Here is an 81,061-nt window from a genome sequence, read left to right as displayed (position 1 = left end):
CCCACCCCCGCGTTTTTCTTTTCGGGGGGGTGCTCTTTTTTTTCTCCCCCCCGGGGGGGGGGGGCCCCCCCCCCCCGCAACGGCGGCGAGCCCGGTCGCAGGCCGCGGGGCGGCACGGACCGGGCTCGGGAGACCATCCCCGGAGGGGGTCAGGCTCCGGCGACCAGCTCGACCTGGATCTCGACCTCGACCGGGGCGTCCAGCGGGAGGACCGCCACGCCGACGGCGCTGCGGGCGTGGACGCCCTTCTCGCCGAGGACGGCGCCCAGGAGCTCGCTCGCCCCGTTCAGCACGCCCGGCTGGCCCGTGAAGTCGGGGGCCGAGGCGACGAAGCCGACGACCTTCACGACACGCGCGATCTTGTCGAGGTCACCGATGACCGACTTGACGGCGGCCAGGGCGTTCAGCGCGCACGTGGCGGCCATCTCCTTGGCCTGCTCCGCCGACACCTCGGCGCCGACCTTGCCGGTGAGCGCCATGCTGCCCTTGACCATCGGGAGCTGGCCCGCGGTGAAGACGTACGAACCCGACCGGACCGCCGGCTGGTACGCGGCGATCGGCGGGACGACCTCGGGGAGGGTCAGGCCGAGCTCGGCCAGCTTCGCTTCGACGAGGCCGCCGCTCATGCCTTCTCCCGCTTGAGGTAGGCCACGAGCTGCTCGGGGTTGTTCGGCCCGGGCACGACCTGGACGAGCTCCCAGCCGTCCTCGCCCCAGGTGTCCAGGATCTGCTTGGTGGCGTGGACCAGCAGCGGGACGGTCGCGTATTCGAACTTCTTGGTCATGGGAGCGAGGGTAGTGCCTGCGGTCCGGGGCGAAGGAATTAGGCTCGGACGCTGTGAGCAGGCTCCAGGTGGTCAGCGGCAAGGGCGGCACCGGCAAGACCACGGTCGCCGCGGCACTCGCGCTCGCCCTCGCACGCGAGGGCAAGCGGACTCTTCTCGTGGAGGTCGAGGGCAGGCAGGGCATCGCGCAGCTCTTCGGAACGGAGGCGCTCCCGTACGAGGAGCGGAAGATCGCGGTCGCGCCCGGTGGCAGTGGGGAGGTGTTCGCGCTCGCCATCGACGCCGAACGGGCACTGCTGGACTACCTCCAGATGTTCTACAAGCTCGGCTCGGCCGGCCGCGCGCTCAAGAAGCTCGGCGCCATCGACTTCGCCACGACCATCGCCCCCGGGCTGCGCGACGTGCTGCTGACGGGCAAGGCCTGCGAGGCGGTGCGGCGCAAGGACCGGGCCGGCCGGTTCGTCTACGACCACGTGATCATGGACGCGCCGCCGACCGGGCGGATCACGCGCTTCCTGAACGTCAACGACGAGGTGGCGGGCCTGGCCCGGTTCGGGCCGATCCACAACCAGGCGCAGGCCGTCATGAAGGTGCTCAAGTCCCCCGAGACGGCCGTACACCTCGTCACCCTCCTGGAGGAGATGCCCGTCCAGGAGACCGCGGACGGGATCGAGGAACTGCGCGGGGTCGGGCTGCCCGTCGGGCGGGTCGTCGTCAACATGGTGCGCCCGCACCACCTCGACGAGGACACCCTGCGCGCCGCCGCCGAGGACCACCGCGCCGGGGTCGCCCGGGCGTTGTCCCGCGCGGGACTCGGCGGCGCGCGCCGCGGCGGGCTCGCCGAGCGGCTGGTGGAGCCGCTGCTCGCACAGGCCGCCGAGCACGCGAGCCGGGTGGAGCTGGAGCGCGAGCAGCGCGCGGTGCTGGGGGAGCTGGACGTGCCGACGTACGAACTCCCGCTGCTCGGGGCGGGGATGGATCTGGCCGGGCTGTACGAGCTGGCCAAGGAACTGCGCAAGCAGTCGGTGGGCGAATGAGCGAGGGGGTGGACACCTTGGGGCTGGACTCTCCGCCTCGGCTGGCGGTCGACGGGCTGTTGGACGACCCCGGTACCCGGATCATCGTGTGCTGCGGGGCGGGCGGGGTCGGCAAGACCACCACGGCCGCGGCGCTCGGCGTGCGGGCGGCCGAGCGCGGGCGGAAGGCGGTCGTCCTCACCATCGACCCGGCGCGGCGGCTCGCGCAGTCGATGGGGATCGACTCGTTGGACAACACCCCGCGCGAGGTGGGCGGCGTGGGCACCGACGGCGGTGGACTGCACGCCATGATGCTCGACATGAAGCGGACCTTCGACGAGATCGTCGAGGCACACGCGGACGCCGAGCGGGCCAAGGCCATTCTCGCCAACCCCTTCTACCAGTCGCTGTCGGCCGGCTTCGCGGGCACGCAGGAGTACATGGCGATGGAGAAGCTGGGTCAGCTGCGGGCCCGGGACGACTGGGACCTGATCATCGTGGACACCCCGCCGAGCAGGTCCGCGCTGGACTTCCTCGACGCGCCGAAGCGTCTCGGGTCCTTCCTGGACGGGAAGTTCATCCGGGTGCTGATGGCTCCGGCGAAGGTGGGCGGCCGGGCGGGGATGAAGTTCCTCAATGTCGGCATGTCGATCATGACGGGCACCCTCAGCAAGCTCATGGGTGCTTCGCTGCTGAAGGACGTGCAGACCTTCGTGGCCGCGATGGACACGATGTTCGGCGGCTTCCGCACCCGTGCGGACGCGACCTTCCGGCTGCTGCAGGCTCCCGGCACGGCCTTCCTCGTGGTCGCCGCGCCCGAACCGGACGCCCTGCGCGAGGCGGCGTACTTCGTGGAGCGGCTGGCCGCGGAGAAGATGCCGCTGGCCGGTCTCGTACTGAACCGGGTGCACGGCAGTGGCGCCGACCAGCTGTCCGCCGAGCGGGCGTTGGCCGCCGCGGAGAATCTTGAGGACGGCGGCATTGTCGATCAGGAGTCCGGGAAAGCTGGACTTCGTGACTCGGCCGACGACGACGGCTCCCCCGCCGGCTCCTCCGCCGGCTCCTCCGACAAGACGACCGACGACACGACGCACGACACCATCGACGACACGATCGACAGCGCACCCGACGACACCCCCGTCGTGGACGAGATCACCGCAGGACTGCTGCGCCTGCACGCGGAACGGATGCAGGTGATCGCGCGCGAACAGCGCACACGCGATCGCTTCACCTCACTGCACCCCGAGGTGGCGGTGGCCGAAGTGGCCGCCCTGCCCGGCGATGTGCACGACCTCGCCGGGCTGCGGGCCATCGGAGAGCGACTCGCGGCCGGGGTTCCGGCCGGAGCGTAGGCGTTCGTACGTAGCGGTGGCCGTGTGGTCTACCCGGCTGCCGCGTACGTCTCGTACGCAACGTCGATCTCCGCGTCTGCATCCATGGTGAGGATGCCCGTGCTGCGCTCGTACTCCGTGCGGGCGGTTTCGAGCAGCCGTCGCCACGAGGTGACGGTGGGACGCCGGCGCAACAGCGCGCGTCGTTCCCGCTCGGTCATTCCGCCCCACACGCCGAACTCGACGCGATTGTCGAGCGCGTCGGCCAGGCATTCGGTCCGCACCGGACATCCGGTGCACACCGCCTTGGCCCTGTTCTGTGCCGCTCCTTGAACGAACAGTTCATCCGGATCGGTAGTGCGGCAGGCTGCCTGCGCACTCCAGTCGGTAACCCAGCCCATCCCGGCGCCGTCCTCTCCCGAATCGAGGCTCCCCCACGGCGGTAGCGGCATATTCACCGCTGCCAGTTGAGGACGTTACGGAAGGCGAGCACAGTGCAACACCCCCGACGGGCCCAATCTTGAATGGTCCGAACGGACTATGGGTAAGCGGCAGATCACCCGACGGAGTGATCCGGCGACATGCCCGACCATTCCGGCGATTCGGATGAAATCGGCGGGGCATCACGAAGGCGCGGCCACAGCGGAGGGCGGGATTCGGACATGAGTCCACCCCATTCGGGAAGGGTGAAAATCAAGCCGAGGGGTTGATGTGACACCCGACTGCTGTGACAGTTGGGGACAGCTTAGGCCAAGGCATTCGCGTGTGTCCGGCGAATCAGAACGTAGGCTGCCCTCCATGGGAAAGAAGCGCTCGGGCGGCGGGCTCACGGGGAGCCAGCAGGCCGCCAAGTTCCTCGGGGTGTCCGTTCTCTCCGGAGTTGTGCTGGCCGGTATGGCGATTCCGGCGGCCGGTGCCCTGGGACTCGCGGCCAAGGGCACCGTCGAGGGATTCGATGAGATTCCGGCCAATCTCAAGACCCCGCCGCTGAGCCAGCGGACCACGATTCTGGATGCCGAAGGTGACGTGATCGCCACCGTCTATTCGCGCGACCGGCAGGTGGTCCCCCTCACGGCGATCTCCCCGTACATGCAGAAGGCGATCGTCGCCATCGAGGACTCGCGTTTCTACGAGCACGGTGCGATCGACCTCAAGGGCATCCTGCGCGCGGTCAACCGCAACGCGCAGGAAGGCGGCGCGGCTCAGGGCGCCTCGACGCTCACCCAGCAGTACGTGAAGAACGTGTTCGTCGAAGAGGCCGGCGACGACTCGACGAAGGTGCGGGAGGCCCAGGAGAAGAGCCTCGGGCGCAAGATCCGCGAGCTGAAGTACTCGATCCAGGTCGAGGAGGAGCTCGGGAAGAAGAAGATCCTCGAGAACTACCTCAACATCACCTTCTTCGGCCAGGCGGCATACGGAATCGAATCCGCCGCCCAGCGCTACTTCAGCAAGCCGGCCAAGGACCTGACCCTGGAGGAGTCCGCGCTGCTGGCGGGCGTCGTCCAGTCGCCGAGCCGGTACGACCCGGTCAACGACGTGACCGAGGCGACGAAGCGCCGCAACCTCGTCCTCCAGCGGATGGCCGACATCAAGGACATCTCGCAGGCGGAGGCGGACGCGGCGAAGGCGAAGCCGGTCGCGCTGAAGGTGACCAGGCCGAAGAACGGCTGCATCACCGCGGTCAAGGGCGCCGGGTTCTTCTGCGACTACGTCGAGAAGGCCTTCCTGACCGATCCGGTCTTCGGCAAGACCCGCGAGGAGCGGGCGAAGGTCTGGAACCGGGGCGGTCTGACCGTACGGACGACCCTGGACCCGCAGGCGCAGGACGCCGCGAACGAGTCGATCAAGGACCACGTCTACCAGGAGGACTCGGTCGCGACGGCCGTGACCATGATCCAGCCGGGCACCGGCCGGGTGCTGGCGATGGGTCAGTCCAAGCCGTACGGCTTCGGCAAGAACGAGACGGTCATCAACTTCTCCGTGGACAAGCGGATGGGCGGCTCGAACTTCGGCTTCCAGGTCGGCTCCACCTTCAAGCCGTTCATCGCGGCCGCCGCCCTGGAGCGGGGGCTGCCGGCGACGAAGGTGTACGCGGCACCGAACAAGATGGACTACCCGAGCCCGATCAGCCGCTGCGACGGCACGTCGTACATCAACCCGCCCTCCAAGCGGGAGACGGCGGAGAACGAGACCGAGGACGAGGTCGGCCCCTACGCGCTGAAGACGGCGATGGAGAAGTCGATCAACACCTACTTCGTCGAGATGATCTCCGAGATCGGGCTCTGCCCGGTGACGGAGATGACGCAGAAGCTCGGCGTCGTCCCGGCCGACGGCTCGAAGCTGCCCGAGGGTCCGTCGATCGCGCTCGGCTCCGCCGAACTCTCCCCGCTGACGATGGCCAACGCGTACGCGACCTTCGCCAACCGGGGCGTCTACTGCACCCCGATCGCCATTGAGTCGATCACCGACGCCCATGGCAAGGCGCTGGCGGTGCCGAAGAGCAAGTGCGAGCGGGCGATGGCGACGGAGACCGCCGACACGATCAACACCCTGCTGCGCGGAGTGGTCGACTCCGGTACGGGTGAGCGGGCCGGCCTGACCGACCGCGACAGCGCGGGCAAGACCGGTACGACGGACTCCCGCCACAATGCCTGGTTCGTGGGCTATACCCCGAACATCTCCGGCGCGGTGTGGGTCGGTTCGGGCGGCGCGAAGAAGATCACGATGGAGCAGATCAGGATCGGCGGCCAGTACTACCCGAAGGTCTTCGGTGGCGGCCTGCCCGGCCCGATCTGGAAGGACGCCATCACCGGCGCGCTGTCCGGACGCGAGGCGCCCACCTTCACCACGGTCAGCATCCCGGAGCCGACGGTTCCGTCCGGCGGCTCCCGCGGCAACAAGCCCGCCGACAACCCGAGCAAGCCCGGCAAGCCGGGCGGCGACAACAAGCCCGGCGGGCGGCCCGGCGGAACGACGACCGTCGGAGCCACCGGCGGCGCCACCGGCGGCACCACGCAGACGCCCTTCCCCGGGATCACGATCGGCCCGGGCGGCATCATCGGCGGCCGCGAGGACCAGTAGCAGCGAAAAAAGTGAGGGCCCCCAGCCGAATCCGGCTGGGGGCCCTCAGCTGTTCGTGTCTCCCGGCGTCAGGAGAGGTGCTTCTTCACGGCGGCGGCGACCCGCCCGCCCTCCGCCAGACCGGCGACCTTCGGGTTCACGATCTTCATGACGGCACCCATGGCGCGCGGCCCCTCGGCGCCCGCGGCCTTGGCCTCCTCGACGGCCTGAGCCACGATCGCGTCGAGCTCCTCGTCGCCGAGCTGCTTGGGCAGGTACGTGTCGAGGAACTCGCCCTCCGCGGTCTCCCGCGCGGCCTGCTCGGGACGGCCGCCCTGCCCGAAGGCATCCGCGGCCTCCCGGCGCTTCTTCGCCTCCTTGGCGATCACCTTGAGGACTTCCTCGTCGGAGAGCACGCGTGCCTCCTTGCCCGCGACCTCCTGGTTGGTGATGGCGGAGAGGGTCAGTCGCAGGGTGGACGAGTGCAGCTCGTTCCGCTCCCTGATGGCGGTCGTGAGGTCTTCCTGGAGCTTGGCCTTGAGCGTGGTCATGTACCTGAGTCTGCCAGGTGCGGGGGCGGTGGCGCCCACCCGTTTTCCGGGTCTGCGACGATGGGTCCATGCGTGCGCGTTACGGAGTACCCCTGAAAGCGGCTGCCGGAATCGCTGCGGTGGGGGCCGCGGGTGTGGCCTACGCCGCCGGTTTCGAGGCGCGGTCGTTCCGCCTGCGTCGAGTGACGGTCCCCGTCCTGCCCCAGGGGATGCGCCCGCTGCGCATACTGCAGGTCTCCGACATCCACATGGTCGGCGGGCAGCGCAAGAAACGCGCCTGGCTGCAGTCGCTGGCCGGCCTGCGCCCCGACTTCGTCGTGAACACCGGCGACAACCTCTCCGACACCGAAGGCGTCCCGGAGGTGCTCGACGCCCTGGGCCCGCTGATGTCCTTCCCCGGCGCGTACGTCTTCGGGTCGAACGACTACTACGGGCCCCGGCTGCGCAACCCCGGGCGGTACCTGATCGAGAAGGCCCAGGGCCGGCACGGGCTGAACGGCAACAAGCCGGTCGTCGGCGCCGTCCACAACCCGTGGGAGGACATGCGGGACGCCTTCGACGCGGCGGGCTGGCTGAACCTCACCAACACCCGGGCGCGGCTGAAGCTGGACGGCCTGGAGCTGGCCTTCACCGGGCTGGACGACCCGCACATCAAGCGGGACCGCTACGAGAGGGTGGCCGGCGGACCGGACACGGAGGCCGACTTCTCGATCGCCGTGGTGCACGCCCCGTACCTGCGCGTCCTCGAAGCCTTCACGGCCGACCGCTATCCGCTGATCCTCGCCGGTCACACGCACGGCGGGCAGCTGTGCGTCCCCTTCTACGGGGCACTCGTCACCAACTGCGACCTGGACACCAAGCGGGTGAAGGGCCTGTCCACCTACGAGGCGGCCGGGCAGCGTTCGTACCTGCACGTCTCGGCCGGCTGCGGCACCAACCGGTTCACCCCGGTGCGCTTCGCGTGCCCGCCGGAAGCGACACTCCTGACGCTCACCCCGAAGGCGTAAGGAATTCGCCGCCCTCCCCCAGTACGTTGATGCGATGACCTCACCGACGTACGCCGTCCAGGCGGCCTTCCGCGCCCTGATCGCCGCCGCGGCCGTGGTGGGGCTCGCCATCGAGCTCACCCACGGCAGCGTCCCCGTCGTCCTGAGCTTCTTCACCATCTGGACGAACATCGCGGTCGCGGTCGTCTTCTCGCTCTCGGCCGCCCGCGCCTGGCAGTGCCGCCCGGACGCCGACCCCCTCCACCGGGGCGGGGTCCTGCTCTTCATCCTGATCACCGGGCTGGTCTTCCACCTGGTCCTCGCCAACCCGTCGAGCCCCTTCAACGTGCTGGAGGACCTGAACAAGCTGACCGGCGCCAAGGCCGTCGCCAACCAGCTCCTGCACACGGTCACCCCGGTCGGCGCAGTCCTGGACTTCCTCTTCCTCACCGCCCCGGGCACCCTGCGCCCGCGCCACGCCTTCCACTGGTTGGCCTACCCGCTCGCGTACGTGACCTTCGCGCTGATCCGCGGCGCCCTGCTGTCCCCGGACGCGAAGGCCCGGTACACGTACCCCTTCATCGACGTGGCCCAGTACGGCTACGGCCGCGTCGCCCTGAACGCGCTGGTCCTGGGCATCCTCTTCTACGCACTCGGCCTGGCCCTGATCGCGGCGGACCGCCACCGCCCGGCATCCCCACTGGCCCCGCGACCGCTCCCCGAAAACCGGATTTCGCCTCAGGCCGCAGGTCCGCTAAAGTAATCGATGTCGCCAGGACAGCATCTGCTGCAAGGCGGCGATCGGGGTGTAGCGCAGCTTGGCAGCGCGCTTCGTTCGGGACGAAGAGGTCGTGGGTTCAAATCCCGCCACCCCGACGCTGTAGTACCAGGTCAGAGCCGGTGTCTTGCAAAAGACACCGGCTCTGCTTGTTTCTCCCCGCCGTATCGGGAGAACCCCGGGGGAAGACTCCGCTGAAGCGGCGAAGGGCCTGGCAGCCAAGATTACGGGGCCGTGAGCCCGCGCCCGAGCCGACGCAGATCGCAGTCGGCGCGGACGAAACCGAGGCGTTCCCCCACGGTAGGAAGAGGACCGATGTGTTCATGCGCGTCGGCAATGTCGTGGCGTACGTCCTGGCGAGTACGCGCCGCTCGACAGCCCTGATGGCGCTCCTCGCCCCGGTCGGCCAGGGCGGCTGCCACCTGTAGTTCCGGGCGTCCTGACCTGCGGCCACTCCGATTCGTCGGCCTCGGCGCGACGGGGCCCGGTGTCGGGGGGAGGAGTCTCGCCCCCGGCACCAGGCCCGTCGGATCATCAGCGCGTCACTTGACGTTGACGGCCGTCCACGCCGCCGCCACCTGCTGGTATTCGGTGCCGGACGTGCCGTAGAGGTCTGCCGTCGCCTGGAGGGTGGCCGTGCGGGCCCCCGCGTAGTTCGTGGTCGACGTCATGTAGGTGGACAGGGCCTTGTACCAGATCTTGTAGGCCTTGGTCCGCCCGATGCCCGTGACGGTGGAGCCGTCGTAGGTCGGGGAGTCGTAGGACACGCCGTTGATCGTCTTCGCGCCGCTGCCCTCGGACAGCAGGTAGAAGAAGTGGTTGGCGACGCCCGAGGAGTGGTGGACGTCGAGCCGGCCAACCGACTTCGACCAGTAGTCGGCGGAGGAGCCGTCCTTGCTGGGCTTGTCCATGTAGCGCAGCGGGGTGCCGTTGCCGCGGATGTCGATCTTCTCGCCGATGAGGTAGTCGCCGATGTCGGAGGAGTTGTTCGCGAAGAACTCCACCGAGGTGCCGAGGATGTCGCTGGTGGCCTCGTTGAGGCCGCCGGACTCGCGGTTGTAGTTCAGCTTGGCGGTGGCCGCGGTCAGGCCGTGGCTCATCTCGTGGCCCGCGACGTCCAGGGAGGTGAGCGGCTTGAGGTTGCCCGCGCCGTCGCCGTAGGTCATGCAGAAGCACTGGTCGGACCAGAAGGCGTTGACGTACGCGTTGCCGTAGTGGACCCGGGAGTACGCGGCCTTGCCGTCGCCGGCGATGCCGTTGCGGCCGAGCTCGGCCTGGTAGAAGTCCCAGGTGACGGCCGCACCGTAGGCGGCGTCGACGGCGGCGGTCTGCCGGTTCGTCGCCAGCCCGTCGCCCCACTTGTCGTCGGCGTCGGTGAAGAGGCTGCCGGTGCCGGTGGTCCCGCCGTTCAGGTCGTACGTCTTGTGACCGCCGCGGCCCGCGTCGGTCAGGTTGTACGTCGATCCGCTCGGAGTGGTGCCGAGCGTGACCGAGCCGGAGTACTGGCTGGTGCCGGTGCCGGTCTCGATGGCCTCGTACGCCCAGAGCTCGGCGCCGGTGGCCGCGTCCGTGATGACGTGGCGCTCGCTCGGGGTGCCGTCGGGCTGGGTGCCGGTGACGACGGCCTCGTAGGCGAAGACGGGGGTGCCGGTCGCGGCCCAGACCACCTGGCGGGCGCCGGCGGGCGCGGCCTTCAGGGAGCGGGCGGCGGCGGGGGCTATTCGGGCCTCGGTGCCCTTGGTGGTCTTGCGGCTGCCGTCCTTCTTCAGGTGGACGACCAGGTCGCCGCCGAGTACGGGCAGGCCGGCGTAGGTGCGCTCGTAGCGGGTGTGGACCGTGCCGTCCGCGTCCTTGATCACGTCGCGGGCGACGAGGCGCTCCTGGTCGGAGAGCCCGATGGCGCGCGCGGTACCGGCCGCTTCGCTCTGCGCGGCGGAGATCGCCTGGGCGCGAGCGGAGGCCGACTGCGTGACGGCGGTGGCTCCCGCCTCGCGCTCGGCAGCCGCGTTGGCGGCGCCGCTCTGGACGGCGAGCGCGACCATCGCCGCGGACCCGACGAGGGCGGCGGTGCGCAGCACGCGGGTCCGGCTGCGGGAGGTGGGGGATGAGGACATGTGGTGGGTCACTCGTTCTCCTTCGTTGCCGTGGGGGCGCTGCGAGATTGCCAGGAAGGAGCAAGTGATTGACAGGTATGCAACAAGAATTTGACCTGTTGTTGTCCGGAGAGAGGATTCTGCTGTCCGCTCAACGGTCAAAAACGGAACATTCCGCTTGGCCCCGGGGCCAGTTGGACCCCGGGGCCGGGCGGGCATCGGCGACCGGCTGTCAGACTCCGGGAATCTGACGGGCCTTGAACGCCGCGCGCACCGCATCCGCCGCGCTCTTGCCGTACATGCGCTCGGCGGTCGCGACCGTCTTCAGCGCCGCGTCCGTGAAGCTGGTGTCGGGCGCGAAGCCGAACTGCGCGTTGACGATGATCCGGTCCGCGGTCCTGGCCCCCAGGGCGCCCCGGATGTCGAAGAGCGCACGGGACCAGATCTCACCGTCCGCGTGGACCTCGCCCACCCGGTCCGCATAGACCTTGGAGCCGTCGATCCGGCGCAGGCAGTGCGGGGCGTCGCTGTAGGAGATCGAGTCCCAGTCCGCGACGCACCCCAGGTCCGCCTTGCGGGGCCAGCCGTAGCGGGTGTCCGCGTTGGCGCCGACCTCGACGGCCAGGTAGTCGCCGAAGGCCTCGCCGATCGCGCCGGCCTCCGGGGAGGTGCCGAAGCCGGGGACCTGGGCCTCGTGGACCGCGTGGCCGTACTCGTGGACGATCACCTCGGCGTCCTCGGCGTCGTCGACCCCGCCCTTGCCGAAGCGGATCTCGTCCTTCTTGTCGGTGAAGAAGGAATTGTCGGCTCCGTACTGGTTGATACGGACCGGCTGCACGCGGTCGTTGGCCCCGGGAAGCTCCGTGCCGAAGCCGAGGCCCTGGAGGTACTCCTGCGCCTCGTTGACCCAGAAGTAGGCCATGACCTGCTCGAACTGGTCGTCGTGGCGGTTGTACGAGGCCGCGTCCGCGACCTTCGCGGAGGCGCCCGTGTCCGACCTGACGTAAGCCCACTTGCCCGACAGCCCGCCGCTCGCGTCGAGGTTGCGCAGGGCGGTCGTGACGTAGGCGGAAGCGGGAACCGCGGTGGCCGAATCCTTGGCGTCGGCGAGCGTCTGGTCGCCGGAGGACTGGACGGGATTGACCATGAAGACGCGGCCCTGGGGGAGGGATGCGCCCGGGGCGGACGCCGAGGCGGGTGCGGCCAGGGCGAGTGCCACGGTGGCGGTGGCCGCGGCGATCAGGCCGCTGGGTATACGGCGAGGCATGAACATCCTCCTGTGAAGGGCGTGATGTGCCGGAAGAACGTGCGTGGCGTAGTGCGGACGTGATCCTTGCTCAACGCGGCTGGATTTGGCCAGGCCTTGACGCCCCGCTCCTCTCACGAACATCAGGTGATATCCGGCTCATCGGGTGAACTGCCGGATTCATCTGACGCATCATGTCCCGCGTGCACAGTGCGGAGGAGTTCGGCGGAGCCGACCACGAGGCAGGACGCCCGGGAGACATGTCCGGGGAGGTCAGAGCGGCGCAACAGGGGGACGAGGCGGCCTTCCGTGCGCTCTTTCGACAGGTGCAGCCGGGACTGCTGCGCTATCTGACCGTGCTGGTCGGGGAGGAGGCCGAGGACGTCGCCTCCGAGACCTGGCTGCAGGTCGCCCGGGACCTGGGGACGTTCCACGGTGACTTCGACGGGTTCCGCGGCTGGGTGACGACCATCGGCCGCAACCGCGCGCTCGACCTGCTGCGCCGAAAGCGGCGCCGCCCGATGGCCGATCTGCCGGTCGAGTACCTGCTCGACCGGCGGGCGCCCGAGGACACCGAGTCGATCGCGCTGGCCACCGTCGCCGCGGCCGACGCGCTCGCCCTCATAGCCCGGCTGCCCCGCGACCAGGGTGAGGCCGTGCTGCTGCGCGTGGTCATGGACCTGGACGCGGAGAGCGCGGCGCGCGTGCTCGGCAAGCGGGCCGGTGCGGTGCGCACTGCCGCGCACCGGGGGCTGCGCAAGCTCGCCAAGCTCCTCGAACAACAGGAACAACGGAAGACCGGCCTCGGCGGTACTCAGCAGCCGCTCGACGGAAGTTTCGCCCCAGGAGTGACACCGACGACCTCACCGACGCTGAAGGATGCGAGATGAGCACCAACCGATCCCGCCGGATCGACCGCGACACGGCCGAGCGACTGCTCGACGGCGCCGGGGCCGGCGCAGCGCACGGCCATGACGCACTCGCGGGACTGCTCGCCGCCGCATCCGCCCCCGCGGGCGACGGCGAACTGCCCGGCGAGCAGGCAGCCATGGCGGCGTTCCGGTCCGCCCGTCTCGCTCCGGTTTCCACCACTGTGTCCACCACTGTGTCCACCACTGTCTCCGCCTCCGTGGCCGGTCCCCGGAAGCGGAACGTGCTCACCCCGGCGATGCTCCTGGGCGCGAAGGTCACGGCCATCGTGGCCGCCGCCGCCCTCGGTGGTGTCGCCGTCGCCGCCGGGACCGGCAATCTGCCCGCCGCCCTCGGCGGCAAACCCGCGAGCAACGCCCCGGCCACCGCCGCCTCCGGACCCGCCTTCAAGGCCGAGGAGCCGCCCGCGGAGAAGCTCGCCGGCTCGCCGGAGGCCGTACCCGCCGACCTCGCCGAACTCTGCCGTACCTACGCCGCGAGCGGGAGCGGGAGCGGCGCACAGTCCTCCGAAGTGCTCGCCGAGCGCCGGTTCGCTCCGCTGGTCACCGCGGCCGGGGGGCCCGCCGGCGTCCCGGACTACTGCGCGCCCGTCCTGGGCGGCCAGGGCGAAACCCCCGGCGGTACGCCGACCCCGCAACCGACCGACGGCAAGCGCGGCGCCTCCCCGAAGCCCGGGAAGACCGGCAAGCCGGAGGCGACCAAGCGGGCCGAGGATCCGGAAAAGACCCGCGCCCCCGGCGGCCCGGGCGGCCGCCCGACCGGCAAGCCGGACACCGGCCCGTCGCTGCCACCGCCCCGCAACAACTCCCCCACCACCCCGTAGAGGCAGACCCCACCGATGCGACCACAACCGGGCTACGCGGACGACGACACGCTGGAGCTCCCGCGCATCACCGTGGCCTCCCCGAGCGCGGCGGAAGCGGCCGAGCCCAGCCCGGTGTTCGTGGACGCCTCGGGGCGGCGCCAGCGCCGGGTCCGCCGCCTGGGGTGGCTGCTCGTCGTGCCCGCGGCCGCGTACGTGGTCCTCGTACTCAGTTCCCTGGTCGGCGGGCCGACGCTGCGGTCGCCGTTCCTGCCCGCCCCCCGCGGTGCGGACGCCGCCCCGAGCAAGTCGCCCGCCGCCGAGTCGGGCCCGTCGGCCTCCGCCGCACCGCGCCGCACCTCGGCTCCGACCGCCGCAGCTTCCCAGGCTCCCGCCGCCGCCCCCGCCTCCCCCTCCGCCAAGCCCACGCCGGGGAACGGATCCGATACGGCCCCCACCAGCAGGCCCGCCACAACCGGGAACGGGGCGTCACCCGGCGCCGGTTCGAACGGCCAGGGCAAGCCGACGGCCCCGCCCGGCCACGGCGGCGGCAAGCCCACCGCGAAGCCGTAGCCCCGACCCGATCCCCCCACAGGCAGGAAGCACTCCCCTCCCGTGTCGAAGAACCGCCGCCGCCTCCCCCGCGGGCGGCACAGCACCGTGCGCAACGTCCCCCTGCGCACCCACTGGCTGCTGCTGACCGCGCTCGTCATCACCCTCTCGGCGGCGCTGCTGCTCCAGGGCTACGCCCACCACATGTTCGACACCACCGCCGACGGGGCCCCGCGCGAGGCCGGTCCGTCGGCGTCCGTACCGGAGCAGATCCGCTCGGGCGGCCCGGTCGTCGAGGGCGCGGCCGGGCGGGTCGCCGGTCCCGGACCCCGCACGATCGCCCTGACCTTCGACGACGGCCCCGACCCGGTCTGGACACCGAAGATCCTCGACGTCCTGCGCCGCCACCAGGTGCCGGCCACGTTCTTCACCGTCGGCGCCCAGGTGTCCGCCCATCCCGAACTGGCCCGGCGGATCGTCGAGGACGGCCACCAGATCGGCGTCCACACCTTCACCCACACCGACCTCGGCTCGGCCTCCGCGTGGCGGCGCTCCCTGGAGCTGCGCGAGAGCCAGCTCGTCATCGCCGGCGCGACCGGCGTCACCACCCCGCTGCTGCGCCCGCCCTACTCCTCGACCAACGAGGCGCTGAGCGACGCCGACTGGGACACCGTCATACAGGCCGGGCAGGCGGGCTACCTCACCGTCCTCACCACGCAGGACAGCGAGGACTGGCGCCGCCCGGGCATCGCGAAGATCGTCGCCAACTCCACTCCCCGGGGTACGGACGGCCAGGTCCTGCTGATGCACGACGCGGGCGGCGACCGCTCGCAGACCGTCGCGGCGCTGGAACAACTCCTGCCCGACCTCAAGAAGGCGGGCTTCCGCTTCGCCACGGTCAGCGACGCGGTCGGCCTTCCCTCCCCCGTGAAGCCGGCCTCCACCGTCGACGAGTGGCAGGGCATGGCCCTGATCAGCGCGCTGCGGGCCAGCGGCTGGGTGCTCGACGCGCTCGGCTGGCTGCTGTGGGCGGCCGGTGCCATCAGCGTGCTGCGCGCGATCGCCGTGTTCGTCGCCGCGCGCCGTCACGCCCGTACGCGCCGCAGGCCGTGGGGCAGACCGGTCACCGAGCCGGTCAGCGTCATCGTCCCCGCCTACAACGAGAGCGCCGGGATCGAGGCGACCGTCCGCTCCCTGCTCGCGTCGGACCATCAGGTGGAGGTGATCGTGGTCGACGACGGCTCCACCGACGGCACCGCCGACATCGTCGAGGCCCTGAACCTGCCGGGCGTACGGGTCATCCGCCAGCAGAACGCCGGCAAGCCCGCGGCGCTCAACACCGGCATAGCCGCCGCCTCCTGCAACCTGCTCGTCATGGTGGACGGCGACACCGTCTTCGAGCCGGACGCGGTCCGCATGATCGTCCAGCCCTTCGCCAACCGGCGGGTCGGGGCCGTGTCCGGCAACGCGAAGGTGGTCAACCGCGGCGGCCTGCTCGGGCGCTGGCAGCACATCGAGTACGTCGTCGGCTTCAACCTGGACCGGCGCCTCTTCGACCTCGCCGAATGCATGCCCACCGTGCCCGGCGCGGTCGGCGCGTTCCGCCGCGAGGCGCTGCTGCGGATCGGCGGGGTCAGCGACATCACCCTCGCCGAGGACACCGACCTCACCATGGCGCTGTGCCGCGACGGCTGGCGGGTCGTCTACGAGGAGCGGGCCATTGCCTGGACCGAGGCGCCGGCCTCGCTCGGCGCGCTGTGGAAGCAGCGCTACCGCTGGTGCTACGGCACCCTGCAGGCCATGTGGAAGCACCGGGGCGCGCTCACCCAGCGGGGGCAAGCAGGCAAGCTGGGCCGCCGAGGCATGCTCTACCTGCTGATGTTCCAGGTGCTGCTGCCGCTGCTCGCGCCCGTCGTGGACATCTTCGCCGTCTTCGGCCTGATCTTCCTCGACCCGGTCCGCATCATCGGGCTGTGGTGCGCCTTCCTGTTCCTCCAGGTCCTGATGGGGCTCTACGCCTTCCACCTCGACAAGGAACGGCCCGGGCCGCTGTGGAGCCTGCCGCTGCAGCAGTTCGTGTACCGCCAGCTGATGTACCTGGTCGTCATCCAGTCGGTGTTCACCGCGATCGCCGGATCACGCCTGCACTGGCAGCGCGTGGAACGCTACGGAAGCCTCCAGGTCCCGACGAACCAGCCCTCCCCCTAGGCCTCCGCCCAGCCCTCCGTGAGCGTGTCGAGTTCGGCGCGCACCAGGGCGAGGAACTCGGTGGAGGCCCGGGCCTCCAGCCCGTGTCGGGCGGCCAGCGCGTCGAGGTACCCGAGGACCTCGGCGACGGTGGCGAAAGGGCCGACCGGGCGCAGCAGCCAGATCCTGCCGGCCGGCCGGGGCGGCAGGCCCAGCTCGGCGAGGGCCGTCTCGGTCTCGGCGTCGAGGTCGTGCAGGTCGGCGTCGGGCAGCGGGACGGCCTCGACGCCGGTGATGTGGCCGTGGCCGTCCAGCGAGGTCTCCACCGCCCAGTGGGTGGAGCGGTCCGGGATCCAGGTGCGGGCGGCCGGGGGCCACACGTACGGGAGGAACACCCAGCGGAGCTCCTCCGGCGCGGGCTCCCAGCCGAGCACCTCCAGCTCCCGCATCTCGGGCAGCCGGTCCGGGTCCAGTTCGCTGCGCCCGGTGCGGCGCAGCGCGAGCGGGTGCGGTGTTCCGTCCTCGTCCCACGACATGCGGGCACGCTATCCGACGCGGTCCGTGGGGTCGGACATGCCGCGTCCCGCCGCGCCGCCCGCGACGTCGGCGGCGATCTCACGGGCGGCGGCTGAAGTCGACCTCCGACGGAGGCTCCCCCGGCCAGTTCAGCCGGGTGGGCGCAGGCGGGGTCTCGGCGAGGACGGTGCCCCGCGAGACCACGTAGCGGGGGCGGACCTGGCGGCGTACCGCTTCCTCCGGCGAGGGGGCCGGGAGCAGGACGAAGGAGGCGGGCGCGCCGGCCGTGATGCCGTACTCCGCCTCGGACAGGCCGAGGACGCGGGCCGCACGGTCCGTCACCATCGAGAAGGCCAGCGGGATCTCGTCGGCGCCGGTGAGCTGGGCGGCGTACAGGCCGACGAGGGCGGTCTGGAGCGGGCTCGCGGTACCGAGCGCGTTCCAGGGGTCCATGACGTCGTCGTGCCCGAAGGCCACGTTGACCCCGGCCGCCAGCATCTCCTTGACCTGGGTGAGGCCGCGCCGCCTGGGGTAGGTGTCGAAGCGGCCCTGGAGGTTGAGGTTGGCGAAGGGGTTGGCGACCAGGTTGATCCCGGAACGGGCCAGCAGGCGCCGGAGTTTGAAGCTGTACGCGCCGTTGTAGGAGCCCATGGCGGTGGTGTGGGAGGCCGTGGCGCGTTCGCGCAGGCCGGAGCGCAGGGCGAGGGTGGCCAGCACCTCCACGAACCGGGACTGCTCGTCGTCGATCTCGTCGCAGTGCGCGTCCACCCGCAGGCCCCGCTCCTCGGCCAGCGCGAAGGCCGTCGTCAGCGAGGCCACCCCGTCCTCGCGGGTGTCCTCGAAGTGCGGGATCGCGCCGACCACGTCCGCGCCGCGGGCGACCGCCTCGCGCAGCAGCGCCTCGCCGTCCGGGAAGGAGACGATGCCCTCCTGCGGGAACGCCACGATCTGCAGGGTCATGAAGTCCCGTACCCGGTCGCGCACTTCGAGGAGCGCGTCGAGCGCCGTGAGGGAGGGGTCGGTGATGTCGCAGTGGGTGCGTACGTGCAGCACGCCCTGCGCCGCCTGCCAGCGCAGACCTCGGTGGCCCGCGCGATCACGTCCTCGCGGGTCAGGGTTCGTTTGCGCTCGCTCCAGCAGGCGATGCCCTCCCACAGGGTGCCGGAGGCGTTGGGGCGCGGTTCGCCCGCGGTCAGGGCGGTGTCGAGGTGGATGTGCGGCTCGACGAAGGGGGCGGTGAGCAGGCACCCGTGGGCCTCGACGAGGGTGCCCGTGGCGGGCGGTTCCTTCTGGTCGTCGTACGGGACCACCCGCGCGATGCGGCCGTCCTCCCCGACCTCCACGTCGGACAGGCCATCTGTGTGGAGCAGCCGGGCACCCCGGACGATCATCCGCATGGCGCCAGACTACGTTTTCAGCCCCGCTTGGCCTGGGCCTTCTGCTGCATGCCGCGCGTCTTCGCGGAGAGCGACTGCACGTCCCTGACCGCGGCCTTGGCACGGGCCTCCGCGGCAGTGTTCTTCGCGATCGCGCGCTCGGAGTCCTGGTGGCTGTGGTGGCCGGTGCGAGCCTTCTTCGCCATGATCGTTCCTCCTCCGGTTACGGGTTCCACTGTGCGCCCGAACGGAGCAGTCGGCATCCCGGGGGCCGGGGCGGCCACAATGGGCGCATGACCAGCGACAGCGAGATCACCCCCGAGATGCCCGACTGGGAGAAGCGCTTCCGGGCCCCGCGCGTCGGCCTGCCCGACTGGGCGGAGGACGCCCCGGCCCGGTCGCTCTTCGTCTCCAACGCGACCGGAACCTTCGAGCTCTACGCCTGGGACCGCGCCACCGGCGCACAGCGGCAGGCCACCGACCGCCCCAACGGCACCACCGACGGCACCCTCTCCCCCGACGGCGAGTGGATCTGGTGGTTCTCCGACACCGACGGCGACGAGTTCGGCACCTGGGTCCGCCAGCCCTTCACGGGTGGCCCCGACGAGCCCGCCACCCCCGGCCTGGAACCCTCCTACCCCGCCGGCCTGGCCATCGGCCGTGATGGGACGGCGGTCGTCGGGCGCTCCACCGACGAGGACGGCTCCACCATCCACGTGGTCCGTCCCGACGGCGCCGCGCCCTCCGTGATCTACCGGCACCGGGAGTCCGCGGGCGTCGGCGACCTCTCGTACGACGGGACGCTGGTCGCCGTCGAGCACACCGAGCACGGGGACGCGATGCACTCCGCGCTGCGCGTGCTCACCCTCGACGGGAACACCGTCGCCGAGCTGGACGACTCCCGGGGCGGGACCGAGGAGCTCGGCCTGGAGGTGCTCGGCTTCGCGCCGGTCGCGGGCGACACCCGGCTGCTCGTCGGCCATCAGCGGCGCGGCCGCTGGGAGCCGATGATCTGGGACGTGGCCACCGGCGCCGAGGAGGAGCTGGCGATCGACCTGCCTGGCGACGTCGGCGCCGAGTGGTACCCGGACGGTTCCGCGCTGCTGGTCGAGCACGGCTTCGAGGCGCGCAGCGAGCTGTGGCGCTACGACCTGGCCGCGCGGGACCTCGTACGCGTGGACACGCCTCCGGGGACGGTCTCGGGGGCGACGGCGCGGCCCGACGGGACGGTGGAGTACCTGTGGTCCTCGGCCGCCGAGCCCTCGTCGGTACGGTCCACCGCGGGCGGGGTCGTGCTGGACCCGCCCGGTTTCCGGCCGCCCGGCTCGCTGCCGGTCGAGGACGTGTGGGTGGACGGCCCGGGCGGGCGGATCCACGCGCTCGTGCAGCGGCCGGTCGGCCGCGGCGCCGGCCCCTTCCCGACGATCTTCGAGATCCACGGCGGGCCCACCTGGCACGACAGCGACGCCTTCGCGGCGACCCCGGCGGCCTGGCTGGACCACGGCTTCGCGGTGGTCCGCGTCAACTACCGGGGCTCGACGGGCTACGGCCGGGAGTGGACCGACGCCCTCAAGCACCGGATCGGCCTGATCGAGCTGGAGGACATCGCGGCGGTCCGCGAGTGGGCCGTGGGCTCCGGCCTCGCCGACCCGGCACGCCTCGTGCTGTCGGGCGGCTCCTGGGGCGGGTACCTGACGCTGCTGGGGCTGGGCACGCAGCCGGACGCCTGGGCCGTGGGCCTGGCCGCGGTGCCGGTCGCCGACTACGTGACGGCGTACCACGACGAGATGGAGGCGCTGAAGGCGCTGGACCGCACCCTCTTCGGGGGCACGCCGGAGGAGGTCCCGGACCGCTTCGAGGCCTCCTCGCCGCTGACGTACGTGGACGCGGTGAAGGCCCCCGTGCACATCGCGGCGGGCGTCAACGACCCGCGCTGCCCGATCCGGCAGATCGACAACTACGTCGACCGGCTGGTGGCGCGCGGGGCGGTGCACGAGGTGTACCGGTACGACGCCGGGCACGGCTCGCTGGTCGTGGAGGAGCGGATCAAGCAGGTCCGGATGGACCTGGAGTTCGCGCTGAAGCACCTGCCCCGCTAGGGGCCCGCCGGTGCGCCCCCCGTACGGTGGTGGGGTGCACCGGTTTCTCCTGACCCCGCGCTGGTGGGGGATCAACGTCTTCGTCGCGCTCGCCGTCCCCTTCTGCCTGTTCATGGGGTCCTGGCAGCTCGGCCGCTTCGAGGACCGCGTCGACAGCCACCGGGAGGCGAGCGCCGAGCGGCCCGCCGACCAGGTGGCCGCGCCGCTGGACTCGCTGCTCCCGGTGTCCACGAAGACCTCCGGACGGATGGCCTCCGCCGCCGGGGAGTACGGGGAGCAACTGCTGGTCCCCGAGCGGCGGCTCGACGGCCGGTCCGGCTTCTACGTGCTGACCCTGTTGAAGACCGACTCCGGCAAGGCCGTCCCGGTGGTCCGGGGCTGGCTGCCGGGGGCGGCGGACCCGATGAAGGCGCCGGCCGCGCCGACGGGCCGGGTCGAGGTCACCGGGGCCCTGCAGGCCTCGGAGAGTTCGAGCAGCAAGGGCGTCCACTCGGCGGGTGGGTTGCCGGCCGGGCAGCTGGGCGTGATCGGTGCGGCCTCGCTGGTCAACATCGTCCCGTACGACCTGTACGACGCGTGGCTGACGGTGCAGACGCCGGCGGACGGCATGGTGCCGGTGCCGGTGCAGGCGCCGGTCAACACGGGGCTGGACCTGAAGGCCTTCCAGAACCTCGGGTACACGGGCGAGTGGTTCGTCTTCGTCGCCTTCGTGCTGTTCATGTGGTTCCGGCTGTACCGGCGCGAGGTGGAGACGCTGCGGGATGCGGAGGCGGGCCTTTTGCCCGTGGCCTCGCCGGCCGACGCAGCAGTGGCGGCCGAGCGGGCCTGAGTCTGCCGGGCCGTAACGGATCCGTCTGCGGCGCCGCTGCCGGGGCTCCGCCCCAGGCCCCGCGCCTCAAACGCCGGCGGGGCTGGATCGTGCCCCTGCCGGGGCTGGACTGCAGGGAGCCGCACCGCCGAGCGCCCTGCGGGGGTTACGGCTTCGGGGACTCCACCGGGATGGGGCCCGTGCGGTAGACCGTGCCGCCGCAGGCCTGGGGGATCGTCGTCTGGGTCGTCGGGGAGCCCATCGGCGGGGTGTGGGAGACCGAGACCCCGGCCGGGGCGGCCGGGGGTGTGGCCTCCGTCCGCGTGTCGCCGGCCGAACCCGTGCCGTCCGGCGCCGTGACCGTGTCGGCCGGGGGCTTCGCACCGCCACCCGAGGTGGCCTCCGTACAGGGCTCGCCCGACGGCACCCACGCGAAGCGGACCTCGTACGCCGTGTTCGGCGACAGCATCAGCACCGGCGCCTGGGCGGGCGGGTCCGGCAGCAGTCCGCTCGCCGGGTCCCCGGCCGTGTGGCCGACCACCGGGACCGCCGAGCCCTGGCCCGTCGCGGAGCCGGCCGCCGTCACGGTGTCCGGGCCGGTGACGGCGCAGCCCTGCGCGGACACGTTGGTGACCTTGAAGCTGCCGTACACCTTGCCGTCGGCCTCCGGGGCACGGGCCGAGCCCACCACCCCCAGCTGCGCGGCCCCGCATCCCGGCACGCCCGGCGCGGCCACCGGCGGCAGCGGGCCCGGGCCCACGACCGCGCCGGCCGCGCCCGCGGATCCGGCCGAGGTGGCGCCGCCCGTCGGGCCCGCCGTGGCCCCGCCCGAGGCGGTACCTGCGGTCGAGTCCGGCTGCCCGGTGATGCCGCCCGCGACCGGGCCGCTCCCGGCGGAGCGGCTGGACCTCGGGGTGGCTCCGGAGCCGTTCTGGTGCGGATCGGAGGGGTTGGCGCCCGGCTTGTCACCGGAGGCGGCGCCGTGCCCGGCCATCGTCGAGTGGTCGGTGGGGGTGCCCTCGCCGGCCGTCAGGTGCAGGGCCGCGGGGATCGCGGTCCCGGCGAGCAGCGCGACCGCCGCCGCGCCGATGATGGCCTGACGCCGCAGGACCCGGCGCGCGGGGACCGCGTACCGCAGTCGCTCCAGCGCGCCCTCCGAGGGCTCCAGGCCCTCGACGGCCCCGTGCAGCAGGCCCCGCAGGGCCTGTTCCTCGATCGCGCCACCCGGCACGGTGTGGTCGTCCATCATGACTGCGCAGCCTCCATCGCCACCCGCAGCGCGGCAATGCCCCGCGATCCGTACGCCTTCACCGAGCCGAGGGATATCCCCAGCGTCTCGGCGACCTGGGCTTCCGTCATGTCCGCGAAGTAGCGCAGCACCAGCACCTCGCGCTGGCGGCGCTGAAGTCCGCGCATCGCCTTGATCAGGTCGTCCCGTTCCAGCTGGTCGTACGCGCCCTCTTCGGCGCTCGCCATGTCCGGCATCGGCTTCGAGAGGAGCTTGAGGCCGAGGATGCGCCGGCGCAGGGCGGACCGCGAGAGGTTCACGACGGTCTGGCGCAGGTACGCCAGGGTCTTGTCCCGGTCGCGCACCCGGCTCCGGGCCGAGTGCACGCGGATGAACGCCTCCTGGACCACGTCCTCGCACGAGGCGGTGTCGTCGAGGAGCAGCGCGGCGAGGCCGAGCAGCGAGCGGTAGTGCGCCTGGTAGGTCTCGGTGAGGTGGTCGACGGTGGTGCCGGCCACCACCTCGGCCGTCGTACCGCTCTCGCCCGTAACGCTCTCGTTCGTGAGGCTTTCGCTCTTGCCGCTGTCGACGCCGCCCGTGTCAGCGCTTTCGCGCGGCGCGGGCACGCGGCCGCTCCGGGTCGGTACGGCGGCCCGTACGGGCACCTCGGAGGGCCCGGCCGGCGGGACGGGAACGATCACGGAGACCCCACCGAGGGGCCTGACGGGCATGCCGGGCGTGCGGGGGCCCCGGTGCGACGGGATGATCCCGGTGCGCGCCGGTCGGACAGCCAGTTCGAGGAGTGCCTCTGCCACGCCTGTAGGACACGTGTCCCCCCGTCAGGGTTGTACGCGCGAGGCTGCCGGCCCGGCGAAATCCCTATTGCCCTCATGCGTTACCGCTCTTCCCGATTGCCCCGTCTTATCGAGACGGCAGTCGGGCCATCACCTTGATCAAGGGATCAGCACCGATCCTACAAAGCGAATTACGCAAATTCACCTGCGATCAGTTCCGCGATCTGAGTGGCATTCAGGGCGGCGCCCTTGCGCAGGTTGTCCGCGCACACGAAGAACTCCAGCGAGTGCCGGTCGTCGAGCGAGGCCCGCACCCGCCCCACCCAGGCAGGATCGGTCCCGGCGGCGTCCACCGGGGTCGGGAACTCCCCCGCCTCCGGATCGTCGACGAGCACCACGCCGGGCGCGGTCTCCAGGATCTCCCGGGCGTGCGCGGCGTCCACCGCGTTCTCGAACCGGGCCCGTACCGTCAGCGAATTCCCGGTCAGCACCGGCACCTGTACGCAGGTCACCGCCACCGGGAGCTGCTCCAGCTGCAGGATCCGGCGGGTCTGCGCCCGTACGGCCAGCTCGTGCGAGGACCAGCCGCCCTCGCGCAGCTCACCGGACCACGGCACGACGTTGAGGGCCAGCGGCGCGGCGAAGGGGCCGGTGTCCTCGCCCACGGCACGGCGTACGTCCCCGGGCTGCTCGCCCAGGGAGGTGCCCGCGACCATCGACAGCTGGCGGCGCAGCGTCTCGGCGCCGGCCCGGCCGGCGGCGCTCGCGGCCTGGTACGTGGAGACGGCCAGCTCGGTGAGGCAGTACTCGGCGTGCAGCGCGCCGAGGGAGGCGATCATCGCGGCGGTCACGGTGTCCGGGGTGGCGACGATCCCGCGCGGCCGCATCCGTACGGCGTGGGCGTTGATCTCGGGCACCACCAGCGGCACCTCGGGATCCTCCCGGAAGGCGTCGGACTGGTCCACGACGACGGTGCCGCGCGCGGCGACCACGGGGGCCCAGCGGGCCGAGACCTCGGGCGGGGTCAGGAAGAGCGCGACGTCGCCCTCGCCGAAGCCGTCGAAGGCGTCCTCGGTGAGGGCGAACACCTCGCTCTCCTCCGCGCGGACGGCCAGCATGCGGCCGGCCGAACGCGCGGAGGCGATCAGTCGGATCTCGCCCCAGACGTCCGCCCGCTCGGACAGCATCCGGAGCAGGACGGTGCCGACCGCTCCGGTCGCCCCGACCACGGCGAGCGCCGGGGCGGAGGACCGGGCGCCGGTCATCGTCCGGTGCCTCCGTAGACGACTGCTTCGTCGCTGTCGGAGTCGAGGCCGAAGGCCGTGTGCACGGCGCGGACGGCCTCGTTGACGTCGTCCTGGCGGGTCACGACCGAAATGCGGATCTCGGAGGTCGAGATCAGCTCGATGTTGACGCCCGCGTCGGACAGCGCCTGGAAGAAGGAGGCGGTGACGCCCGGGTTCGTCTTCATGCCCGCGCCGACCAGGGAGATCTTGCCGATCTGGTCGTCGTAGCGCAGGGAGTCGAAGCCGATCTGCCCCTTGGCCTTCTCCAGGGCGTCGATGGCCTTGTGGCCCTCGGCCTTGGGGAGCGTGAAGGAGATGTCCGTGAGGCCCGTCGAGGCCGCGGACACGTTCTGCACGATCATGTCGATGTTGATCTCGGCGTCCGCGATGGCGCGGAAGATCGCCGCGGCCTCGCCCGGCTTGTCCGGGACGCCGACGACCGTGATCTTGGCTTCGGAGACGTCGTGAGCGACTCCGGAGATGATGGCGTGCTCCACCTGCTCGTCCCCTTGCGGCTGTTCGTTGCTGACCCAGGTTCCGCGCAGTCCGGAGAAGGACGAGCGGACGTGGATCGGGATGTTGTAGCGGCGTGCGTACTCGACACAGCGGTGGAGCAGCACCTTGGAACCGGAGGCGGCGAGCTCCAGCATGTCCTCGGAGGAGATCCAGTCGATCTTCTTGGCCTTCTTCACGACGCGGGGGTCCGCGGTGAAGACGCCGTCGACGTCGGTGTAGATCTCGCAGACCTCGGCGTCCAGCGCCGCGGCGAGCGCCACGGCGGTGGTGTCCGAGCCGCCGCGGCCCAGGGTGGTGATGTCCTTGGAGTCCGCGGACACGCCCTGGAAACCGGCGACGATGGCGATGTTGCCCTCGTCCAGCGCGGTGCGGATACGGCCCGGCGTGACATCGATGATGCGCGCTTTGTTGTGGACCGAGTCGGTGATGACGCCTGCCTGGCTACCGGTGAACGACTGGGCCTCGTGGCCCAGGTTTTTGATCGCCATGGCCAGCAGGGCCATGGAGATCCGCTCTCCGGCGGTCAGCAGCATGTCGAATTCGCGCCCGGCCGGCATCGGGGATACCTGCTCGGCGAGATCGATCAGCTCGTCCGTCGTGTCGCCCATCGCGGACACCACGACGACCACTTGGTGGCCGTTCTTCTTGGCATCCACGATCCGCTTGGCGACGCGCTTGATGCCTTCGGCATCGGCTACGGAGGAGCCTCCGTACTTCTGCACGACAAGGCCCACGTGCGCTCCTCGCTCAGTCCGTCTCATTGCTGGTGCAGTCTAACGAGCGACCGCGATCCGACCGCCTCGTACCACATCATGAGACGAGCAGACCAAAGGATGGGTTCCGCGGGATGCGGCCCGCCCTCTCCTACTTGCGGCCGAGACCCCCGAGCTCCTCCGCCATGACCTGCCCGGCCTGCTCGGCGAGGTCGTCCTCCGTCAGGTCCTCGTCCGTGTCCAGGCCGTCCAGGGCGGCGAGGGGCTGGTTCAGGCGGACGTGCGCGATCAGCGACTGGAGGGCGCGCAGGGTCGCCGAGGCCGTCGGGCCCCAGTTGGTGAAGTACGAGAACTGCCACCACCACAGCGCCTCGGTGACCCGGCCCTCCTGGAGGTGGATGAGTCCGTGCCGCAGGTCGGCGACCACGTCGGCCAGGTCGTCGGAGATCCGGTGGGCCACCGGAGTCTTGCGCGGCTCGTACGGGTCGAAGACCTCGGAGTAGACGTCGACCGGCTCCAGCATGATCGCGAACCGCTCGCGCAGGTCGTCCACGTCCGGCTCCGGGCCCAGGTCGGGCTCGTAGCGCTCCTCGGGCAGGACGTCCTGGTACGCGCCGAGCCGGCCGCCCGCGAGCAGCAACTGCGAGACCTCCAGCAGGAGGAACGGCACCGCGCTGTCCGGGTCCTCGCCCTTGGCGACCTCGGTGACCGCGACGATGAACGACTCGATCTGGTCCGCGATCGAGGCGGCGAAGTCGTCCGGATCCTGGCCGATGGCGTGCAGCGTTGCGTCAGACATCGAGAAGTCGCCTTCCTTCAAAGGCCCGCCCGAGCGTGACCTCGTCCGCGTACTCCAGATCTCCCCCGACGGGGAGCCCGCTGGCCAGGCGGGTGACCTTCAGGCCCATGGGCTTGATCATGCGGGCGAGGTAGGTGGCGGTCGCCTCGCCTTCCAGGTTCGGGTCGGTGGCCAGGATCAGCTCGGTCACCTCGCCGTCCGCCAAGCGCGCCAGCAGCTCGCGGATGCGCAGGTCGTCGGGGCCGACGCCCTCGATCGGGCTGATCGCGCCACCGAGGACGTGGTACTTGCCCCGGAACTCGCGGGTCCGCTCGATCGCGACGACGTCCTTCGGCTCCTCGACGACACAGATGACCGTGGTGTCGCGGCGTGGATCGCGGCAGATGCCGCACCGCTCCTCCTGCGCCACGTTCCCGCACACCGCGCAGAACCGGACCTTCTCCTTGACCTCCAGCAGCGCGTGCGCGAGGCGGCGGACGTCGGTGGGCTCGGCCTGCAGGATGTGGAAGGCGATCCGCTGCGCGCTCTTGGGCCCGACGCCGGGCAGCCTGCCCAGTTCGTCGATCAGGTCCTGGACCACGCCTTCGTACAACGGACTGCCTTCTTTCTCTTATGTCTCTGATGTCTCTGCGGGTCGGGCTTCGGTGCTAGAACGGGAGGCCGGGGATGCCGCTGCCGCCGCCCAGTCCCTGGGCGAGGGGGCCCAGCTTCTGCTGCTGGAGCGCCTGCGCATTCTCGTTGGCGGCCTGGACCGCCGCCACCACCAGGTCGGCGAGCGTCTCGGTGTCCTCGGGGTCCACGGCCTTCGGGTCGATCACCAGGGCGCGCAGCTCACCGGAGCCGGTCACGGTCGCCTTGACGAGACCGCCGCCGGCCTGCCCCTCGACTTCGGCCTGCGCGAGCTCCTCCTGCGCCGCGGCGAGGTCCTGCTGCATCTTCTGGGCCTGCTGGAGCAGCTGCTGCATGTTGGGCTGGCCACTACCGGGAATCACAGGTGACTCACTCCATACCGTCGGGACGCTTGGTCAATCCGAGCCTACGTGCTCCCCGGGCGCCGCGCCCTACGCCGTGAGGACCAACTCTTTCGAGTGAGAGATGGGCGCACGCGTACCTGATGAAGACCTCCTTGCGGGCGGAAATCCCGGGATTCGGCGCCCATCGCACGTCATTCGAAGGTAGGAAGAGCATGCGCACCATTGCGCACACGCGCACCACCACACGTCAGCGCAGGCAGAGGGAGTGCCGGGTGAGCCAGCCGGAGATGCAGCCCGAGGGGCCACCCCGGGATCCCCGGGAGGAGGGCGGCGGACCGATGGCCGCGGGCGATCTCACCGGTCGGCCGTTCCCCCTGGGGGATTGGGGCGAGCCCGCCGAGCGGCTGGACGAGCTCTACCGGCGGGTCGAGGCCGACGCGCTGCGCACCGCCGAGTGGTACCTGTCCGACCGGGCGTGGAAGCGCCGGGGCGCGCGCGTCATGCGCGTCGGGGCGGCCGCCGGCGCGATCACGGGCGCCGCGATGCCGCTGCTGGAGCTGACGGGCTCGGCGCCGGGCGCTTCCTCGTACGGCTTCCTGGCGCTGCTGCTGGGCGCGGCCTGCCTGGCCTGCGACCGGTTCTTCGGCCTGACCTCGGGGTGGATGCGGGACGTGGCCACCGCCCAGGCCGTGCAGCGCCGACTCCAGACCCTCCAGTTCGACTGGGCCTCGGAGAACGTGCGCGAGGTGCTCGGCCCGACGGAGGGCACGGCGAGCGAGGCAGCGGAGCGCTGCCTCACCGTGCTGCGGCGGTTCTCGGAGGACGTGACGGAGCTGGTGCGCTCGGAGACCGCGGAGTGGATGGTCGAGTTCAGCTCGGGTCCCGCGCCGCTGGTGATGCAGTCGCTGGGCGCGGGCGGGGGCCGCTCGGACGCGTACGTCCCGCCGGCCCGCTTCCCCCTCCCCCCGGGCACCCGCCCGAACATGCCCCGGCAACGCCCTCCGGAACAGCCCCGCTGACCGGCTGCCCGCCACGCCGCGCCATCTCCAGCCCCGCCGCAGCACCCAGCCTCGCCGGCGCTTGGGGATGGGGGGCCGGGGCAGAGCCCCGACCGGTCAGGCCGTCCGGCGCTTGAGGCGCGGGGCCGGGGGCAGAGCCCCGACCTTTCAGCCCGTCCGGCGCTTGAGGACCGGGGCCGGGCGGAGCCCGGGGAACGGTGGAAGGGCGGGTAGGGGACCGGTTCCGCGCAGCGGTACCCGCACCCGCCCGGGCCGCCCCCGCGTCACACCTCGAACGGCCTCGGCTGGACAGTGTCAGCTGAAGATGATCATCGAGCCCTGCCCGAGGCTGCGGGTGGCGGCCGCGTGCAACCCCAGCCACACGTGCCGCTCCCGCGCGAAGGGACTGTCGTCGTACGGAATCGGCCCCGCCGGCTCCTCCAACGACGTCGGCCTCCCCGGCGGCGCCGGAGCCGCCGGCGGATTTCCCGGGTCTATCCCGATGGCCGGCGCCACGAAGAGCAGCTCCCGCAGCAGCCCCTGCGCGGACCCCAGCGGCCCGCCCCCGGCCAGCAGCTCCTCGTTCGCCAGCGGTGCCGCGAAGTCCACGGGGACGTACGCCCCCGCGTGGTCGTAGTGCCACACCAGGTGCGACTGCTGCGCCGTGGGTTCGAACATCTCCAGCAGCTGCTCGTAGTCCCCGCCCAGCTCGTCCACCGGGGTCACCGGCAGCCCGCAGAGCTGGAGCAGGTACGCCCGCCTCAGGAAATGCAGGGCGTCGTAGTCGAAGCCCGCGACCGGGGCCACGTCCCCGCTCAGGCCCGGCATGTACGCGAACACGGGCACGGACGGCAGCCCGGCCTCGCCCAGCGCCTTGTCGTACGAGGCGATCTCTTCCGCGAAGGGGTTGTCGGGGCTGTGGCACAGCACGTCGACAAGGGGGACCAGCCACAGGTCACAGGCCACGCGGGCTCCGATCAGTCGTTGCCGCCGATCGGGCCAGAGTAATGCGCCGAACACCCTCCGCGAAGGGGTGCGCAAAACCTCGGCTGCCGCGATCGGGTCCGGGCGCGCAAGAGACGGCCAAGACACACCTGGACGGCCAAGAACCACCTAGAGGCCGGCGGCCCAGTCCAGGCCGTGCTGGTTGTACGCGCGCACGATGCGGCGTACCGCCTCCGCGTCCGCCAACGTCACCGCGTCCACCAGGTCGGCGTGCCCGTCCCAGAGCGCCTCCCGCAGTTTCGGATCGCGCTGCAGGTGGGGCACGGCGAAGACCCAGCACTGCACCCGGATGCGGTGCAGGAAGTCCGAGATGTAGGTGTTGCCGACCAGCGCGCTCAGCTCCCGCCAGAAGCGCAGGTCGTAGCCGATCAGCACTTCGAGTGAACCGCTGCGCGCCGCCTTCTGCGCCTCCTCGGCCCGGCGGCGCACCGACACCAGCATCTCGCCGCAGCCGGGGCCGGCGCCGCGCTCGGCGAGCCGGCGGAAGATCCCGTCCACCACCAGCGAGCGGGCCTCGATCATTCCCCGGAAATCGTCCACGGAGAAGATCCGCACGCGAAAACCGCGGTGCTGGACCAGTTCGAGCAGCCCCTGCGCCGAGAGGTCCACCAGCGCCTCGCGGACCGGGGTCGCGGAGACCTCGTACTGCTCGGCTATCTGCTTGACGGTGAACTCGGTCCCGGGCGGCAGGCGTCCCGCGAGCACCTCGTCACGCAGCGCGTCCGCGATCTGCTGGCGAAGTGTGTTGCGGGTGACAGCTCCGCTGCCTGGCATAAGGGTCCGTCTCCTGTAGTAGAACTCCGGACACCTTAGGCCAGACAACGCGGCCGAAACCGATCGGTGCGCGATCGATATGCGGATCCACCGCGCACCGGCCGCCCGCTAGGCGGACGCGGTGTGCCGGTCGGCGACCGTCAGCGCCTCGTCCAGGAGGGCCAGACCCTCCTTCGCCTCCGCCTCCGAGATGGTGCACGGCGGCACGACGTGGGTGCGGTTCATGTTGACGAACGGCCACAGACCGGAGGCCTTGCAGGCCGCGGCGAATTCGGCCATCGGAGCGTTGTCCGCCCCGGCGGCGTTGTACGGGACGAGCGGCTCGCGCGTCTCCTTGTCCCGTACGAGCTCCAGCGCCCAGAAGGTGCCGAGGCCCCGGACCTCGCCGACCGACGGGTGCCGCTCGGCGATCTCGGCGAGCGCCGGGCCGATCACGTTCTCGCCGAGGTGGGCGGCGTGCTCGACCACGCCCTCCTCCTCCATCGCGTTGATCGTGGCGACGGCGGCGGCACAGGCCAGGGGATGGCCGGAGTACGTCAGTCCGCCCGGGTAGGGGCGGGTGGCGAAGGTCTCGGCGATCGCGGCGGAGATGGCGACGCCGCCGAGCGGCACGTACCCGCTGTTCACGCCCTTGGCGAAGGTGATCAGGTCGGGGGTGACGCCCCAGTGGTCGGCGGCGAACCACTTGCCGGTGCGGCCGAAGCCCGACATGACCTCGTCCAGGATGAAGACGATGCCGTGGCGGTCGCAGAGCTCGCGCACGCCCGCGAGGTAGCCGGGCGGCGGGGTCATGATGCCCGCGGTGCCGGGCACGCTCTCCAGGATGATCGCCGCGATGGTCCCCGGACCCTCGAAGGCGATGGTGTCCGCGAGGTGGGCGAGGGCGCGGGCGCACTCCTCGGCCTCGGTGGTGGCGTGGAAGGCCGAGCGGTAGAGGTACGGGCCCCAGAAGTGCACGACGCCGGCGGCGGCCGTGTCGGAGGGCCAGCGGCGCGGGTCGCCGGTGAGGTTGATCGCGGCGGCGGTGGCGCCGTGGTACGAGCGGTAGGTGGACAGCACCTTCTGCCGGCCGGTGTGCAGCCGGGCCATGCGGACGGCGTTCTCTACGGCCTCGGCGCCGCCGTTGGTGAAGAAGATCTTGTCCAGGTCGCCGGGGGTCCGCTCGGCGATGAGGCGTGCGGCCTCGGAGCGGACGTCGACGGCGAAGCCGGGCGCGAGGGTGCAGAGCCGGGCGGCCTGCTCCTGGACCGCGGCGACGACCTTGGGGTGCTGGTGGCCGATGTTGGTGTTGACCAGCTGGGAGGAGAAGTCGAGGAAGCGCTTGCCGTCGTAGTCCCAGAAGTACGACCCCTCGGCCCCGGCGACGGCGAGCGGATCGATCAGGGCCTGGGCGGACCAGGAGTGGAAGACGTGCTTCCGGTCAGCGTCCTTGACTTCGGCAAGGGTGTGCGAGGCGACATGAGGGGTCATGTCGTCACGCTAGAAGTGCGCAGGTGGGGACCGATATCGGCGGACTGTATGGGGGTGGGGGGCCGATCTCGGCAGTCTGTCTGCGCCCACGGAGCCGCCGCCGATTCCATGACTCCACCACGCGCGAACATTGACAGCATCCTGTCGATTAGACAGAGTGCTGTCATACGGAGATCGCCCTCACCTCACAGGAGGCGAAGACCATGAACGAGACCACGAACGAAAACACGGACACGACGGCGACCGAGACGGCAACCGAGGCTGCAACCGGGATGGCGCACCGCACCGGGAGCGAAAGCCCGCGGAAGCCCGTCCACCTCGCGGTCTACGACACGTACGCGGACTGGGAGACCGGCCACACCACGGCCCACCTGACCCAGCGCGGCCACCGGATCCGCACCGTCGGCCCGGCCGCCGAGCAGCCGGTGACCACCATGGGCGGCGTACGCGTCCTTCCCGACATGGCGCTGGCCGACCTCCGGCCGGAGGACTCCTCGCTCCTGATCCTCACCGGTGCCTCGCTGTGGGACACGAGCGACGAGCTGGCGCCGTTCGCGGCGAAGGCGGCGGAGTTCCTGGCGGCCGGGGTCCCGGTCGCGGCGATCTGCGGGGCCACCGCCGGGCTCGCCCGGGCGGGCGTGCTGGACGGCCGGGCCCACACGAGCGCGGCCTCCTTCTACCTGGCCCCGCAGCCTGGGTACGGGGGCGCCGAGCACTACGTCGAGGCCGACGCGGTCACGGACGGGGACCTGATCACGGCGGGCCCGACGGAACCGGTGGCCTTCGCCCGGGAGGTGTTCGCCCGCCTGGACGTGTACAAGCCGGATGTCTTGGACGCCTGGTACAGGCTGTTCCACGACTCGGACGAGAGCGCGTACCCGGTGCTCATGGCGGCGGCGGAGTCGGGCGATGCCTGAGCACTCCCCCGAGCCTCCCGATCCGACGCGGGCCCGCCAGGCTCTGCTGAGCCGCACGGCGCTGGGCGTGTTCCGGCTGAACGGCCAGTTCCTCTCCCTCTCGGAGGAACTGGCCCGCCCGGCCGGGCTGACCGCCGCTTGGTGGCAGGTGCTGGGCGCGGTCGTACACGAACCCCTGCCGGTGGCGGGCATCGCCCGCGAGATGGGCATCACCCGGCAGAGCGTCCAGCGCATCGCGGACCTGCTGGCGGCGAAGGGCCTGGCGGAGTACGTCCCGAACCCGGCCCACCGTCGGGCGAAGCTGCTCCGCCCGACGGAAGCGGGCCGCGCGGCGATCGCCCGCATCAACCCGGGCCACGCCTCCCTGGCCACCCGCCTGGCGGCGGAGCTGGGCGAGACCGCCTTCGCGGAAACGGCCCGCGTCCTGGAACGCCTCACGGCAGCCCTGGACACCCTGAACCACGAACCACCCGAAGAACCCACCCCCACAACCACCTGACCCCCACCCGAACCGCCCCCACGGCTCACCACAGCCCGCCGGACACCGAAGACGCACCCCCTCCCCCCTGGCACTCACGGCGCACCCCCAACTCCCCGCCCCTGGGGCACACCCCTCTTCCCCGCCGGCACTTGCGGCGCACCCGCGTCAGCCCCGCGGGCGTTTGAGGCGCGCCCCTTTCAGCCCTGCCGGCGTTTGAGACGCGCCCCTCAGCCCCACCGGCTTTTGAGACGCGCCCCCCTCAGCCCCGCCGGCGTTTGAGGCGCGGGGTCTGGGGCGGAGCCCCAGCAGTGGCGCCCGGCGCCACCATCCCCCCTGGCCGCACCGGCCCGCCCGGCCAGCACCCTGCGCACCCCTCTCAGCCCCGCCGGCGCTTGAGGCGCGAGGTCCGGGGCGGCGCCCCGGCAACGGCGCCCGGCGCCACCATCCGACCCACCCCGCACGCAACCTCCCGCGGCCCCCTCTCGTCCTCTGCTGCGGAGCCGTCAGGGGGAGGGACCACCCGGCCATGAAACAGCTGCACCCGTGCGACCCGCACAGCATCGGCCCGTACCGCCTGCTGTCCCGACTCGGCACCGGCACGGACACCGCCACCGGCACCGGCCAGTCCTACCTCGCCCGGTCCGACCACACGCACGCACGCCCCCGCACCGTCGCCCTCACTCGCATCCCCCACGACCTCGCCACCCGCGAGGAGTTCCGCACCCGCTTCCGCGAGGACATCGCCGCCGCCCGGAGCCTCGGCGGCGAGCACACGGCTCCCGTCCTCGACGCGGACACCGAGTCCGAGACCCTCTGGTTCGCCACCGAGTACATCGTCGGCCCGAGCCTGCACCAGGTAGTGGCCGGCGGCTTCGGCCCGCTGCCGGACCGTTCCCTACGGGTCCTGGCCCACGGCCTGGCGCACGCCCTCCAGGACATCCACCGCGCAGGCCTCGTCCACCACGCCCTGGAGCCCTCGAACGTCCTGCTCACCCTCGACGGGCCGCGCCTCGTCGGATACCCCCTCGGATGCGAATCCGATCCCCCGGAACCCGCCCGCGACGCCTTCGCCCTCGGCACCGTCCTCGCCTACGCGGCCACCGGCCGACTCCCCTCCACCAAACCGGAACCGGAGTCGCACCTGAACGACCTACCCCCCGAACTGCGCGACCTCGTACGGGACTGCCTCCACGGCGATCCCGCCACACGGCCCGCGCTCGCCGAGATACCGCCCCGGGTCAGCGCCTCACAGGACCCGCGCGACCCACGCGACCCGGCAGAACCCTGGCTCCCCGACCCACTGGTGGCCCGGATCGGCCGGCAAGCCGTACGGCTCCTCGACCGCGAGGACGCCGGCCCGGACCGCCCCGCTCCCCCCACCCGCACCCCGACGCCGCCCGCTTGCCCCACGTACCCCACGTACCCCACGTACCCCGCGTACCCATCAGCGGAAGCGGAACCTCCGTCCCGCCCCCGCACCGCCTCCACCGCCCTCCTCCTCGCGGTGGCCGCGGTCGTCGCCGTCCTCTCCACCGGCAGCGTGTACGCGGTGATGAGCGGCGACGAGGACCCCCGCCCGCCCACCGCGCCCACGGCCGGTCCGTGACTCCTTCAACGGATTGTGTAGAAGTCAATAAGCCTGCAAGCAAAGCTTGTTACGTACGACGCGACTGTCGGACACTGCGGCCCATGGAGCCGTTGAACGTGGTGGCACAACTGTGGGAGCGGATCGAGGCACGCGACTGGAGCGGCGTGGCCGAACTCATCGCCGAGGACGCCGTCATCGAATGGCCGGTGAGCGGTGAACGCATCGTGGGACGCGCCAATTTCATCGCGGTCAACAGCGACGAGGGCTACACGGACGAGAGATCCGTCGAGGTGCTGCGCATACTCGCGGACGGGAACCTCGTCGTCACCGAGGTGGAGATACCTCAGGACCACGTCGTCTACCGCGCGGTGTCGCTCTGGACGGTGCGGGACGGGGAGATCGTGCGGGCGCGGGAGTACTGGACCAGCCCCGGCCAGGACCCCGCCCCCCGCTGGCGCACGGGCTACGTGGAACCGCTGGTCGCCGACTGATCCGCGTGCTGCCGGCGGCCGGGCCGCGCTCGGGTCCGGCCGCCGGCAGCATGCGGCCGGACCCGGGCGGACCCGGGCGGACCTAAGCGGCCCCTCCGAGCGCGTCCAGTTCCTCCCCGATCGCGGTCCGCAGGCCGTCGTGGCGTGCGGCCAGGGCGTGCCGCTCGCCCCGCCAGTAGTCCTCTTCCTCGTACAACCAGACGGGCAGCCGCACTTGGTCCGCGGGCTCCCACTCGTAGCGGGGCCAGATGTGGGCGTGGAGGTACGGGTCGGTGTTGCCCAGGATCTCGATGTTCACGCGGCGGAACGCCGGGTCGAGGCGCCGGCAGGCCCTCTCGACGGCCTCGGCCAGCCGCTCCATGTCGCCGAGGTACGCCATCCTGCGCGCCCGGGGCAGGTCGGAGAGGCGGGTCACGGCGGGGTCGTCGGTCAGCAGCACCGAGTAGCCCGGCAGGAACTGCCGGTCCCCGATGGCGGCGAATCCTGAGGGGAGGCGGCGCATGACGGTGGGGTTCTCCCCGCGATGCGCGCTGCCGATGCGGTCCTGGCGCCAGTCGGTGTCGATCATCCCTGGACCCTAACCTGCGGCCTCCGCCGGGCTCTTCGAGCTCTCAGGTAGCCCTCGTCATACCTGAGAGCTACGCGCGAACACCGCTCCGCAGCGTGACGCCGATGACGGACCCCGATTCCTAACTTCGGATCAAGAGAGGAGCGCCGAGGGCTCTTCCGGACCGAAGGAAGAGCAGATGGCGACGCGGACGGCGGGGACGGCGGAGGCCGGGGGTTCGGCGAGCACTGCGGGTACTGCGGGTACTGCGGGTACTGCGGGTACTGCGGGTACTGCTGGTTCGGCCGGTTCGGCGGGGCAGAGCGGGTCGCAGGCGGTCGCGGCCGCTGGCGCCATCCGTCCCGCTCGGACCAGCCGCAGCGACCGTCGGCGTCGCACCCTGCTGGCCGCCCTGGTCGCCGCGGCCGTCATATTCCCCGTGTCCGCCGCCGCCTCCGCCGACGTTCCCGCTCCCCCGCCCGCGGCGATTGCCGAGGACGCGGTACCGCGCAGCCGGTACGCGGCCAACCAGGTCGGCCTCGCCGAGGCGGCCCGGATGGCCGACGAGGCCGGCCGGACCGGGCGGGCCGCCAAGCTCCGGGCCATGGAGGCGGCCGGCGCGGCCCAGTTCCTGGCCTTCGACGGCCGCGGCAGGGGGCGAGCCGTCGAGGTCTTCGGAGACCTGGAGACCGCCGACCGGGTCGCCGTCCTGGTGCCCGGCTCCGATACGACACTCGACACCTACCAAAGGTTCCGTGCCGGGGCTGTCGCCCTTCAGCAGCGCCTCCAGGCCGAGCATCCGCGCTCGGCCGTGGTCGCCTGGCTCGGGTACGACACCCCCGGCACGGTCAGCACGACCGTTCTGACCGCGGAGCGCGCGGACCTGGCCGCCGAGGAACTGGCCCCGTTCCTGGATCGGTTGAGCCGCATGGCCGGGCCCGGCTCGCAGCTCTCGCTGCTCTGCCATTCGTACGGTTCCGTGGTCTGCGCCCGTACGCCGACCGGGCCCGCGGTCACCGACATCGCGCTGTTCGGCAGCCCGGGCACGGGGGCCGACTCCGCCGGGGAGCTGCCGACGGAGGCCCGCGTATGGGCCGGCCGCGGTGACGGGGACTGGATCGCCGACGTCCCGCACGTCCGGTTCGGCGCGATCGGCTTCGGTGCCGATCCCGTCGACCCCGCCTTCGGGGCCAGGCCCTTCGTCACCGGTCCCGGCGGGCACAGCGACTACCTCAAGCCCGGCACCGAGTCCCTCGACAGCCTGGCCGGGATCGTCCTGGGCGCCGCCGACACAGCCACCACCACCCCGACCACCCCGACCACCACCGCCTCGGAGGCCGCTCATGCCTGAGTTCCGCAACCGCTGGGCCGTCCTGGCCGCCGGGATCGACGCCTCCACCCCCGCCGACCGGGACCGGAGTGTGGACGCGCTGCGGGCCTTCGCGATCCTCGGCGTGGTCCTCGGGCACTGGCTCGTCACGGCCCTGACCACCGCCGACGGCGGTCTGAGCACCACGAGTCCGCTGGCGCACATGCCCTGGCTGGCCCCGGTGTCCTGGGTGTTCCAGACGCTGGCCGTCTTCTTCCTGGTCGGTGGTCATGTCGCCGCCAAGGGGTACGCGTCGGCGCGGGCGCGCGGGGATTCGTACCGCGGGTGGGTGGGGCAGCGGCTGGGCAGGCTGTTCCGCCCGGTCGCGGCCGTGCTCGTCCTGTGGGCCGTGGTGGCGGCCGGGATGCTGATCGGCGGGGTCGAGCCGGCCACCGTACAGACGCTGTTCAAGCTGGTGTTGTCGCCGCTGTGGTTCCTGCTGGTGTTCGCGGTGCTCACCGCGGCGACGCCGCTGGTGGCGCGGCTCAGCCCGCTGTGGCCGCCAGCCGTGGTGGCCGGGGTCGACGTGTGGCGGTTCGGGTTCGGCGGGCCCGAGTGGGTCGGCTGGGTCAATGTCGGCGCCGGCTGGCTCGTCCCGTACACGCTGGGCGCCGCCTGGGCCTCCGGTTCGTTCGCCGGTCGCCGTTCACCCGCCCTGCTCCTCGGCGCGGGCGCCGTGGCCACGGCCGCTCTGGTCCTTTGGGGCGGGTACCCGGCGTCGATGGTTGGTGTCCCCGGGGCCTCGATATCGAATCTGAACCCGCCGACGCTCGCGGCGGTCGCCTTCGGCCTGGCCCAGTGCGGGCTGGCGCTGCTGCTGCGCGAGCCGCTGGCGCGGGCCATGCGGCGGCCGGCGACCTGGGCGAAGGTGGCCCTGGTGAACCTCTCCGCCATGACGATCTTCCTGTGGCACCAGACCGCCATGATGGCCGTCACCGCCCTCGGGCTGCTCGTCTCGACCGACCTGCCCGGGCTGCACACCGTGCCCGGCTCCCCGGGCTGGATAGCCGCCCGGCTGCTGTGGCTGCCGGTGTTCGCCGCCGCGCTGACACTCTGCTGGGCCGCGTTCCGCTCGTACGAACAGAGCCCGAGTCCCAAGCCGGCCCGGAGCACCGAGCCTGCCCGGACCTCCGGATCCGGGCGGCATGCCGATGCCAGGCGTGCGCACCGTGCCCTGCGTACTCAAGCTCCCGGCAAGGAAATCGCTCATGTCTAGGCTGGCCGATGTGACCGAACCTCCCGTGCCCCTGACCGACCCCGCGAACCCCGGTAGCGCCGGAGGCGGCGCCCGGTCCCGATTCCGGTCGCTGGCCCTGGAGTTGTGCACCCTGGACCGGGACCCGCTGCCGAGGATGGCGCGGCCGCGCTGGCTGGCCCGGCTACCGCACGTGCTGGTCGCCTACTCTGCCGCGTTCTTCGGCTTCCTCACCACCGAGCAGCTCGGCGACCACTACCACGTCACCGGTGGTCTCCCGCTGGTGCTGGCGATCCTGACCGGTGTGTCCATCGCGCTCGCGATGTTCCGTCCGATGGCCGCCTGGTGGCTCGGCCTGCTCACGGCAGGCGCCATCGCCTGGGTGATCTACGGCAACGTCGGGCAGGGCCAGGCCTGGCCCTGGACGCCTGCCGGGACATTCGCCTTCGCCCCGGTGCTGTTGCTGGTCGCCCTGCGCATGCCGCCGCGGGTCACCATCGCCGTCGTCGGGATATCGGTGGCGTGTACCGGCCTGGCCGAGGCCTCCTTCAAGCCGGAGCACAGCACGACCACCGCGCCCGGGGCCGTCCTCATCTTCGGATTCGTCGGCCTGCTCGGCTACGCGCTGCGCGCCCTGCGTCTGGCCCGCGGCGAGCTGGTCGAGCAGGAGACCCTCACAGAAGAGGAGCGGGCCCGCCGCACCCTGCTGGAGGAGCGCAGCCGGATCGCCCGCGAGCTGCACGACGTCGTCGCGCACCACATGTCCGTCATCTCCATCCAGGCCCAGGTGGCCCCGCACCTCGTGGAGAATCCGTCCGAGGAGCTCAAGGAGAACCTGGCGGGCATCCGGGAGAACGCGCTGGAAGCCCTGACGGAGCTGCGGCGGGTGCTGGGCGTGCTGCGCTCCGAGCAGCCGGACGATCCCGCGAACCCGCACCATCCGCAGCCCACCCTCGCCGAACTGAACGGGCTCGTGGACAACGTGCGGGGCGCCGGGCTCGACGTCGCCGTCGAAGTCGCGGGCGTCCGCAGACCGTTGACCCCGGGAGTGGAGCTCACCGCGTACCGGATCGTTCAGGAGGCGCTGAGCAACTGCCTGCGCCACGCGCCGGGTTCGCGGGTGGAGGTCGGCATCGCCTACGGGCCGCGCGATCTGCACCTGTGTGTCGCCAACAGCGTCCCGACCCGGCCGGCGCCGCCCTCGCACGGTGCCGGGCACGGGCTGCTGGGGATGCGGGAGCGGGCGGGCATGCTGGGGGGCGAGCTGGCCGCCGGCCCGCGCCCCGAAGGCGGGTACGAGGTGACCGCGGTACTCCCGATGGATCCGCAGGACCTGTCCGGCGGCTCCTCCCCCGAGACGAAGAGGAATACATGAGCACCCCGATCAAGGTGATGATCGCCGACGACCAGATGATGGTCCGGCAGGGCTTCACCGTGCTGCTCAACGCCCAGCCGGACATCGAGGTGGTCGGCCAGGCCGTGGACGGGGCCGACGCGGTGGCGAAGGTCACCGAACTGGCGCCGGACGTGGTCCTGATGGACATCCGCATGCCCGGGATGGGAGGCATCGAGGCCACGTCCGTCATCACCGGCGTCCCCGGGGCCGAGGTGAAGGTGCTGGTGCTGACCACCTTCGATCTCGACGAGTACGTGTACGAGGCGCTGCGGGCCGGCGCCTCCGGCTTCCTGCTCAAGGACGCCTCGGCGGAGCAGCTCGCGGAGGCGGTGCGCGTGGTGGCGGCCGGTGAGGCGCTGCTCTCGCCGAACATCACGAAGCGGCTGATCACCGAGTTCTCGCGGCTGGGCGCCCCGCGCGCGCCGTCGCGGGCACGGATCGACGAGCTGACCGAGCGGGAGACGGAGGTGCTGTCGCTCGTCGCGCAGGGATTGTCGAACGCGGAGATCGCGACGCACCTGACCGTGGCGGAGCAGACGGTGAAGACCCATGTGGGCCGGATCCTGGTGAAGCTGGGCCTGCGGGACCGCACGCAGGCGGCGGTGTTCGCGTACGAGACGGGTCTGGTCCGTCCGACGGGGTACTGATCTGACCCGAGTAGTACTTGAGGGGGAGGCCGGGAAATCCCCATCTGCGGCGACGCGGGCTACGGGGCACGGGACCTACGGTTCTGATATGAGCGAGACGACCACCGGGGGGACAGCCCGGACACCTGAGTTCCGACTGGCATCAGGGGTGATCGAGACCCTGCGCCAGGACCTCGTCACGAACGCCTTCGCCTATCGGCCGCTGCCGCTGCTGGAGACGCCCGGGCGTTTCGTGCGACGGCTTCCCCAGGCGATACGCAGGCACTTCCCGTGGACGCGGTACGCGATGGTGGGGGCGCTGGCCCTCTTCGTCATGGTGTTCACGGCGGGCACGCAGTCGAGCTACCTCGGGGACACCGGCGAGCTCCTCATCGGGATGATCTCCGCGGCTCCGATCCTGATGACGCTGGTCCGGCCGGTCGCCGCGTGGTGGGCGGCCGTCGCGATGACGGTGGTGTTCGCCGCGATCGGCAGCGAGGCGAGCTGGCCGTGGACCCCGGGCAGCTTCCTCGCGTACATCGCCGTCATGGTTCTCGTCACCCTGCGGACCGGCCCCCGGGTGGCGGCCTGGATGTGGACGCTCACCCTCGCCCTCGGCTTCACCATCTCGGTGGTGTTCCGGAACGGGTACGCGTACGGGTTGGGGACGAACCTGCCGGAGATGGCCGTGTTCTCGGCGATCGCGCTGGCGATCGCGAGCAGCATCCAGATACGCCGCCACGCCAGGGCGGAGGTGAGCGCGCAGCAGGAGGTCACGGCCGTCGAGCGGGACAAGCGGACGCTCCTGGAGGAGCGGACGACGATCGCGCGGGAGCTGCACGACGTGGTGGCCCACCACATGTCGGTGGTGGCGATCCAGGCGGAGGCCGCGCCGTACCGGGTGAAGAACCCGCCGCCGGAGCTGGAGGCGGCGTTCGTCACCATCCGGGAGAACGCGGTGGCCGCCCTGACGGAGCTGCGGCGGGTGCTGGGTGTGGTGCGCTCCGCGGACTACGAGGCACCGGACGCCCCGCAGCCGACGCTGGCCTCGCTGGACGGGCTGCTGGCCAATGTCCGGGAGGCCGGGCTGCGTGTGGAGAAGACGGTGACGGGCGCGGTGCGGGAGCTGCCGCAGGGGGTGGAGCTGTCGGCGTACCGGATCATCCAGGAGGCCCTGAGCAACACGTTGCGGCACGCGCCGGGCGCGGGGGCCGGGGTGGAGGTCAGCTACGTACTGGGCGGGCTGGGGATACGGATCGTCAATGAGCCGCCGACCGGGGACGTGCGGCCCTCGCCCGGGGCCGGGCACGGGATCACCGGGATGCGGGAGCGGGTGGCCATGCTGGAGGGGGAGATGACGGCGGGCTCGACGCCCGAGGGCGGGTACGAGGTGGCGGTGTTCATACCCGTGCCCGGTCGTCCGGCGCCGGCCGTGGTGCCGGAGGAGGGGCCGGCATGACGATCAGGGTGCTGATCGTCGACGACCAGATGATGGTGCGCGAGGGGTTCTCGGTCCTGCTCAACGCCATGGAGGGCATCGAGGTGGTGGGCGAGGCGGTCGACGGCCGGGAGGCGGTCGCGCAGGTGGCGGCGCTCCGGCCGGACGTGGTGTTGATGGACATCCGGATGCCGGAGATGAACGGGCTGGAGGCGACGCGGGAGATCGTGGCCGCCGACACGGACGCGAAGGTGCTGGTCCTGACGACCTTCGACCTCGACGAGTACGTGTACCAGGCGCTCAGGGCCGGGGCCTCAGGGTTCCTGCTCAAGGACGCGTCGGCCCGTCAGCTGGCGGACGGGGTAAGGGTTGTGGCGGCCGGGGAGGCGTTGCTGGCTCCCTCGGTGACCAAGCGGCTGATAGCGGAGTTCTCGAAGCTCTCGGAGGCGCGCAGGTTCGCCGACCCGGCGGGGGTCGGGGAGTTGACGGAACGGGAGACGGAGGTGCTGGTACTGATCGCGCAGGGGTTGTCCAACGCGGAGATGGCGGACCGGCTCGTCGTCGCGGAGTCGACGATCAAGACCCATGTGAGTCGCATCCTGGTGAAGTTGGGGCTGCGGGACCGGACGCAGGCGGCGGTGTTCGCCTACGAGACCCGGCTGGTGACCCCGGCGTAGGGCTCGGCGGTTCCGGTGGTGCGGAAGCGGGACGCGTAGGCGGAGGGGGTGGTGCCGAGGTGGCGGGCGAAGGCCCGGCGGAGGGATTCGTCGCTGCCGAGGCCGCTGCGGCGGGCCGCGACGGTGACCGGTTCTCCCTGCTCCAGAAAGGTCCGGGCGACTTCCAGCCGGAGGGCCTCCAGGTGGACGGCCGGCGTGGTGCCGGTGTGGGCCTTGAAGAGACGGGAGAGGTGGCGGGTGCCGAGGCCCGCGCGCTGGGCGAGGGCCGGGAGGCTGTGGTCGGCCGCGGGATCCGCGGCCATGGCGTCGAGCAGGGGGCGCAGCACCGGGTCGCGGGTGGGAGAGGTGCGGGATGCCGCCGAGAACTGCGATTGGCCACCGGGGCGTTGCAGGAACACGACCAGGTCGCGGGCGACCCGGCGGGCGGCGGCGGGGCCGAGGTCCTGTTCCACGAGGGCCAGGCAGACGTCGATGCCGGCGGTGACTCCGGCGGAGGTGAGCACGGGCCCGTCCTGGACGTAGATGGCATCGGGGGTGACGGTGGTGCCGGGGTAGGAGCGGGCCAGGTCGGCCGCGTGCTCCCAGTGGGTGGTGGCCCTGCGGCCGTCCAGGAGGCCCGCGGCGGCGAGGGCGAAGGCGCCCGTACAGACGGCGGCGACCCGGTCGGCGCGGGCGGCCATCCGGGCCACCAGCTCGACCAGTTCGGGCCGGGTGCGCAGGGTGGCCAGGTCCGCAGGGCCGGGGACCACCAGGGTGGCGGTGCGGTCGACCGCGTCGGCCGGGAGATCGGCGTCGATCCGCAGGCCGGTGGAGGTGCGCACGGAGACACCGTCTGGGGTGCAGACCCGGACGGCATAGGGGCTGCCGGCGGTGGCGAAGACCTCCAGCGGCGCGGCGACGTCCAGAAGACGCACGCCGTCGAAGGCGAGGACGGTGACCGTGTGGGTGCCCATGGGTGCACGGTAGCGGGGAGAGATGTCCTGATGTGTGGGGTGTGTGGCCACAGGGACATGGCGGGCGGGACGCGGCGCGAGGAGGCTGGAGGCACATCGAGAGGAGCAGGTCATGGGAGCGCGAGGGAACACGGCCGCCGGAGTGACGGTGCCGGAGGGGAAGCTCGCCGCGGAGGCGACCGAGCTGGTGCGGGACACCACCAGCGAGTTGATCTACCACCACTCGCGGCGGGTGTACTGGTTCGGGAGCCTCCAGGGGCATCGGCGGGGGCTCGCCTTCGATCCGGAACTGCTGTACGTCGGGGCGATGTTCCACGATCTGGGACTCGGGGAGCGGTTCCGGACGAGCGGGCGCCGGTTCGAGGTCGACGGCGCGGACGAGTCCCGGCGATTCCTGGAGCGCCACGGGATACCGGAGGACGGCATCCGCCGGGTCTGGACGGCGATCGCGCTGCACACCACCCCGGGGATACCGGAGTTCATGGAACCGGAGGTGGCGCTCGTGACGGCGGGCGTGGAGTACGACGTCCTGGGCATCGGCTTCGACGACATCGACGCGGCCGCCCGCGCCGAGATCACCGCGCTGCACCCGCGGCCGGACTTCAAGCGGCGCATCCTCCAGGCCTTCACCGAGGGGATCGAGCAGAAGCAGGACACGACGTTCGGCAATGTGAAGGCCGATGTGCTGCGGCATTTCACGCCCGACTTCGCCCCGGGGGATTTCGTGGAGGTGATCCGAGGCTCCCGGTGGGAGGAGTGACGCCCCGTTAGGGTGCGGGGATGGGCTTTGATCCGTGGGATGCCGAGTTCGTCGCCGATCCGTATCCGGCGTACCGGGAGTTGCGGGAGCAAGGGCGGGTCGTGTGGTGGGAGGCCACCGGGCAGTGGCTGGTGCCGCACTACGCCGATGTGAGCGCGCTGCTGCGGGACCGGCGGCTGGGGCGGACCTACCTGCACCGGTTCTCGCACGAGGAGTTCGGTCGCGAGGCCCCGCCGGCGGAGCACGAGCCCTTCCACGTGCTCAACGGGAACGGCCTGCTGGACCTGGAGGATCCCGCGCACGCGCGGGTGCGAAGGCTCGTGGCGAAGGCCTTCACCCCGCGCACGGTGGAGCGGCTCGTGCCGGCCGTGCGAAGCCTGGCCCAGGGCTTGGTGGGGCGGCTGCTCGCGGACGGGGGCGGGGATCTGCTCACCGCCGTCGCCGAGCCGCTGCCGGTGGCCGTGATCGCGGAGCTGTTGGGGGTGCCGGAGGCGGACCGGGGGCTGCTGCGGCCCTGGTCGGCGGATATCTGCGGGATGTTCGAGCTCCGGCCGGACGAGGAGACGGCTCGGCGGGCGGTGCGGGCGAGCGTGGAGTTCAGCGCGTACCTGCGGGGCTTGATCGCCGAGCGGCGGGCGCGCCCCGGGGAGGATTTGATCTCCGGGTTGATCTCCGCCCACGATGACGAGGGCCGGCTCAGCGAGCAGGAGATGATCTCCACCTGCGTGCTCCTGCTGAACGCCGGGCACGAGGCCACGGTCAACACGACCGTCAACGGATGGTGGGCGTTGTTCCGCAATCCCGCCCAGCTGGCGGACCTCCGGCGGAATCCCGAAAAGTTGTCCACAGCTGTGGATGAACTCATGCGGTACGACACTCCCCTGCAGATGTTCGAGCGCTGGGTGCTCGACGAGATCCGGATCGGGGCCACCGTCATCCCCCGCGGGGCCGAGGTCGCGCTGCTCTTCGGGTCCGCGAACCGGGATCCCGCGCGCTTCGCCGACCCCGACGCGCTGGACCTCGTACGGGCCGACAATCCGCACCTGAGCTTCGGGGCCGGGATCCACTACTGCCTGGGGGCGCCGCTCGCGCGCCGGGAGCTGGAGGCCTCGTTCGGGGCGCTGCTGGCGGACGGAGTCCCGCCACTGCGGCTCGTCGAGGAGCCGCGGTGGCGGGACGGTTATGTCATCCGGGGGCTGGAGAGCCTGTTGGTCGAGTTCTGAGAGCCGGGGGGGGCGGACTAGGCGAGCATGTCCCGGCGGCGCAGGGCGGCCAGGCCGGCCGCGGTGAAGGCCACCGCCAGGGCCGTCAGGGTCAGCAGCGGGGCCCAGGCCAGGGACTGCGCGCCCGGGAGCTTCGGCAGGTGCGCGAAGGGCGAGAGGTCCAGGACGGCCTGCGGGAGGTTCAGCGCCGGGCCGATCCAGCCCAGCGCGAGCGCGCTACCGGCCACCGCCCAGGCGGCCACGGCGTACTTGGGGGCCGCGCCGTACAGCAGGGCCGCGAGGGCTCCGATCATCCACACCGCCGGGAGCTGCGCGAGCGTCGCACCGACCGTCCCGGCCAGGGCCTGCCCGTGCCCGATGCCCAGGCCCAGCCCCGCGAGCAGCAGGATCAGCGCCGATCCGCCGAAGGCCACGGCCAGGTGCCCACCGGCCCAGCGCAGCCGGCCGACCGCGTTCGCCAGCAGGGGTTCGGCGCGCTGCCCCGACTCCTCGCCGCCCAGGCGCAGCACCGAGGCGACGATGTACAGGGCGGCGATCAGCCCGAACATGCCGGCCATCGTGGCGAGGAAGGCGTCGGTGAGGCCGCTCTGCCCGCCCATCCGCTCGATGATCTCGCGGGTCTTCTCGTTGCCGCCGACCAGGTCGGCCGCGCCGTCCGCCATCCCGCCGAAGACGACTCCGGCGATCAGGAAGCCCGCGCTCCAGCCGATGACGCTGCCGCGTTGGAGCCGCCAGGCCAGCGCGCCCGCCGTGCCCAGCCGTCCCTCGGCGGGCCCGGGCCGGGCCGGCAGGAAGCTCATGCCCACGTCCCGCCGCCCGGCCAGGGCGTAGGCGGCGCCCGCCTGTGCCACGACGGCGGCGGCGAGCAGCGCGAGCACCCACCAGCGCGTCTCGGCGAAGGCCCGGACGTTCTCCACCCAGCCGAGCGGGGAGAGCCAGGTCAGCGGCGACTTCCCGGCTGCCGTGCCGGCGTCGCCCGCCGCCTTCAGTACGAAGGCGGCGCCCAGCACGGCGGCCGTGATCGCCTTCGCGGCGCGGGCGCTCTCGGTCAGTTGGGCGGCGATGGCCGCCATGCCGGCGAAGAGCATCCCGGTGCCCGCAAGGGCGAGGCCGAGGGCGAGGGCGCCGGACGCGCCCTGCCCGGCGAGGGCGCCCGCGACGAGCAGGGCCACGCAGGTGTTGGCGACGAGCGCGGCGAGCAGCGCGGCGGTCAGCGGGGCCCGCCGCCCGACCATGGCGGCGGAGAGCAGCTCCTGACGGCCCGTCTCCTCCTCCTCGCGGGTGTGCCGGACGACGATCACCAGGCTCATGACGGCCGCGAGCACGGCGCCGTACACGCCGATCCGCCAGGTGGTCAGGCCGCCGAGGGAGTCGCTGAAGACGGGCCCGTAGAGGGCGCGCATCGAGCTGTTGGCGTTCATGGAGGCGGCGGCCGCGGCCCGTTCGGCGGCGGTGGCGTACACCTTGCCCAGCGCCCCGGGCATGCTCGCCACCGTCAGGGTGGTGACCAGGACCCACACCGGCATCATCACGCGGTCGCGGCGCAGGGCGAGCCTCAACAGGGCTCCGGTGCCCACGAGCTGGTCGTTCGTCATCGCGACGCCTCTTCGGTGCTCTCGGTGCTCTCGGTGCTCTCGGTGTAGTGGCGCAGGAAGAGTTCTTCGAGGGTGGGCGGGGTCGAGGTCAGCGACCGCACACCGGAGGCGGCGAGGGATCGCAGGACGGCGTCCAGCTTGTCGGTGTCGGCCTGGAGGCGGACCTTCAGCCCCTGCACCTCGACGCCGTGCACGCCCGGCAGGTGAGCGAGGCCGTTCGGCGGGCCGGCGAGCTCGGCGCTGATCGACGTACGGGTGAGGTGGCGCAGTTCGGCGAGGGTTCCGCTCTCCACGGTGCGGCCCTTGCGGATGATGCTGACCCGGTCGCAGAGGGCCTCGACCTCGCTGAGGATGTGCGAGCTCAGCAGGATGGTGCGCCCGGCGGCGCGCGCCTCGGCGACGCAGCTCTGGAAGACCTCCTCCATCAGCGGGTCGAGGCCGGATGTGGGCTCGTCGAGGATGAGCAGTTCGACGTCGGAGGCGAAGGCGGCGACGAGGGCGACCTTCTGCCGGTTGCCCTTGGAGTAGGTGCGCCCCTTCTTGGTGGGGTCCAGCTCGAAGCGCTCTATGAGCTCGGCCCGGCGGGCCCGGTCGAGGCCCCCGCGGAGGCGTCCGTACAGGTCGATGACCTCGCCGCCGGAGAGGTTGCGCCACAGCGTGACGTCCCCGGGGACGTAGGCGACGCGGCGGTGGAGGGGGACGGCGTCGGCCCAGGGGTCGCCGCCGAGGAGTTCGGCGGTGCCGGAGTCGGCGCGCAGCAGGCCCAGCAGGACCCGGATGGTGGTGGACTTGCCGGCGCCGTTGGGCCCGAGGAAGCCGTGGACCTCGCCGGTGGTGACCGACAGGTCGAGTCCGTCCAGTGCGTGGGTGCGGCCGAACGCCTTGTGGAGGCCGGCAACGCTGATTGCCTTCGTCATGCTTCTGAACGTACGCTACTTTCACAAATTTGTGAAGCTCGGAAATCGCGTAAAGTCGGGAAGGTGGCTGACGACATGGATGTACGGACGGAAGCGGCGGACGGGGCGGACGGCGCGGACGCGGCGGATGAGCGGGACGCCGAGGCGGTCTCCCGCTTCGTCGAGCGGTTCGCCGCGCAGCTGACCGAGGCGGGGATGCAGCGGATGGCCGCACGCGTCTTCGCGCAGCTGCTGGCGAGCGACGGCGGCGCGATGACCTCGGCCGAGCTCGGGGAGGCGCTGCGGATCAGCCCGGCGGCGGTGTCGGGGGCCGTGTCCTACCTGACCCAGGTCAACATGGTCAGCCGCGAGCGCGAACCGGGCTCCCGCCGGGACCGGTACGTGCTGCACAACGAGCTCTGGTACGAGACCTTCACCCGGCGGGACCAGGTCCTCACCCTGTGGGAGAAGACCCTGCGCGAGGGCGCGGCGAGCCTGGGCGCCGACTCCCCGGCCGGGGCGCGGATCGCGGAGACGGCGGCGTTCTTCGAGTTCATGCAGCAGGAACTCCTCGGCCTGATGGACCGCTGGCGCGTGCACCGGGAGGGGCTGAACCTCTCGTGAAGCCCACTTCCTTCACCACGCCGCCCCGCCCGGTGGCCGTGGAAGAGCTCTTCCCCGAGCCGGCGCCGCTGCGCCGCGAGTCCGTACGCCTGCACCCCCGCGTCCCCCGTACCCGGGGATGCCGCGGGAGCACGTGCCCAGGGCCTGCGTCGTGCACCCGGAGGTCGTGACGGAGTACCCCGATGCCGACCTGTACGAGGCCCGCGACCTGTCGGACGCCACCAAGCTCGGCGGCTACCCGGGCTACTGCCAGGGGCCTGGTGGCCGGACGGTGCCGGGTGCGGGCGGCGTATGGAGCACCTGCTCACGGTGGCGAGCCGGGAGTACGACGGCGGGTCGTGGCGCACCTGGCTCCCGATCGAGGACCAGGGCCGTCCGCCCGGTGACGAGGACGTGCCGGGGCTAGAGCTGGGCGGCGCGGGCGGCGTGTACGTCTTAAAATGCCGGACCTGCGCCGGGCGCCCGTTCTCCCACTACTTCGACAGCTGAGGCGGGGCGGGGCCGCCCCGCCCCGGCCTCACCGCTGGTGCGGCAGCGTCAGGCCCCACGCCCCCGGCAGCAGGGTCCACGTGCGGCGCCGGACCGGGCCGGTCACCGTGTGGTCGGCCCGGTAGCGGAAGTCCGCCCCCGATACCGTCACCGACCGCACCCGGGCGACCCGAGCGACCCGGGGACCACCGGAGCCGGAGGAGCCGGCACCAAAGCCGGAGCCGGAGCCGAAGCCCGAGCCGAAGCCGGCGCCGGTCCCGGACCCGGACCCGGCCCGGACCACCACCTCCGCCAGCCCGTCCCGCGCCGCCACCGACACGTCGAGCAGCTGCTCGTCGACATCGGCCAGCACCACCCCGTCGGCCTCCACGCGCAGCCCCCGCCCCGCACCCGCCCCCGCCCCCGCACCGGGCACCGGCGGGCGCACCAGGGTGCGCACGAGCGAGCGGTACGCGTTCCACACCGACGGCCCGGCCGCGCGGCCCGCCGACCCGTCGGTCGACGGGATGCGCAGGTCCCCCAGCACCACGCCGTCGCTGTCGTCGACCAGCAGGTCGCAGACGCGGACCGTGCCGTCCAGGACCGCCCGCGCCGCCGATACGGCCGAAAGTGGCACGCCGAGTGACCTCGCCAGCCCCAGTGACCCCACGGGCCCCACCGGGATCAGGGAAACGGCCCCGTCGGACAGCCCCCGCTCCCGGTGCAGCAACCCGACGGCCCGCACCAGCGCCCCGTCGTCGCCCACGATCACCGGCCGCCGATGGCCCCGGCGGGCAAGGGCCCGCGCGAACTCCTCCGATGAGTCCGGGAGGCAGATTTTCGCCGCCGCGCCCGCTGACAACACATCTTTCGCGATCCGCACGGACTCGCCGTCAAGACGGCGGGCGACCGGGTCGACGAGCACGAGCAGGCCGCCTACCGGCGCGCCCGCGTGGCTCATGGTGGGCTCTGGAGCCGACACCTCGGTCCTTCCTCGGGTAGCATCTTTGTGCAAGAGGCCCTTGCGCTATTGCGCCAGGGCCTTCGTCTATTCCGGGGTACCGGTCCGACGGCTCAGCCTGCGGTGTACATCGTCGTACGCCCCCTGACCTTGGACATGCCCCATCCGGAAGAGGTGTACGCCTGTGCCCGCTCTTGTGCTGCTCGGAGCTCAGTGGGGTGACGAGGGCAAGGGAAAGGCCACCGACCTGCTCGGTGGATCCGTTGACTATGTAGTGCGCTACCAGGGTGGCAACAACGCCGGCCACACGGTCGTCGTAGGCGACCAGAAGTACGCGCTGCACCTTCTCCCTTCCGGCATCCTCTCCCCCGGATGCACCCCGGTCATCGGTAACGGCGTCGTCGTCGACCCGGCCGTCCTGCTCTCCGAGCTGCGCGGCCTGAACGAGCGTGGCATCGACACCTCCAAGCTCCTCATCAGCGGCAACGCGCACCTGATCACGCCGTACAACGTCACCCTCGACAAGGTCGGCGAGCGCTTCCTCGGCAAGCGCAAGATCGGTACGACCGGCCGCGGCATCGGCCCGACGTACGCGGACAAGATCAATCGCGTCGGCATCCGCGTCCAGGACCTCTACGACGAGTCGATCCTCACCCAGAAGGTCGAAGCGGCGCTGGAGGGCAAGAACCAGCTCCTCGCGAAGCTGTACAACCGCCGCGCGATCGACGCCGCCGCGATCGTGGAGGAGATGCTCCAGTACGCGGAGCAGATCAAGCCGTACGTCGCCGACACCACCCTGATCCTCAACAACGCGCTGGACGAGGACAAGGTCGTGCTCTTCGAGGGCGGCCAGGGCACGCTGCTCGACGTCGACCACGGCACGTACCCCTTCGTCACCTCCTCGAACCCGACCGCGGGCGGCGCCTGCACCGGTACCGGTGTCGGCCCGACGAAGATCAGCCGCGTCATCGGCATCCTGAAGGCCTACACGACCCGCGTCGGCGCCGGCCCGTTCCCGACCGAGCTGTTCGACAAGGACGGCGAGGACCTGCGCCGCATCGGTGGCGAGCGCGGTGTGACCACCGGCCGTGACCGCCGCTGCGGCTGGTTCGACGCGCCGATCGCGCGCTACGCGACCCGCGTCAACGGCCTGACGGACTTCTTCCTCACCAAGCTGGACGTCCTGACCGGCTGGGAGCAGATCCCGGTCTGCGTCGCGTACGAGATCGACGGCAAGCGCGTCGAGGAGCTCCCGTACTCGCAGTCGGACTTCCACCACGCGAAGCCGATCTACGAATACCTCCCCGGCTGGTCCGAGGACATCACGAAGGCCAAGACCTTCGAGGACCTGCCGGCGAACGCCCAGGCGTACGTCAAGGCCCTGGAGGAGATGTCGGGCGCCCCGATCTCCGCGATCGGCGTCGGCCCGGGCCGTACCGAGACGATCGAGATCAACTCGTTCCTCTAGGAACGGCAGGCGGTACCTGAACGCCCGAAGGGGCGGTGCGCGTCTCGCGCACCGCCCCTTCGGCGTACCGGGTACCGGGTACCGGGTCTTACTTGGTGTCGTAGAAGCCGAAGAGGTCGACGACGAGGTCGGTGTTGCCCCAGCCCTTGTTCCAGAAGTCGATGATTCCGTTGGAACCGGTGCTCGCCTGGACCAGGTTCGGGACGGTGGCGCCCGTGGTCCAGTTCAGGTTCGAGACGAACGGGGGCGTCGGCCAGCCCGCGGTGTTGTTCTTGTACTGCTCGATGGTGTTCGGGTCCGGGGCGACCGTGAGGTACCCGGAGCTCTGCGTGTTGGTGACGGTGCTGTTCACCACGAACGCCGTGATGCTGGGGCGCCGCGTGGACAGCGGCGCGTAGATGTAACTGTCGCTCTCCATCGGCCCGTACACGCTGTCGTTGGGGTCACGGGTGTCGAACAGGCGCTCCGGAGTGATCGGCATGTACGCGCCGTTCGCGGCCTCGCTGTACGAGCCGACGACGTCGATGACCACGTCGGTGGCGCCGTTCCAGGTGCCGTTGAAGACGGTGATCTTGCCGTCGGCGGAGACGGGCACGATCACCGAGTTGGCGATCGTCTGACCGCCGTGGAAGTTCAGGTTCGAAGCGTTCGGGATCGCCCCGCCGCCCGGCAGCACCGTCAGGTAGCCGTTCGACGTCGGGTTGGTGACCGTCACGTTGAGCGCCACGGCGGAGATGCCGTTCGGCACGCCGCGCAGGCCGGCGATCTGGGTGGTGAAGCTGCCCCGCGCGGGGACCTGGCGGCGGCTCGTGCCGAGACCCTCACGGGTGTCGACGAAGCGGACCGGGTCCAGCGACTGGTAGCCGCTGGCCGCGGACTGGCTGAAGTAGCCGGTGACGTCCGCGATCAGGTCGACCGTGTCACCGGCGTTCCAGGACCCGTTGTACAGGTCGACGTAGCCGTCCTTGCCGACCGGCACGACCACCAGGTTGGGGACGGTCTGACCGGTGTGGAAGTTGACGTTCGACGAGTTCGGCCGCTCCGAGCCCGCGGGGTACGCCGTGATGAAGCCGGCGCTGCGCGAGTTGGTCACGGTGACGTTGAGGACGACCGCGGTGACCCCCTTGGGGATGCCGCCGTTGCCGCCGACCTTCACGCGGGCCGTGCCACGGCCGGGAACCGGACCCACCGGGGCGCCGATGCCCTCCCGGGTGTCCAGAAGGCGGGTGGGCGCGTACGGAGTGAACTCCGAGCCCACGGTGCCGATGTTCTCCAGGACGTTGGAGACTTCCTTCGCGTTCGCGGCGTCCGTCACCGTGACGGTGACCTTGTACTCGCCGAGCTCCGCGTAGACGTGCTTGTTGTTCACCAGGCCGGGGCCACCCGCCTGGGTGACGTCCTTCGGCGAGCCGTCGCCCCAGTCGACGGTGAGGGTGAGCGAGACGTCCGGCACGCTCAGGATCTCGGTGTCGAGGCTGAAGCCGTGCGCGGAGATCGGCGTGGCGTTCAGTACGAGGTTCAGGTCCGGGTTGCCCGCGGACACGCCCTCCGACTGGAGGGTGGCGGCGCCCTTGTTCTTGGCGCCCAGGTCCTTCTTGACCGACCGGTCGGCCGAGCTGTGGAAGGTCTTGAACTTCTGCGACGCGGCCTTGGTCAGGTCGACGTCAGACGCGGACACCCCCCTGGTGCCCTGCGCGCCGGGGTCGGCCGCGTGGGCCATCCCCGGTATGAGACCAACGCCGGCCGCGACGAGTGCGGCAGCGGACAGTACGAGACGGCGATTGCGCACCGGCCCCCCATTTTCGTTTTTGAACGCGATCAGGTATGAAAGCGAGCCCAGAGTACACAGGTGAGATGGACGGTGGACGCCGGGTCTGTGTTATTCGGTCACGCCCCGGGCCACAAAGTCGATCCCGGCTTCGCGTCACGCGTCCACGCCGCCATCCGTCGGTGCTGTGGAGGCCCGACCTGAAGGAGAACAGCCGAGACGGACACGAACAACTCCATTTTCCGGCTGTCCGACACCGGCGCGGCGGGCGCTACCGGGCGTCGTAGTAGCCGAAGAGGTCGACGACGAGCTCGGTGCTGTCCCATCCCTTGTTCCAGAAGTCGATGATGCCGTGCGAACCGGTGCTCGCCTGGACCAGGTTCGGGACGGTGGCGCCCGCGGTCCAGTTCAGGTTCGAGATGAACGGCGGCCTCGGCCAGGCGGCGGTCCGGTTCACGTACTCGTCGAGGGTGTTCGGGTCCGGCGCGACCGTGAGGTACCCGGCGCCCTTCGTGTCGGTGACGGTGCTGTTCAGCACGTAGCCCGTGATGTGCGGGTTCCTGGTGGACAGCGCCGCGTAGATGTACGTGTCGCCCTCCAGCGCCCCGTACGCCTGGCCGGCGGGGTCCCGTGTGTCGAACAGCCGCTCCGGCTCGACCGGCATGTAGGCGCCGGTGCCGGCCGTGCCGTACGAGCCCACGACGTCGACGACCACGTCGGTCGCACCGCCCCAGGAACCGTTGAAGACGGTAATCGTGCCGTCGGCGGAGACGGGCACGATCACCGAGTTGGCGATCGTCTGACCGGCGGTGAAGTTGAGGTTGGAGGCGTTCGGGATGGCGCCGCCGCCCGGCAGCACGGTCAGGTAGCCGGACGCCTTCGGGTCGGTGACCGTCACGTTGAGCGCCACGGCGGAGATCCCGCTCGGCACCCCGCGCAGGCCGCCGATCCGGGTGGTGAAGCCGCCCCGCGCGGGAACCTGGCCCTGGGCCGTGCCGAGGCCTTCACGGGTGTCGACGAACCGGACCGGGTCCATCGAGGTGTAGCCGCTGGAGGCCTTCCGCGTGAAGTAGCCGGTGACGTCGGCGATCACGTCGACGGAGGAGTCCCAGCTCCCGTTGTACAGGTCGACGAAGCCGTTCTCGCCGACGGGCACGACCACCAGGTTCGGGACGGTCTGCCCGGCGGTGAAGTTGACGTTCGACGAGCCAGGCCGCGGTGAGCCCTCCGGGTAGGCCGTGATGAATCCGCTGCCGAGGGGGTTGGTCACGGTGACGTTGAGGACCACGGCGGTGACCCCTTGGGGGATGCCGCCGTTGCCGCCGACCTTCACGCGGGCCGTGCCCCGGCTGGGGACCGGGCCCTGGGTGGCGCCGATGCCTTCGCGGGTGTCCAGGAGACGGGTGGGGGCGTACGGGGTGAAGTCCGAGCCGGCGGTCCCGACCGTGACGCTGTTGACGGTCTTGGTCGCGTTCGCGGTGTCCTCCACCGTGACCTTGACGGTGTACGCGCCGAGCTCCTCGTAGATGTGCGTGTGCTTGAGCAGGCCGGATCCGGAGGCCGTGGTCACGTCCTTGGTCCCGTCGCCCCACTCGACGGTGACGGTGAGCGGGACGGCTGCGCTGGTGATCTCCGTGTCGAGGCCGAACCCGTGCGCGGACGTGGCAGTGGCGACGAGGGCGACCGCCAGGTCCGCGTTGGCACCCGAGAGGGCGGTCCGCCGGACCGCCCCGTCGGCGGGGCTGCGGAAGGGCGCGTCCTCGATCGGATCGATGTCGGGAACGGACACCCCCCTGGCGGCCGGCGTACCCGGCTCGGCCCCGTGGGCCGCGCCGGCCAAGCCGGGTATGCCGGCCATGCCGGGTATGAGAACAACGCCTGCCGCGACGAGTGCGGCGGCGGAGACGACGACACGGCTACTGCGCACGAGCCCCCCTTTTTCGTCGGCCGAGCGGCTGCCCGGCCGGAGCAGTCCGGCCAGTCAAGTCCATCCGGGCGCCCTGGGCCAGGGTCGGGCGGGGGCCGATGTCGCGGCAATCCCGGACGGGGCGGCGTGCGGGCGCGCCGGGCCCTACCAGGCCAGCTGCGAGATCTCCTCCGCCACCACCGCGCACGCGTCCGCCGCCGGGTCGATCAGCGGGAAGTGGCCGATGCCGTCCAGCAGCGTCAGGCCGACCGTCTCCCCCGCCTTCGCGGCCGCGGCCACGTACGCCTCCGCCACCGCCGGCGGGACGACGATGTCCTCGCGCCCCTGCACCACCGCCGTGGCGATACCCGTCGGCAGCAGCGCCGCCGGATCGGCGTACGGCAGCCGCTGCGTGAAGTGCGCGTCGCCGCCCAGCAGTTGGGCCGACGCCCCGCCGCACACGCCCAGTTGCTCCGCCACCGCGAAGTCCGCGATCGGGGCCAGCGCCACGACACCGCGCAGCGGCGGCGGCGAGGGCAGCCGCCAGGGGGAGTCGTACGGGAGCACGTGCCGGGCCGCGGCCCACAGTGCGAGGTGGCCGCCCGCCGAGTGGCCCGTGACGACGACCCGGCGGACGTCGGCCCGCGGGAGGGCGGCCGCGGCGAGGCCCGGGAGGGCGTCCATCGCGGCGGCCACGTCGTCGAAGGTCTCCGGCCAGCGCCCGGCGACCGGTCCCTCCGCGTTCTGGTGCGGCAGGGAACTCCCGCGCCGGTACTCGACATTGGCGACGGCGAAACCCCGCCGGGCCAGGAAGTCCGCGAGCGGTGTGACGTGCCGCCGGTCGTACGGGGCCCGCCAGGCACCGCCGTGCAGCAGCACCACCAGCGGGGCCGTGCCCGGGGTCTCGCCGCGCGGGGCGTAGAAGTCCACGACCTGGTCGGGGTGTTCCCCGTACGCGGCCGTCACGTCCGGCGCGACGGCCGGATGGGAGAAGGCCGAGGCGGCCTCGGCGGCGTCCCGTTCCACTGCGGCGGGGTCCGTCATCGGCTCAACCTTTCGGTAACGCGTGGGACAGCGGGGACAGGTGTTCCGGTGTTCCGGCAGAGCGGGACCGTATCAGTCTGAAACGCCGTGTTCCGTGCGGGGCCCGGAATGCGAGCGGGCGGGCGGAGCCGTGGCCCCGCCCGCCCGGTGCGGTGACGTTTCGCTACCGGGTCACCCGAAAATGTGACCCAGGGTGCGCGCGGCACGCTCGGCGTCGGCGAACCCGACGTAGAGCGGGGTGAAGCCGAAGCGCAGGACGTCGGGGGCCCGGAAGTCGCCGACGACGCCGCGGGAGATGAGCTCCGCCATGACCTCGCGGGCGTTCTCGGTGCGGAGGGACACCTGGCTACCGCGCTGCGCGTGCGGGGCCGGCGTGACCGATTCGACCTTGCCCCGCGGGACGTACGCCGCCACGCATTCGAGGAAGAAGTCGGTCAGCGCGAGCGACTTGGCCCGTACGGACTCCACGGCGACCCCGTCCCAGGCGTCGAGCGCCGACTCCAGGGCCAGCATGGACAGGATGTCCGGGGTGCCGACGCGGCCGCGGCGCGCGTCGTCGGCCGGACGGTAGTCCGGGGCCATCGCGAAGGGGTCCGCGTGGCCGTTCCAGCCGGGCAGGGGAGAGTCGAAGTCCCGCTGGTGGCGGGCGGCGATGTACAGGTACGCGGGGGCGCCGGGGCCGCCGTTGAGGTACTTGTACGTGCATCCGACGGCCAGGTCGACGGCGTGCGCGTCGAGGTCGACGGGGAGCGCGCCAGCCGAGTGGCACAGGTCCCAGACCGTGATCGCCCCGCCCGCGCGGGCGGCGGCGGTGAGGGCGGGCAGGTCGTGGAGGCGGCCGGTGCGGTAGTCGACGTGGTTGAGGAGGACGACGGCGGTGTCGTCGTCGATCGCCTCGGGCGCCCCGTCGGGGTCCACCGGGGTGACGGTGAGGCCCGTCATCCGGGCCGCGGATTCAGCGATGTAGCCGTCGGTGGGGAAGGTGGCGGCGTCGACCAGCAGCTTCGTCCGGCCCGGGAGGGCGAGGCGGGCGGCGCCGACGAGGGCCTTGAAGAGGTTGACGCTCGTCGAGTCGCCGACGACCACCTGGCCGGGGGCCGCGCCGACGAGGGGGGCGATCTTGTCGCCGATCCGCTCGGGGGCGGTCCACCAGGCGCTTTCGTCCCAGGAGCGGATGAGGAGCTCGCCCCATTCGCGGGACGCGACGTCGGCGAGGCGGTCGGTCACCCCTGCCGGCAGCGCGCCGAGGCTGTTGCCGTCGAGGTAGACGACTCCCTCGGGGAGGACGAATCGCTCGCGGAGCTTGGCCAGCTCGTCGGCGGCGTCCAGCTCTGCGGCGCGGACCGTCAGGTCACCTGCGGCGTAGCCGTTGGGGCTCTGCCCCAGACCCCGCGCCTCACACGCCGGCGAGCCTGGATCCGCCTGGCCCGGCTGCGTCGAGGAGGGTGGTATCGAGGTCGCGTCAGACATGGCTGCGGGCCGTCCACAGTTCCGGGAAGACGTTCTTCGTCGCGCGCTTCTCCAGCCAGGTCACGCCGGCCGAGCCGCCCGTGCCCGTCTTCGCGCCCATCGCGCGGCGGGTCGCCACCAGGTGGTCGTTGCGCCAGCGCCAGACCAGTTCGGCCACGTCCGTGAGGACCTCGCCGAGGCGGTGCAGGTCAGGGTGCTCGTCCGGGGCGGCGTACAGGCCCGTCCAGACGGCCTCGACCGCGGGCGACGGCTCGTACCGCAGCGAGAGGTCGCGCTCCAGGACCTCCGCCGGGACCGGGAAGCCGCGACGGGCCAGCAGGCGCAGGACCTCGTCGTAGAGGCTGGGCTCCTGGAGGGCCTTCTCCAGCTCCGCGTGGACGCGCGGGGCGCCGCGGTGCGGGACGAGCATGGAGGACGACTTCTCGCCGAGCAGGAACTCCATGCGGCGGTACATCGCCGACTGGAATCCGGAACCCTCGCCGAGGGCGGAGCGGTACGCGTTGAACTGGCCCGGGGTGAGCTGGGCGAGCGGGCGCCAGGAGGCGTTGAGGGCCTCCAGTTCGCGGAGGGATCGTTTCAGCGCGTCCATCGCGACCGGGATCTTGTCCTCGCCGATGGCGCGGGCGGCCGTCTCCCACTCGTGGACGATGACCGTGAACCACAGCTCCATGACCTGGGTCGTGACCAGGAAGACCATCTCGCCCGGGTCGTCCGAGCGGAGGTGCTGGAGGTGGGTGAGGACGTCCGCCTGGACGTAGTCCTCGTAGGGGGTGGTGCCGTCGAAGTCGAGGTTCGGGGTGTCCGAACCGGCTCCGGAGGCATCAAGGGGCTGCGACATTGCTGTCTCCTCGACACGTGCTTCCGGGTAGCGGTCCGCTCCTTCCGGTGAGGTAAGTGGAGCCCCGGTCCCCTGCCTCGCATCATAAGCAGGAGATCCGGGACCCCTCTAGGGCAGTCGTCCTGTCCGTTATGCGAGCGTGTCCGCCGCGGTGGGGGACGAGTCGCGGAGGAAGGTCGAGCAGCGCTCGAACTCTTCCTTCTCGCCGATCGCCTCGGCCGCGCGGGCCAGGGCGTGCAGGGCGCGCAGGAAGCCGCGGTTCGGCTCGTGCTCCCACGGCACCGGGCCGTGGCCCTTCCAGCCGGCGCGGCGCAGGGCGTCCAGGCCGCGGTGGTAGCCCGTACGGGCGTACGCGTACGACTCGACGGTGCTGCCGGCCGCGAAGGCCTCGTCGGCGAGGATCGCCCAGGCGAGGGAGGACGTGGGGTGCGCGGCGGCCACCTCGACCGCGGGGGTGCCGGCGGCGATGGCCTCGCGGCCCGGCTCGTCGGGGAGGTGGGTGGGGGCGGGGCCCCCGAGCAGGTTCTGGTGAATGGACATGCCCCCAGTCTGCCGGGCCCGTCGCCCGGGTGGTGGGCGCCCCACCTCACCGGTGGCGCGGCGGCACGTCGACTTCCGGGCGATCAGCGCGTGGGGGTGCCCCGTACCCGGCGGGCGGTGGAGCGGGCGTCGCGGCGGTCGGGCGCGGCGGCCGGCGCCGTACGGATGGACGGGCGGACGGAGCGCATCCGCTGCCGGCCTGTGTCTTCGGCACCGATCGGGGTGAACTGCCGTGGCAGCGGCCACAGTCCGGGCACCTGGGGCAGCCCGCTCTCGGGCGGAGCACTCTCGGGCGGACCACTCTCCGGCGGCCCGCTCTCCGGCGGCCCGCTCTCCGGCGGCCCCTCGAAGTCCGGGGTCCGCTCGCGCTGCCGGTCGAGCGCCAACCGGGCCTCCACCCACTGCTCCATGACCGCCTTCCGGGTGGCCTCCAGCTCCGCGACGCGCTCGGCGAGCCGGGGCCCGGGTGGCACCCCGTCGAAGGCCGGGCCCTTCCAGAGGCCCAGCGCGCCGCGCAGCAGGCAGGCCGCCGTCGCGTACTCGCCGCGGGACATCGCGCGATGGCCCGCGGCCGCCCCGCGCTCGAACTCCCGCAGGTCGAGGCGGCCGCCGCCGGTGTCGAGGAAGTAGCCCCCGGGCATCCGGGCGAGCACGGTCCGCGCGGTGCGGCCGGCGCCCGGGGCGACGGCCGCGGCCAGCCGTCGGCGGAGCAGGCGCACGCAGCTCTCCAGCACCGAGTGGGCCCGCCCCGGCGGTGTGTACGCCCCGAGTTCCTCCGCGAGCACGGCGACCGGCACCACCTGGTCGGCGTACGCGGCCAGGACGGCCAGGACCTGCCGCTCGGACGGACTCGCCGGCGAGAGCCGCACACCGTTCTCGCGGACGTCGAGCCCTCCGAGTACGTCAATGTCCACAGTCTTCCCCCAGGCAAGGCAGAGCCCGCAGAGCCCGTCGGCACGGACTCGACTCGAAAAAAGAATATCGAGGGTTATGTTTCGAGCGGGCACCGACCCCGATCGGTGGATCAAGTCGGAGGAGGCGTACGGAGATCAGTCGGCGGCGAGCGCCCCCGCGGGCGCCCCGACCACCGGGTCGACGGCACGCTCGACGGCCCGCTCGACGGCCTGGCGGGCCGAACAGTCGCACCCCCGCGCCCCGTTCGCCCCGTTCGCCCCGTGCAGGGCCCTGGAGCCGCGCCCCGGCGCGGTGTCGAGCAGGGCCGCCACGGCCGGGAACACCAGGCTCGGCATCACGCTCGTGTAGAGCGCCGAGACCTCGCGGTCCAGGTCGAGCCCGAGCGTCTGCGACATCACGTTGAGCCCCGCGAAGGCCCCGACCACCAGCCGAGCGGGCTGCCCGGGATCCACGTGCGGGAGCAACTCGCCGCGCTCCTTGGCCTCCACCATCAAGGCGGTGTGCAGGTCGATCCACCCCTGATAGGGCGCCGCCCGGTCCAGTCCCCGGCCGCTCTGCTCCAGGGTGAGCCGCGCGCTGCCGCGCATCAGGACGTCGTGCCGGAGGCGGTGCGAGAAGATCATGCCGATGTCGACGAACTGCTGCGCCCTGAACTCCTGCGGGGTGACGGCCGGATGGGTGTTCACCTGGGCGTCGATCACCGCCTGCGCGAGGTCTTCCTTCGAGTCGAAGTGGAAGTAGAGCGCGCCCTTGGTGACCTCGGCCAGTCGGACGATGTCCGACAACTTGGCGTTGTCGTAGCCCCGCTCCTCGAACACCACGGCGGCGGCTTCCAGGATCGCCCGGCGGGTGCGCACCGCGCGGTCCTGCTTCACCTGCGGTCGATCAGCCCTCATCGCAAACATACCTCCGGGTACGAACATCTCCGTACAGTCCACAGCACCGCGGAGCGGCCGTCCACCGCCTTGTCACCCCCGCCCCACCCGCCACACGAAAGACGAAGGGCCCGGCCGCCGTCGTGAGACGGGGACCGGGCCCTTCCGCGCGCTCGCGCTACGCGACTACTTCAGCTTGGTACCGGTGGAGCGCAGGTTCGCGCACGCCTCGGCGACACGCGCGGCCATGCCCGCCTCGGCGGCCTTGCCCCAGGTGCGGGGGTCGTACTTGGACTTCGTGCCGACCTCGCCGTCGACCTTCAGGACACCGGCGTAGTTGGTGAACATGTGGTCCACGACAGGACGGGTGAAGGCGTACTGGGTGTCGGTGTCCAGGTTCATCTTCACGACGCCGTTCTCCAGCGCGGTGGCGATCTCCTCGGCCGTGGAGCCCGAGCCGCCGTGGAAGACGAAGTCGAACGGAGAGGCCTTGCCGTACTTCTCGGCGACGCCGGCCTGGAGGTCCTTGAGGAGCTCGGGGCGCAGGACGACGTTGCCCGGCTTGTAGACGCCGTGCACGTTGCCGAAGGAGGCGGCCAGCAGGTAGCGGCCCTTCTCGCCCAGGCCCAGGGCCTCGGCGGTACGGATCGCGTCCTCGACGGTGGTGTACAGCTCGTCGTTGATCTCGTGGCTGACGCCGTCCTCCTCGCCACCGGTCGGGGTGATCTCGACCTCGAGGATGATCTTCGCGGCGGCGGCCTTGGCGAGCAGCTCCTGGCCGATGGCCAGGTTGTCGGCCAGGGTCTCGGCGGAGCCGTCCCACATGTGCGACTGGAAGAGCGGGTTCAGACCCTTGGCGACGCGCTCGGCGGAGATGTCGAGCAGCGGGCGGACGTAGCCGTCCAGCTTGTCCTTGGGGCAGTGGTCCGTGTGCAGCGCGACCGTGATGTCGTACTTGGCGGCCACGATGTGGGCGAACTCGGCCAGGGCGACGGCGCCGGTGACCATGTCCTTGTTGTGCTGGCCACCCAGGAACTCCGCACCACCGGTGGAGATCTGGATGATGCCGTCGCTCTCGGCCTCCGCGAAACCGCGCAGCGCAGCGTGCAGGGTCTGGGAGGAGGTCACGTTGATGGCCGGGTAGGCGAACTTGCCTGCCTTCGCCCGGTCGAGCATCTCGTTGTAGACCTCGGGGGTTGCGATGGGCATCTGCCGGCTCCTTGGATGTGCGGGGAGTGTGCTTATTGCGGGCCCTGACCTGGGGGCGACGTCATCGTCGCGCCTATCTTTCCAGACTCGGCCGAGCCGTCCAGCCCGCCTGTCTCAAGGAGCGGTCCAAGCGGACCGAAGGATTCCGCACGCGACATCCGGGCCGCCCGGAAAAGACCAGGTCAGGACCCGGCCCGGGACTTCTCGGGACCTTGGTCACCAGAAGTCCCGGCGGCCCGGCGGCCCCGGCGGCCCGGCTCCGGCCGCTGACAGGGCCTAGGAGAGGCCGAGGTCCTCGAGGCGGTAGCCGGTGAGGTACTGCAGGCCCGCTTCGGCGATGGCGTCGGCCGCGCCGCGGTCGACGATCGTGGCGACCGCGACGACCTCGCCGCCGGCCTCGCGGACCGCCTCGACGGCGGTCAGCGGGGAGCCGCCCGTGGTGGAGGTGTCCTCGACGACCAGGCAGCGCTTGCCCTTGACGTCGGTGCCCTCGATGCGGCGCTGCATGCCGTGGGCCTTCTGCGCCTTGCGGACGACGAAGGCGTCGAGCCGCTGACCGCGCGCGGCGGAGGCGTGCAGCATCGACGTCGCGACCGGGTCGGCGCCCAGGGTCAGACCGCCGACGCAGTCGAAGTCGAGCTCGGCGGTCAGGTCGAGCATGACCTGACCGACCATGGGGGCCGCCTCGCCGTCGAGGGTGACCCGGCGGAGGTCGATGTAGTAGTCGGCCTCGCGGCCGGAGGAGAGGATCACCTTGCCGTGCACGACGGCCTTGTCCTTGATCTGCTGCAGAAGCGCATCGCGTACGTCAGTCATGGCTCCGAGCTTAATTGCGAGCGCGGGCTACGAGAGCCGCCGCCAGGTCCACGTCGTGGAGATCTCCAGCGGGTCCACCGGCGTGACCAGGCGCGGCAGGGTGTTCAGCCCGTTCGGCGGACCGGACTGCGGCTCCACGCAGACGGCCTCGGGATCCTCGTCGTAGACGACCACCCATTCGGCCCGGCTGGTGAGCCTCAGCTCCAGCGCCCCGGGCCAGGTGAGGGTGACGTCGACCCCGTGGGGCATGCCGAAGCAGTCGTCCCAGGGGCCCGGCTGGGGCTCGATGCGGTGGCCGTTGGGGAGGTGGTCGGCGCCCCGCTCCTCCTGCCAGGCGGCGTCGAAGTCGATCTCCACGTCCCCGCCGCCGGGTGTGAGCTCGCGCCGGAACCAGGGGTGCCAGCCGGCCTGGGCCGGGAAGGAGTTCCCGTAGGTCTCCACGCCCATGGTGAGGGTCAGCGAGTCCTCGGCGAGCTCGAAGATCTGGGTCACCTTGCCCGGGTAGGGCCAGGGGTCGGCGAGGTCGTAGGTGAACGCCGCCTCGGTGGCGGTGGCCCGGGCCGGGCGCCAGGGCGCGTCACGGCCGAAGCCGTGGAGGGCGTGCGGGGGGTGGTTGACCGGCATCTGGTGGAGGGTCGCGCCGTCGCGGAACCGGCCGTTCTCGATCCGGCCGCACCACGGGACCATCGGGAAGGCCCCGAACCTCGGCCCCTGGCGCAGCAGCTCGGTCCCGTCGATGCGCAGGCTGCTGATCCGGCAGCCGTTCTCCTGGTCGACGGTCACCTCGGCGGCGCCGGCCTTCAGTTGCGTAGTCATGCGACCGAGATTAGTTGCTGGGCGAGTTGGCTAGCGGCGGCGGCGCAGCGCCCTTCCGAGGACGATGGCCGAGGCCAGGGCGAGGGCGGCGGCCGGGGCGATCCAGCGGAGGCTGTCCCCGGCGGTGGTGGTGGCCGGTGCGGGGACGGGGGCGTACCGGCCGCGCGGGGGCGCGTGGTCCACCTCTTCGGCGCTGCGGCCGATCATGGTGCGGCGCGCGTGGGCGGCCTCGGCCGGGGGGCGCGGGGCGCCGTCGATCTCGTCGAACTCCCCGGTGAACTCCCCGGTGAGGAAGGGGTCGAGGGAGGGCGGCGGCACCTCGGCCTCGAAGAGCGAGGGGGTCACCTCGGTGACGTCGTCCTCGGTGCGGGCCGCCGCTTCGGCCTCCTCCGCCTCGGCCACGGGGTCGGCGAGGATCGCGTCGTCCACGTCCACGTCCACGTCCGCGCCGGCGCCGCCGAGCGCCGGCCCCGACTCGGGGTCCGCGGTCGCCACGGCCAGTTGGGCCGCGGCTCGGTCCAGGAGGCGGCCGACGGCGGTGGTGGCGGACTGCGTGGTGAAGGCGGCGGCGCGGCCGTCGGCCGTGGCATCGGCGGTGAAGTCCAGCCGGGTTCCGTCCTCTTCCGGGGTAAGCCGGACGTCGAGGGAGAACTTGACCGTCCCGCTGCCCCGGACCTCGATGCCCTCGCCGTCGACGGCGAAGTGGTCGGGGTCCCGCTCGGTGAGGGCCAGTGCCCCCCGGTAGGTCACGGTGTGCCCGTCGACCCGGATCTTGAGGCGGCCGGCGAGCGGCCCGGACTCGGTGTCGGCGTCCTGCTGGAGCCCCGGCACGCACCGGGCCACCCGGGCCGGGTCGCGCAGCACGGCGCGGAGATCGTTTGCAGGTACCGGAACGAACACCTGATGCTCCATGCGGTCGAGCCTACCGAGTAGGTCCTGTCAGGTCGATCAGCCCGGCCTGATCAACCTGGCCGGACCCGCGCCCGCTCCCGGTCACGAATACCGCGGATGCGGCAGGGTCGACGGCGGGAGCCCCCGCATCCTGGCCCGTTCCGCGTCGCGCGAGGAGTCCCGCAGGGACCCGGTCGACAGCGACCGCAGCCCCGGCGTGTCACGGTCCACGCGCAGGGCGGGCACCTGCTCGCGGGCGGCGAGGACGAATCCCCAGTCCTGCGGCGGTGTGCCGGTCACGCCGTGCGGGGTGCGGTCGGGGCCCGCGGCGAAGCCCGAGAGGCGGCCGCCGGCGCTGTAGGGGGCGGTCCGCAACCCGGCCGCGCGCAGCGTGGACTCGACGGTCCAGTACGCGTGCGGGCGCGTGGCCATCGGTCCGGCGTGTACGGCGATCCGCCCGCCGGGGCGCAGGGCGCGCGCGGCCAGCCCGTAGAACTCCTGCGAGTACAGCTTCGTGCTGGGGGTGATGCCCGGGTCGGGGAGGTCGGAGACGATGACGTCGAAGCGGTCGGTGGCGGCCGGCCCGCGCAGCCAGCGGAAGGCGTCCTGGGTGACGACGCCGAGGCGCGGGTCCCGGTAGACCCCCGCGTTGAGCGCGGACAGCATGGGGTCGGTGCGGGCGAGGTGGACCACGCCCGGGTCGAGTTCGACGACGGTGACGGAGTCGACGTCCGGGTAGCGCAGCACCTCGCGGGCGGCGAGCCCGTCGCCGCCGCCGAGGACCAGGACGCGGCCGTGGGGGCCGGTCATCGCGGGGTGCACGAGGGCCTCGTGGTAGCGGTATTCGTCGTAGCCGCTGACCCGCAGCCGCCCGTCGAGGTAGAGGTCGAGGGAGCGCGGTGAGCCGTTCGGGGGGCCGGTGAGCACGAGCTCCTGCACCCCGGTCTGCACGGCGACCCGTACCTCCACCCCGTACACGGCGCGCCGGGCGAGCCGCTCGAAGTCGTCGGCGAGGACGGTCGCGGAGGCGAGCACCGCGAGGACGGCCACGTTCGCGGCGATCAGCAGCCAGCGGCAGCGCCGGCTCAGGTCGCGGCGGAACAGCCACAGCACCAGGGCGCCGCCGACGGCCGCGTTGACGGTGCCTGTGAGCATGGCGCCGGTGAGCTGCCCGAGCAGCGGGAGCAGCAGGAAGGGGAAGGCGAGGCCGCCGACGAGGGCGCCGACGTAGTCGGCGGCGAACAGGTCGGCCACGGCCCCGCCCGCGTCCTGTCTGCGGATGCGCTGGATGAGGACCATCAGCAGCGGGATCTCCGCGCCGATGAGCACCCCGATGGCGAAGGAGAAGGCGACGAGCGCCGGCCGGGACTCCCCCAGCCACGCGAAACTGGCGTACAGGGCCATCGCCGAGAGCCCGCCGAGGAGCGCGAGCGCCGCTTCGATGGCGCCGAAGCCGAAGGCGGGCCTGCGCCGGAGCCGTTTGGCGAGCAGGGAGCCGACGCCCATGGCGAAGACCATGACGGACAGCACGACCGACGCCTGGGTGACGGAGTCGCCGATGAGGTAGGAGCCGAGGGCGAGCAGCTCCAGTTCGTATACGAGGCCGCAGGCGGCACAGACGAACACGGTGGCCAGGACGAGGAGTCGGCCGGTCCGGGGCCGTACGGGCAGGGCGGCCGGGACGGCCGTCGCGCCCCTCGGCTCCGGAGCCGGGAGTACCCGGCGCGGGACGGAACGGTCGATCATGAAGCGAACCGTACGTCACCGCCCACTCGCACCCGGTCACCCACATGGGTGCAAGTGGCGTACTGATCCAGCCAGTTGGCGTAACCGCACCGCAACCCCCGCGCCCTAACAGTCGAGCCCGCGCCACGACGCTCCCCGCGCTCCGACACGCCGGCGCCACGACACCGCGGCGCCACGGCACCACGGCGGCACGGCACCACGGCGGCACGGCGAGCGCTTACAGCAGCGCGGGCGATTCCACCGACACGACCGCCGTCGCGCCCATCCGCACCCCGACCCGCGTCCGGGTGGCCACCAGTTGACCCTCCTGCGGGTACGCGTGCCAGGTCCGCCACCGCACCTGGCCCTCGTGGCGTTGCGCGAGCATGGCGGTGAAGGCGTGCGGGCTGCCCGGGAAGGTCCCCGCGAGCCCGTTCGGGTGGTCCGCCACCAGGGCGAGCAGTTCCTGCGCCCGCCCCGCGAAGGACCCGCGGGAGAGGGTCTCGACCCGCGCGGCGAACTCGTACTCCCAGTCGCCCACCCGCTTGGCCACCCCGAGCGGCAGCGGCGTGCTGCTGCCGGGCATGCAGGCGACCGTCTCCGAGCAGAGCACGTCACCCTCCTCCAGGAGCACCTGATGGGAGGCCCCGAGGAGGCGCAACTCCACCCTGGCGTTCGCCAGTTCGAGGTTCAGTACGGCCAGGGCGGGCAGCCGCTCCCGACCCAGGGCCCAGGCGAGATCGGCGGCACGCGTGTCGGTGTAGGAGGTCTGGAGGGTCGTGAGCATGAGTCGGCTCCGCAAACGCGCGAGGGAGATGGGCCGGGGCCCGCCAGCGGTAGTCAACGGGTGGGGGGACACCGGCACGGGTCCACAGGAAGTCCAAGAAGGTCCGAGGACTGGTCTACTCAACCGAGGGAATCATGAAAGGCACGGCACTCACAGCGTTTTTACCCAACTTGACGGGGTTTACATCCCCCCGGGGGCTCCACAGTTCACGTGTTCAACGATGCATCGGAAAACGGGAGTGCGCCCGGCGGGAATCGACCCGCCGGACGCCCTCTTCCACGCGGTGCCCGCTGCCCCGTGTCAGCTGGAACCGCCACCGCACCCCCCGCCACCGCCGCACGAGGAAGAGCCCCCGCAGGAGGAGCCGGAGTCGCCGCCTCCCGCCCACCAGCTGCTGCTGCCGCTGCTGCTCCCGTCACCGGACGAGTAGCCGCTGATGAACTGGCGGATCCCCAGGACCACGATGGCCACGAAGACGAGGAAGATGAACCCCATCACGACGAAGAACACGATGCCCGCCTCCTCTCTCTGACGCCCCGGTCTTCCCGGGGGAGCGGGATCCCCGCGTCCCGCGTGCAGTGGGGATGCCCGCAGGCCACCCGGCCCAAAGCACACTTGAGCAAGTCCAGAGGTTGCCCGCAGGATGACGCCCATGAGCGCATCCGTGAGCAGCGACCGCAGCGACCGCCCCTTCCTCAACCGCCGCCTGGCGGCCTTCGGTACGACGATCTTCGCGGAGATGTCGGCCCTGGCCGCCCGCACCGGTTCGATCAACCTGGGCCAGGGCTTCCCCGACACCGACGGCCCGGCGGCGATCGCCGAGGCGGCCTCCCGGGCGGTCCTCACGGGACTCGGCAACCAGTACCCGCCCGGCCCCGGCATCCCGGAGCTGCGCACCGCGATCGCCGCCCACCAGCAGCGCTTCTACGGCCTGTCCTATGACCCCGACACCGAGGTGCTGGTCACGGCGGGCGCCACGGAGGCCATCGCCGCCGCCCTCCTCGCCCTTCTGGAGCCGGGTGACGAGGTCATCGCCCTGGAGCCGTACTACGACTCGTACGCGGCCTGCATCGCGATGGCCGGCGCGGTACGCGTCCCCGTCACCCTGCGCCCGCACGCCGGGGCCTTCGCCCTCGACCTCGACGAGCTGCGCGCCGCCGTCACCCCGCGCACCCGCCTGCTGCTGCTGAACACCCCGCACAACCCGACGGGCACCGTCCTGACCGGCGAGGAGCTGGCCGCGATCGCCGCCCTCGCCGTGGAGCGCGACCTCCTCGTGGTCACGGACGAGGTGTACGAGCACCTGGTCTTCGACGGCGCCCACACCCCGCTGGCCGGCCTGCCGGGCATGCGCGAGCGCACGGTCACCATCTCGTCGGCCGGGAAGACCTTCCCTTTAACCAGTTGGGTGTACTAGTCTCCCAACATGAAACCAGGGGCGGTAACCGGTATGACCACTCACGCGGCGGGCTACGACCGTCAGTCGGCTGAACGCGCTTCGGGAAGCGTAGCCTCACCGGCCACACAGCGTGCAGCGAACAAGGGTGAAGCCGACCGGCGCATTCGTGCCGGCGAAGACGTCGTGTGGATCAACCACTACTCGGAAGCCCCCGGTACCTCAGCCTTCTCGGGAGTCGACCGGCCCGTATGGCGCAAGCTTGTTGAGGACTGCCAGCATGGCAAAATCAACATGATCATCGTGAACTACATTTCGCGCCTCACGCGACAAGACCCCCTTGAGGCAATCCCCGAATTGTCCAACCTGCTGGCTTTGGGAGTAACCATTGTCAGCGTGAACGAAGGCACGTTCACAAAGGGCAACGTCATGGACCTCATTCACTTGATCATGAGGCTTGAGGCTGCACACAACGAGTCGCGCAACAAGTCGATTGCCGTTCGGGACGCTGCCGCACTGGCACGCTCATTGGGTGGACACACCGGACGCGTACCCTACGGGTTTGACACCGAATTCCGCATGGTGCCCAATCCTGCCGACCGGGGCAAGCTCGTCCAAATTCGGGTGCTCGTTCACCGCACCAAAAAGCTCGAATCGGCACCCATGGCCGAACCGGAAGTCGTGCAATGGCTTTGGCGCGAAATCAAAGCCCACATGGACGTTCCCTTTCTCGGAGGCGGAGCCGGATCATTCCACCCTGGTTCAATCAGCGGCCTAGTGGTACGCCTCTACAACGAAGGCATTCCCACAAGGGGCGCCGAAATCGGCAAAAAGAGCGCAGACAGCGACTGGGACGCTTCTGTCGTAAAGCGCATCCTCCGCGACCCGCGAATCGCCGGCTACCGGGCCGTTACCACGTACAAGACAAAGCCGGACGGCAAGCGCGGAGGATTCGACGGATACCGCATCGAGCGGGACCCCGTAACCATGAAACCGCTCCTTCTCGAATGCGGGGCACTCATCCCGCCGGCCGAATGGCATGAGCTGCAAACGTGGCTGGACGGACGGGGGCGCGGAAAGGGCCTCTCACGGGGTCAATCGCTCCTGACCGCAATGGACGTCCTCTACTGCGCCGGCGACCCCGAGAAGCCCGGTTCTGGGGCTGTGATGACCGCACACACCCGAACCGGCAAAGACGCAAAGCTGTCCACGTACCAATGCAAGTGCAAGAAGGGTGTACACACCAGCGGCGGCAGCTGCGCAATCTCGTACCACCTGATCGATAACTACGTTGCCGGCCGCATCTTCGCACTCGTCCAGACAGCGGAAGACGACGAAGACACACTGCGCATCCTGCACGAAGCCACAATGCGCTTCGGGAAGCTCACAGAAGCCCCCGAGACGGCCGGCGAACGGTCCGCACTGGTAGTGGAGCGTGCCGACGCTGCAAGGGCCCTAGAAGAGCTGTACGAGGACCGCGCGGCAGGTGCCTACGCGGGACCCATCGGCCGGAAAGCCTTCCTCAAGGAACAGGGCATTCTCACGTTCCGCATGCAAGGAGCCGAAGAGCGCCTGAGGGACCTTGAGGCAGCGCAAAACCCCGTACTGCCCCTAGGTACGTGGCTCGCATCCCCTGACGGCGATCCGTTGGGTCCTGACTCCTGGTGGGCTAAGGCAGACCTTGCCGACAAGCGGACATTCGTCAAGCTCTTCATTGACCGCATTGAGGTACGCAAGCTGACACCAGGAGAGAACCGGCCCGGTCGCGTGCCCAACACAGCGGGACGAGTCAAGATCACGTGGGCAGAACCGGAAGAGATTGAGGACGAAGAGGAGACCACAGCGGCAGCGTGAGCCGGCACAGCGAAGGGGTCGACCCACACGGGTTGGCCCTTTTTCTGTGACCCAGATCACTTAGTTAGGCTAACTAGTTACCTAGTCGTTACCTAGGGCCGTGGGAATCCCCTCCGCCAACCCTGAGGGTGTGCAGAAATGCAGCTTTGTAAGGTACTTCTGTATTGCTATAGGAATCTCTAAAGGAAAACAGGATCAGCGTACAAAGCTGCATTTCTGCATCCGACCCGCTGACAGCCGCTCAGCCGGCATGAGAAGCCCCTCCGCTCTAGGGAATCCCCTCCGCTCTAGTAATGGTGAGGCGAAGAGGTACCGCGCACCCACTCGCAACGATTGGCGGTCAGAACCGCTTCTGCCTCGCACCCTAGAAGAGCCCCGGCTGAGTCGGGTTGAGCACTAGGGCTTTGCCTCCATAGCTCAGCGGTTAGAGCGTCCGCCTGTCGAGCGGAAAGCCACGGGTTCGAATCCCGTTGGGGGCGCGACTAGTCATCGCCCCGAACACGGACGGAGAGAGGGTTCGAATCCCTCAGCGTCGCCACATACAACCGACTCACCGTGAGTCGGTTAAGGGTAGGGGGGTCTCCCGGGTAGGGGGGTCTCCTGAGGAAAGGGGGTGGGTATGCGCACCCGGTGTCTCGAATGCCGAGCATGGGCTACCCACTCCGGTAGGTGTGCCACCCATCACGCCGATTATGAGGCGCGACGTTCCATCCAGTCGCACAGCAAGAGGCGTGAGGCAATAGCACGTGGTAACAATGCGGCAGCGCGAATGCGTAAGGCTGTGCGTAAGGCTGTGGCTGGTACGTGTGCGAGCTGCCTGCATACGTTCCTTCCTAGCGCTGTAGATATTGACCACATCATTCCGTTGGCGCGTGGTGGTGAGGACGTGGACGGAAACGTTCAGGTTCTTTGTAAGCCTTGCCATAAGGCGAAGACGGCAATGGATTTCGGAAAGCGCCCTTTCTGATAGGGGAATGCGGGCCGAAAGTTCAGAGAATTTCCTCTCAGCGATCCCGGCCCCAGCTCGGAAAACGCGCGCTAGGTGTAAGGCTATTTTTAGCCTAGCGTCACCGGTGCTCACCTGGGGTAACGGTCCGAATGCCCCGCTTTGTCCCGCGCACGTAGGCACCCGCTAAGGGGGATGAACGCTCCGTTAGGGGGTGCCATGGCACACGCTAAGAACCCCGAGTTGCGTACCGGCAATGCCAACTGGGCCGCTGAGGCTGAGGCACCAATCGTGTACGAGGGACGTGCACCGCGCGCCCCCGCTTCTCTGGGCAGTACCGGTCGTGACATTTGGCGGGCAGTCTGGCAAGCCGGCAGTGGCGCCTACTCCCCCGACACCGACCGCAATCTGATTCTTCGGTACGCGGAGTTGTACGACCGTCGCGCAACGCTCCTTGCCGCTGTGGACGCTGAGGGTTTGATGACCATTGGCAGCACCGGTCAGCCTGTCGTACATCCTGCCATGCGCTACGTGGAGTCGACAGAGAAGGAACTTCGGGCGATCGAAACCGTCATCGGGTTTACGCCTGAGGCGCGCATGCGTTTGGGTCTCGTTGCTGCTGAGGCACGCAAGGTTGCTGCCGGCCCCGAAGACTTCTAGCCGACTCACCGTGAGTCGTCTGGGCATGAGAAAGCCCCCGCCATGATGACGGGGGCTGCACTCAGTTTGTGACGGTTAGGTCTGTCTCTTCCGCTGCCGCGCTCTGTTGGATCAGGTTGCGCATGTAGGCGCGCACATCCTCGCGCACTTCCTCTTTCTCGACACCGTATGCACATGCCCAAGCTTCTGGGTCTACGTCGACTGTGTACGTGAGTCGAATCTTCACGCTGCGTCCCTCCGTGGGGTCGATGTGGCAACAACGTACACCCGGGGGTGAGCATGGGCAAGCTTGATCCGCTCATCAGTCGCCACATTCCTACCGACGCCGCGTTCCCCTCCGAGGGTTACCGCGTGGCCAACTGGATTGAGAATTTTTGCTACCTGACCGGGTCGTTCGCCGGTCAACGGTTCAAGCTCCTCACATGGCAGCGTGAACTTTTGGTCGACGCGTACCGGCTGGAACAGGATGCGTTCGGGCAGTGGAAGCGCAAGCATCGTATGGCCGTTGTGTGCATTGCCCGCAAGAACGGGAAGAGCACAATTGCTGCCGCCATCATGCTCTATCACTTGATTGCCGACCGCGCGGATGCACAGCGGCAGGTTATCGCTGCGGCGAATGACCGTAATCAGGCACGAATGGTTTTCGACGCTGCCAAGCAGATGGTTAACGCTTCCCCGAAGCTCAGCGCAGTGTGCGAAGTGCAGCGCGACGTGATCCGCTACAAGGATTCGACCTACCGCGTTGTATCCGCCGATGCGGGCAGACAGCAGGGGCTCAACCCCTCCGCCGTTTCGCTCGATGAGTACGCGTTCAGTAAGAACGCTGATCTCTTCGACGCGCTGACCCTGGGTTCCGCCGCACGTAATCAGCCCATGACGTGGGTTGTGTCGACGGCCGGCCCTGATCCTGACGGCCCGTTCGCTGCGCTGTGCGAAACCGGCGAGCGTGTGAACTCTGGTGAGCTGAACGATCCCACCTTGTTCTACCGGTCTTGGGGTCCGCGCATTGGTGACACGGTTGACCACCTTGACCCCCAAGTTTGGAAGGACTGCAACCCTTCCTTCGAGATTCTGAACGAAGACGACTTCAAAGCCGCGAGTCAGCGAAGCACTGAGGCAAGCTTCCGGATCTACCGCTTGTCGCAGTTCGTGCGCGGAAGCTCTACGTGGCTGCCTCACGGCCTTTGGGACTCCCTTGCAAGGGAAGACACCCTTGAGCCGGGGCAAGGCGTTGTACTGGGCTTTGACGGCTCATGGAAGGGTGACAGCACCGCCCTTGTTGCTTGCCGGATCGAAGACCTACGGGTTTTCGTGATTGGCCATTGGGAAGCACCCGCAGATGACGTGCATTGGCGCGTACCCATGGCGGATGTTCGGGCAGCGCTGAACGAAGCACTGTCGACGTACCGGGTCATGAATCTTGTTGCCGACCCGTACCGGTGGGAAGAGACACTCGACAATCTTGAAGCGGAAGGCTTCCCGGTTGAGTCATTCCCGACCAACTCACTCAAGCGCATGATTCCCGCGACGCAATCCGTGTACGACGCATGCCGTGACGGCCGGCTGACCCATGACGGCAATCCAGCCCTTGCCCGCCACATCGGTAACGCGGTGTTGCGCGAAGACAAGAACGGTGCGCGCGTCACGAAGGAGTACGCCGCATCCCGCCGGAAAATCGACCTTGCCATTGCCATGATTCTGGCCGTTCACGGTGCCGTGATGTGGCGCGAAGACAACGGCGAATACGTCGGCACAGCGATTCTTGCCACGTGGGATGACGACAACGGTACGCACGTCATCGGCGGAGAAGCGGGGATGTTCGCGGACTTGTAATCCAGCCGGCTCACCGTGAGTCGCCTGACGCGATTCACGAAGGGGGCGCTGTGGGCTTTTGGTCTGATCTACTTCGGCGGGGCACGTCCCCTGTCGTTGAGGCACGCGCGTGGGAACCGTACGACCGGACAATCTACGGAACGTCTGCCGCATCGGGTGAGCGGGTTACGCCGAGTGAGGCGCTACAGGTAAGCGCGGTCTTCGGATGTGTTCGGCTTCTCTCCGAGACGATTGCCACGCTGCCGATTGCCGTCTACAGCAACAGGGGCGGTGCACGCCGGCAGGTTGACTCGCCGGATTGGCTTGCCTACCCGAACGCGGAACCGGGCGGTATGGGGCGCATTGACATCCTGTCCCAGACGGTTCTCAGCCTTCTCCTTGAGGGCAACGCGTACCTTGCCGTCCGCTGGTCTGGGCCGAACATCGTTGGCCTTGACGTGCTTGACCCGTCCAAGATCCTGCCGCACATGGTCATGGTTGATGGGCAGCGCCGGAAAGTCTTCGAAGCGTTCGACGTAGACGATGACGGCAATGACGTGCTGCTTGGCTGGTTCACGCCACGGGATGTGCTTCACATTCCCGGGATGATGCTGCCCGGAGACTTTGCCGGCTGCTCACCTATCAGCTACGCGCGTGAGTCCATTGGGCTTGCGCTTGCTGCTCAGAAGTACGGCAGCAAGTTCTTTGCCAACGGCGCCATGCCGGGAGCGATTGTTGAAGTTCCGGGCACGATGTCTGAGGACGGGCTCACTCGCGCACGTGACGCATGGCGGATTGCGAACGCTGGTGTGGACAACTCACATCGTGTGGCGCTTCTGACCGAAGGCGCAAAGTTCAGCAAGGTTGCCATGTCTCCGGACGAAGCGCAGTTCTTGCAGACTCGTCAGTTTCAGGTTCCGGAAATTGCGCGCATCTTTGGCGTGCCTCCGCACCTTATTTCGGACGCGACGAATTCGACGTCTTGGGGTTCCGGTCTCGCTGAACAGAACATCGCGTTCAGCATGTTCTCTCTTCGGCCATGGCTTGAGCGCATTGAGTCCGGATTCAATCGTCTGCTTTTCGCTGAGACTGCCGACCGCAAAAAGTTCGTGAAGTTCAACCTTGACGAAATCAAGCGCGGTGCTCCGAAGGAACGAATGGAGTTGTGGTCACTCGGCTTGCAGAACGGCATCTATTCCATTGACGAAGTGCGCGCTGCCGAAGACTTGCCGCCGCTGCCTGATGGTTTGGGCGAGAGCTACCGCGTTCCGCTCAACCTTGCCCCGGTTGACGAAGAGGCAGCGCCGGAACCTGAGCCCCTAGCCATTGAGCCACCGGCCGAAGAGGTGCCGGACGAAGAGCCGGACGAAGAGCCGGAGACTGAGGGGGGAACGGATGACGGAGACGCGTGAACTTCGCTTCGCTGCCAGTCCGCTTGAAGAGCGCTCATCCGATGATGGGCGCATTTCTATGCGCGGATACGCCTATCGCTTCAACGAGTTGAGCCACGACCTAGGCGGATTCCGGGAACGCGTTGTGGCCGGTGCCGGTGGCCCGTCGCTGCGTCAGAACGACGTTTACGCGACGTTCAATCACGATACGCGCTCACTTCTGGGGCGCACATCTTCGGGCACGCTGCGGGTTGGCGAAGACCGTGAGGGCGGTTGGTACGAAATCGATCTGCCCGATACGACGACCGGCCGTGACGTTGCTGCGCTTCTCAAGCGCGGTGACCTTGCTGGCTCCTCTTTCACGTTCCGGGTGCTTGATGGTGGGCAGCGTCGCGCTGATGACGACGACCCAGAGACCGGCCTTCCGGTGCGAGAGATCACGGCCATGGACGTGATCGAAGTAGGCCCGGTAGTGAACCCCGCCTACCCCACAACTCAGGCTTCGCTTCGGTCTCTGCCGGAATGCCTTACCGCTGAGCCGGCTGCCGATGTGGCGCCGGTATCCCACTTCAACGAGCGTGCGCTGTTTCGTGCGCTCAGCAAGGATGGTGTCTAAATGGACGCTAAGACCCTGAGCGCCAACTTTGAGGCGCGGGAGCGCGCGACTCACGAACTGCGCGCACTGACTGACGAGTTTGCCGGCAAGGAAATGGGCGCTGAGGCGCGCGAGAAGGAGACCAATCTTCTCACCGCGATTGCCGACTATGACGGTCGCATTCGGCGCGGTGTTGATGCCCTTGCCGCGAATGACAATGTCGCTTCGCTGATGAACTCCATTAAGGGTGGCAGCGGCGTGAAGGAGCGGGATGCCGGCCCGTCGCTTGATGATCAGCTCCGTTCCATGAACGTGAACGACTCTCTGTCTTTCGCGCCGGAGAAGCGAACCATTCAGAAGTCCAACAACCCGAACGTTCTGGATCGAACTCTGTTCGGGCAGCTCCTTGAGCAGGCGGTAGAGCGGTCTACCATCATGCGCAACGGCGCAACGATTATGACTACGTCCAGCGGTGAGCCGATCGACTTTACCGTTGTTACCGGTCGCGCGTCGGCTTCCATTGTTGGCGAGAGTGGCGCGATTCCCGAGTCTGAGCCGGCCACGACTCAGGTTTCCGTGGGCGCCTACAAGTACGCGTACGCGTCGACTCTCTCGTCTGAGTTCATTCAGGATAAGGCGCTTGATCTTGTGGCGTTCCTTGTTGGGGACGCGGGTCCGGCCATTGGTGACGGAATGGGCCGGCATTTCCTTACCGGTACCGGTACGGGTCAGCCTAAGGGCATCTTCACTTCTGCCGGAGCGGCTACGGCCACTTTTACCACTACTTCGGCGGATGGCATTGTCGCTGACAAGCTCATTGATTTCTATCATGAGCTTCCGGCTTCCTACCGTCGAGACGCTGCGTATGTTGTGGCTGACAGTGTGGCTGCCCGGATGCGCAAGCTTAAGGACTCCACCGGTCAGTATCTTTGGGCTTCCGGCCTCATTGGTGGAGCGCCTGACACCTTCAACGGCAAGCCGGTTCTTACTGACGATGGCGTGCCTACGAACAAGGTGCTGTTTGGTGACCTGTCGAAGTACCGCGTCCGTCTGGCGGGCCCGCTCCGTGTTGAGCGCAGCGTTGACTACAAGTTCATGAACGATCAGGTTGTCTATCGCTTCATTCAGCGCGCGGACGGTCTCCTTGTTGATGAGCGCGCGGCGAAGGTTCTGACTATCACTGTCGGCACCTGATCCGTCCGCTAGCTAGGGCTCAGTCGACTCACGGTGAGTCGGCTGGGCCCGCCCCTGGGAGGGTTTATGGCGTACGCAACGATTGAGGAGCTACGCGCGCTGGATGGCATGGACGATTCAGTGTTCCCCGATGTGCTGCTGTCTGAGGCAATCGACTTTGCGGTTGAGACTGTTGAGGTTTACTGCGGTCAGACTTGGGACACGGTAGAGAATCCCACTCCGGAAATCATTCGGTGGTGCGTGCGCACGCTTGCGCGTCAGTACGTTCTCGATTCGGTGTCTCGCATTCCTGATCGCGCGCTTCAACTGCAATCGGAGTTTGGCAGCATTCAGCTTGCTCAGGCTGGTGGGTCTTTCCGTCCGACGTCGCTTCCTGAGGTGAACGCAAAGCTGAATCTGTTTCGCGCACGACTTCCGTTCATTTTTATGTAGGGGGTCAGCGTGGCACTCATCTTTGAAACCAAGGTGGCGCTCTTTACGGCGCTCAAGGCTGCCGCGCCTGCCGGCGTGCAGTGCACGTTTGCTGAGACCGGTAAGGCAGACAGGCGTCAGCAGATTTGGCTAGGGGCGACGGTTGATGACGACCTTGCCCCTGTCGGTATGCGCGCCGGAGCGAAGCCAACCAACGTCACCGGGTACGTGGACGTCAACGCGGTTGTGATCTCCCCCGGCAATCCGGTGGACGCTGAACGGGCCGTGTACGCGCTGCGGGATGTTATCAGCGGGGCAGTGACCGGGCTTGACGTACGGGCCGTTACGGGCCTTCTGGACGTGCGCCCAGAGTCAGCCACGGTTGAGACATCAGAGACGACTGACGGCGCGTTCAGCGCCCTCACAATGCGCGTCCGCGTTCGTGGTCGCGTCTATCAGTAGAAGGGGGCGCAAGCATGGCGCTTGACGCAAGTATTGGTATCGGCCGCGAGACTACGTACGGCACTCTGTCTGCCGATGTTGAGGGGTACGAGGGTCAGGCGGACAGTTGGAAGACTGAGCGTGAGTTCATCGAATCGGTCGGCTTTCGCGCTGGAATGCAGACGGCACGCGCTGACCGCCGGCGCATCGTCAATATGGGTGGCGAAGGTGAACTGAGCGTTGATGTTCTGGACGCTGGGGCCGGCTCTCTGTTTGCGTCGGCATTCGACAAGGAGACGGTAACCACAGCGACCGGTTTCCGAACCCACGTGTTCGAAACGTCGGCAACGTCGGCAGCCCCGTCATTCTCCGCGCAGATGGTGCGCCCTACGGTTGACGGTACCCGCGTGGCGTACAAGCACGTTGGGTGTGTCGCTACCGAGTGGAGCCTGACCGCCGAAGTTGAGAACGCGGTGAACCTGTCTGTCACGTTTGACTTTCAGGACGTCAGCCACACCAGCGATCCGGGGCAGATTGTCGCGCCGGAATACCCGGTTGAGGCGTATGCCTACGACTGGACGCGTACGAGCATGACGCTCAAGCGTGGCGGGGTTACTGTCCCGCTGGATGTGACGAAGCTTGAGCTTACCGGCGATCTTGGCATGAAGGTTGACCGGCGTTTTCTGCGCGCGAATCAGCTTAAGAAGAAGCCGGTACGCAACGCGATTCCCACCTATGAGGGCACCCTTGAGGGTGAGTTCAGCGCTGATTCGCTGGGCCTGTACGACGCTTTTGTTGCCGGTCAGACGTGCTCGCTCACCGTCGATTTTGTCGGCGTGGTTCCTGGTACGTCCCTCAAGGTGGAATGCCCGGCAATCCAGTTCACCGGCGAGTCTCCTGAGGCTGCCACTGATGAACTGACGACGCATAACCTCCCGTTCCGTGTGCTTGATCCGGGGGACGGTACGCCGGCCATCAAGGTCACGTACAAGGAGGATGATCCGGCCTAAGGGGGCGGCGTAGTGGCTCAGAATTCCGCGTACACAATTCAGGTCGAAGGACTTCGGGAGTTTCAGCGGAACGTCCGGGCGCTACGTAGACGCGAACTGAACAACGCGGTACGCGCTGCGAATAAGGCATCAGCCGAAGTGCTCATGCCTCAGGCGATCAAGGAATCCCCGGACGGTAAGCGGGATGCGAAATCGTCCAAGGTTTACCGTCCGGGGAAGCTCGATAAGAGCATCAAGGTTCAGGCTTCCGCGAAGTCAGCAGTAATCAAGGCCGGTAGCGCGTCGCGTGTTCCCTACGCTGCCGCCATTCACTTCGGGTACCGCAAGCGGAACATTAACCCGAATCGTTTCCTTTTCCGCGCCATGGCTCGCAAGAGTGACGTTGTGGCAGCGACATACGAACGCCGTATTGCCGGTGTCGTCCGTGACCATTTGGAGAGTGCCCCGTGACCGCTGTACCGAGTGACGTTCTTTCCCTGTCTATTGACTCGCTGACCCTCAATGAGATTGAGGCTATTGAGGACATCATTGACGGGCCTCTTGACGGTCTGGCAAAGCCGGGGGCTAAGAAGGCAAAGCTCCTTAAGGCCATGGCGTACGTGATCAAGCGGCGGGATAACCCCGAGTTCACGATTGAGGATGCGGGCAATCTTCGCATTGAGCTTAAGGCAGCAACGGCAAACCCTCTCGCGACCAACGCGTAATTACGTGCGCGCGTCTCGTTGGCCACTTTCGGGGCATGACGTGGCGTGATGTGCGGTCCCTTGAATTGCGGGATTTCAACGCGTTGGTTGACCAAATGATTTCGGATCTTGAGGCACAAGAGGCTGAGCAGAAGCGCGCTGGTTCTGGGCGAAGGGTGGGCCGACCGGCCGGCAATGGGGAGCGTCGTACTCCCGTAATGACGTAGGGGGTACGCCGTGGCTGAGCCAATTAAGATCACGCTTCTCGGGGATGCGGATCAGCTCTCCCAGACGCTGGATGAGGCGGGGCAGGAGATCAGCCGGTTCGGGGAGATAGCCAAGGGGCTTGCTCTTGCAGCCGGCGGAGCGATAGCCGTTGGTATTGGGGCCGGCCTTGCGGAAGCTATCAACCAGGGTGCACAGACGGATGTGTTGGCCGCTCAGTTGGGCGCGTCGCCGGAAGAGGCAAAGAAACTGGGCAAGGCTGCCGGTCAGGTTTACTCGTCCGGTTACGGCGAGAGTATCGAAGAGGCCAACGCAGCACTTAAGAGCCTTTGGCAACAGGGTCTTGTTCCCGCCGGTGCTACTGCCGACGAAATGTCGAAGATCAGCAAGCAGGCACTTTCGGTGTCTACGGTTCTGGGCGAGGAAGTTGGGCCGACCGCGAATGCTGTTGGTCAGATGCTGAAAACCGGAATGGCGAAGAACGCGCAAGAGGCATTCGACATTCTCGTTGTAGGTGCACAGAACGGCGCCAACAAGTCAGAAGACTTGCTTGACACGTTCAACGAGTATTCGACGCAGTTCCGAAAGCTTGGCCTTGATGGGCAGACGGCAATGGGTCTGATTCAGCAGGGTCTACAGGGTGGCGCGCGTGACGCTGACATTGTCGCTGACACCTTCAAGGAATTCAGCATTCGCGCCATTGATGGCAGCAAGACAACCGTGGACGGCTTTAAGGCAATTGGTCTGAGCGCCGATGACATGGCGGACAAGATTGCCAAGGGCGGCCCATCAGCAGAACAGGCACTCGGTCTGACGCTGGACAAGCTGCGCGCCATCAAGGATCCGGCGGAGCGCTCTGCCGCTGCCGTCAACCTGTTTGGCACTCAGGCAGAAGACATGGGTGACGCGCTCTACGCGCTGGACGTCGACACTGCGGTTGAGGGGCTAGGCAAGGTGGACGGGGCCGCTAAAGCAGCCGGCGACACCATGCACGATAACGCTTCAACGAAGCTCAAGGAGTTCACGCGTGGCCTGACTCAGGGCGTCGTCGAATTTCTGGGCAGCAAGGTTGTTCCGGCACTCGACACGCTGAACGACAAGCTTTCGTGGATTGGTCGACGGTTTGATGAGGTCGCCGCGTTCGTGGTTCGCTTCCAAACCCCGCTTACCGTTCTTGGTTCCATCATTGGCGTGATTCTTCTGCCGGCAATGGTCGCGTGGGGTGTTACTGCCACAACGTCGGCAATCGCCAACGTCACGGCATGGATCACGTCCACCACTACAGCAACAACGAGTGCAGCAAGTCAGGTGCTCTCGCATTGGGCTGTTGTTGGCGGATGGCTCAAGGCTGCCGGGCAAGCTGTTGTTTCAGCGGCGACGATCGTTGGCGGTTGGATCATGATGGGTGCGCAAGCGATGTTGCAGGCTGCACGCATGGCCGCTGCATGGCTTATCGCAATGGGTCCGATTGCGTTGCTGATCGCTGCGATTGTCGGTC

80 protein-coding genes, 2 tRNA genes and 1 pseudogene (1 of these 83 only partly in view) are annotated in these 81,061 nt (G+C 70.0%); 43 read left to right on the top strand and 40 right to left on the bottom strand.

Annotation, left to right across the window (positions count from 1 at the left end; all coding sequences use genetic code 11):
- Positions 1-149: 149 nt before the first annotated feature.
- Both ACFV9H_RS09520 and ACFV9H_RS09515 read right to left on the bottom strand, forming a co-directional pair.
- Complete coding sequence (locus tag ACFV9H_RS09520) at positions 150-626, bottom strand: RidA family protein (protein ID WP_385395632.1); 477 nt, start codon at positions 624-626, stop codon at positions 150-152.
- Positions 623-784 (bottom strand): DUF4177 domain-containing protein, encoded by a 162-nt coding sequence (locus ACFV9H_RS09515; RefSeq protein ID WP_007264966.1) that lies wholly within the window; start codon positions 782-784, stop codon positions 623-625. Before ACFV9H_RS09515 ends, ACFV9H_RS09520 begins: the two co-directional genes overlap by 4 nt.
- Before the next feature lie 53 nt (positions 785-837).
- On the opposite strand from ACFV9H_RS09515, the gene ACFV9H_RS09510 reads away from it, so the two are divergent.
- Complete coding sequence (locus ACFV9H_RS09510; RefSeq protein ID WP_385395629.1) at positions 838-1,821, top strand: ArsA family ATPase; 984 nt, start codon at positions 838-840, stop codon at positions 1,819-1,821.
- Positions 1,818-3,152, top strand: a complete 1,335-nt coding sequence (locus tag ACFV9H_RS09505) for an ArsA family ATPase (protein WP_385395627.1) — start codon at positions 1,818-1,820, stop codon at positions 3,150-3,152. The genes ACFV9H_RS09510 and ACFV9H_RS09505 overlap by 4 nt, the downstream gene beginning before the upstream one ends.
- Before the next feature lie 29 nt (positions 3,153-3,181).
- Here ACFV9H_RS09505 and ACFV9H_RS09500 read toward each other — a convergent pair whose 3' ends face one another.
- On the bottom strand, positions 3,182-3,532 hold the full coding sequence (locus ACFV9H_RS09500) for a WhiB family transcriptional regulator (protein WP_181382488.1): 351 nt from the start codon (positions 3,530-3,532) through the stop codon (positions 3,182-3,184).
- A gap of 397 nt (positions 3,533-3,929) precedes the next feature.
- Here ACFV9H_RS09500 and ACFV9H_RS09495 point away from each other — a divergent pair, with 397 nt between their 5' ends.
- Positions 3,930-6,212, top strand: a complete 2,283-nt coding sequence (locus ACFV9H_RS09495; RefSeq protein ID WP_385395625.1) for a transglycosylase domain-containing protein — start codon at positions 3,930-3,932, stop codon at positions 6,210-6,212.
- A gap of 68 nt (positions 6,213-6,280) precedes the next feature.
- On the opposite strand, the gene ACFV9H_RS09490 is transcribed toward ACFV9H_RS09495, so the two are convergent.
- Positions 6,281-6,742, bottom strand: coding sequence for a GatB/YqeY domain-containing protein (locus ACFV9H_RS09490; protein ID WP_385395622.1), 462 nt, complete (start codon positions 6,740-6,742; stop codon positions 6,281-6,283).
- Positions 6,743-6,810: 68 nt separating this feature from the next.
- Here ACFV9H_RS09490 and ACFV9H_RS09485 point away from each other — a divergent pair, with 68 nt between their 5' ends.
- From ACFV9H_RS09485 to ACFV9H_RS09475, 3 genes are all read left to right on the top strand, one after another.
- Complete coding sequence (locus tag ACFV9H_RS09485) at positions 6,811-7,749, top strand: metallophosphoesterase (RefSeq protein WP_385395619.1); 939 nt, start codon at positions 6,811-6,813, stop codon at positions 7,747-7,749.
- A 34-nt stretch (positions 7,750-7,783) separates the two neighbouring features.
- Complete coding sequence (locus tag ACFV9H_RS09480) at positions 7,784-8,491, top strand: Pr6Pr family membrane protein (RefSeq protein ID WP_385395617.1); 708 nt, start codon at positions 7,784-7,786, stop codon at positions 8,489-8,491.
- Between the two features lie 39 nt (positions 8,492-8,530).
- A tRNA-Pro gene (locus tag ACFV9H_RS09475) sits at positions 8,531-8,604 on the top strand.
- A 444-nt stretch (positions 8,605-9,048) separates the two neighbouring features.
- Here the strand turns inward: ACFV9H_RS09475 and ACFV9H_RS09470 are convergent.
- Both ACFV9H_RS09470 and ACFV9H_RS09465 read right to left on the bottom strand, forming a co-directional pair.
- Positions 9,049-10,620, bottom strand: coding sequence for a M4 family metallopeptidase (locus ACFV9H_RS09470; protein ID WP_385395650.1), 1,572 nt, complete (start codon positions 10,618-10,620; stop codon positions 9,049-9,051).
- A gap of 211 nt (positions 10,621-10,831) precedes the next feature.
- Positions 10,832-11,866, bottom strand: coding sequence for a M4 family metallopeptidase (locus ACFV9H_RS09465; RefSeq protein ID WP_385395613.1), 1,035 nt, complete (start codon positions 11,864-11,866; stop codon positions 10,832-10,834).
- A gap of 173 nt (positions 11,867-12,039) precedes the next feature.
- Between ACFV9H_RS09465 and ACFV9H_RS09460 the strand changes: the two genes are divergently transcribed.
- The 4 genes from ACFV9H_RS09460 to ACFV9H_RS09445 are packed head-to-tail and all read left to right on the top strand — an operon-like array spanning position 12,040 to position 16,337.
- Positions 12,040-12,735, top strand: coding sequence for an RNA polymerase sigma factor (locus ACFV9H_RS09460; protein ID WP_385395611.1), 696 nt, complete (start codon positions 12,040-12,042; stop codon positions 12,733-12,735).
- Complete coding sequence (locus ACFV9H_RS09455; protein WP_385395609.1) at positions 12,732-13,598, top strand: hypothetical protein; 867 nt, start codon at positions 12,732-12,734, stop codon at positions 13,596-13,598. Before ACFV9H_RS09460 ends, ACFV9H_RS09455 begins: the two co-directional genes overlap by 4 nt.
- A 15-nt stretch (positions 13,599-13,613) precedes the next feature.
- Positions 13,614-14,150 carry a hypothetical protein gene (locus ACFV9H_RS09450; RefSeq protein WP_385395607.1) on the top strand — a complete coding sequence of 179 codons (537 nt, stop codon included), beginning with the start codon at positions 13,614-13,616 and terminating at the stop codon, positions 14,148-14,150.
- Positions 14,151-14,192: 42 nt separating this feature from the next.
- The gene (locus ACFV9H_RS09445; RefSeq protein WP_385395604.1) at positions 14,193-16,337 is read left to right on the top strand and encodes a bifunctional polysaccharide deacetylase/glycosyltransferase family 2 protein; all 2,145 of its coding nucleotides are present in this window, start codon (positions 14,193-14,195) and stop codon (positions 16,335-16,337) included.
- Here the strand turns inward: ACFV9H_RS09445 and ACFV9H_RS09440 are convergent.
- The 4 genes from ACFV9H_RS09440 to ACFV9H_RS09425 all read right to left on the bottom strand — a co-directional run bounded on the left by ACFV9H_RS09440 (position 16,334) and on the right by ACFV9H_RS09425 (position 18,414).
- The gene (locus ACFV9H_RS09440) at positions 16,334-16,852 is read right to left on the bottom strand and encodes a DUF5956 family protein (protein ID WP_385395601.1); all 519 of its coding nucleotides are present in this window, start codon (positions 16,850-16,852) and stop codon (positions 16,334-16,336) included. The genes ACFV9H_RS09445 and ACFV9H_RS09440 overlap by 4 nt on opposite strands.
- 79 nt (positions 16,853-16,931) lie before the next feature.
- Complete coding sequence (locus ACFV9H_RS09435) at positions 16,932-17,885, bottom strand: amidohydrolase family protein (protein ID WP_385395599.1); 954 nt, start codon at positions 17,883-17,885, stop codon at positions 16,932-16,934.
- On the bottom strand, positions 17,789-18,229 hold the full coding sequence (locus ACFV9H_RS09430) for a hypothetical protein (RefSeq protein WP_385395596.1): 441 nt from the start codon (positions 18,227-18,229) through the stop codon (positions 17,789-17,791). The genes ACFV9H_RS09435 and ACFV9H_RS09430 overlap by 97 nt, the downstream gene beginning before the upstream one ends.
- A gap of 17 nt (positions 18,230-18,246) precedes the next feature.
- Positions 18,247-18,414 carry a hypothetical protein gene (locus tag ACFV9H_RS09425; protein ID WP_385395593.1) on the bottom strand — a complete coding sequence of 56 codons (168 nt, stop codon included), beginning with the start codon at positions 18,412-18,414 and terminating at the stop codon, positions 18,247-18,249.
- Positions 18,415-18,501: 87 nt separating this feature from the next.
- Between ACFV9H_RS09425 and ACFV9H_RS09420 the strand changes: the two genes are divergently transcribed.
- Positions 18,502-20,307 (top strand): prolyl oligopeptidase family serine peptidase, encoded by a 1,806-nt coding sequence (locus tag ACFV9H_RS09420; RefSeq protein ID WP_385395590.1) that lies wholly within the window; start codon positions 18,502-18,504, stop codon positions 20,305-20,307.
- 34 nt (positions 20,308-20,341) lie between these two features.
- Positions 20,342-21,136 carry an SURF1 family protein gene (locus ACFV9H_RS09415; protein WP_385395588.1) on the top strand — a complete coding sequence of 265 codons (795 nt, stop codon included), beginning with the start codon at positions 20,342-20,344 and terminating at the stop codon, positions 21,134-21,136.
- Positions 21,137-21,281: 145 nt separating this feature from the next.
- Here ACFV9H_RS09415 and ACFV9H_RS09410 read toward each other — a convergent pair whose 3' ends face one another.
- The 7 genes from ACFV9H_RS09410 to ACFV9H_RS09380 all read right to left on the bottom strand — a co-directional run bounded on the left by ACFV9H_RS09410 (position 21,282) and on the right by ACFV9H_RS09380 (position 27,443).
- Positions 21,282-22,364 carry a hypothetical protein gene (locus tag ACFV9H_RS09410; RefSeq protein ID WP_385395585.1) on the bottom strand — a complete coding sequence of 361 codons (1,083 nt, stop codon included), beginning with the start codon at positions 22,362-22,364 and terminating at the stop codon, positions 21,282-21,284.
- Positions 22,361-23,074: a SigE family RNA polymerase sigma factor gene (locus tag ACFV9H_RS09405; protein ID WP_385395647.1), complete on the bottom strand. Its 714-nt coding sequence runs from the start codon at positions 23,072-23,074 to the stop codon at positions 22,361-22,363. The genes ACFV9H_RS09410 and ACFV9H_RS09405 overlap by 4 nt, the downstream gene beginning before the upstream one ends.
- A 254-nt stretch (positions 23,075-23,328) precedes the next feature.
- Positions 23,329-24,402, bottom strand: coding sequence for an aspartate-semialdehyde dehydrogenase (locus tag ACFV9H_RS09400; RefSeq protein WP_385395582.1), 1,074 nt, complete (start codon positions 24,400-24,402; stop codon positions 23,329-23,331).
- Positions 24,399-25,673 (bottom strand): aspartate kinase, encoded by a 1,275-nt coding sequence (locus ACFV9H_RS09395; RefSeq protein WP_329383120.1) that lies wholly within the window; start codon positions 25,671-25,673, stop codon positions 24,399-24,401. Before ACFV9H_RS09395 ends, ACFV9H_RS09400 begins: the two co-directional genes overlap by 4 nt.
- A 130-nt stretch (positions 25,674-25,803) precedes the next feature.
- A complete protein-coding gene (locus tag ACFV9H_RS09390; protein ID WP_385395579.1) occupies positions 25,804-26,451 on the bottom strand; it encodes a DUF5063 domain-containing protein in 648 nt (215 codons plus the stop codon).
- A complete protein-coding gene (gene recR / locus ACFV9H_RS09385; protein ID WP_365164973.1) occupies positions 26,444-27,043 on the bottom strand; it encodes a recombination mediator RecR in 600 nt (199 codons plus the stop codon). The genes ACFV9H_RS09390 and recR overlap by 8 nt, the downstream gene beginning before the upstream one ends.
- Positions 27,044-27,098: 55 nt before the next feature.
- The gene (locus ACFV9H_RS09380; RefSeq protein WP_329383111.1) at positions 27,099-27,443 is read right to left on the bottom strand and encodes a YbaB/EbfC family nucleoid-associated protein; all 345 of its coding nucleotides are present in this window, start codon (positions 27,441-27,443) and stop codon (positions 27,099-27,101) included.
- Between the two features lie 254 nt (positions 27,444-27,697).
- Here ACFV9H_RS09380 and ACFV9H_RS09375 point away from each other — a divergent pair, with 254 nt between their 5' ends.
- A complete protein-coding gene (locus tag ACFV9H_RS09375) occupies positions 27,698-28,444 on the top strand; it encodes an SLATT domain-containing protein (RefSeq protein ID WP_385395576.1) in 747 nt (248 codons plus the stop codon).
- A 294-nt stretch (positions 28,445-28,738) separates the two neighbouring features.
- Here ACFV9H_RS09375 and ACFV9H_RS09370 read toward each other — a convergent pair whose 3' ends face one another.
- From ACFV9H_RS09370 to ACFV9H_RS09360, 3 genes are all read right to left on the bottom strand, one after another.
- A complete protein-coding gene (locus tag ACFV9H_RS09370) occupies positions 28,739-29,389 on the bottom strand; it encodes a hypothetical protein (RefSeq protein ID WP_329383106.1) in 651 nt (216 codons plus the stop codon).
- Between the two features lie 147 nt (positions 29,390-29,536).
- Positions 29,537-30,202, bottom strand: a complete 666-nt coding sequence (locus ACFV9H_RS09365) for a GntR family transcriptional regulator (protein WP_385395573.1) — start codon at positions 30,200-30,202, stop codon at positions 29,537-29,539.
- A gap of 108 nt (positions 30,203-30,310) precedes the next feature.
- Positions 30,311-31,672: an aspartate aminotransferase family protein gene (locus ACFV9H_RS09360; protein ID WP_385395570.1), complete on the bottom strand. Its 1,362-nt coding sequence runs from the start codon at positions 31,670-31,672 to the stop codon at positions 30,311-30,313.
- Positions 31,673-31,944: 272 nt separating this feature from the next.
- Between ACFV9H_RS09360 and ACFV9H_RS09355 the strand changes: the two genes are divergently transcribed.
- The 4 genes from ACFV9H_RS09355 (at position 31,945) to ACFV9H_RS09340 (ending at position 35,149) form a co-directional block, all read left to right on the top strand.
- Entirely contained in the window at positions 31,945-32,589 is a 645-nt protein-coding gene (locus tag ACFV9H_RS09355; RefSeq protein ID WP_385395644.1) for a DJ-1/PfpI family protein, read from the top strand.
- Positions 32,582-33,088 carry a MarR family winged helix-turn-helix transcriptional regulator gene (locus tag ACFV9H_RS09350; protein ID WP_385395567.1) on the top strand — a complete coding sequence of 169 codons (507 nt, stop codon included), beginning with the start codon at positions 32,582-32,584 and terminating at the stop codon, positions 33,086-33,088. The genes ACFV9H_RS09355 and ACFV9H_RS09350 overlap by 8 nt, the downstream gene beginning before the upstream one ends.
- A 508-nt stretch (positions 33,089-33,596) precedes the next feature.
- Positions 33,597-34,676, top strand: a complete 1,080-nt coding sequence (locus tag ACFV9H_RS09345) for a hypothetical protein (RefSeq protein WP_385395564.1) — start codon at positions 33,597-33,599, stop codon at positions 34,674-34,676.
- 83 nt (positions 34,677-34,759) lie between these two features.
- Complete coding sequence (locus tag ACFV9H_RS09340) at positions 34,760-35,149, top strand: nuclear transport factor 2 family protein (RefSeq protein WP_385395561.1); 390 nt, start codon at positions 34,760-34,762, stop codon at positions 35,147-35,149.
- Between the two features lie 82 nt (positions 35,150-35,231).
- Here the strand turns inward: ACFV9H_RS09340 and ACFV9H_RS09335 are convergent, their stop codons facing one another.
- On the bottom strand, positions 35,232-35,717 hold the full coding sequence (locus tag ACFV9H_RS09335) for an HIT family protein (protein WP_385395558.1): 486 nt from the start codon (positions 35,715-35,717) through the stop codon (positions 35,232-35,234).
- A 418-nt stretch (positions 35,718-36,135) separates the two neighbouring features.
- On the opposite strand from ACFV9H_RS09335, the gene ACFV9H_RS09330 reads away from it, so the two are divergent.
- From ACFV9H_RS09330 to ACFV9H_RS09305, 6 genes are all read left to right on the top strand, one after another.
- Positions 36,136-37,047 (top strand): alpha/beta hydrolase, encoded by a 912-nt coding sequence (locus ACFV9H_RS09330; RefSeq protein ID WP_385395556.1) that lies wholly within the window; start codon positions 36,136-36,138, stop codon positions 37,045-37,047.
- Positions 37,040-38,281: an acyltransferase gene (locus ACFV9H_RS09325; RefSeq protein WP_385395553.1), complete on the top strand. Its 1,242-nt coding sequence runs from the start codon at positions 37,040-37,042 to the stop codon at positions 38,279-38,281. Before ACFV9H_RS09330 ends, ACFV9H_RS09325 begins: the two co-directional genes overlap by 8 nt.
- A 10-nt stretch (positions 38,282-38,291) precedes the next feature.
- Positions 38,292-39,635, top strand: a complete 1,344-nt coding sequence (locus ACFV9H_RS09320) for a histidine kinase (RefSeq protein WP_385395550.1) — start codon at positions 38,292-38,294, stop codon at positions 39,633-39,635.
- A complete protein-coding gene (locus ACFV9H_RS09315) occupies positions 39,632-40,303 on the top strand; it encodes a response regulator (RefSeq protein ID WP_385395548.1) in 672 nt (223 codons plus the stop codon). Before ACFV9H_RS09320 ends, ACFV9H_RS09315 begins: the two co-directional genes overlap by 4 nt.
- An 88-nt stretch (positions 40,304-40,391) precedes the next feature.
- Positions 40,392-41,741, top strand: coding sequence for a sensor histidine kinase (locus ACFV9H_RS09310; RefSeq protein ID WP_385395546.1), 1,350 nt, complete (start codon positions 40,392-40,394; stop codon positions 41,739-41,741).
- Positions 41,738-42,397 carry a response regulator gene (locus ACFV9H_RS09305; protein WP_385395544.1) on the top strand — a complete coding sequence of 220 codons (660 nt, stop codon included), beginning with the start codon at positions 41,738-41,740 and terminating at the stop codon, positions 42,395-42,397. Before ACFV9H_RS09310 ends, ACFV9H_RS09305 begins: the two co-directional genes overlap by 4 nt.
- Here the strand turns inward: ACFV9H_RS09305 and ACFV9H_RS09300 are convergent.
- On the bottom strand, positions 42,367-43,350 hold the full coding sequence (locus ACFV9H_RS09300) for a GlxA family transcriptional regulator (RefSeq protein WP_385395541.1): 984 nt from the start codon (positions 43,348-43,350) through the stop codon (positions 42,367-42,369). The two genes, ACFV9H_RS09305 and ACFV9H_RS09300, sit on opposite strands and share 31 nt — an antisense overlap.
- Before the next feature lie 112 nt (positions 43,351-43,462).
- Here ACFV9H_RS09300 and ACFV9H_RS09295 point away from each other — a divergent pair, with 112 nt between their 5' ends.
- The gene (locus ACFV9H_RS09295) at positions 43,463-44,110 is read left to right on the top strand and encodes an HD domain-containing protein (protein ID WP_385395538.1); all 648 of its coding nucleotides are present in this window, start codon (positions 43,463-43,465) and stop codon (positions 44,108-44,110) included.
- A gap of 20 nt (positions 44,111-44,130) precedes the next feature.
- Positions 44,131-45,333, top strand: a complete 1,203-nt coding sequence (locus ACFV9H_RS09290) for a cytochrome P450 (RefSeq protein ID WP_385395535.1) — start codon at positions 44,131-44,133, stop codon at positions 45,331-45,333.
- A gap of 17 nt (positions 45,334-45,350) precedes the next feature.
- Here ACFV9H_RS09290 and ACFV9H_RS09285 read toward each other — a convergent pair whose 3' ends face one another.
- The gene (locus tag ACFV9H_RS09285; RefSeq protein WP_385395532.1) at positions 45,351-46,928 is read right to left on the bottom strand and encodes an ABC transporter permease; all 1,578 of its coding nucleotides are present in this window, start codon (positions 46,926-46,928) and stop codon (positions 45,351-45,353) included.
- Positions 46,925-47,845 carry an ATP-binding cassette domain-containing protein gene (locus ACFV9H_RS09280; RefSeq protein ID WP_385395529.1) on the bottom strand — a complete coding sequence of 307 codons (921 nt, stop codon included), beginning with the start codon at positions 47,843-47,845 and terminating at the stop codon, positions 46,925-46,927. The genes ACFV9H_RS09285 and ACFV9H_RS09280 overlap by 4 nt, the downstream gene beginning before the upstream one ends.
- A 75-nt stretch (positions 47,846-47,920) precedes the next feature.
- Between ACFV9H_RS09280 and ACFV9H_RS09275 the strand changes: the two genes are divergently transcribed.
- The gene (locus ACFV9H_RS09275) at positions 47,921-48,448 is read left to right on the top strand and encodes a GbsR/MarR family transcriptional regulator (protein ID WP_385395641.1); all 528 of its coding nucleotides are present in this window, start codon (positions 47,921-47,923) and stop codon (positions 48,446-48,448) included.
- A gap of 291 nt (positions 48,449-48,739) precedes the next feature.
- The gene (locus tag ACFV9H_RS09270) at positions 48,740-48,937 is read left to right on the top strand and encodes a hypothetical protein (RefSeq protein ID WP_385395526.1); all 198 of its coding nucleotides are present in this window, start codon (positions 48,740-48,742) and stop codon (positions 48,935-48,937) included.
- Between the two features lie 28 nt (positions 48,938-48,965).
- Here ACFV9H_RS09270 and ACFV9H_RS09265 read toward each other — a convergent pair whose 3' ends face one another.
- Positions 48,966-49,877, bottom strand: coding sequence for a diacylglycerol kinase (locus ACFV9H_RS09265; protein ID WP_385395638.1), 912 nt, complete (start codon positions 49,875-49,877; stop codon positions 48,966-48,968).
- Positions 49,878-50,061: 184 nt separating this feature from the next.
- Here ACFV9H_RS09265 and ACFV9H_RS09260 point away from each other — a divergent pair, with 184 nt between their 5' ends.
- Positions 50,062-51,345: an adenylosuccinate synthase gene (locus ACFV9H_RS09260; RefSeq protein ID WP_385395523.1), complete on the top strand. Its 1,284-nt coding sequence runs from the start codon at positions 50,062-50,064 to the stop codon at positions 51,343-51,345.
- 88 nt (positions 51,346-51,433) lie between these two features.
- Here ACFV9H_RS09260 and ACFV9H_RS09255 read toward each other — a convergent pair whose 3' ends face one another.
- The 15 genes from ACFV9H_RS09255 to ACFV9H_RS09185 all read right to left on the bottom strand — a co-directional run bounded on the left by ACFV9H_RS09255 (position 51,434) and on the right by ACFV9H_RS09185 (position 67,455).
- Complete coding sequence (locus ACFV9H_RS09255; RefSeq protein WP_385395520.1) at positions 51,434-53,134, bottom strand: hypothetical protein; 1,701 nt, start codon at positions 53,132-53,134, stop codon at positions 51,434-51,436.
- A gap of 250 nt (positions 53,135-53,384) precedes the next feature.
- Positions 53,385-55,040, bottom strand: a complete 1,656-nt coding sequence (locus tag ACFV9H_RS09250) for a PKD domain-containing protein (RefSeq protein ID WP_385395517.1) — start codon at positions 55,038-55,040, stop codon at positions 53,385-53,387.
- Positions 55,041-55,184: 144 nt separating this feature from the next.
- Complete coding sequence (locus ACFV9H_RS09245) at positions 55,185-56,063, bottom strand: alpha/beta hydrolase (protein WP_385395514.1); 879 nt, start codon at positions 56,061-56,063, stop codon at positions 55,185-55,187.
- A gap of 171 nt (positions 56,064-56,234) precedes the next feature.
- Positions 56,235-57,533, bottom strand: a complete 1,299-nt coding sequence (gene kynU, locus ACFV9H_RS09240) for a kynureninase (RefSeq protein WP_385395511.1) — start codon at positions 57,531-57,533, stop codon at positions 56,235-56,237.
- Entirely contained in the window at positions 57,526-58,371 is an 846-nt protein-coding gene (locus ACFV9H_RS09235) for a tryptophan 2,3-dioxygenase family protein (protein ID WP_385395508.1), read from the bottom strand. Before ACFV9H_RS09235 ends, kynU begins: the two co-directional genes overlap by 8 nt.
- Positions 58,372-58,500: 129 nt before the next feature.
- Positions 58,501-58,911, bottom strand: a complete 411-nt coding sequence (locus ACFV9H_RS09230; protein ID WP_385395505.1) for a DUF3151 domain-containing protein — start codon at positions 58,909-58,911, stop codon at positions 58,501-58,503.
- 83 nt (positions 58,912-58,994) lie between these two features.
- Positions 58,995-59,825, bottom strand: coding sequence for a BTAD domain-containing putative transcriptional regulator (locus ACFV9H_RS09225; RefSeq protein ID WP_385395502.1), 831 nt, complete (start codon positions 59,823-59,825; stop codon positions 58,995-58,997).
- A gap of 135 nt (positions 59,826-59,960) precedes the next feature.
- Positions 59,961-60,722: a ScbR family autoregulator-binding transcription factor gene (locus tag ACFV9H_RS09220; RefSeq protein ID WP_385395499.1), complete on the bottom strand. Its 762-nt coding sequence runs from the start codon at positions 60,720-60,722 to the stop codon at positions 59,961-59,963.
- A 165-nt stretch (positions 60,723-60,887) separates the two neighbouring features.
- A complete protein-coding gene (fbaA, locus tag ACFV9H_RS09215) occupies positions 60,888-61,910 on the bottom strand; it encodes a class II fructose-bisphosphate aldolase (protein WP_385395496.1) in 1,023 nt (340 codons plus the stop codon).
- A 276-nt stretch (positions 61,911-62,186) separates the two neighbouring features.
- Positions 62,187-62,726 (bottom strand): orotate phosphoribosyltransferase, encoded by a 540-nt coding sequence (pyrE, locus tag ACFV9H_RS09210; protein WP_385395493.1) that lies wholly within the window; start codon positions 62,724-62,726, stop codon positions 62,187-62,189.
- A gap of 27 nt (positions 62,727-62,753) precedes the next feature.
- Positions 62,754-63,542 carry an aldose 1-epimerase gene (locus ACFV9H_RS09205; RefSeq protein WP_385395490.1) on the bottom strand — a complete coding sequence of 263 codons (789 nt, stop codon included), beginning with the start codon at positions 63,540-63,542 and terminating at the stop codon, positions 62,754-62,756.
- A gap of 30 nt (positions 63,543-63,572) precedes the next feature.
- Positions 63,573-64,454, bottom strand: coding sequence for an SRPBCC domain-containing protein (locus ACFV9H_RS09200; protein WP_385395487.1), 882 nt, complete (start codon positions 64,452-64,454; stop codon positions 63,573-63,575).
- Positions 64,455-64,535: 81 nt separating this feature from the next.
- Positions 64,536-66,179: a polyamine aminopropyltransferase gene (locus ACFV9H_RS09195; protein WP_385395484.1), complete on the bottom strand. Its 1,644-nt coding sequence runs from the start codon at positions 66,177-66,179 to the stop codon at positions 64,536-64,538.
- 217 nt (positions 66,180-66,396) lie between these two features.
- On the bottom strand, positions 66,397-66,945 hold the full coding sequence (locus ACFV9H_RS09190; RefSeq protein WP_385395482.1) for a DUF2617 family protein: 549 nt from the start codon (positions 66,943-66,945) through the stop codon (positions 66,397-66,399).
- 300 nt (positions 66,946-67,245) lie between these two features.
- Positions 67,246-67,455: a hypothetical protein gene (locus ACFV9H_RS09185; protein ID WP_385395479.1), complete on the bottom strand. Its 210-nt coding sequence runs from the start codon at positions 67,453-67,455 to the stop codon at positions 67,246-67,248.
- Between the two features lie 133 nt (positions 67,456-67,588).
- On the opposite strand from ACFV9H_RS09185, the pseudogene ACFV9H_RS09180 reads away from it, so the two are divergent.
- From ACFV9H_RS09180 to ACFV9H_RS09110, 15 genes and pseudogenes are all read left to right on the top strand, one after another.
- Positions 67,589-68,353, top strand: a pseudogene (locus ACFV9H_RS09180) (aminotransferase class I/II-fold pyridoxal phosphate-dependent enzyme); the annotation flags it as partial.
- Between the two features lie 42 nt (positions 68,354-68,395).
- Complete coding sequence (locus ACFV9H_RS09175; RefSeq protein WP_385395476.1) at positions 68,396-70,195, top strand: recombinase family protein; 1,800 nt, start codon at positions 68,396-68,398, stop codon at positions 70,193-70,195.
- A 406-nt stretch (positions 70,196-70,601) separates the two neighbouring features.
- A tRNA-Asp gene (locus ACFV9H_RS09170) sits at positions 70,602-70,674 on the top strand.
- Positions 70,675-70,814: 140 nt separating this feature from the next.
- Positions 70,815-71,162 (top strand): HNH endonuclease, encoded by a 348-nt coding sequence (locus ACFV9H_RS09165; protein ID WP_385395636.1) that lies wholly within the window; start codon positions 70,815-70,817, stop codon positions 71,160-71,162.
- A gap of 270 nt (positions 71,163-71,432) precedes the next feature.
- A complete protein-coding gene (locus ACFV9H_RS09160; RefSeq protein ID WP_385395634.1) occupies positions 71,433-71,801 on the top strand; it encodes a phage terminase small subunit P27 family in 369 nt (122 codons plus the stop codon).
- 279 nt (positions 71,802-72,080) lie between these two features.
- A complete protein-coding gene (locus ACFV9H_RS09155; RefSeq protein WP_385395473.1) occupies positions 72,081-73,634 on the top strand; it encodes a terminase large subunit domain-containing protein in 1,554 nt (517 codons plus the stop codon).
- A 50-nt stretch (positions 73,635-73,684) separates the two neighbouring features.
- Positions 73,685-75,025, top strand: coding sequence for a phage portal protein (locus ACFV9H_RS09150; protein ID WP_385395469.1), 1,341 nt, complete (start codon positions 73,685-73,687; stop codon positions 75,023-75,025).
- Positions 75,009-75,620, top strand: a complete 612-nt coding sequence (locus tag ACFV9H_RS09145; protein WP_385395467.1) for an HK97 family phage prohead protease — start codon at positions 75,009-75,011, stop codon at positions 75,618-75,620. The genes ACFV9H_RS09150 and ACFV9H_RS09145 overlap by 17 nt, the downstream gene beginning before the upstream one ends.
- The gene (locus tag ACFV9H_RS09140; protein WP_385395465.1) at positions 75,621-76,793 is read left to right on the top strand and encodes a phage major capsid protein; all 1,173 of its coding nucleotides are present in this window, start codon (positions 75,621-75,623) and stop codon (positions 76,791-76,793) included.
- A gap of 66 nt (positions 76,794-76,859) precedes the next feature.
- Positions 76,860-77,225 (top strand): hypothetical protein, encoded by a 366-nt coding sequence (locus ACFV9H_RS09135; RefSeq protein ID WP_385395463.1) that lies wholly within the window; start codon positions 76,860-76,862, stop codon positions 77,223-77,225.
- A 9-nt stretch (positions 77,226-77,234) separates the two neighbouring features.
- Positions 77,235-77,666 carry a hypothetical protein gene (locus ACFV9H_RS09130; RefSeq protein ID WP_385395460.1) on the top strand — a complete coding sequence of 144 codons (432 nt, stop codon included), beginning with the start codon at positions 77,235-77,237 and terminating at the stop codon, positions 77,664-77,666.
- 14 nt (positions 77,667-77,680) lie between these two features.
- A complete protein-coding gene (locus ACFV9H_RS09125; protein WP_385395457.1) occupies positions 77,681-78,655 on the top strand; it encodes a phage tail tube protein in 975 nt (324 codons plus the stop codon).
- 12 nt (positions 78,656-78,667) lie between these two features.
- Complete coding sequence (locus tag ACFV9H_RS09120) at positions 78,668-79,105, top strand: hypothetical protein (RefSeq protein ID WP_385395454.1); 438 nt, start codon at positions 78,668-78,670, stop codon at positions 79,103-79,105.
- Positions 79,102-79,359 (top strand): hypothetical protein, encoded by a 258-nt coding sequence (locus tag ACFV9H_RS09115; protein ID WP_385395451.1) that lies wholly within the window; start codon positions 79,102-79,104, stop codon positions 79,357-79,359. The genes ACFV9H_RS09120 and ACFV9H_RS09115 overlap by 4 nt, the downstream gene beginning before the upstream one ends.
- Positions 79,360-79,575: 216 nt before the next feature.
- Positions 79,576-81,061: the 5' portion of a phage tail tape measure protein gene (locus tag ACFV9H_RS09110; RefSeq protein WP_385395448.1), read on the top strand. 704 nt of this gene lie beyond the right edge of the window; only the first 1,486 of its 2,190 coding nucleotides appear in the window; it begins with the start codon at positions 79,576-79,578; its stop codon lies beyond the right edge, outside the window.

This window comes from Streptomyces sp. NPDC059874 (assembly GCF_042731135.1).
In the GTDB taxonomy this organism is placed as follows: domain Bacteria; phylum Actinomycetota; class Actinomycetes; order Streptomycetales; family Streptomycetaceae; genus Streptomyces.
The sequence above is the reverse complement of the archived record's forward strand: the minus strand, read 5'-3'. Positions and strand labels throughout refer to the sequence as shown.

Excerpts from the sequence above, each read along its gene's own strand:
- ACFV9H_RS09155 (WP_385395473.1), top strand. The coding sequence starts at position 72,081 with ATGGGCAAGCTTGATCCGCTCATCAGTCGCCACATTCCTACCGACGCC.
- ACFV9H_RS09495 (WP_385395625.1), top strand. The coding sequence starts at position 3,930 with ATGGGAAAGAAGCGCTCGGGCGGCGGGCTCACGGGGAGCCAGCAGGCC.
- ACFV9H_RS09285 (WP_385395532.1), bottom strand. The coding sequence starts at position 46,928 with ATGACGAACGACCAGCTCGTGGGCACCGGAGCCCTGTTGAGGCTCGCC.
- ACFV9H_RS09200 (WP_385395487.1), bottom strand. The coding sequence starts at position 64,454 with ATGGAGCATCAGGTGTTCGTTCCGGTACCTGCAAACGATCTCCGCGCC.
- ACFV9H_RS09450 (WP_385395607.1), top strand. The coding sequence starts at position 13,614 with ATGCGACCACAACCGGGCTACGCGGACGACGACACGCTGGAGCTCCCG.
- ACFV9H_RS09140 (WP_385395465.1), top strand. The coding sequence starts at position 75,621 with ATGGACGCTAAGACCCTGAGCGCCAACTTTGAGGCGCGGGAGCGCGCG.
- ACFV9H_RS09270 (WP_385395526.1), top strand. The coding sequence starts at position 48,740 with ATGGAGCACCTGCTCACGGTGGCGAGCCGGGAGTACGACGGCGGGTCG.
- ACFV9H_RS09485 (WP_385395619.1), top strand. The coding sequence starts at position 6,811 with ATGCGTGCGCGTTACGGAGTACCCCTGAAAGCGGCTGCCGGAATCGCT.
- ACFV9H_RS09480 (WP_385395617.1), top strand. The coding sequence starts at position 7,784 with ATGACCTCACCGACGTACGCCGTCCAGGCGGCCTTCCGCGCCCTGATC.
- ACFV9H_RS09220 (WP_385395499.1), bottom strand. The coding sequence starts at position 60,722 with ATGAGGGCTGATCGACCGCAGGTGAAGCAGGACCGCGCGGTGCGCACC.
- ACFV9H_RS09365 (WP_385395573.1), bottom strand. The coding sequence starts at position 30,202 with ATGCCAGGCAGCGGAGCTGTCACCCGCAACACACTTCGCCAGCAGATC.
- ACFV9H_RS09465 (WP_385395613.1), bottom strand. The coding sequence starts at position 11,866 with ATGCCTCGCCGTATACCCAGCGGCCTGATCGCCGCGGCCACCGCCACC.
- ACFV9H_RS09345 (WP_385395564.1), top strand. The coding sequence starts at position 33,597 with ATGAAACAGCTGCACCCGTGCGACCCGCACAGCATCGGCCCGTACCGC.
- ACFV9H_RS09190 (WP_385395482.1), bottom strand. The coding sequence starts at position 66,945 with ATGCTCACGACCCTCCAGACCTCCTACACCGACACGCGTGCCGCCGAT.
- ACFV9H_RS09265 (WP_385395638.1), bottom strand. The coding sequence starts at position 49,877 with ATGAGCCACGCGGGCGCGCCGGTAGGCGGCCTGCTCGTGCTCGTCGAC.
- ACFV9H_RS09505 (WP_385395627.1), top strand. The coding sequence starts at position 1,818 with ATGAGCGAGGGGGTGGACACCTTGGGGCTGGACTCTCCGCCTCGGCTG.
- ACFV9H_RS09390 (WP_385395579.1), bottom strand. The coding sequence starts at position 26,451 with ATGTCTGACGCAACGCTGCACGCCATCGGCCAGGATCCGGACGACTTC.
- ACFV9H_RS09315 (WP_385395548.1), top strand. The coding sequence starts at position 39,632 with ATGAGCACCCCGATCAAGGTGATGATCGCCGACGACCAGATGATGGTC.
- ACFV9H_RS09430 (WP_385395596.1), bottom strand. The coding sequence starts at position 18,229 with ATGCGGATGATCGTCCGGGGTGCCCGGCTGCTCCACACAGATGGCCTG.
- ACFV9H_RS09175 (WP_385395476.1), top strand. The coding sequence starts at position 68,396 with ATGACCACTCACGCGGCGGGCTACGACCGTCAGTCGGCTGAACGCGCT.
- ACFV9H_RS09515 (WP_007264966.1), bottom strand. The coding sequence starts at position 784 with ATGACCAAGAAGTTCGAATACGCGACCGTCCCGCTGCTGGTCCACGCC.
- ACFV9H_RS09135 (WP_385395463.1), top strand. The coding sequence starts at position 76,860 with ATGGCGTACGCAACGATTGAGGAGCTACGCGCGCTGGATGGCATGGAC.
- ACFV9H_RS09245 (WP_385395514.1), bottom strand. The coding sequence starts at position 56,063 with ATGACGGACCCCGCCGCAGTGGAACGGGACGCCGCCGAGGCCGCCTCG.
- ACFV9H_RS09400 (WP_385395582.1), bottom strand. The coding sequence starts at position 24,402 with ATGACCGGCGCCCGGTCCTCCGCCCCGGCGCTCGCCGTGGTCGGGGCG.
- ACFV9H_RS09470 (WP_385395650.1), bottom strand. The coding sequence starts at position 10,620 with ATGTCCTCATCCCCCACCTCCCGCAGCCGGACCCGCGTGCTGCGCACC.
- ACFV9H_RS09235 (WP_385395508.1), bottom strand. The coding sequence starts at position 58,371 with ATGTCGCAGCCCCTTGATGCCTCCGGAGCCGGTTCGGACACCCCGAAC.
- kynU (WP_385395511.1), bottom strand. The coding sequence starts at position 57,533 with ATGTCTGACGCGACCTCGATACCACCCTCCTCGACGCAGCCGGGCCAG.
- ACFV9H_RS09355 (WP_385395644.1), top strand. The coding sequence starts at position 31,945 with ATGGCGCACCGCACCGGGAGCGAAAGCCCGCGGAAGCCCGTCCACCTC.
- ACFV9H_RS09455 (WP_385395609.1), top strand. The coding sequence starts at position 12,732 with ATGAGCACCAACCGATCCCGCCGGATCGACCGCGACACGGCCGAGCGA.
- ACFV9H_RS09335 (WP_385395558.1), bottom strand. The coding sequence starts at position 35,717 with ATGATCGACACCGACTGGCGCCAGGACCGCATCGGCAGCGCGCATCGC.
- ACFV9H_RS09290 (WP_385395535.1), top strand. The coding sequence starts at position 44,131 with ATGGGCTTTGATCCGTGGGATGCCGAGTTCGTCGCCGATCCGTATCCG.
- ACFV9H_RS09280 (WP_385395529.1), bottom strand. The coding sequence starts at position 47,845 with ATGACGAAGGCAATCAGCGTTGCCGGCCTCCACAAGGCGTTCGGCCGC.
- ACFV9H_RS09300 (WP_385395541.1), bottom strand. The coding sequence starts at position 43,350 with ATGGGCACCCACACGGTCACCGTCCTCGCCTTCGACGGCGTGCGTCTT.
- ACFV9H_RS09405 (WP_385395647.1), bottom strand. The coding sequence starts at position 23,074 with ATGCCCGTCAGGCCCCTCGGTGGGGTCTCCGTGATCGTTCCCGTCCCG.
- ACFV9H_RS09295 (WP_385395538.1), top strand. The coding sequence starts at position 43,463 with ATGGGAGCGCGAGGGAACACGGCCGCCGGAGTGACGGTGCCGGAGGGG.
- ACFV9H_RS09310 (WP_385395546.1), top strand. The coding sequence starts at position 40,392 with ATGAGCGAGACGACCACCGGGGGGACAGCCCGGACACCTGAGTTCCGA.
- ACFV9H_RS09325 (WP_385395553.1), top strand. The coding sequence starts at position 37,040 with ATGCCTGAGTTCCGCAACCGCTGGGCCGTCCTGGCCGCCGGGATCGAC.
- ACFV9H_RS09410 (WP_385395585.1), bottom strand. The coding sequence starts at position 22,364 with ATGATGGACGACCACACCGTGCCGGGTGGCGCGATCGAGGAACAGGCC.
- ACFV9H_RS09340 (WP_385395561.1), top strand. The coding sequence starts at position 34,760 with ATGGAGCCGTTGAACGTGGTGGCACAACTGTGGGAGCGGATCGAGGCA.
- ACFV9H_RS09125 (WP_385395457.1), top strand. The coding sequence starts at position 77,681 with ATGGCGCTTGACGCAAGTATTGGTATCGGCCGCGAGACTACGTACGGC.
- pyrE (WP_385395493.1), bottom strand. The coding sequence starts at position 62,726 with ATGACTGACGTACGCGATGCGCTTCTGCAGCAGATCAAGGACAAGGCC.
- ACFV9H_RS09460 (WP_385395611.1), top strand. The coding sequence starts at position 12,040 with ATGTCCCGCGTGCACAGTGCGGAGGAGTTCGGCGGAGCCGACCACGAG.
- ACFV9H_RS09275 (WP_385395641.1), top strand. The coding sequence starts at position 47,921 with ATGGATGTACGGACGGAAGCGGCGGACGGGGCGGACGGCGCGGACGCG.
- ACFV9H_RS09500 (WP_181382488.1), bottom strand. The coding sequence starts at position 3,532 with ATGGGCTGGGTTACCGACTGGAGTGCGCAGGCAGCCTGCCGCACTACC.
- ACFV9H_RS09305 (WP_385395544.1), top strand. The coding sequence starts at position 41,738 with ATGACGATCAGGGTGCTGATCGTCGACGACCAGATGATGGTGCGCGAG.
- ACFV9H_RS09425 (WP_385395593.1), bottom strand. The coding sequence starts at position 18,414 with ATGGCGAAGAAGGCTCGCACCGGCCACCACAGCCACCAGGACTCCGAG.
- fbaA (WP_385395496.1), bottom strand. The coding sequence starts at position 61,910 with ATGCCCATCGCAACCCCCGAGGTCTACAACGAGATGCTCGACCGGGCG.
- ACFV9H_RS09195 (WP_385395484.1), bottom strand. The coding sequence starts at position 66,179 with ATGATCGACCGTTCCGTCCCGCGCCGGGTACTCCCGGCTCCGGAGCCG.
- ACFV9H_RS09205 (WP_385395490.1), bottom strand. The coding sequence starts at position 63,542 with ATGACTACGCAACTGAAGGCCGGCGCCGCCGAGGTGACCGTCGACCAG.
- ACFV9H_RS09420 (WP_385395590.1), top strand. The coding sequence starts at position 18,502 with ATGACCAGCGACAGCGAGATCACCCCCGAGATGCCCGACTGGGAGAAG.
- ACFV9H_RS09350 (WP_385395567.1), top strand. The coding sequence starts at position 32,582 with ATGCCTGAGCACTCCCCCGAGCCTCCCGATCCGACGCGGGCCCGCCAG.
- ACFV9H_RS09440 (WP_385395601.1), bottom strand. The coding sequence starts at position 16,852 with ATGTCGTGGGACGAGGACGGAACACCGCACCCGCTCGCGCTGCGCCGC.
- ACFV9H_RS09145 (WP_385395467.1), top strand. The coding sequence starts at position 75,009 with ATGACGGAGACGCGTGAACTTCGCTTCGCTGCCAGTCCGCTTGAAGAG.
- ACFV9H_RS09490 (WP_385395622.1), bottom strand. The coding sequence starts at position 6,742 with ATGACCACGCTCAAGGCCAAGCTCCAGGAAGACCTCACGACCGCCATC.
- ACFV9H_RS09360 (WP_385395570.1), bottom strand. The coding sequence starts at position 31,672 with ATGACCCCTCATGTCGCCTCGCACACCCTTGCCGAAGTCAAGGACGCT.
- ACFV9H_RS09165 (WP_385395636.1), top strand. The coding sequence starts at position 70,815 with ATGCGCACCCGGTGTCTCGAATGCCGAGCATGGGCTACCCACTCCGGT.
- ACFV9H_RS09230 (WP_385395505.1), bottom strand. The coding sequence starts at position 58,911 with ATGTCCATTCACCAGAACCTGCTCGGGGGCCCCGCCCCCACCCACCTC.
- ACFV9H_RS09520 (WP_385395632.1), bottom strand. The coding sequence starts at position 626 with ATGAGCGGCGGCCTCGTCGAAGCGAAGCTGGCCGAGCTCGGCCTGACC.